The sequence below is a fragment of the Geobacillus sp. CAMR5420 genome (assembly GCF_000691465.1).
GTDB classification, from domain to species: Bacteria; Bacillota; Bacilli; order Bacillales; family Anoxybacillaceae; genus Geobacillus; species Geobacillus thermoleovorans.
Genome location: NZ_JHUS01000030.1, coordinates 1 through 115,343, shown reverse-complemented (window position 1 = coordinate 115,343; position 115,343 = coordinate 1). Strand labels below are relative to the sequence as shown.

The following is a 115,343-nucleotide window of genomic DNA, read 5'->3' as shown; positions in this document are numbered from 1 at the left end:
CGTCGAACCTAAACTGTTCTTCGCTCCGTCTGACAGCGAATCCCTTGGAACTGTCGCATTTTCCCATTTTACCCGGATGATGTTCGGATAATAGGGATGCCCGATGGAGGGATCGTAACGATGCTCTTCTGTCACGGTTCCAACAATGTACTCCCTTTTCTCTTTTGAATATGTGATCACTCGATCGCCCTTTTTGATTTCATGGGCAAACCGCCATACTTGATTCACCCAACTCGTTCTCGATTTTGGTTTTGACTCGGCAAACACTTCATCCGCCTTTCGCTGCAGCTGTTCTTTCGACCGAAAGCGCTTCGGATCGCCCAATCTCGCCCAACCGATCGATGCGATGCCCTTTTCCAGCCAAAGCGGAATCAGTTCATTGCGATCGCCCGCGCGGATCATCCACCATTTTGACATCCAGGTTCCTCCAAATCCTTTTGTTCTGGAAGGCCGGTGATTTAGTGAAAAATCGCGGAAAAACGGACTTTTTTCTCAAATAGAGAAGTCTTGCAAAATCAACGCTTCTCTTTCGACCGAAAACAATGGGTTCGGCGAAATCAGTCGTTTTTCACCAGCCTTCTAGACGGTTTTCTTCAATAAAAAATCTTTACCGTTTTTTCTTTCCCCCGTTTCTCCATTTATCCAACTCCGCTAGACGGAATATTACCATCCGAAGAGACATTTCTATTTTGATCCCTACGCACCGCCCTCCTCAGTCTGTCAACTGTTTTAATTTCCCTAATTCCAGTTTATCTGTCACAAACGATGCAACTCATCAAACACCCTATCCTTAATGTTCGTTGATGTAATGGATAATAAGTCAATTTCCTTTGAAATAACTTCTTGAATTTTACCATATTTTTCCGAAGTTTTTTCATCATTTGGAACAGTTCTAAACACTCCATTTTCAAGTTCATGGTCAGTAAAGTTATCACCATCATATAAAGGCCAATAGAAAAACCAATGTTCAGAAACGCTCGGCGGTTTATCCCAATGTTCAAGGGTTGAATATACGTATTTGCATAACGTCATCCGTGGTTCTTCTTCAAATGAGATTTCAACTGCATAGATTGGGTCGTTTTTCAACCCATTCCCCGACTGGCAAGGAGGGGCGGAATCTCTCTGATATAGCTTGATAAAAGATTGAATGAACCAGCCTCGATACTCGCGGTCCGATTTCCAACGCAAAAATTGCGGGGTCACCGGAACAAATCCACATTCGACCGATTGACGGTCCATTTCCGCCAACAGTTTATCGACACTCTCGTACGTTTTTCGCACAACCTCGAAAGCGTTTTTTATGTTTTCCTGTACGCTAACAGAATTCATAATACCCCTCCTTTTCAATACGGTTGGCACTTAAATGAAAAAACTGTTCATCTGTATAAAAATGAAAGTAGGAGCAGTGGTCAACTAAAGGACAAGCAAGGCTTTGAAAGTTTTGAAAACGCGCAAATCCCTTTTTTCTCAATAAAGCAACCAAATCTTTCAGCATTAACCTTTCAAACTCATTCAATGTTTCATTTTTTTGCACGTACACCATTTGATGGAGCACTTCTTGCCACGATAAATACCCAAAATGAACACCGCTTGGCAGTTTTCTGTTTTCCATCACCTTTTTAGCAATCATATTCACTTCTGGTTCCGTTCCTAATAAGAGCAAAAACTTTGGCGTCTGCCCTTTACCCTTTAGTAAATCACTCGCTTCTCGCTCCAATTGATCGTCTGATGATAAAGGACTATGGTATTTCACTTCGATTCCTATGATCAAATGATCCAATTCAAGTAAAACATCGATTTCACTTCTTTCTCCCTTGACCCAAAACTTAACCTTATCCCCTATAAACTCGTCTTTTTGCATCTCCAAACCATTTATGAACACCGTTTGATCAGTTTGAGAAAAAAATACAGCCTTGCTTAAAATCGGCTTAATCCCTTTGTGAAAAGGGAGATAACGCGACGTACCAAATACGTTCGCTGTCAGCTGATCTTCAAGCCGCTCGCTTAAATTCGAACCGTCTGATGATATTTTTCCATGTATTTCAGCTAACAAACTTTCTCCCCCCTGTCTGTGCCCATACATTCGACAAGTGACAGGATCCGCGTGCAACGAAGCTTCTCCTGTCGCACTCTAATTTTTTAATTGCTTCTCATAACACTTCTTCATCACAACAGATAAATCCGGGTTAATCAAGTCTTGCCCGAGACGTTTTCGTTCCTGACACAGCTTTTCTTCGATAGGTGACAACAGACACTAAAACTATTTCTCTCAACTATATACGTCCCCAACATGAACGGCTACATATCGGAACTCGCCATGTTTATCTTGGTTGATAGTAGAATAATGATGCCATTTCAATTGATATCTCCCTTTAATAAAGATCGGCGCATCACGGTTTTCTTTCGTCCCTGCTGATGCACGTTCCTGCCATTTTAACTCCCCGGTGATGATCCGGTTTTCATGAATGCGAAACTCGCAGTCCACCGTATTTGGTCGCATCGGCTCGGTCCAATACAAATGGTCATTCGTTAGCAGCACAACGATCCCGTATACATTCCTTCTCCCCATTGTTATTCGTTCTAACTTTTCCACTTGCGCCAAAAAATCATAACGACCCTGATCCTGAGCACCGTGGTGCTTCAATTCAATCGTTTGCCCGTTTTGCTTTATCGTGACCCGAGCGAGCTTGTTCATTAAACAAATCGCGTATTGGCGCCCACTTTCCGGTTCTTCCACCCACAAATCGATCAGATAATCATGAAAGCGTTTGTTCTCCTCGACGCGGAATTTTTCTTGAAGCTGAAATTTTAATGACTGTTTAAACGCTTCTTTTGAAGCAAAAAATCGATACTTTTGCGATAGGCGTTCCAATTCCTCGTGAATAGAAAACATCATTTTCCTCCTTCCCTTATCTATAGTTGCTGCCCAAACGGCCGTGTTGCAAGTTCAGCCAATCGACTGCGTAAACTTGCATTTCGGATAATTATTGCAACCTTTAAATGTTCCGTATTTCCCTTTCCGAACGATTAGAACACCGCCACATTTTGGACAACGGTTTTGCTGTATATGTTGTTCCGTCTGCTTTTGCTTCGTTCGAATCGTTTGCACGTGCCGCTTTTTCATTTCTTTTTCTTGTGTCTTATCTTTGGCAAGCACTGTTTCTAATTTTTGAGCTAAACGTTCCTTTGTTTCCCTATCGATCACTTTTGTTTGATGTTGCTCGAGCACTTGTTTCAATTGTTTCGGATAAACCACATAAGCATGGGCAAAATGAGCATTTGATTTAAACTTTGCCCGCGTCAAAAACACGACAACCGAGTGAATCGGAATATGCGCAAACTCCTCCCCAAGCCAGCCTCTTAACGCCTTGATATGCCCTTTGTTCTGCAAAATAGGATTAAGAAATTTTTCTTTTCGTTTATAAATGACTTGCGTCCAATATTTTGACGTTTCATCTCCGAAAATCCAGCCGCTGTAATTTTTCGTTTCGATGACAAACAGTCCTTGATCGGAAAGGATAACATGATCAATTTGCGAAGTTGAACCGTCTTGTTTTGGAATATACAGGTTATGAAAAGCTTTGTATTTTCCGGATGATGTTGCTTCTATATTTTTAATTGCTTTACGGACTTTATATTCTCCATACGATCCAATCCATTCCGCTTCTTTTGACTTGATCCATCTTGCCAATAAGGCAAGCAAACATAAAAGAAGCAGTGTATAGAAAAGATTCACGTTCGTCTGCCCCCCTCCCTTTTCACATCCCCCATACCACTTTACAGATTACCTAGGCGATTTCGTTCAATTTTGATAGTGTTATCTTTCCCGTCCAACATATCAGCACGCTTGCTGCCGTAAATGCGAAGCCACGGGGAACCTTTGACCGCCTTCACCGACAGCCGCGCTGTTCCGCGAATCTGTTCTTTTTCGATATCCACGCATTCGAGAAATTCATCCCAGTAGACGATGGCAATCATTTGGTTGTAATCACTTAACTGCTTCTGGCCGCAAATAAAGGCAAAGATAAATTCTTTTTCTTTGTTGTTTTCCTGATGAATCTTAGTAATTTCTTCGATCTCATTGTCGCTAAACGAAAAGGACCAAGTGAAATCCTTGGAACCTGATGGAGTGGTATTGTACTTCGTATAAATGATATAACTCGCTTTATTCGTCGTGACTTCGTATATTTGCCGGTTATCGTTTTCTTTTTCAAACAGTGCAGGCGCCAGCCCCCCATTAACCAGCGCAGAAAGCAACGCCCCATAATAGTAATCGGCTTTGCAAATCGTTGTCATTGTATTCCCCTCCCTTATTCCTAAATCCAAAAAAGCTCATTTAACTCGATTGTACTAATATTTGCAGAAAAATGCTGTCGAATATTGTCAAATTATTTACAAATTTCCTATACGTAATCAACTAATATGCCGACTGAAAAATCGGGCGATCACAACAAAAAACTACCCCATCATCTTAGGGTAGCTTTCTCCTTTAGCGGGTAACAACAGGTACCAGGCCAATACATATTCGGGAAAAAGCGAAGAATAAAACCATTAAAAAACGCTGTGCCATCTTTTTATTTAAACAAGCGGTCGTGGTCAATCGTTATACATTTCACTCCACATGCAAAATATCGTTTGAAATCTCTTTATTTCCTCCCATAATGTATACGTTCTCGCTCCCGGTTAAATTCTTCATGCAACTTCCCTTGTTCGTATTCCATCAAATAATTTAATGTCTGCTCAATGGTTGCTATTTTCATTGTTATTAATATATCGGAAGAAGTATCCTCGTCATCTAATAATGTTCTCTTGTATCTCTCCAGTTCCAAAAGGCGCTCCATTATTTCTTTAAATCCTCTAATCGTCTTTTCATCCTTATAAATAAAATCACGTTCGAAATCAATATCCTCTAATTCCTGTTTATATTTGTTAATCGTGTTATCACGCATTTGTCTTGCAAAATCAGCTCTTCTTTGAATCGGACCAAAACGAAATTTATTTCTCCATGATAAAAATGTACTTTTAGGCACGCCTAACTCGCTTGCCCCTTCCCAAGGAACAACATCTCTAATCACGCAAAGTTCATACATAATCTCTTTCAACGGCTTACCGTACTTTTTTTCTACGATTTCTTGATAATCTTTATTTGTCATCATTGGAATCACATCCTTATTGTGAGTTTATCGCTAAATGTAAAAACGCTATTTCAGGAGCTAGCAGATGCCAAGCACTGCCCCTTCCTACTCATCTTTTACCCTTTTATGAACTTCTTCTTCCGTTAGGTCAAATATATGTGCAATATCGGCAATGCTCATTCCTTTTGCAATCATTTTTCGCATCATTTCTCGCTCTTTTTGCTTAGCTCCTTCACGTTTTCCTTTTTGTTCATACGAAATCAACAATTCCAACACTTGCTCTTTTTCTTTCGTTTCCATTTGATTCACCTCGTTTCGTAATTGTTGTTCTTCTTCATCCGACAATTTCACATATGTTTCAAAAAAGCCATTAACAGCCTCTGCTTTGCTTCATCCAGCTCTAAACGAACTAACATGCGCAAAAACTGTTTTTTCAATTCGATTCGTTCACTTTCAGTATACCCCATTTTGCTAAGCAGCGCAGCGGTGATCGGGTTGTCAATGCGAATGTAGTTGCGCCAATTTTGTTTGCGTAGTTTGATGGTGAAAAAGCGGAAGTGAAGGATGCTGCCAAACGGAAGTTGAAGCGTAAACGAAGAGGGTTCGTCGCGGATGGCATCATAGCTGAAGACGGCAATCGGAACGATGTTCGTGCGGTATTTTTCAAACAAGCGGCTGAAGTAAATGAACATCCGTTCAGGAAACGACGGCTGCACATAGCTTTGGTTTTCGATATGGACGATGATCAGCCCATCTTCCCCTTTTAATTTCGTTTCGACTAACAGATCGACGCGATACTTTTCCCCTGCCGTTACATCGGTGAACAGTTCTTCAGATAAAAAGGACAAATGCTGAAAATCAATATACTCGTACATTTCGGGGAAAAAGAGAAGAATAAACTCTTCAAAAAACGTTTGGATCAACTCTTTAAACAAGCGGTCATGGTCAACAGCCATCTGATCACCTCACAACCCATGTTCATGTTCAATTCGAGATATATGTCATTAGGATCGTCCTGTCGGGGGAGTTTTCAGGAGAAAAAGCGGTACGAGTTTATTAAAGCGGAAAGAGAGGAGAAAAGCAAAAGCCTGAAATTGAATTTTCTAAATAATAAAACAAAGAGAGTCAGTCTATGACTCTCCTTTTCTGCAAATCAAGTGAATTTTTTGGAGTGTGAAAACAACAGAACATTTGGTTTTACTCACCCTTCATTGTGAGACAATTTAACGGTGTAGCACCCATAACGCACTCTCCGAAAACAAGAGTGGAAAATCAAAAATGTTGCCCTGCGCCAACGCGTCATGGCTGTTCGCTTGGTCATGGAAGGATATCTGGGAAAAGACGTCGCTGCCATGCTCCATCTATGTCGCCAAGGTGTGTTTATTTGTAATTTGAAAAAGGATTCTAAAATAATGTGCTAATTTACATCAATCACTCATGTTTTCTTTTACCCAATTCTTCTTTCAATTCAATAGGCCTTCACCGCAAATGTTAAAAGACTAGTACTCCAGAGAATGACAGACATAGGCTCAAAACTTTATACTTAACCGGCGCAACATGTCAAATGTATCGACATAGGGCACATTGAATGCATGGCAAACATTAGGAATAAAAATTCTGCTTTTGGAATTAGGATGAAATTGTTCATGTGTTACTACAATAAAATTGTATGTCTTTGCAAACGCTATTAACCAACTATCTGCTGCACTAGCAAACTCTCTTTTTGCCGCCTCAAAATATTGCCCCTGCTGAACAGCCCAAGTAATAATTTCCTGATATGTTCTAAGAACTTCAATCTTATCGGTTGGCTCGAACCATTGGGCAAAATAATGATTGGCCCACTCGCTTAATTCATCATTTTTATGAAAGCTATTAATTTCCTGTTTAACACGGTCAATGCTTATGATATTGCCGTTTTCGGCATGTTGAAGCAGGGCATCCCAAAAGGAAGGAGCGATATCAAAAGAATAATACCTTTTATAGGCTTCAATAAAAATGTTCGTATCAATCACAAATTTATGGCTAGAACTCATACATATATCTCCCCGTATCGACATATTCGGCAAACTTAGCAAAAGTGTCACCAGAAAGCCCCGTCAATTGATAGGCTTCACGATAAAGGATCGTTCCTTCCTTTGCCGCGCTTATGACTGCTTCCGCAAAATGACGGCCGATACGCATCGTTTGAGTTGCGTAAAAATTGCCTCCGCTTGTTTTCATTTGTTCCGTTTGTTGTCGAAGCCGCTTCATATAATCTTCATAAAATAAAAAAAACTCCTCTTTTGTCACAAGGTTTAAGTCTAGAGCTCTACGTGCCGCCACAATTTCACTAACCTTAAAATAGCGAGCCGCCTGTTCAAAACGATCTTCCGATTGACCAACCCGTTTCCATATAATAATTAACTCATCTTCAGGAACAAGAAACTCAGCAGCTGCTTTGTTGCATGCGTTTTCAATTTCAGCATCAGCAGGCTGAAGATTTTTTAAATCGAATGCGGCACTCTCCCCGTACCAAATATGAGCAAGTTCGTGGGCCAATGTAAACATTTGCGCAGCTTTTCCGTCTCTTCCATTTATGAATATTAAAGGGGCATAGTCATCAATAAGGACAAAACCACGAAATTCCGCAACATCCAGTTTTCGATGTGTATTATTGCCAACTACTCCATTAATGACTACAATAATGCCGATATCTTCAGTTTTTCTAATAAGATTGCGTAAAGCTTCCTGCCAAGTTGATTGTTTTGATGCCCATCCATCTTCCAAATTTAACGTCCTTCGCATATCTTGTGCAACGAGTTTTGGATCCATTGACAAGTTCGCACGCCCCACATAATTTAAAGGCGGATTGCCTAGCTGAATTAAATAATCTCGCATCCACTGTTGCCGTCTTTCCATCGTTTGAACCGTTTCCAAAAGATTTGGACTCGGGCGGACAGCCCCTTCATCTCTCACCGTGCGATAATGAGGAATTCTCAACTTCTCCTCTGGTGGATTAGGGAGAAAAAAATAACCAAGAGGTACAGCTGTCATTTTTGCAAGCTTTTCTAACTGCTTAAGCGTCGGCTGGCTCTCTTGATTGATCCATTTATCAATATTAGGAAACTGATCCTTCAGCCGATCAAAATTATCCATGCGTTTGATCACCCATTGTAGAACATTGGGTTTAACCTCAACCTTAACCATTGTATTGCCCCTCCTCTTTGACTATAGTATGCCACAAATGCTGGAAAGAAAAAAGAGAGGAGAGAGCATTCAATAAAAAAAGCTGGCCTCAAAAGGTCATTGTACCACCTTTTGGGACAGCCTCCTGTAAATGCATCACTAACGGCTAACCGCCCGCAGCATAAACGCCTCCACATCATTCTCCGGACCGACAAACTCAATATCCGTGCCGATTGCTTCAAAGTGCTTGCGGGCAAACTCGATTTTTGCCGATTCGCCCGGACGCAAATCTCCTTCCCATTCCTGTCCTTTTGTCTCTAGGACGAAGTACAGCTTTTCTTCCCCGTCTTTCTCAATGACAAGCGCCCAGTCAGGATTGTAGGAACCAATCGGCGTGTCTATTTTAAACCAGCTTGGCAGTTTGACATATACTTTTACTTTTTCGTCGTCTTCGAAGCGTTTAGCAAAACGCTCTTCCACATCTGAATCATAGACGACATGGTCAAACAGCGATTTTTCACTCGGAATTGCGTTGTCATTCAAGTAGGCAAGCAGTTCTTCGTTTTGGAATAGTTCCACCGCATAATACGCATCGTCGCCGATTTTATAATATTTCACCCCGTCTTTTAACAGTTGCTTCATTTCGCGCTGGATGATCTTCGTGACTTCTTCGATAAATTTTTGCGGATTGTTTTTGAAATCCTCAAGCCGCTTGCAGCCGGTTAAGATGCGGACAATCGTCTTCCGCGTTAAATTCGTGCGGTTTTGCAGTTCCGTAATCACGTCTGGAAGCGTATGGTGCAAGCTGACGTAATCTTCGACGCTTTCGCTTACCGTTTGCGCCTGTACTCCTGTCACGCGGTCGATTTCCACTTTTCCTTTGCGGCTTAAAATACGTATTTTGTTAATTGGCGCCATGTCTTGAATGCTTTTGATACATTTTTCAATCAATTGTTCGCTGTCGAAATCGACGGAATAGACCGTTTTATATTTGATTTTATCCCATAACTGTCTGAATTCTTCCTGATTGAATACAGACATATTTAATTTCACTTTTTGCTTTTTGGTTGCGTCTTTGATCGGCAATGCTTGCAAATGGCGTTTTATTTCTTTGACGATCGCCGGAAGCCATGTCTGAAACTCCGCGCTTAAGCGCAAATCATAGTTTTCTATCGCTTTCTTTAATTCAGAGGTGACCATGCTATGCTTGTCAATATAACCGTTTTGCTTCAATTCATCATATAATTTTACCGATAAGTCATAGCCCATTTGCACCGGCTCTTCCGTCTTCTCATCGACATAGACGAGTTTAGCAAATATATGTTTTTCAATTTTGCCGAATTTGACTCCTGTTTCTTCTTCGATTTCTTTTTGCAGCGTCGCAACAAACTCTTCGTACGATTCGTTCGCCATGACCGTTAGCGTGTTAATATTATAGTCCTGCACACGCTCCCCGTTTTGGTTGACAGCCAGACGCAATCCGCGTCCGATTTCTTGGCGTCTCGATACGTACGTTCCCGCGGAGTCTTTCAACGTGCAAATTTGAAAGACGTTCGGGTTGTCCCATCCTTCACGGAGCGCGGAATGGGAGAAAATGAAGCGAAGCGGCTCATCGAGGCTGAGCAGCCGTTCTTTGTCTTTCATAATAAGGTTGTACACATCGGTGTCCGCTTCTGTATTTCCTTTTGTATCTTTCAGACGCCCCTTTTTATCTTGTGCGAAATACCCGTTGTGCGCTTTTTCCACGTCCTTATCAATGCCTGGGTCATCCCAGAGCGGGCGGTATTTCGGTTTTTGGATCAAATCCTTATATTCTTCCTCAAACATCACCGCATATTTTCCTTTAATCGGATTGCCATCTTTATCATAATCACGGTAATGAGCGACTTTGTCGATAAAGAAAAGGCTTAACACTTTAATTCCGCGCGGGCGAAGCTGCAGCTCTTTGTTCAAATGCTCTTCAATCGTCTTACGGATTTGATATCGCTTTATCGCATCATCGTCAATATCGCCGATCGCATCACCGACCCGCAGACGATAGCCATTTACTTCAATCGCTTCGTTTCCTTCCGTCCAATCAATCTGCTCGACGATATAGCCACGATACAATTCTCGTTCCCCGGAAATATCGTACAAATCGTCTCCGTATTTCACCGTTTTCGTCGTCCGCTTCACCTTTCCGCGCGATTCGACGTCCAGTTCGATCTTCGCTTTTCTTTCCTTTACCTCGATTAGTTTTATGTACGGCACATTAAAAGACGGTTCAGAACGAACAGACATCACTTCGATTTTTTTGACGAGTTTTTGATTATACGCGTCGACTGCATCGAGGCGATACACCATATTATATTTTTCCACATGCGTCGCCGAGTAGCGCAGGGTGCAAAGCGGATTGAGCGAAGCGATCGCTTCTTTTGATTTCGGCGTCGTATCGACGCTTTGCGGCTCATCGATGATCACGATCGGATTCGTCTGTTGGATAAATTCAATCGGGCGATACCCGTTTAGACGGTCGTTCGGCCGATGAATGACGTTCGCCTTATCCTCCTTTTCCGGGTCTTCGAAGCTTTTGCGAAACGCATCGATATTGATGATCATGATTTGAATCGTTGTCGCCGTCGCAAAATTGCGGACTTGATCAAGCTTCTGCGAATCGTAAATAAAATATTCCGCCGGAGTGCGGTCGTACAGTTCATCGAAATGGTCGCGAGTGATTTGCAGCGACTTGTACACTCCTTCGCGAATCGCCACGGACGGAACGACGATGACAAATTTCGTAAATCCATAATGCTTATGGAGCTCATAAATCGTCCGCAAATAGACGTACGTCTTCCCCGTCCCCGTCTCCATTTCAATCGTAAAATGCATGCCATCGAGCCGCTCGCTGCGCGGCAGGCCGTTTCTCACCTGGATGTCTTGGACGTTTTTTAAAATTTCCTCAGGCGTCAGGTCAAGCCGATTTCCGACGCCCAAGTCCGTTTGAAGCATTCCCGCATCAGGGCCGTACGAAACGGTGAAGTTCGACTGGCTCAGTTCCTGTCCTTTGAAAATATGCACCACCGACTCAATCGCTCGCCGTTGGTAGTCCAAATCCGCGTGAAACTTCAGCTTCATCGGTTATACACTCCTAACATCCGTGATGCCGTGCTTTTTCAACGTTTGCAAGGCATTCGTTTTCACCGCGTCGCTCATAAAGCCGGATTCTTTAAAAATGACTTTCGGCGGCATATGCTCGGATTGATATTTCAACATCTCCTGAACGATATCCAAATCGATGTCATCTTCTAAACATACTAACACGGAACCATAGGCAACGTTATAAATCGTTTTGCCGTTATAATCAATTTCTTCAATCGGTGTGGTGAGCGGCAGGCCGATTTTCAGTAAAATCTCATACAACAAATCTTCTTTCGTGCGGTCTTCTTTAATGTTATCCTGCAAATCGAAAAGGGTTTGCTCCAAGTTATCGAAATCAGGATCCCATGTTTTCACGTTCGAAGAATCGAGCTTAAACACTTTAAAACCGATATCTAAATCCGTTTTTCCCGTTTCCTGAACGATTTTGTCACCCGCGCGGCGGATACGTTCTTTTCCGATTTCGCAAATGTTTTTATACCCCGCTTTATACGCCTCCGATTTTTCATCCGTTTTCTCAGGCAGCTGCACCATAATAAATTTGCGATTGCCACCGTCTTCTGCATTTAACTGCATTACGGCATGGGCGGTGGTGGCAGAGCCTGAAAAGAAATCAAGAATAATATCATCACCAGAACTAATCGCTCTAATAAAAATCTCTATTATTTCTTTGGGTTTTACGGTATCAAATCCATGATAATTACCTATTAATGTGTTTAATTCCGTTTTGCCTGACTCCGAACTTCCTGTTATTTCAGGATCCATAAAAGTGTAGAAAGGATCATTTTCTGGTTCTTCTTCATGTTCATAGTATTTTCTGAACGGAATACCGTTTTTAAATTCTATATATCCATTATTGAATAAATCTTTAATAAAATCTTCTCCTCCCTGCCATCTCTGATCTGGTGGAGGAGTGTATCCACCAACCTCGAATCTCATTGTACTTCTCTGATTAGTTCCTCTATTAGATTTTAATATAGTTGTTAACCTATATTTTCCTTTTTGGTCCTCATATGGATACGAACGTGTTTCTCCAGAATATAAAGGATTAAAACTTACATTATTAGAGTTTTTTGCATACATTAAAACATATTCGGCGCACCTCTGTGGTTTGAATTTTGAATCACCTACATTAATTGGTTTTCTTCTAGATTTCCAAACAAATGTCGCTAAATGATTTTCTTCTCCAAATATTTCATTCATAACCATTAATAGATTAGCTAGCTCTTTATCATTAATGCTTACTAAAATTAGTCCATCTTCCTTTAACAAATTCCTTGCCAACTTCAATCTTGGATATATCATATTCAACCAATCTGTATGAAATCTCCCATTTGTTTCCGTATTTGCTTTTGTCGTCTGCTGCGTGATTTCTTTGTAATTCTTAATATTGTCATGGAAGTCATCTTTATACACAAAGTCCTTCCCCGTATTATACGGCGGGTCGATATAGATCATTTTAATCTTGCCGAAATACGATTTTTGCAACAGCTTTAATACTTCGAGGTTGTCGCCTTCAATATAAAGGTTTTCGGTCGTATCCCAGTTTTTGCTGGAGGCTTTGTCCGGTCTCAGCGTGCCGGTGGATGGCGTTTGCGCGAGTTTCATCGCCTGTGTTTTGCCGTGCCAGGTGAATTCATATTTTTCATTGCGTGTTTCGATCTCTTCGCCAAGAATCAGTTTTAGTTTTTCAAAATCAATTTTTCCTTCGGTGACCACTTCCGGAAATAATTGCTTTAACGCCTCGATGTTCGTTTTTACAATGTCCATCGATTTTCCATCTAGTTTTTCCATCGTGCTTCCCCTTTCATCGCAATTGTTGTTTCCACTGCTCGATTTGCGTCGTTAATTGCTGAATTTTCATGTTGTACTCTACTTTCCGGTTAAACTGCGTTTCTTTTTTAATTTTGTTTTTCCATTTCGCAATTTCCGCTTCCGCTTGTTCAATTTGCGCAATCAGTTGACGCGATTCTATATCGGTAGCGATGTAAAAAGCACCGATCGCTTTCGCATGCTGAAACGCCTGTACCGCGATATGAATGTCTTGATAAAACCGGAAGAAGTGAGAAAAAGATAACGCTGTTATGTGAACCGCATCGATAAATTGCCGAACCGTTTCATCGTCACTGTCGGATGAAAACCACGGAGTATACGCAAATTCCTCCAAAACAACTTGCGTTTTATCGATTTTGTTTAATCGCTTTAAACACGTACCAACCTGAACATTTCCTTCTTTTTCAAACACGATGACGACAGGGTTTGGCAACGCTCCTTGAATAATCTCTCCAATGACAGGAAGGTGGGCATCTTTCGTTTCCTGTCTTAATCGAATCGTGATAAACATAACACCTTCATAATGATAATCATCACTAATAAATGGCTGGATATTAATCACACTTGGAGTTAATAAATACGTTAGCTCGATCCGATCGACGTATTTCGTAATATAGTCTTTTTCCTTTTTCGTTAAATCAGCGAAATCGTAAAACATTTTTTTATCCAACTTCTTATGTAAAGGGCGGACTTTATCGTCCAGCCCTATTCTAGCATAAAATGTGAATCCAGCCACCGCTCTCACCCTTGAATGATAAGATAAGAGATAATTTCAAAGTCTTGCAAACTCGTATTCGCGTTCGTCACTAAGCTGTCCAAGTTTCCGAGGCTAAATATGTTCAGCGTTATTTGCTGATCGATTTTGCCAACGATATCTTCTACCGCTTTCTCCAGCAGCGCCTTATATTGCCCCATGTCTTTTCCGTTTTTCGTCTCTTGGTAAAACGCTTCGTATAAATCCCGCTCCACTTCTTTTTTTCCGTTGCATAGCGAACGGTATAAATCCAAAATTTTCTTTACGTGGACATGGTTATACAACACCGTGCCGTCTTCCCGTACGTATACCAAGTAATATGGATGGAGCGCGTTTTGTTCGTTCGATGATGTGACGCGATCGGTTTGTTTTAGACAGAAAATAACCCCAGGCTTAATTTCGTCTTTTAGTTTTTCATTTTTGTTCACGGTAATGCTAAAAAGCCCTAGCGGCGCTTTTTCCACCGCTTCTTTATGTTCCTTCATAAAATTTAATAAATCCATGCGGAAGTCGTCTAACGTAAAATCGGTTAAAGAAATATTTCCGGAAATGTCCTCTAAATCAATGACTTCGTTTTGCAGTTTTTCGAGTTGTTTGCGGCGGTATTCCAAATCTTTCATTTCATTGCTGTTGTCGGCGATGACGTTTTCTTCTCCGGTGGAAGAAATATCGAGAATCGTCATTCGGTCTTTTACCCTGTTGACGAGATTAATATATTCATCGAGTTCCAGCGACGGCCAAAAGTTGACCAACTGAATCCGTTCGTTTTTGCTGCCAATCCGGTCGATACGGCCAAAACGCTGAATAATGCGAACCGGATTCCAATGGATATCATAGTTGACAAGGTAGTCGCAGTCTTGCAAGTTTTGCCCTTCGGAAATACAGTCAGTAGCAATTAGTATGTCAATTTCCTCTTTCATCTCGGGCATTACTTTTGCCCGCTCTTTCGAAATAGGTGAAAAGTTCATTAAGACATTATTGAAGTCGACTTTTTTCATTTTTAATGTAGTTTTTGGATGATCCGAGCCAGTTACTACGGCAGAGTGCAAGCCAAATTGACGATAAATCCATTCATGCAAGTTTTCATACAAGTATTTTGCCGTATCCGCAAACGCAGTAAAAATGAGCAATTTCTTGTTTTGGCCGTTAATCGGATTCTCGATTTTGTTTTGAATGACTTTTTTCAATGCCAATAATTTTTTATCGCGATCTGGCGTTATCCTTCTCGCTTGCGCAAGCAACTTCGCTAAAATCTCGCGGTCATATAATAAATCTTGCTTCCATCGGATTAGATCCATATCTTTGATGAAAATTTTCACTTTCGAGCCGATTAACGCGTCTTCTAAGTCAGGATCTTCCATATCTATATCATTAATATCTCCGATCGTTTCGTTTTTCGGATCATATTGATCTATTTTTTGAATGTGCGAATCGATCTGATGAATAATGTTTTCCAATGTTAAAGAAAAGGAATGAATGCTGCTTTCCAATCGTTTCAACAAGTTAGATTTCATTAAATAGACAAGATTATTTTCCCGGTCGGTTTGTTTAAAAATTCTTCCGTTTGCTACTTTCGTATCGTACTTTTCGCTATAAACTGCTTTTTTATGAGGCAAGATGTATTGCATCGGCGAATAAACCGCCAACCGCAACCGCAATATTTCATTATTAATCTTCTCCAGCGGCGGAAATTCATCTTTAGCGTCAATCGTTTCTTTAATATTGATTGGCTTCAGGCGGGTCGGAAACGAGCCGATCGCGTTCACATTGTAATATTTTTCAATATGGCGGCGCGAACGGGCGATTGTTAATGAGTCAAGCAAGGTGAAATAATCCCAGTTTAGCATATCTAACAACCGCTCAGTGGTCCGCTCTTCTTCAGGAAGATTGCTCCATTTTTTGAACTGCGACTGCGCGCGGCGGATCGTTTGGCTGATGCTTTTGATGTTCGCCGTTTCCGCTAGCGCTTTGTCATTTCCTTCCGTAATGAAAGCTATCTGGTTTTTTAAGTCATCGAGCTTGTTATTGACAGGGGTGGCAGAAAGCATTAACACTTTCGTTTTCACTCCCGCTTTAATAATGTCGTTCATCAAGCGGGAATATCTCGTCACCCGATCGTTGCGCGGATCATTATTGCGAAAGTTGTGTGATTCATCGATGACGACTAGGTCATAATTTCCCCAGTTCACATGCTCCAAATTAATATCGCCGCTATATCCGCGCTCGCGCGATAAATCGGTATGGTTGAGCAAGTCATAGGAAAAGCGGTCTTCCGCCAAAATGTTGCGCTTATCGTTTAAACGGTAAATAGCCCAGTTTTCCCTCAATTTTTTTGGTGCCAGCACGAGAACGCGATGATTGCGCAGTTCGTAATATTTAATGACCGCTAACGCCTCAAACGTTTTTCCGAGCCCGACGCTGTCGGCGATAATGCATCCTCCATACGTTTCGATTTTATTGATGGCGCCAATTACCCCATCGCGCTGAAAATCGTAAAGTTTGTTCCAAATGACCGTATTTTCAAATCCCGTTCTTGTTTGTAGCGATTCGTAGTTTTTCGCATCTTGCAAGAAGCCTTTAAATAGATTGTAGAGCGTCACGAAGTAAATGAACTCTGGCGAATTTTCTTTATACATCACTTCTAAACGCCGCAACATTTCCTCTTTCACATCTTGCAGCGCCTGTTCATCTTGCCAAATCGACTCAAACTGGCGAAGCAACTGGGCGCTGGAATCTCGATCATCCATCATATGAGCAAAATAAAAATGGGGGGAGCTGCTGTAGCCGAGCCCTGGACTGGAAAACGGCGCACCGCCGATCAAGCCGATTTGTGACCCGTCCTCATTTCGCACATGATATATGCTGCCTTGAATGCGCTGATTGACGACCGATTTCACCCTTGCTTTCTGTTTCAGCCATTTCGCCAGTTCCCTTGCTATGTATGCTTGGTTAAGTTCGATTTTGTATTTTCGTTCTTCTTCTACTCCATACAGCGCCGCTTCGTTTTTCTTCATCCATTCATTGAATGAACGATCACCGCGCACAAAGGCAGGCTCTGTGAAAATAAAACGGAATTCATCGATTTGCGCCAGTTCTTTTTTCAACTCTGCAAACGCATATAACGTAAAATGCGCCGCCGCAATCGATAGTTTGCTGCCTTTTGTGATATGCGCTTTCAACGCATCGCCGACTAGGCCGTTTTGTCTGTTGTCAATCATCCCTTTTGTCTTCATGCACGAATGGCTCCTTGTTTCTTTTCTTTATGGTTTTATTTTACGAAAACAACTGGTAGGATGTTGTTGAAATTTGTCGAAACTATAGATTGATTATCATAGACACAGCTTAAGAACGAGGGCTCTGTTTCGGTCTAGGAACGAATTGATCGAACTCGACGTCAAGGCGCAAGACATCCAGCCTCTCCATCAACGATGGGCGCAAAAAATCCTCCCGATTTTCGTCGGGAGGGTGCAAAAAGTGAGTGATTAAGCTTTTCCGGCTCTTCACCACAAGTTGTACTTGATCATTTACGGCAAGATAGGTGCGCATTGGGAAAATAGAGGATACAAAAAATGCGAATTTTCCCGTATGGTAAAGGAGACCGAGCCAAATCATCGGAGGAAAATTCACATGTACTCTCAGTTGATCAAAGAACTCATCGATTTCCCTATTATGCGCTAAACCCGAACATTCAGGTTATGATCCTGTCTGCTTGTACCATCAATGATAAAAGGAGTATTCAATGCCTGCGAAATTTTAAAAAGCGTCTCTACCCTAGGACTTGTAAGCCCCGATTCAATTCTCCCAATCGTGGATTTTGGAACTCCAATGCGATCTGCCAGTTCCTGTTGAGACATATTCAGCTGCTTTCGTCTTGTTTTAATCTGTGCAGCTATCGTTCCTTCCAATCGAAGTTTTTGAACATGTTGCTCGCCTCGAATGGCTGCATATTTCTTAAAAAAATCACTCATTGTTTTTCCCTCCCAGTCCATTAATAAAGGCAAGGGTCGAAAGCGCAATAACGTTCATATGCTGATTCAGCCGGCACAATATCCTCTCGTCTTATCGCTCCGTTATACTGCTTGTCAAAATAATGAAGCAATATGACTTTTGAAAAATTGTGAATCGCAAATATAATTCTGTGATTTCCAGTTCTTCCACCTCTTATACCCCATCTGTAAAAATGATCATAACGAGTATTCATGCGAAGATGTTTCAACGACGGAGGGATGATATCATCCGGAAAGCCGTTGTTCTCCGGATCAGACGGATATGGATTACGTTGAATAATCGTAAGTTGCCTTGCATATACATCAGCAACATGACACCATATCCCCGGACGACCTTTTTGTCTAAGTTCTTGCTCGGCTTTACTCAGTAGATGATTTTCAAATTCCTTTACATTTCCTGTGTATATTACCTCAAACAATATCCTCTACCCTTTACCAATCATTATACACAATGATAGCATTTATGCTACTGACATGCAATCATTTATACATGCCAAAATGGATTGAAACAGACATGGATCATCAGACCCAGCCTTGTCTCTCGATCATACCCACATGGCCATGCATCCTTCCCTCCCCCATCATCCCCACCACTTCGCGAAACACGGCCGATGGCTGCTTGCGGAGCAGTTCGGCGGGGATCGTTTTGTGCTTCGTGCCGTTCGTGATCATGAGCAGGCCGTCTCCTAGGCGGATGGACACGTTTTTGATGCGGTACGCGGTGATCTTGGACGCCTGATCCAAGTAGCGGGCGTCAAGGTCGAAGCGGATGCGGTCGGACAGCCGCCGCAGGATGCGCCAAAGGGCGATTTCCTCGCTTGATTTCATGAACAGTTCCGGCAGTTCTTTCGCCTGTTTGAGCATGTTGAACGTCGTCATCGCATAGACGGCGATGCCGTAGCCGACGGGACGGATGACGTTTTGGAGAAAGTTCCAGCTTTCGACTTCGAAGCGAACGTATTCCTCATCGCTTCGTTTCGGCAGCTCGGTGATGGCCGATCGTTTGACGATGTTCACAGCGGCGATTTTGCCAAAGCACGTGACCCCGTTTTGCGGGGCGGCTCCCCGCTTCGGGTAAAGGGCGATGTAGCGCGCCGTTTGCCAACCTTTTTTCAGCTGCTTGACCGGGATATGGTAGAAGCGGTGTTTCCGGTAGGCTTCGTAATGCCGCGCGCTTGGCACCATGCCGACGAGCACATGCTCATCGAACCCCGACCGCCATTCTTCGATGATCCCTTGCGGCAGGATGCCTTCGTTTTGCAGTTCTTCGGGATTCTTTTCAATCAGCCGCTCGATGAACTGCTCGACCAGGCGGGTGGCGTTCGGCAAAAACGGCAGGCCGCCGATGTTGACGTCGTTGATGCTTTTGTACAGCGGGTGCGCTTGGTAGCTGTCTTCGTCATGCCACGGGAACAGCACGTAGGCGCCAAAGGCGGTGCGCTCGTATGGGCCGCCGCGGCGGGCGACAAGCGAATCGCGGTAGCGGTGCATCGTGTTGATGTCGTCTTCCATCGGGCCCGGCATTCCGTACCGTTTTTCGTATGAGCTGCCCGAAACGGCGAAGTCCAGGCGGTATTTGGCGTCGAAAATGTAGTTGAATGTATAGTCTTTTCCCTTCTTTTCAATCGCCAGAACCGTGTCGGGCATTTGCGGGACGGTTGGCAGCCTTCCTTCGTACGGCTGATAGGTCAGCGTGATTCGCTCTCCGGTGTACGGATGTTCGTACACCCGCTTGGCGGAGCGGTTTTTTTCGAGATTGACGAACAGCCCTAAGCGGTTCACTTGGATGACATTTTGGCTGATGAGTTTGTATTTTTTCCCGAGGAGCTGCCCGAGCTTCAAAAACGTCCAATACTCGTACAACGTGGCGACGTCTTTTACGGACATTCGGTACAGCTTCCCTTGCAAGGCGAGGCCGCGGGTGATGATGAGAAACAGCTGATAGGCGTCGCGGTACCCGGGCGCCATTTGCAGGACGAGGCTCATGACGGAGCGGTCAAGCCGCCCGATCGGCCGCCAAAAAGAGTGACGAAGCCGAGTTTCGAGCGCGCGGATCATCGATTGGATGCGCTCAAGCAAACCCGGATCCGGTTCCGTTTCGTATCGCTTTTGCTTCCCTTGCACGTGTTCGAACAAATCGCGCAGCTTCTCGACAAGGCGCGTCATCATCCATTTGACGAACCGGTTTTCGAGCGTGTCGTACGTCAGTTCTTTTTTCGCTTTGAGCCCCGATCGCGGCATGACGGTTCGACTTCCGATGTTGATGCCGCGCTTGACGTCACGGAACACTTGCGGCCGCTTGCGCAAATCGTTTCTTCCTGCCGCATCCAAACGGCCGAGCTGGTCGCCGCGCACTCTCACATGGACGGTCGACAGTTGATGGTGCGGCTGCCGCTCAATATGCCGAATGGCATGCAAAAAGTCACTGATATGCGCTTCCATGAGCCGGAAAAACTCGCTTCGGGACGGTGCGTCGTCCCGCTTCGCTCTCGCCCGCTGGTACGTGCGCTTGATGAAGTGAAACGCCAAGTTGTAAATTTCTTCGCTGACTTCGTCAAGAAGGATTTGGTAGTCTTGTTTATATGTCAGCTTCGTCGGAAAAATTTCGATCGTCACGTCCAAAATGGAACGGCTGCCGTCGCGGATTTCCAACGTCGACAGCCCGACTTCATTCGGGAAATAGAGGTTGCCCATCAACACCGCCTGTCCGCCGATGTCAACGCGGCTGACAACGTTCCGAATGGCTGGCGATTCATGATAAAAGGTAAGCACCCGCTCGGTTTTCGGAACGACGAGCAGCTGATAGACGCCGTTTTCAAAGAAAATCGGGCGGTGGCCGCCCGACCAGTCGACAAGCTCGCCAGCGTCCACGTCAAACAGTTTGACGTCCAAGATGTCTTCACCGCTGACGAAAAACTCCATCGTCTCGTGGAAATCGAGGCGGCGGTACTGCTGAAGCCCTTCGTATTGTTCGTGGTACGGCTTTCCTTTGATCACGAGCGTGAGCTGTTTCGTTTCGATATGGACAAGCTCGCGGTCGTCACGCCCCGAGCCAGAACGAAGTGAAGCCATCGTCCTCTAACCTCCGCAGCATCTGCCAAATTTTCTCCGCACTTTTTGGATAACGGGCATACGAAACATCAAGCACGCCGCTGTATTCACCGTCCGGTTCAAAACCGGCGCACAGGACAAACAGCTGCTTGAGCGCTGTTTCGAGCCGCACGTCGCTTCCCGAAAGGCGCGGCAAAATTTTTTGCATGAGGCAATAGTCGAACGCCTTGTCAAATTCCATCAGCTTTCCTTCTTCGTTATACGCAAGGTAGAAGCAAATTTCATCGCGGACGCGGTAACCGATATGCGCGCCGAGCGGCGCGAGGATGCGGTTGATCTCCACGAGCTGTTTCGTCACCGTTTCAACAAGCTCTGGGCAGCGTGCGTACACATCTTTCAAATGCAAATACCGCGCCGCGAACAGCTCCTGTCCGACGGGCAGGGGCGCGACGGTCGGCAAGTCGCGCAAAAAATCGAGATGGTCGAGCTGGACGCGGTTGAACTCGATCGTGTTCGCCCGGTCGAGCACTTTTTTGCTGAAGGGGTGGGTCGTCTCGTCCATGTTGACCGTGCCGATGATGTAGACGTTCGGCGGGAGAAAAAGATCGCACCCTGCTGTTTCTCTCGGCAGCAACCGTGACGAGGTGATGCGCCCGTCTTCCCAGCGGCGGCTTTCCATGACGCTTAAGACATCGCTGAAATAATGCTCAACGCGGGCGAGGTTCATCTCATCCAACACGACGAAATACGGCTTGTCCGGATGCTTCCCCGCTTCGATGATGACGTTGGTGAGCGGCCCGGGCTTGAAATCGCCTTTAATGTCGACATAGCCAAGCAAGTCCGAGCCGTCGTGCCAATCCGGGCGGACGGGAATTAAGGTGAAGCGACCGTTGTCTTCCGTCGCGCCGACGCTCTCGGCGAGCCATTGAACAATTTTTGTTTTCCCGGTTCCAGAAATGCCGGACAAGATGACAAACGGTTTTGTTTTTAACGATAGAAAGAGGTTGGTCACTTCCTCTTTCGTATAGTAAAACCCTTTGGCGGATATGTATGAATGAATATGCTCAACCGCCTCCCGATAGGAAAGGGCCTGCTCGGGCGGTGCCATCGGTTCTGTTCGCTCCACATACTGTCGGTAATAACCGATCATCGTTTCGAGGTCGCGCGCGAGTTGTTCATCGGATGGCAGATCGTCAAACGAATAGGCGATATACGCCGCCACCGACCGTTCGTAGTCTTTCGCCCGTTTGCTTTCGCCAAGACGGATGTCATCATTCGTCCGCACGCGTTCTTCAGCGGGAATGAGTTGGCGGATGTCCCGCTTCACCCGCTCCATTTCGTCTTTCGGCGTCTCCGTCACTCCTTGGGCGAGCGTCAAATAGAGCCGGCGCATATCTTCACTGAATAAGTAGACGATATAATACCCGCGTTGCGTCGAATCCGTCACCTCTTGATCCATCACCGCCACCCACGGCACGTCAGTCCACACCCCTTGACCGACAGAACCTTTCACCACATACCGGTCAGGCGGTAAGAAAGGCAATGTTTTCAACGCCTCTGGAATCGCTCGTGTCACCAGCTGAAACGACCGTCGCTCTTTTGACAGTTTTTCGCGTTTTTCTTGTTCGTAAATGGCCATCACTTGGCGGAAAAGATCGTGCAATGACATGGGAATAACTCCTTCGTATAGAAATGTTATTCTTCGTTTCTATTTTTCTTCTATTCTACTAAAAAAGCGGCTCTCTCAACTAGTGAGAGAGCCGCTTCTTTCGTCACGAGCAGGCGTTCTTTATGTATATACATGCAACATGAAGAGTGGACTTCTCATCACGCCCCATCCCCCAAGCGCTGCAGCACCTTCTCCGGATGTTCATGGATATAAGCCATCGATCAAAGGCTTGCATGATATCGTTTCGTTCTTTATGAAATACATTCGCCATGACAGGATCTTTCCGCCATTTCCGCAAACGCTCGATCGGGGTGAGCTGCGGCGAATATGGCGGGAGATAAAGAAAAAACCCCCGCATCGCAAGGGTTTTCACTAGCGGCCCGAGAGGATAATAACCATTTACCGAAAAGTATTGATATTTCAATGTTTGAGCGACACATTCTTTTGTGTTGTGCAAAATTTGTGCAAAATTCTTTTGAGTTGCTATCTCGTGCGAAAAGGCGGAGAGATCCGCCTTTTGTTTAGCTAAAATAAGCTATAAGTAAAACGATAACAAAGCACACCCCACCACATCACTCGGCTTCATCTTCTCCTCGACGCGATACGTTCCATACGTACCATCCACCTTCACCAGCTTTATTTCGCGAGGCGGTTCATCTTCATATGTGATGTCATCCTCCCTTTGTTTCTCGAAACTGTATGAAGCAATATCGTTCGATACAACTGTATGCGCTGTATACATTTTAATGTTCTTTTCCTCAAGCATTGAACTCAAAGTGAGTGCCACTCTACATTCCCTGCCTCAATAATGATGATGTTCACCCCATCGGTTACTATTTTAACTTTTTCAAGCGATGGAGTTTCGGAAATAAGCACCGCTTCCAATATTTCATCAGCATCAAAGTCTTTAACGCAATCTGTTTCAAAATATGTTACATCTTCAAAAACAATGAATCCCTCAATCATTTCAGGATCTTTAGTTTCGTCATAATCAAATTGCTGCCATTTACATAACTCAGTTTCAATAGATACTCTTTTTGTAGTGGAATCATATTCCACATTATTAATTAAACTCCCATGTAAATTATATCTTTTAAGAAAATCAGATATTCTCATCATTTCTTCCCCCTATTAATCACAATATGCGAAGCTTTTGATCCCTTTGCCACCGGGTTACCATTTATGTCCAAATACATATCATTTTGGATCTTCGCCAAAAGTGGTACTTGACTGTTTCTAGAATAGAAGGGAATGAAGCAAAAAGGATTCCGCCAAGTTGATCTGGCAATGGAGGAACTGCATCATGCCAAATAGCCGTGCAAAATTCGTGCAAAATTTTTTCAAATTCTATCGTATTTTTTCGGATTCCAAAAAAATAGAAAATGACTGCAAACGCAGTCGTATCAAGGGGTTTAAGAATTTTAATCCGAACTAGTCGGATCGTTGGAACGGCCCCGAGAGGATTCGAACCTCCGACGCACGGTTTAGGAAACCGACGCTCTATCCACTGAGCTACGGGGCCATGATAAGAATGTACACCTAAGCGCTGGGACGGCTAGGGGAGAGACTCCATCCCCTCGAGACGTCGAGAATTCCGATTGTTTGATCCGTTCCTGGTTTTTTGAGGAAAAACATCGAAACGAGACCGCTCCTTGCCTTTGGCGCTGTGCAACCGATCAAACGCGCGGCCAGTTTGAGAATATGTTCATTGTTTGGTTGCCAGTGAACTGGGGGCAGGCTCTAGTCATGTTTGTTGATGCATACCGTTTATGGCGTGTCAGACGGGTATATTATAACTGATTTTTTGCTGTTTTAAAAGGTTAAATGGACAAGGAAAAGTTTTGCAAGTGCATAGAATGGCAAAGGATGCTTATGCTACACTAAGGGTAAGGGGATTGGCAAGGGAAGCGGCCCATACACCGTTTTTCGTCGAATCGTCTAGAAAGGCCGACGAGGAATGAAAAAGGCGGCTCATCCCCATTATTTTTTTCAATTAGGGAAGCCTTGTCAGATCTGTCCCTCTTTCTGATGAACTGCCACCGGTTCAAGCAAAAAACAAATTTTTCACCAGCTCTCTAGGAGGTTGGTGATTTACTTGCGCAACCGCTTCTGGAAATCGGTTCTCAAGTAGAAAAAACTTGTTGCATCAGCCTCTATGTTCGCGCGTTCAATCATCGATCAAGTCAAACAGTGGTTTTTCACCAACCTTCTAGAGGCGGCATCAGGCTGCAAAGTGTTGATCCGTCAATATGACTCAAGGGAGGAATGGAACGATGAACCCCCCTGCCCTGTTTCTCGCCCACGGTTCGCCGATGTTGGCGATCGAAGACAATGCGTATACGGCGTTTTTGAAAAAGCTTGGGGAAGGAATTCGCCCGCAGGCGGTCGTCATCTTTACAGCGCATTGGATGACGCGCCAACCGACGGTTTCGGCGGTTGAGGGGACGTATGACATGATTTATGATTTTTCCGGGTTTCCGCGCGAGCTGTATGAAGTGGTTTATCCGGCGCGCGGGTCGGTCGAGTGGGCGGAGCGCGTGCGCGAGCGTCTCGCTGGTGTGGCGGAAGTGGCCGTTGATTCCACGCGCGGGCTGGATCACGGTTCTTGGGTGTTGTTGCACCGCCTATTTCCCAACGCTGACATCCCGATTGTGCAAGCGTCGGTCGTGCCGTGGTGGACGCCGAAGCAATTGTTCCAGCTTGGTGAGGCGCTGCGTCCATTGCGTGACGAAGGATTGATGGTCATCGGCAGCGGCGGGACGGTGCACAATTTGATGGCGCTCCGTTGGGAAGGGCATGCGGAGGCAGAAAGCTGGGCGGCCGCTTTTGATGACTGGCTGTTGCGCGAGTCAGCCGCCCGCAGTGAGGATGTATTCCATTATGAAGAAAAAGCACCTTACGCCAAGCAGGCCGTACCGACCCCCGAACACCTCGCGCCGTATTGGATCGCTTACGGCGCAGGCGATCGCGACCAAGCGCCGCGCGTGTTGTTCCGAGAATATCAATATGGAAGCTTAAGCCTCATGGCTGTGTCTTTTTAAAAGGCCCGCCTCCGACGCCACCGCGTGGGGACGGGCCATTTCTTTGAGACAAAGCAGCGTTCTCATTTGCCACAGCACTTTTTATACTTTTTCCCGCTGCCGCACGGACATGGGTCGTTACGGCCGATTTTTCGCTCTTTTCGGCGGTATGGGATGTTGGTCGGCCGCGGAGGTGTTTGCAGCACGGCTTGAAAATGGCGATACCGCTGCTCGGCAATGGCTTTCCACGTTTCCAGCTTCGGGTGATCGATCTCTAGAATCGTATAATAGGCGTACGCGTTCTGTTCGACATCAATCATCCAAGAACGCCCTCGTTTTTCCGCTCTTTTTACATACTGCTCTACTTCTGGGAGCGCCTCTTTATCCAGCTGATGGCAAAGCGCCTCAAAGCAAAATGCTTGGAGGTCATCATCGCGCTGCTTGGAAAAGACTTCTCGCAATACACGCACGGCCTGTTTAGATTTGATGTTGGCGAGCACATGAATAGCGGACAGCGCCGTGTCTTCCTGAAACGCATATGGGCGCACCGCTTCGATCGTTTCTTCACGTTGGAACATCGATAAGGTGGAAACGGCTTGATCAACAAGCACATCACCGTCTTGTTGTTCCAACAGTCGGGCGAGGCGGGGAATATATTCAGCGGCGCCGACGAGCGAGACCGCATACACCGCCAAAATGCCGTCATACGAAAACCAAGGCTGTTGCTCGTTTTTCATCCATGTCAGACCGATATCTTCCTTCGTCATCCATCCGCGTTCAACGAGAATGCGCACGGCTTGCTTGGCTACTAAAAACCAATCGTGATTGTGAAACTCTTCCTCGTGCAAATGCGAAAGCACTGAAAAATAGTGTTCCCATACGTCATCTTCCGTTCCTTCTAAAGCAAGGCGGACAGCTCGCTGCCAAGACCGCGGGAAGTGAGGGAGCAGCTGTTCTCCGTATTTTTCGAGCTGGGCGGCTGGAAACGGGAAAAACCAACGGATGTACTTCGCTGCATCTTTCATGCTCAACAACTGCTCAAGCGCTCGGTCGGTCAACGGCTGTTTGGAGATGCCGTGCAAAATCATCCTCCGTGTTTCTTCGTTGTCCGCCGTTACAGCCTCATCCACCAAACGCTCCACAAGCGCGGCTGGAATATCCGGATACTCTTCGATTGCGTCAAACGCAAACTGGCGGAGGACAGGATGGTCGCTAAACAAATGCGGCTCGATTGTTTGAATAAAGGACATGATCACACCTTCTTTTTTCTGAAATTTCACCCCCGTCGCTGACAGAATATCGACATTCAACCTCCTCGCGACGGGCTTGCGGGTTCTTCCTTCATACATGGAACACAAGCAGCGGCCGATGCGATGGAAATGGGCAGCCAAAGGAGCTCTTGGTCATTTCAAACATCACAGCATCTCCTCCTCTATCATAGACAAAATCCGCTTGATTTGAAACCGTTTTTCCTTCTCGCAAACTCGCTTGTTTGATATGCTAGAAGTGGAAGGAGGTGAAGAGGGTGGAAGAAAAAACGATATTGGCGCAAATTTTGCAAGTGCTTGATTTGTACGCGGCGGATATGCGCAAGCAGTTCGAAGCGCTCCATGAGAAATTCGACTCGCTTCAACGCCAAGTCCAAGCGTTGAATGAAAAAACGGATGAAATGGACAAGCGCATCGAGGAGATGGATGGACGGTTTGAGCGGCAGATTGCCCAGTTGGAGCGCACCGTGAACGAACGGTTCGAACGGCTCGAAGCGAAACTCGGCCACATCCGCGTGGAACTCACAAGAAACGGTCGACTTCCACTCCGTCAAAATCGCCCAGCATGATCGAAAAATCCGCCATTTGCTTCACGCTCGATAAATCCTCCACCGCCATCATGCCCCCGTCCTTCCATCAAGGCGGGGGCGTTCGCATCAAGAAAGCTCTCGGGCAAGGTCGGCCGCCAAGGCGGCGTTGTTTTTCACTAAGGCGATGTTTGCTTGCAAGCTTTTGCCTCCGGTTAACGTTTTCACACGGTCAAGCAAAAACGGGGTGACCGATTTTCCGGTGATGTGCTGCTTTTCTGCTTCCTTGAGCGCTTGTTCGATGATCGCGTTGATATACGACTCCTCGAGCTCATCTTCTTTTGGGACAGGATTGGCGATCACAACACCGCCGTTTAACCCAAGCTTCCATTTCGTTTCGAGGAACTGGGCGATCTCTTTGGCGCTGTCTAAGCGATAACCGACGCGAAACGGGCTTGTCCGCGAATAGAACGCCGGCAGGACGTCCGTCTGATAGCCGATGACCGGAACGCCGTGCGTCTCGAGGTATTCAAGCGTCAACCCTAAATCCAAAATCGATTTCGCCCCGGCGCAGACGACCGCGACGTTTGTCCGCGCCAACTCTTGCAAATCAGCCGAGATGTCCATCGTCCGCTCGGCGCCGCGGTGCACGCCGCCGATGCCGCCGGTCGCAAATACTCGGATGCCCGCCATCTCAGCGCAAATCATCGTCCCCGCCACGGTCGTCGCCCCGTGTTTCTTCATGGCGACGACATACGGCAAGTCGCGGCGGCTCACTTTTTCTACATCGTGGCTTGTCCCGAGCTGTTCAAGTTCCCCTTCTGTCAATCCAATTTTAATTTTTCCATTAAAAATCGCGATCGTCGCCGGCACGGCGCCGCGGTCGCGGATGATCCGCTCGACGTCTTTCGCCGTCTGCACGTTTTCCGGATACGGCATGCCATGCGAGATGATCGTTGATTCTAAAGCGACAATCGGCTTTTTTTCGGCCTTCGCTTGAGCGACTTCTTCGGAAAAGACGAGAAAATCATTCATATCACTTCGTTCCCCCTTCGCAAAAATACCGCGCATAGGCGGCTTGCAACAGGTGTTCATTCAAAGCGGGATGCACCGTTTCGGCCGTTTGCAGCGTAAGCGCCGCGCTGCTCATCCCAAAGCGGCAGGCGTCTTCCACCGTATGTCCGCCTAAGACGCCGTACAAAAATCCAGCCGCAAAGGCGTCGCCCGCTCCGGTGGCGTCGGTGACCTCAACCTTCGGCGCTGCAATCGCTTCTGTTTCCCCTTGCTTGGTGGCGTACGCGACGCCGTTTGCGCCGCGCGTGACGACAACGTTCTGGGCGCCGGCTTGAAGGATCGGTTTCATTATGTCGTCCGTATGTCCGTCGCGTCCCACAAATTCCTTAGCCTCCGCTTCATTCGTGACAAACCACGTCACACCAGACAAATCGCTGGGCAATCGCTTCACTTTTGGAACCGACACCGTCACAACACAAAGCGGGATGTCCTCTTGGCGACATTGTGCAATCACCGAACGAATGACAGCCTTCGGGAAATTCGTGTCAAGCACGACCGCAGAAATCGGACCGAGCCGAGTCCATTGCTGCTTTAGCCATTCTTCCCCCACTGTATCATAAATGGCCATATCCGCCAAGGCGAGAACCATCTCGCCGCGTTCATCGAGCACCGCTGTATACGTCCCGGTGTTCGCTTTTGGCGTTCGCACGATGAAGCTCGTATTGACATATCGGCTCGTCACGTCAATGAGCCACTGTCCATCGTGATCATCGCCAACGGCGCTGACGAGCGAAACAGGTTGAGCAAGCCGCCCTAAGTTTTCCGCCACGTTTCTCGCCACCCCGCCCGCGGTTTGCGTCGCGGTGACGGGATGGGACGTGCCGAGCTGAAACGGCGCAAGCAACCGCGCTTTCCGATCGACATTCGCCCCGCCGATGCAGACGATCGAGGCCGCTTTCCCCATGCCTTTCCCCCTCTCTTCCAATGATCGCAGCCGCGCGATCCCGCCTCTTTCCAAACGGAGAAAACGATTTCAAAAAAGCGGACAGCTGCACGCTTCGAAGCCTCACCACCCATTGTACCACATACCGCCTGGCAAGAACGGCATAAAGAAGGCACCCCGTCAAAACGACGGGATGCCAACTTTCGGACACTTAGTTTTTGTACGCGCAATACGGACGCAGTTTGACGCCGATCAGGCTGCCGAGGAAAGCAAAGACAAACCACGCCCAGCCGTGGGCGCTGAATGACGCAATGCCGCCGAAATACGCGCCGATATTGCAGCCGAACGCCAGCCGGGCGCCGTATCCCATCATCAGGCCGCCGATCAGCGCACCGATCGTCATGCGCGTCGGACGCTTCCACTGAATCGGTTTTGTATAGCGGCCCGCAAGCGCTGCCGCCAATAAGGCGCCGACCATCAAGCTGATGTCCATCACGGTCGTTGTATCGTAGTAGAGTGGATTCGCGAGCGCCTGCCGTTTCGCTTCATCTTGCCAGTACGCCCAAGCAGTCGGATCGACGCCAAACAGCTGCACGAACTTCGCCCCCCAAAGGGCGAAGGCGGACGTAATGCCCCACGGCTTACCGCTAATCATCAGCACAAGCGCGTTCGTTACAGCCAAGAGCAACGCCCCGACCAGAAGCGACCATGGCCCTTTGTAAATCGCTTTCCAGCCATGACGGTTCTCAAGCGATGTAGCAACGAGTTGGCCATAGCGCCGTTTTTCCGCCACGGTCACCACATAGTAGACCGCTGCCAACAAAACCAACTGAAGCAAAAACCCTCCCAAGGCGCCGAACTCGCCAATGAACGAGAACGGCTTCCATTGCGGCATCTTCGCCCACACGTCAAAGTGGGTCGTCGCAATGACTGAGCCAGCGATGAACCCGATGAGCGTCACGATGCCGTTCGCATCGCCTCCGCCGATATGGTACAACGTCCCGGACGCGCAGCCGTCGCCAAGCTGCATGCCGATGCCAAACAGGAAGGCGCCGACGATGACTGATACCCCCACGCCAAATACATACCCTGACACCGGGTGCCCGAGCGCCGAACCTTTCACGAGCAACGGCAAAAACAACGCGCTGGCCACAGCCATCATGATCATCTGTGCCCGAATGCCTTCCCCTTGGCGGTACAAAATGAATTTCCGCCAGGCCGAAGTAAAACCGAAATGGGCCTGATAAAGCACAAAACCGCCGAACGCTCCCAACAAATATAACAGCGCTTGTTGCCAGGACACACGGCTGTATAAGAACAATGCTCCACCGATTAACACGAAGCAGGAGACTGCAATGATCCATGCCGTCGGATTTTTCGGGGCGTTCGCCGCCTGTTTCGCGCGAACGTCTTGTTGCGCAGTCATTTCCATGGTGCATATCCCCCTTTTCTTTCCCCATTGTTAATATACTCTATAATAATATAAAACAGATTGATTTTCTATGATTTAGATATAAAAATTTCACGTATGAACTTATGGTATAATGTAGAGGATCACATTTCGAGAAAGGAGATTCACATGTGGAACGAATTTAAAAAATTCGCCATCCGCGGCAATGTCATCGATTTAGCCGTTGGGGTGATCATCGGCGGGGCGTTTGGCAAAATCGTTTCCTCGCTCGTCAATGACATCATCATGCCGCTTGTCGGGCTGATTCTAGGCGGCATCAATTTCAGCGATTTGTCTTGGAAAGTCGGCAAAGCGGAAGTGAAATATGGGGCGTTTATCCAAACAGTCGTCGATTTTTTGATCATCGCGTTTTCGATTTTCCTGTTTGTGAAATTGATCAACACGCTGTATGAACGGGTGAAAAAGCAGGAAGAGGTGAAGGAAACCGCACCGACGCTGACGAAAGAGGAGGAGCTATTGACAGAAATTCGCGATTTGTTAAAGCAACAGCGGGAAACGACGTGAAAGCCTGTCTGGAAGATGGACAGGCTTTCATGGCGCTGAAACTTCTCAGTCGGGTTGATGGAATGGCGGCGAACCTGAAAATCGCAGCCGCCCCATCGATGTCCGTTTTCATCGAAGCGCCGCACTCCCGTCAAAGCAGCCAATATGCAAGCGGCGCGGTGAGGATGAGCGTCAATACAGTCCGCTCGAACCAAATGACAAGAAGCCGCGGCAAGCTGAGCGGGATTTCCGTAGACAAAATGCATGGAATGACAGCGGAAAAGAATAGGATCGCTGATACGGATACAACAGCAATAATGAATTTCGTGACAAGCGGTGCTTCGGTGACAAGCAAGGCCGGCAAAAACATTTCTGCGATTTCGATGGCCGAAGCTTTCGCGGCCAACAGCGGTTCAGGGATTTGCAACAGAAGGGTGAATGGATAGAACAGGTAACCCAACCAGTCAAACACCGGCGTATATTCAGCGAGCAACAGCCCGATCAGTCCGACTGACATAATGGACGGCAAAATGCCCATCGTCATGATGAAGCCATCTCGCAAGTTCTCCCATATGTTTGTCCCAATCCCTTTTGACTGCTCTACCGCCCTCATCGCTTCAGCCCAAGCTTGTTTCATATAGTTGCCCGTTACTTTTTGCTCGGGATCCCCCTTGCCGTCGTAGTATTCATCGCTCATGCGGCTTAGCGGCCAAATCCGAGCGGTGAACGCTGTAACGGCAAACGTGACAAGAAATGTCACCCAAAAATACGTATTCCAGATTGGCATGAGCCCCAATGTTTTCGCCACAACGACCATAAATGTCACGGATACAGTGGAAAAGCCGGTGGCGATGATCGCCGCTTCTTTCACGGTATATTTGCCTTCTTTGAACACTTTATTAGTGATCAATAACCCAATGGAGTAGCTGCCGACAAAGGAAGCGACGGCGTCAATCGCCGAGCGGCCCGGCGTTTTCCAAATCGGCCGCATGACGGGTTGCATCCACACACCGACAAATTCAAGCAGCCCGTAACCAACAAGAAGAGCGAGAAAAACCGAGCCAATCGGCACAAGGAGACCGACGGAAATGACGAGTTTGTCATACAAAAACGGCCCCATATTCGGTTGAAACAGCCACGACGGACCGATGTGAAACACAAGCATGACCGCCGTGATCAGTCCTAGAACTTTCAACAGTGAAAAAACGGTTGTCACAGCATCTTTGTTCCACGTTTTTTTGTAAAACGGATAAACGGCACCGAGAGCGATCACGATAAGAGCATAATAAGGAACAAGTGCCGAAAACTGGGTGCGGATCCATGTCACAATATGATCGAGCAAAATCGACGATGTGCCGCCAATTGACACCGGAACGAAAAACACGAAAATCCCGATGGCACTGTAAACGAAAAACTTCCATGCCCCGCTTGCCGGCGTTGGTGTCGGCACGGATGGCGCCATGTTTGTATCCGTTTTCATTTTCCTCCACCCCCATTTGTTCTTCTACAGGCTAAAGACGACAGCACGGCCGGAAGCATAACCGCTCCCGGTCGCTAAACACCTCGACGGAAGACCATTCCCCCTTCAGATGTACACCTTGCCGTCGTTCACCACCACCTTTCCACCTTTGATCACCGTCTCCGCATGGTTGACGCCGTAATAGTACATGATTTGCATATAATTCGGGACATTGAAAATGACCAAATCCGCCTTCTTCCCCGGCTCGAGGCTGCCGACGAGATGCGCGCGGCCGATGGCGTGGGCGGCATTGATCGTGGCGGCGGCCATCGCTTCAGCGGGAGTCATGCCCATATGCAGGCAGGCAAGGCTCATGACAAGCGGCAGCGAGACGGTCGGCGACGAACCAGGGTTGCAGTCGGTCGCCAAAGCGACGGGAACGCCGGCGTCGATCAAACGGCGGGCATCGGCGGCTTGGGTCATGAGGAAAAACGCCGTGCCTGGCAAGAGAACGCCGATGACGCCGCGATCGGCCATGCGGCGGATTCCTTCGTCTGACGCGCGAAGCAGGTGGTCGGCGGAGATGGCGCCGACTTCGGCTGCCAGTTCCGCCCCGCCATACGGCTCGATTTCATCGGCGTGGATTTTCGGCGTCAAGCCGTGCTCTTTGCCTGCTTCGAGGATGAGGCGCGCCTGGTCGGGGGTAAAGACGCCGCGCTCGCAAAAGACGTCGTTGAACTCGGCGAGCCCCCGCCGGCTCACTTCGGGAATCATCTCGTCGATGACAAGGCGGACGTATTCATCCGGATCGTGCTTCCACTCCGGCGGAACGGCATGAGCGCCAAGAAACGTGGAGACGATATCGACCGGGTGGGTGTCATCGAGACGCTTGGCGACTTCAAGCTGCTTGATTTCGTGCTCAAGGCTTAAACCATAGCCGCTTTTTGCTTCGACGGTCGTGACCCCATGAAGCAAAAACTGATCGAGCCGCCGCTTGCTTTCTTCATACAACATCTCTTCCGACGCCTCGCGCGTCGCTTTTGTCGTCGCATGAATGCCGCCGCCTGCGTTCATGATTTCCATGTACGTCGCCCCGCCGAGCCGCATCGTCCATTCGTGTTCGCGGCTGCCGGCGTAAACGAGATGAGTATGAGGATCGACAAGCCCAGGCGTCACCGTTTTGCCCTTAGCGTCAATGACTTCCGCTTCGGCGAGCCGATCGGCAAATTGGCGGGCCAGTTCATCGTCCGCCCCAACCGCCACGATCGTGCCATGTTCGATCCAGACGCTGCCGTTTTCGATGATGTGAAGATCGCTCATCTTCTCCTTGACAAGCGGAGCCGCGGAGCTTCCCGCCAGCGTGACGAGCTGGCGGGCGCGGCGGACAAAGAGCGGTCGCATAGGCGGTTCCCCTTTCTATTTCAGCATCGGCATATCGATGCCTTTTTCTTTCGCTGTCCGAATGGCGAGCTCATACCCAGCGTCGGCGTGGCGGACCACACCAAGCCCCGGGTCGGTCGTCAACACGCGCTCCAGCCGTTTTTCCGCCTCTTTCGTGCCGTCGGCGACAATGACCATGCCGGCGTGAATGGAGTAGCCCATGCCGACGCCGCCGCCGTGGTGAACCGACACCCAGCTTGCGCCGCCGACCGCATTCAACAGCGCGTTTAAAATCGGCCAGTCGGCGATGGCGTCGCTTCCGTCTTTCATTCCTTCCGTCTCCCGGTTCGGCGAAGCAACGGAGCCCGAATCCAAATGATCGCGACCGATGACGATCGGCGCTTTCAGCTCGCCTTTGGCCACCATGTCGTTGATGATTTTCCCGAACTTCGCCCGCTCGCCGTAGCCGAGCCAACAAATGCGCGCCGGCAGCCCTTGGAACTTAATGCGTTTTTGCGCCATGCGAATCCAATGGCAAAGACGCTCATTGTCGCTGAATTCACGCAAAATGACTTCATCGGTTTTATAAATGTCTTCCGGGTCGCCGGATAATGCCACCCAGCGGAACGGCCCTTTTCCTTCGCAAAAGAGCGGACGGATGTAGGCCGGCACAAAACCCGGGAAGGAAAAGGCGTCGTCCACCCCTTCGTCTTTTGCCACTTGGCGGATGTTGTTGCCGTAATCAAACGTCACCGCCCCTTGCTTTTGCATCGCCAGCATCGCTCGAACATGCGCGGCGATCGACTGTTTTGCACGGGCGATGTACTGCTTCGGATCGCGCGCCCTGAGTTCGGCGGCCTCATCAAGCGTAAGGCCAGCCGGGATGTAGCCGTTTAACGGATCGTGGGCGGACGTTTGATCGGTCAAGACGTCCGGAACAAAGCCCATTTCGACGAGACGCGGCAACACTTCAGCCGCATTGCCGACAAGGCCGATCGACAGCGCTTTTTTCTCTTCCTTCGCTTGTTTCGCCATCTCGAGCGCCGCGTCTAGGCTGTCGGTCATCGTATCCAAGTAATTCGTGTCAATGCGGCGCTGGATGCGGGCCGGATCGACTTCGATGGCGAGGCAGACGCCGCCGTTCATCGTCACGGCGAGCGGCTGCGCCCCGCCCATGCCGCCAAGGCCGGCGGTTAGCGTGATCGTCCCGGCCAGCGTGCCGCCAAAGTGCTGGCGCGCCACTTCGGCAAACGTTTCATACGTCCCTTGGACGATCCCTTGGCTGCCGATGTAAATCCAGCTCCCGGCCGTCATTTGTCCGTACATGATCAACCCTTTTTTGTCAAGTTCGTGGAAATGGTCCCACGTCGCCCATGCGGGCACGAGGTTGGAGTTGGCGATCAGCACGCGAGGGGCGTCCGGATGCGTGCGAAACACCGCCACCGGCTTGCCGGATTGAATGAGCAACGTTTCATCGTTTTCTAAACGAAGAAGGGTGTCCACAATCGCCTCGTAACATTCCCAGTTGCGCGCCGCCTTGCCGATGCCGCCGTAGACGATCAACTCATCCGGCCGCTCGGCGACATCGGGATGCAAATTGTTGTTTAACATACGCAACGCCGCTTCTTGAATCCATCCTTTCGCCCGCCGCTCTGTTCCCGCAAACGGGCGTACGGTCCGTTTTTCTGCCATCGTCATCCTCTCCTTTTTCCTCTTTGCTTTTTATTGTAAGGAAGCCAAGAGGATGGAGATAGATTCTCGTCTTTTCAAGATGATCCATTTTTTTTGAAATTTCTTTTTTCTTTTCGCTTCATCTATCCATTTCTTTTGATATATGTTCATTTCTTTTGAAAAAACCGCCTACCGCGGTGATGACGGTTTCAGCCGTTGTTCATCGCGGTAGGCGGTCGGCGTCTGGTTCAGTTCGGCTTTAAAGACGCGCATCAAATAATGGGCGGTGCGAAACCCGGTTTGTTCGGCGATTTCTTTAATCGACAAATCCGTCTGCCGAAGCAGCCGTTTCGCTTCCTCAAGCCGCCGGTTGGTCAGCCACTGGCGAAACGTCACGCCGCGCTTTTTCGACAACAAATGGCTGAAATACGCGGGGCTGCGCCCGGCGGCGGCCGCGACCCGCTCAAGCGTGAGCGACGGATCGCGAAAATGCGCCTCCATATAGCGGAGGCCGCGCTCCACGGCGTCGACGCGCGCGTCTTCCTCGGCCTGCTTGGCCTCATGGAACAATCGATATAAAAATAAAATCAATTCTTGAACGATGCGATACAAGACGGGATTGTACAAAATGTCTTGAAAAATGCGCATATACTCCCGCTCGGTTCCGCCGCGGTCAAGGCCGTATGTTTTCATAAACCGGCGGATTTGCGCCAAGATGCTCGTCAGCCGCGTCCGCACCATCTCCGGGCTCGGAAACGGCGGCTTCCAATGGGAGAATTCGCGCCGCAGCCATCGCTTCACCCCTTCATGGTCGAACCGCTCGAGCATCTCGATCCATTGCCGCTGCTCCTCCGGCGTCAAAAACGGATCGAGCTCACGCCACTGTTCGTATTCCGAAGCGGGAGCGATCACTTGGCGATAGCCAATGAAAAACGTCGTCTCCAGCAACCGGCGGGCCGCTTGGTATTGCCCGCGCACCGTTTTCCGACCATCAGGCGGCATCACGACAACCGCGAGCGGCTCATGATGCTCCTCTTCCCAATCGCGCAACAGCTTCCACGCCTCTTCTTTCCCGTCGCCCGGCAAATCGGGAAGCAGGCAAACCGCCATATGGGTGAGCGGCAATACGCGCGCCCGTCCGCGAAACGGATAGCTCGTTAAAAAGCGGATCACTTCTCGAGACAAGGCAGGCTGTTCCGCCTGCACAAGCCATACATGGGTGGAAGCTGCGGCGGGGTCATCGTAAAATAATGCGCGGTAGTCGTCATGGCCGTCAAAACCCGCTGTCAGGCTCGAGCGGCTGTTGGAGGAAAGCGAAACCGCCGTCCTCAACGCTTGTTTCAGCTTGGCGGGCTCAAGCGGCTTCACAAGCAAATCGACGCATTGCCAGTCGATGGCTTGTTTCGCCCGCGCAAACGTCGCCTCGGCCGTTGCGGCAATCACGCGTTGGCAAAACAAGCGGACGTGGGATGTCGCCTTCGACCATCGTTCATACGGAATCATATCCAGTTCGACGTACAATAGCTCCGGCGCCTCCCGCTCAAGAAACGCCATCATCTCCTCGACCGTAGCCGCCGTATATACTTGCTCAATCGGCAAGGAATACGCGGAAACGAGCCAGCGGATCGCTTCTCGTTCCTTGTCGTCCCGTTCGGCAATGACCAATTTCACGTTCTCACCGCCTTGGCTGCAAGCGTCGAAAATGAAGGAGCGCTTCCATGCAAAAGGCGGCGGCCAACGCCACCGTTTTTCCGCCTTCATCCCAGAGTGGATTGACTTCGCAAAGATCGACGCTGATCGTTTTCGGATGAGAAACGATTCGGCGGACGAGAGCGCGCACTAGCGACGGAGCGAGTCCAAACGGCGACGGCGCGCTCACCCCCGGCGCGGCAGCCGCGCTGATGGCGTCCATGCAAATGGTCAACATCACGGCATCGTGATGAGCGGCAAATTCCTCGATTTGTTCATAGGCGGCCTCGATCGGCCCTGCGGTCAGCTCGTCTTCAAGCATGTACCGGCAGCCGTACGTCTCGGCCGCCGCAAACAGCGCCGCCGTGTTGCCAAGCCGCTGAATGCCGAGGCAGAAGTAACGGACCCGTTCGTCTTGATCCAATATTTGCCGAAACATCGTCCCGGACGTCGGCCCGTCATCGTACGGGCGCAAGTCGAAATGGGCGTCAATGTTGAGGATGCCAAGGCGGGCTTCGGGCCCGAGCGCTTCGCGAACGCCCAAGTAATGGCCGTACGCCGTCTCATGGCCGCCGCCGATCACGATAGACGCCATCCCGTTTTTCAGCAGGCGGGCGACCGCCTTCCCAAGTTCAGTCTGGCTTTGTTCGAGCCGTTCATCGACGCAAACGACATCGCCTGCGTCATAGACAACGACCCCTTCCGGAAGATGCCAAGGCAGCCGGGCCAGCGCCGCTTTGACGGCGGCCGGCGCCTCTTTCGCCCCTTGGCGGCCTTGGTTGCGGCGCACTCCTTCGTCGCACGCAAACCCGATGAATGCCGCCGCTCGTTCCACCGTCTCCAATGGCTGCGACAAATCGAGCAAGCGAATGCGCTGATGAAGACGAAACGCCTGCTCATCGCTCACGCTGTCAATCCGTCCCGTCCAACGGCCGGCGTCTGGCGGTTGATACATGAGACCATCTCCTTTCCATCATCAGCTGCTTGTTTCTTTCGCCACAGCTTTGCCGTTCTCCTCCTCATGCACGCGAAAAGAGGAAATCGCCGCCGTTTGGCGAATAAAAAAACATGATTGACAACAGAAAGGGTGTTCCACATGAAGCCAATGACCAACTTGCACGCTGTCATCGCCGGTCAAAGCGCGCCGCCCCCATGCGACGAAACGCTCGGCGTCCGCCTGACGGAAGCCCGAGACGGCTATGCGAAAGGCGTATGGACAATCAGCGAATCGCTGCTCAACGGCAACGGGGTGATTATGGGCGGGTTCGTCGGGGCGGCGGCGGACATTCTCATGGCGTATGCAGTGACGACCTTGCTTCGCGATGACCAAATGCACGCCTCCATCAACTTGCAGACGACGTTTCACCGCCCAGCGGCGGCTGGAGAAGCCGAAATCGAGGCGCGGGTGGAAAAGTTCGGGAAAACCGTCGCCTATGTAACCGCCATCGTGCGGCAAAACGGCAAAGAGGTGGCGAGCGCCACGTCGTCGGTGCTGATCATGGACAAACCGTGAAGGTGATGGATCTCCAAAAGGCGTTTTTGCGCATGCTCGTTCTCCTTGGATTCGACGAGGCCAAACAGCAGCTGCTGTTGTTGTTTTGAAACGCATGGAAAGCGATGATCAGAGGAATCCGAGAAAACCGGTGAAAAACGATGATGTTCGCCAAATCGGTGGTTTTGTTGAAAAAGGAGAACCAATTTCACAAGGTTTCCCCACTTGAGAAGAGGCGTTGTCGAGTTGCCTTTTTCATGACATCATCAGTCCTCAATGGCGAAACGAGGTGAGGCGCAGCCGTTTTCGACCAGTTGCCAAGCGCCGGAGAAAGCGCTGTCAAAAACAGCCGCTCTCCGGCGCCTTTTGTTGCTTGTTACCCACGGACAAACGTTTTCGGCATTACGACGGCGACGACTTGCCCGCGGGCGCACAGTTCGCCGTTGGCGAACACTTCGGTGTCCACTTTCCATTTTTTCGGATGAATCTCCGTCACAGTGCCGACGGCGACAAGCGGCACTCCATGCGGCGTCGGCTTGACGAAATCGACGTGAAGCGACGCAGTGACAAAGCGCGGCGGCGTTTCCCCGCTCCCTGGTTCATGGCCGTTTTTCCGATGCAAGGCAAGCGCCGCTGAACCGGTGCCGTGGCAATCAATGAGCGAGGCGATCAGCCCGCCGTACACAAACCCTGGAATCGCCGTATGTTCCGGACGCGGCGTATACACCGTCACCGTTTTGTCGCCCCGCCACCCGGTGCGAAAATGGTGGCCTTGTTCATTCAGACGCCCGCAGCCGTAGCACCAGGCGAATTCATCAGGGTAGTCGTCTTGAATCGCGTGCACGATCATTTCTTCCACGTCATCCTCCCCCTCTCTTTTTCTAGTATACCATTGAATCGAGAAGACGACGACTCCTACATGGACGGTTGTTGTCTAGCGGCAGGCAAGGCCATACGAAGAAAAATGGAACGAAGCGCCAATCGCCAGACGGCAAATTCATAGGCGGCCCAAACAGCTGGCCGCCTAGCGTGACGCCATTTATCGAGCAGGCTCGTAAAACTCGATCCATTCGCCGTCGGGCCCGAGGAAGAACAAATATTTTGCTCCGTTCGGAAGTGTCGTTATTTCTTCCCACACAAGCGGCACACCGAGCGACTGAAGCCGTTCTTTCTCCTGCTCAATGCCTTCCACCGTAAACGCCACATGGTGCACTTTTCCTTCCGTCGGCAAATCCGGATTGTATCCTTCGATCAGCTCGACAATGATCGAGCCGCCAATCCCTAAAAACGCCAATTTCATCGTGCCGTTCGTATGAATCATTTCGTCGAGCAGCTCTAAGCCGACAACATTTTGATAAAACTCTTTCGATGCTTCGATGTCTTTCACTTGAATGCCGACATGTTCAAATTTTTTGACTGCCATTCGTCCCTCTTCCTTTCTATGACTCAGTTAACCATACTGCTTGTAAATACGGCGTCATCTGCATCGGGAAAATCCCTTTTTTCCCAAGCTCTGTCCATATGTAGCGGTCAAGGGCGTACGGTCCGTCCGCCTTCCATTCGTCCGCCTCGCTGTCGGTCAACAACAACGAAAAGGCTGTTCCTTGCGCTTCCCCATACAAATGAACGTATCCGTCCCCACGGTCGACATGCACCGCCGCCTTAGGGTCAAACCGGATGAGCTCCGCCTGCACACAGCGCATGACACAAACGGCGAACGCTGCGGCAGGGAGATGAGCGGCCATGCAAGCGCGGAGCGAAACCGCCTCCTCCACTGTTTCTCCTTCACCTCCCATCGACAAAAACCCCCTTCGCCTCGGAATGATGCGAAAGGGGCCATGAGCCGTTCTTATCATCCAAAGCGAAACCGCTTTGCGGGTGTTAGCACCTTGCCTGCGGCAGGTTGCTGTGGGGTCATCAAGCCCGTTCTCTCGCCCACTCTTGATAAGACGTATGCAATTTATCTTCTATCTTATCATACATCATCAAAGGCAACAATCGTCATTGTTCGACTTCCGGTTGCTCGGACGTGACGCCGACATCTTTCCACGTCAGTTTCGAGCCCGGATCGACCGTGAAGTTGGCGACGCGGTTGTTGACGGCATAAATGGCCGAACGATACAACGTCGGGATGACCGGCACTTCTTCGTTCATCAGCTTTTGCCATTCACTGTAAATTTTCCGACGATATTCTTTGTCAAACGCCTGTTCGGAATGGCCTTTTTCCAACAGTTCATCGTTTTTCTCATTCACCCAGCGCGAGTAGTTGAACATGACGTTGCGGCCGTACAATCCGTACGGGTCGACGTCCGTTCCAGTTCCCCAAGCGGCGGCGTAGACATCCACTTTCGGATCGTCTTTTTCGACCATATCGTAGAAGGAGTTGAACTCCGCCAAGCGTCCGTCTACAAGCTGAACATCGAGGCCCACATCTTTCCAGCATTGCATATAAAATTTGGCCAGCGGTTCAGCGATGTCCCCACCGCTCATCGCCAAGAAGTTGATCTTGAATTTTTTGCCGTTTGGATCTTCGCGGAGGCCATCGCCATCCACATCTTTATATCCCGCTTCATCCAGCAATTGTTTCGCTTTTTCCGGATTGTACGTATATCCTTTGATGGAGCTGTCATGATAGCCCGGGAACGACGGCGGAATGAGCGTGTTCGCCGGGAAGCGCAAGCCATGATACAGGCGGTCAGCCACCTCTTGGTTGTTGATGGCATACGCCATCGCTTGGCGCAGTTTTTTGTTTTGGAATTTCGGATTGTCCATTACGTTTTCCTGCTTTTTCGCATCCCAATGGCCGAGTTTAAAGCCGATATAGTTGTACGCCAAATCCACTCTACCGATAAACTGAATGTTTTTCGTCCCTTTCGCGTTCAAATATTGGTCAGTCGGGAACTCAGCGACGTCAATTTCGCCTTTTTTCAGCGCTTGCAGGACGACTTGCGGGCTGACGACTTTCAAAATGACGCCTTCCAAGTTCGGTTTGCCAGCCCAGTAGTCATCATTGCGAACAAACTCTACCGACTCGCCCGGAACGATTTTCTTCACTTTAAACGGACCGAACCCGATCGGGTTTTTCCGGATTTTATCCGATTTCGCCAAGTCTTTGATCGGAATGTCTTTCAAGTAATGCTTCGGCAGCGGATACGCCCAAATGCCGGTCAACACCGACGGATTGGCCTGTTTCCATGTGATCGTCAACGTCTTTTTGTCGATGACTTTAATGCCGGAAATTTTATCCGCTTTGCCGCTGTGATATTCTTCCATCCCGACGATCCCTTGGATGAGCGCATCGCCATAGCGGACGCCGGTGTAATCTTTATGGCCGATGACCAAATACGCATACTCCAAGTCTTCAGCGGTCACCGGCTGGCCGTCATGCCAATTCACATTGTCTTTAATATGGATTGTCATCGTCTTTTTATCATCCGACAACTCATACGTGGCAGCCCCATCATTTGTAATTTCATAGTCACCGTTCGTCCGGAAAAGCGACTCGTCAAAAAATTGCAAAATCTCTGCGTCGGGCGCTCCGGTGTAGAATGCATAGCTGAGCGTCCCTTCAAACGGCGTATCGGACACAAGGCCGTATTTCAACACGCCGCCGTCGATGATTTTCCCGTCGTTTTTCACCGTCATCGGGAATTTGCTGATGTCTTCCTTCTGAGCCGCCGGTTTTTCGTTATTGTTGCCCTTTCCGCTCGTTGTGTCGGATTTGCCCGTGCACCCGGCGAGCACGAGCAAGAGCGCGGCGAGAGCCGCCAGCCATTTTCTCTTCACATTTTCTTCCCCCTTATCCTAGTCGTTGTCTTGCATCAGCCGCACGTTTCAGCGCTTGGCCGATGAAATTTATGCACAGCATCATCACTAAAATAAGCAATGACGCAGGCAACCAAACCCACCATTTGTTTTGCAAAACATCCGGGTTGGTCGCATAGCTGACCAACGTCCCTAAGCTCGGCGTGCTCTCCGGCAGCCCGAAGCCAAGATACGTGAGCCCGGACTCGATGCCGATGTTGCCCGCCAAATTTAACGTCAAATTGACGATAATGATCGAGCTGAGGTTGGGCAAAATTTGAAAAATAATGATTTTCCAATCTGGCGTGCCGAGCGTTTTTGACGCGCTGACATAATCCAGCTCGCGCTCGGCCAGCGTTTTGGCGCGGATCAGCCGGGCTTTGCCCGTCCACAAAAACGCGCTCATGATCAAAATGAACGTCAATACATTATATTTAGGCACAATGGCGACAAAAACAATAACGAGCATCAAAAACGGCAGAACGAGAATGAAATCGATGATGCGCATAATGACATTGTCAATCCAGCCGCCAAAATAGCCGGCCACCAATCCGACAATGAGGCCGATCGCCCCAGTGATGAGCGTAATGGCCAGTCCGATCGTAAACGAATTGCGGGCGCCGATGATGAGCTGGCCAAACACGTCGCGCCCTCCGTAGTCTGTGCCAAGCCAGTGTTCCGCTGACGGCGGAGAATAGATGGAAAGAAAATCCACTTTCACGATTTCCTCTTGATCCAAAAAGAGCGACACGCCATAGACGATCGACAAAAGGATTCCTAAAATGATGAGCGAACCAAGCGCGAGCCGATCCCGAACCACCTCCCGCCACATGATCGAAAAGGCGGAAGGGCTTTTCTCGATGTTCGCTCCGGCCGGCGTTGGGCCGCTGATTTCCGCTTTCATGTCAGCTGCCTTCCTCCTTCCCTACTCAATCCGGATGCGCGGGTCGACCGCACTCAAAATGATGTCCGACAACAGAGTGCCCACCAGCGTCGCCAGGCCGGAAATCATGACGAGCGCCGTCACGACGCTGTAATCCCGCTGCATAATCGACTGCAAAAACAGCTGGCCAAGCCCCGGATAGCTGTAGATCGACTCCAAAAACACGGAACCGCCGACAAGCCCGGTGATCTCATACCCTAAAAACGCCGCGATCGGCAAAAACGAATTGCGCAAAATATGGCGCCAATAGATGTGCCGCTCCGGCACGCCTTTCGCCCGCGCCGTTTTCACGAAATCTTTCACTTTCGTATCGACGATTTCGCTGCGCAAATATTGAATCGTAACGACCGTGTTGATGAGCGCTCCCGACAACGCCGGAAGCATGAGATGGTTCAATTTGCTTAAATAGTAAGCGAGCGTCCCTTCCTCGACCTGAACGTCCACGCTGCCGCCGGTTGGAAACCAGCCAAGGTGAAAGCCGAAAATAAACAGCATGATCAAAGCAAAAATGAACAGCGGCGTGGCAAACCCGAGATAGCTGTAGCCGACGATCAGCTTATCAGCCCATGTATCTGTCCATCGCCCCGACACGATGCCAAGCGGAATGGCAATCAGGTACGTCAAAATTAAAATCGCCGCCGACAGCAACACCGTATTCCCGATCCGTCCGGCCAGCAGATCAGTGACCGGCTGCTGGTGGGTATAGGAAAGGCCGAGATCCCCTTGCAGCATGTTTTTCACCCAACGGATGTATTGAATATGTACCGGATCATTCAAGCCAAGTTTTTCCCGCATTTCCTCAAGCGTCTGCGGATCCATTTTCGGGTTGGCCGCCAGCTGCCCCGTCAGCGCATCGCCCGGCATCGCCTTCGCCAGTAAGAAAATGAGGACGCTCAGCAAAAACAATTGCGGAATCATAATGAGGATTCGCCGTAAAATAAATTTCAGCATCTTCCCGTCTTCCCCTCTTTACGGAATGGCCACCGAGTGCGTCGGCGAAATCGGCTTGAGCGGGTGAGCCCGGCCGTTTTCATCAAAATAGCGGGAATACGACTGCTCATATTCTTTTTCCACTTCGCGGCGAAGCGCCTCCTGCCGGCCGCGTTCGCGCGGATCGGCGTTCGGAATGGCGGAGAGCAGACGTTTCGTATAAATATGTTGAGGATTCGTAAAAATCTCCTCGCTCGTCCCTTCCTCCACGAGCCGGCCGCGGTACATAATGCCGATGCGGTCGCACATATGCCGGATGATCCCTAAATCATGGCTGATGAACAAATACGTCAGCCCGTACTCCTGCTGGATTTCTTTCATGAAATTCAACACTTGCGCCTGCACCGACACATCAAGCGCCGACACCGGCTCATCGGCGATGATGAGCTTCGGATTGAGCGTGAGCGCCCGCGCAATGCCGATGCGTTGGCGCTGTCCGCCGGAAAATTCATGCGGATATTTGTAAATCGACTCCGCGCTCAAGCCGACCCGCTCTAAAACGTATTGCACCTTCTGCCGCTCCTCTTGCGGGGACAGGCGTTCAAAATTGCGGAGCGGCTCGGCGACAATGTCGAGCACACGTTTGCGCGGATTGAGCGAAGAATACGGATCTTGGAAAATCATCTGGATGTCTTTCCGATACGGATGAAACTCGCGGCGGCGAAGCTTTGTCAAATCCGTCCCTTCAAACAGCACTTCCCCGGCCGTGGCGCGGATCAAACCGATAATCGTGCGCCCTGTCGTCGTCTTGCCGCAGCCGGACTCGCCGACGAGCCCGTACGTTTCCCCTTTGTTCAGCGTGAAACTGACATCGTCCACCGCGCGGACATGGTCGACCACCCGGCGAAAAAAACCGCCGCGCACCGGATAGTATACTTTCAAATGGTTGACGTTAAGAAGCGCCATAGCCGATTCCACCTACCGTTTGATCATCGGGAAAATAAAAATGTTGATAACATGTGCAACGCACCCAGTGCCCCGGCTCCACTTCCCGCAACTTCGGATCCGATTCGTGCTTATCCGCCCCAATCCAGCTGATGCGCGGCTGGAAGCGGCAGCCGCGCCGCGGCAGTTTATGCAGCGGCGGAACGATCCCTTGGATGACGTGGAGTCGTTCCTTTTTCGTCTGCGCAGACGGGATCGACTGCAACAATGAGCGAGTGTATGGATGAAGCGGACGGTGAAAAATGGTATCGACGTCCGCTAACTCAACGATTTCCCCAGCATACATGACCGCCACACGGTCCGCCATTTCCGCCACCACCCCCAAATCATGCGTGATTAAAATAATGCTCGTTTTCATTTGCCGCTGCAACTCTTTGAGCAGCCCTATGATCTGCGCCTGAATCGTCACATCAAGCGCCGTTGTCGGTTCATCGGCGATGAGCAGGGCGGGCTCGCAGGCGATGGCGATCGCGATGACGACCCGCTGCCGCATCCCCCCGGACAACTCGTGCGGATAACGGTGGTACACCTTTTCCGGCTCCGGAATGCCGACTTTGCGAAGCAAGACGATCGTTCGCTTCTTTTTTTCGGCTGCTGACAGCCGCAGATGGTAATCCATGCTTTCTTCGATCTGCCGGCCGACCGTCATGAGCGGATTGAGCGCCGTTAACGGATCCTGAAAGATCATCCCGATTTCTTTGCCGCGGATGCGATTGAGTTCGGCAACGGAGAGCGACAGCAAATTTGTCCCTTTAAAGTGCAGGCGCCCCTCAATTTTTGTCTTTTCGGGCGGGTGGAGACCCATAATCGACAAAGCGAGTGCGCTTTTGCCGCAACCCGACTCCCCGACGAGAGCGACGACTTCGTTCTCCCCGATCGCCAGCGAAACGTCGTCGACCGCCGCATAATAGTCATCACCGATGCGGAAAGAGATTCGCAACTCCTCAATTTCCAATAACGTTTGCTTTGCCAATGTGTCCTTCTCCCTTTTGTTAGTATTACTAAATTTTAGACTATATATAATATTTAGATAATATTCTATCATTTTTTTTCGTAAATTCAATATTTATAGAAAAAATATCAGTAAATTTTTTGATTCCTTTCCAGTCTTATACCTCATAGAAAAACATGACTGTGAACTACAGCTCAGTTTCAACCACTATTTTTTGGACAATAAATAAGCAGATGCTCCACGAAAGGAACATCTGCCTAAGCAATGAACAAAAAAGTGGAAAAGGACACAGCTTGACCGCGGCCGCCCATTCACGATCGATTATTGCTTTGTTCCCTATAGTTATTTAAACGCCATCGCCGCCCGCACCGCTTTTTTCCAGCCATCGTAGAGCATCGTTCGCTTGTCGTCATCCATCTTCGGCTCAAACCGGCGCTCAAGCTGCCATTGGGCGGCGATGTCATCTCGGCTGTTCCAGTAGCCGACCGCCAGCCCGGCCAAATACGCCGCACCCAAGGCCGTCGTTTCATTCACAACCGGACGTTCGACCGGAACGGCAAGCAAATCGCTCTGGAATTGCATAAGGAAATTGTTTTTCACCGCCCCGCCGTCAACGCGCAACGTGGTCAGCGAGATGCCGGAATCGGCTTCCATGGCGGCGAGCACATCTTTTGTCTGGTAAGCGAGCGATTCCAAGGTGGCCCGGATGAAATGCTCTTTCGTTGTGCCGCGCGTGAGGCCAAACACCGCCCCGCGCACCTCGCTGTCCCAATACGGCGTGCCAAGCCCGACGAACGCCGGTACGACATACACCCCGTCGGTCGACTCGACTTTTTCAGCGTACGCTTCGCTGTCAGCCGCCGTTTTGATCATCCGCAAGCCGTCGCGCAGCCATTGAATGGCCGAACCGGCGACGAAAATGCTGCCTTCAAGGGCGTATTCAACCTTGCCGTCAATTCCCCAGGCGATCGTTGTGAGCAGCCCGTGTTTCGATTGCACCGCTTTTTCCCCCGTATTCATCAGCATAAAGCAGCCGGTGCCGTACGTATTTTTCGCCATCCCTTCCGTAAAGCACGCCTGGCCGAACAAAGCCGCCTGCTGGTCGCCCGCGGCTCCCGCGATCGGCACCTCCACGCCGAAGAAATGATGCGGAACCGTTTTCGCGTATACTTCCGAGGACGGGCGCACCTCAGGAAGCATCGCCTTTGGCACGTTTAAAATCGCAAGCAGCTCGTCATCCCACTCGAGCGTATGAATGTTAAACATTAATGTGCGCGACGCGTTCGAGTAATCGGTTACATGGGCGCGGCCGCCGGACAGCTTCCAAATGAGCCACGTATCAATCGTGCCAAAGAGCAGCTCTCCTCGCTCCGCCCGTTCGCGCGCCCCCTCGACATGGTCCAAAATCCATTTCACTTTTGTCCCGGAAAAATAGGCGTCAATAAGCAAGCCGGTTTTTTCGCGGAATAGCGGGTCATACCCTTTCGCTTTCAGTTCATCGCAAATGCCGGCCGTCTGCCGCGACTGCCAGACGATGGCGTTGTAAATCGGGTTGCCGGTGTCTTTCTCCCACACAACCGTCGTTTCCCGCTGGTTCGTAATGCCGATCGCCGCCACTTGTTCCGGCTTCACTTGCGCCTCGGACAAGACGCTGGCAATGACCGCAAGCACCGATCCCCAAATTTCATTGGCGTTGTGCTCGACCCAGCCGGGCTGCGGAAAATATTGCGTAAACTCTTTTTGCGCCATATGGACGATTTCGCCCTTTTGATTGAACAAAATCGCGCGCGAACTCGTTGTGCCTTGGTCGATGGCTAAAATGTATTGATTCATGACATTCTTCCCCCTTCACCTTTATTTGCTTACAAACCCGGTACGCCAACTAGAGAGAACGGCGGCTTGCGGCGCTGGTTGTTTTTCCTTTTGCCATCTTCGCCGCCGCCAAAACGACTGCGGTTGCCGCCAGCACTCCCCATAATGCGCCTGTCGGTTTTCCCAAGAAAACGGCTTTATAGACCAAACTGCCTAACGCGCCGCCAAGCAGCGGTCCGACGATCGGCACCCACGCATACGCCCAATTCGATGACCCTTTCCCTGGGATTGGCAACAAAAAGTGGGCTAAGCGAGGTCCAAAGTCTCGGGCCGGATTAATGGCGTATCCCGTCGTACCGCCGAGCGACAGTCCAATCGCCACGATCAAAAAACCAACGATAAATGGATTGAGCCCATCAGCGAATTTGTTGGCGCCAATGGCCAAGATGGCCAAAACCAACACAAACGTTCCGATGATCTCGCTAAGCAAGTTGGCAGCCGTATTCGGCACTGCCGGACCCGTCGCAAACACGCCAAGCTTGACACCCGGGTCGTCTGTTTCCTTCCAATGCGGCCAATAGTGGAGATAGACGACGGCAGCCCCAACCATAGCGCCAAGTACTTGTGCCAACACATAGCCAGGGACATCTTTCCATGGAAAATCACCGCTTATGGCCAATGCCACTGTCAGCGCTGGATTGAGATGGGCGCCGCTATACCGGCCGACAGCGTATACGGCCACGGCCACCGCCAGCCCCCACCCCATCGTAATGACAATCCAGCCCGAATTGGCCGCATATGATTTCTTTAAATTGACCCCGGCGCACACACCAGCGCCGAAAATGATGAGCAGTGCCGTGCCGATGAATTCCCCTAAAAATGGCGACATTTGTTCTCTTCCCCCTTTTCATTCGTGATTTCCTCTGCTATTTCCTGCTTGGGCGGCCCCTCCGGAGGGTTAGCCGTTGGGTGGAAAAACAAAAACCCACACACTTCCCCGCTAAGCAACGAGGAATATGTGTGGGTCTCCGCTTCTCCACCACAACGTTATTAACTTGCTTTTAGCATATCATCTGTTGAAAACGCTGTCAACCTATTTCTTCGGCAAAATTTGCACGTAATCGAAGTCGAGCGTATCGACCGCGTCTTCGATATGAAGGCGGGTGATGAACCGGTACGACTGGCCGGGGCGCGATGGCGGCAAGGTTTCTGGAATCATGTAGGAAAACGGGATTTCCTTTTTCTCGCTCGGCTTGATCCAAAACGCTCCGGCCGCCGGAATGACGGCGACAATGGCATCCAGCTCCTTGCCGTTTTCGATTGTTTTTTGCACGAGCTCCACATCGAGCCGCTCGATCCTTTGTTCCACCGTTCCGCCGTAAATGTGGACGATCCCTTGAATCATTTCCCCCTGGCGCCATAACGATTTATTTAAGATCAAGTCGACGTGCGCCGACCCGACTCCGACTCTTGACATCATTTTGCGCAATAACACCGTAGTCACCTCTTTGTCTCTCTTGTCATATCATCATACGAAAAAACGAAGCCGCTTGTTTCAACGCGAGCCAAAAAATAAACAGACGATGCTGGCGCGGCACGTCTGCCCCTGGGAGAAACAGGGACGAATGCGGCTTGTTTTGTTACCGCTTACATTCGAGATTACCGCATTCGCCTTCCGCTGTCAATTGGTTATTCGTACACATTTTCGTTTTCGATAATGTAATCGATTCGAATGACCGGGACGTCCTGTTGCTCGACTTCCGCGACAATCAAGCCGACGCGGTCATTATAGATGCAAAACATATCCTGCCCTTTGCGAAACGCCGACTCTCCGTACGAAAGAACCATGTGGTAAATTTTATTGTCGCTGAAATAACGGCGGCTGACCCGGCTCCCTAACCGGACGATCACTTCTTTTCCCGCGATTTTTCCGCGGTACATCCGCTCTCCCCCTTTTTGTCGTTCCTATTCCAATGTATGGGCGTTGTGGCCCGCTCATGACTATTTTCTCCCCCAGCGGCCCGTTTTCCTTTTCAACGCATTGTTTTTCGGGCCGGCAAACAATTTTTTCGGAAATTTCCTTTCTTTTGCTTGACGCGGCCACCCGCGGTAGTGTATAGTAAAGTCATCATATAACAGAATATATTTCAGGCATTCAACATGAAGGTGCATCTTGGATGGCTGTGAAGTATATTTTGTTATTTGATAAAAATCTTGAGGTTAGCCGAACAGGCTAAAGGTATTAGGAGGAATTCAGTATTATGCAACGTGGTAAAGTAAAATGGTTTAACAACGAAAAAGGCTACGGTTTCATCGAAGTGGAAGGCGGTTCCGACGTATTCGTCCACTTCACGGCGATCCAAGGTGAAGGGTTCAAAACGTTAGAAGAAGGCCAAGAAGTTTCGTTTGAAATCGTCCAAGGAAACCGCGGACCGCAAGCAGCGAACGTTGTCAAATTATAAGACTTCGTTGACATAGACGAGAGAACGGGAGCGGAAAGAAAGGCATCCTGCACCATCGCAGGATGCCTTTTTCATTTGATTGGCATAAATTTCACCAAACGGCAAACAATAAAGAAAGGGAGGTGTTCATATGGCCAGACGCGATGCCGACGTACATACGGGATACAACGATGTAAAGCAAGTGGAAATGTTCGTCGAAACGGCGGAGAAAATGGTCGGCCAGGCGACGATGCAACTCGACCCCGAGATGCTTCGCCATGCCGAACAAGCGGTGAAAAACGCCCGCGACCAACTTGCGCGCGCCCGCCAAGAAGCAACGGGCGTCGACGGTGATTTTCTCGCCCGTTGCGAACAAACATTGGCCCGCGCCGAACACCAGCTTCGCGAGGCGCAGCAATAAGGCAAGCAAGATGGAGCTTCGCTGTGCGAAGCTCTTTTGGCTTATATCCCCACTTGCTAAAGAAAACGAAGCAAACTGGCATTCTTTTGAGAAAACAGGCGAAAAAACCTGCTTTGCTGGCACAAGAAGTTATCTGATCTGCCTGTCAGCGGTGAAACGCCGTTCCATCGCTTGTCTCTTCAGTGCGCAAGAAGAAAACAGAGCGCCCCCCGCTTTCTGATCCGCCATTATCGACGCGGACGCGGCGGCGCTGATAGAAGCATCTCCCCGTACTGCCGCATTTGTTCCCCGACCGTGCATTGCTGGATGCAAAACGATTGGGCGTACGTTTTGCCGTACTCTTTCCGGAACGTGCTTTTTAAAAAGCAGCCATCGCAGTACGTTTCCTCCAGCCAAGCGATTTGGTCCAATATTTCTTTGCGTCGGTTCCGCTTCTTTCCCATACGACCTTACCCTTTCCCTGTCAATTCCGTTCGGCTTGTGATGATCTGCCCTTCAAGCGCCTGACGGGCGAGCGAATCCGCCTCTTTATTTTGTTTGCGCGAAATCGGCTCGTACGCCGGCTCGATGTGAAGTTCGCGCATTTTCGCTTCAATGCGGTCAAGCCAGGTGTTGAAATCGTCCTCAAAACACGGCCAATCACCGGACAGCTGCTTTAACACGACGTGGGAGTCGCCGCGGAACGTCACCGGCAAATGATGGACGCCAAGCTCCTCAAGCAGCTGCATGACAAACCAAAATGCCGCATACTCCGCCTCATTATTGGATTTGATTTCGCCAAGTCGACGGTTGGCGCGCAACCGGTAGCGATGGTCGTTTTGCTTATAGTATACGACCGCGCCGGCGCCGCCTTGGGACGTCTCATGGTCAAAGCCGCCGTCGAAATACACAACAATCTCATGCGGCTCGCCGCCGATCTCCTCAAGCAGCTTTTGCAGCTCTTTTTTTGACCACACCGTACCGTTTCGATCAACAAACTCAACTGTTTTCGTCCGCCCGGTTTTTTCAAAATCATCTGCCAAAGTGAGCGCCTTTTTGGCCTCCACCCAATCGGAAACAAGAAACGCCTCTTGTTTTTTCGGTGTGATATATGTCCAGTGGATTTGTACATCCAACGTTGGGTCACCCTTCCGCATGGCGATGATCGGAGCTGGTTTTTATTTTACCACACTTTCGCCCTTGTTCATTACCTAATATTATGCGCAAATTCTTTTCGTATCAACCATTTTGCCGCAGGCACCCATCTTTTTTCCAAAATATCTGTCTTTTCCGGCCTATTTGTGGTACACTAGCAGCTAGCCCCCAAAATGAGATAGGGCGCAACCATAATGAAGAGGGAGGATTCGAATTGAAGCGTCAAACCATAGCCGATCTGAGTCTGCTAATGGTGACCTTCGTCTGGGGTGCGACGTTTGTCGTCGTCCAAAATGCCATTTCGTTTTTGGAGCCGTTGTCGTTTAACGCCGTTCGCTTCAGTTTGGCCGGCTTGTTGCTTCTCGCCTGGATCACCGCCGTTTCCCGTCCGCTCTTCGGTCAGTTGTCATGGCAGGTCATCGGCGCCGGGGCGTGGATGGGGCTATGGCTGTTTTGCGGCTATGCATTCCAAACGGTCGGGCTGTTGTACACCACTTCCTCGAAAGCTGGCTTTATTACTGGACTGAGCGTTGTGCTCGTGCCGCTGTTTTCCTTTTTGATTTTAAAGCAAAAACCGTCTGTGAATGCGGCCATCGGAGCAACACTTGCTGCGTTTGGCCTGTATTGGCTGACGGGGGGAGCGGAGCTGTCGTTCAATCAGGGGGATTTCTTTGTCTTGCTCTGTGCTGTTTCCTTTGCCATGCACATTATCGTCACCGGCCTCTATTCCTCTCGGTATTCAACGATGTTGTTGACGATGGTGCAAATTTTCACCGTCGCCGCGCTCTGTTTCGTCTTTGCCTTTTGGTTTGAAGATGCCGACGACATGTGGAATATAGCGGTGCTCCGCCGCCCGGAAGTATGGGGAGCGCTCGCTGTGACATCGCTGCTGGCGACGACCGCGGCGTTTCTCATCCAAACAGCGGTGCAAAAATATACGACTCCCGCCCATGTCGCTCTCATTTTCGCCATGGAGCCGGTGTTCGCCGCTTTGACCGCCTACCTTTGGGCTGGGGAACAGCTGTCGCCATCGGCCTGGCTTGGCGGCGCTGCGATTTTGGCCGGCATGATTTTCGCCGAACTGCCAAGCATGCGCCTCTGGGGCAGACGGTGGCGGGAAAAGCGGAACATCCCATCGTAGCCGCAACGATTGCTCTTAGCGAAAAACAGTGAAGCTTTCCTCCTTTGCTTATATTTTGACCAAGGGCGGCCATACTATCCGTAAAGAGCGGAGGTGAGAGCAATGACCAAAAACGGCGGCCGAAACCGCGGCACGAAGGCGCCGGGCGTCAACCCGCAAGGCTTTGGCCAAGACGGAACGTTCACCCCGGATCCAAAAAGCAAGCTTGAGAACGCAGCGAAAAAGCTCAACACAAAATAAAAGCAGGCTTCCCGATATGGGAGCCTGCTTTTTGTCGTTATTGTTTCACTTTCGCCAATTTTTCGCGCAACACCATTTGCAAAATGCCGCCGTGGCGATAGTAGTCGATTTCGACTTCGCTGTCAAAGCGGACGATGACCTCAAATTCTTTCTTCTCACCCGTATCCGGGTTCGTCGCCGTCACTTTGACGAGATCGCGCGGTTTGACGTTTTCATCGATGTGAATGTCGAACACTTCTTTGCCCGTCAAGCCGAGCGTCTCCGCATTTTCGCCTTCTTTGAATTGCAACGGCAGGACGCCCATCAAGACGAGGTTCGAGCGGTGGATGCGCTCAAAGCTTTCGGCGATGACCGTTTTAATGCCGAGCAAGAACGTCCCTTTCGCCGCCCAGTCGCGCGAGCTGCCCATGCCGTAGTCTTTGCCGGCGATGACGACAAGCCCAGTGCCGTCTTGTTTATATTTCATGCACGCATCGTACATCGACATCACTTCGCCGGTCGGCCAGTACGTCGTATAGCCGCCTTCCGTGCCCGGCGCAATTTGGTTGCGGATGCGGATGTTGGCAAACGTGCCGCGCATCATCACTTCATGGTTGCCGCGCCGCGAACCGTACGAGTTGAAGTCTTTCGGCTCGACGCCTTTCGAGATCAAATATTGGCCTGCCGGCGTGTTTTTGCCGATCGACCCAGCTGGCGAAATATGGTCAGTCGTGACCGAATCGCCGAACTTGCCGACGACGCGCAAGCCGGTGAGAGGTTCGACTTTGCGCACTTCCGGCGACAAGCCTTCAAAGAACGGCGGATTTTGAATGTACGTCGAGTTTTCATCCCATTGATAAAGCGGCTCATCCGTCGTTTCGATGGCGTTCCAGCGCGGATTGCCGTCGAACACGCGCTCATATTCTTTGCGGAACAGTTCCGGATCGACCGCTTGTTTCACGACGGCTTTTACCTCTTCCATCGACGGCCAAATGTCGCGGAAGTAGACGTCATTGCCGTCTTTGTCTTTGCCAATCGGCTCGTTCAACAAGTCAATGTCGACCGTGCCGGCGAGCGCATAGGCGACAACAAGCGGCGGCGATGCCAAATAGTTGCCTTTGACAAGCGGGTGGATGCGGCCTTCAAAGTTCCGGTTGCCGGATAGGACGCTTGTCACAAGCAGATCGCTTTCCGCGAGCGCTTTTTCGAGCTCCGGCGCAAGCGGACCCGAGTTGCCGATGCATGTCGTGCAACCGTAGCCGACGACGTTGAAGCCGAGCTGTTCAAGATACGGAAGCAGCCCCGAGTCACGCAAGTAGCCGGTGACGACTTTCGAGCCCGGCGCGAGCGACGTTTTCACGTATTTCGGCACTTGCAAGCCTTTTTCAACCGCTTTTTTCGCCACTAAGCCAGCGGCGACGAGGACGTACGGGTTCGACGTATTCGTACAGCTTGTGATCGCCGCGATGACGACAGCGCCCGTTTTCAATTTCACTTGTTCGCCGTTCAGCTCGACCGTAATTTCCCGCTCTAAGTCCGCTTCCGTCAAGCCAAAGCCTTGGTTGCCTTGCGGGGCTTTCACCGCGTCGCGGAACGACTGTTTCATTTTCGAGAGCGGGATCAAGTCTTGCGGCCGTTTCGGCCCCGACAAGTTCGTTTCGATTTCCGACAAGTTGATTTCAACGACATCCGTAAACACCGGCTCCGGTGCATCCGGCGTGTAGAACAAACCGTTCGCTTTGCAATACGCTTCGACGACTTGAACGTGATGTTCGTCGCGGCCGGTCAAGCGCAAATAGTCAAGCGCTTCGGCGTCGACCGGGAAGAAGCCGCACGTTGCCCCGTATTCCGGCGCCATGTTGGCGATCGTCGCCCGGTCCGCAAGCGGCAAAGTCGCCACTCCTGGTCCGAAAAATTCGACGAATTTGCCGACGACGCCTTTTTTCCGGAGCACTTGCGTCACCTTAAGCGCCAAGTCGGTGGCCGTCGCTCCGTCCGGCAGCTTGCCTGTCAGGCGGACGCCGATGACTTCCGGCACCGGGAAGTACGACGGTTGGCCGAGCATGCCGGCTTCCGCTTCAATGCCGCCGACCCCCCAGCCGAGGACGCCGAGGCCGTTGATCATCGTCGTATGCGAGTCCGTGCCGACAAGCGTATCCGGGAATGCTTCGTACTCGCCGTTTTCCCCTTCGACCGCGTGAACGACGCTTGCCAAATATTCCAAGTTCACTTGGTGGACGATCCCCGTTGCCGGCGGAACGGCGCGATAGTTATCAAATGCTTTTTGCGCCCATTTCAAAAACTTGTACCGTTCGGCGTTCCGTTTGAATTCCAAATCCATGTTGTACTCAAGCGCATCGTCCGACCCGTAGCGGTCGACTTGCACCGAGTGGTCGATGACGAGATCGACCGGAATTTCCGGGTTGATTTCGTACGGATCGCCGCCCAAATCGGCCATCGCTTTGCGCATCGAAGCCAAATCGACGACCGCCGGCACGCCGGTGAAGTCTTGCAAAATGACGCGCGACGGCTTAAACGGCACGTCAATGTCTTTCATTTCCGGCGTTCCCCATTTCGCCAAGTTTTCGACGTGCTCTTTCGTGATGACGCGGCCGTCGACTTGGCGAAGCACCGATTCAAGCAATACTTTGATCGAGTACGGCAGGCGGCTCACCTGGCCGATGCCCGCTTCTTCAAGCGCTTGCAAACGGTAGTAGTTGTAGGTTTTGCCGTTTACAACAAACGAAGAGCGGGCGTTGAACACATCTTGTTTCGCCATATGTATAACCCCCTTCACTTCACAATAATACTATACTATTTTTTCGCACAAAAGTCGAAAAAATAGCATGAATTCTCCCAATCCCCATAAAGTTCGGCACGACTTTATCTTATTACAGAACAGGACAAGTTGTAAATAATGATTTCCAATGTCTCGCCATATTACTTCCTTACCGCGGCAAAAGAGGAATAAGGCGCCCGTTTCATCGCAAACTAGAAGCGGAGGTGAAACGAATGGCGAAGCGAAAAGCAAACCACGTGATCCCTGGCATGAACGCCGCCAAAGCGCAAGGAATGGGCGCCGGATACAACGAAGAGTTTTCCAATGAACCGCTGACCGAGGAGCAGCGCCAAAACAACAAAAAACGAAAAAAGAACCAATAGCGTGGCGGCCATTTCGCCATCCCGGCCTGCCATAGCATGCAAAAAGGGAATGTCCGCCGCCGGCATTCCCTTACTCGTTTTCATTGACTTCGTCAACGATCGCCTGCAAATCGCTGCGGAATTTTTCGAGCTGCACGCGTTGTGTCTCCGAGGCAACTTCGAGCGCGTTTTCAATTTGGGCGAACGCCTCGTTTACTTCTTGCCGAAGATGGGTCAGCTGGTGGCCGTAGTCGGCTTGATCACGCACCAAGTGATCGTGCCATTCTTTCGCTTCCATCGTCGCCTTTTGCGCTGCTTGAAACGCCTCTTGCTTCGTTTTATGGTAAACCATGGCTCGTCCCTCCTTCGCAGTCATCGCGGTCGTTCACTACTTATCGTTTCAAACCGGGCGCAAATTATGCGCCGAATAAGCGAAAGCACAACGCCGCATGCTAACGGACAAAGGAGGGACAACAAATGACGAACAAAAACGACGGCAAAGATATGCGCAAAAACGCCCCAAAAGGCGACAATCCTGGGCAGCCGGAGCCGCTTGACGGTTCGAAAAAAGTGAAGAACCGCAATCACACGCGGCAAAAGCACAACACAAGCCACGATATGTGACGCAAACAAGCGGAGTTTTCCTTCTCCGTTCAGCCGAGACCGGCGGCAGCCGGGAGGGCTGAACGGCTGGTGCTATTATGTTTACATAATAAAATTATTGTAAAATCAACAAAGCGGGCGGTCGCTAGAACAGCCCGTTGCCGCCCGCCTTGGGTTCATTCCCGTTGAAGCAAATCATCCTCCCCGGGCAACAAGCCGGCCGACGGCGATTATGATTCGGCTGTTTGCCGCTTAAGCGCTTCATACAGCTCCACGAATTCAGCGGCTAAATCCTTGACCGTGATCGCCGTCATTAAATGATCTTGGGCATGCACCATCAGAAGCGTCACCACCGGCTGCCCGCCGCTATGCACAAAACAAAAGAACGAGGCCTTATTCGACCCCGTTCATCTCGTGAAGACATGGTGCCCGATGCGAATCGTCACCGGACGCGACAACATCCATTTGTCTTTTGTGATTTTCGGATTGTAGAAATAAAGCGAGCCGCGGCGATCGTTTGGGAATAAGGCTAGCGCCTTGTCGACCGCCTCGTAATCCTGCTTTGTCGGCTGAATGCGGGTCAATTTCCCCGTTTTGGCTGGTACAAACGCGTAGCCGGATTTCGTTTTTTGATAAATGACGCCGCGCACCGTCTTTGGAAACTCCGGATGCTTTGTGCGGTTTAAAACCACAAGCGCCACTTCCACCTTGCCGGCAAACGGCTCGCTCGAACCGGTCTCCGCTTGCACAAGCTGGGCGAGCAGCTTCCGGTCAGCGGCGCTTAATGAGATCGATTTCTTCTTTGCCGGCGCCGAAGCCGATCGCTTCGCCGCAGCCGGCACTTTCAGCTTTTCGCCGACATAAATAGCATCGCTTTTTAACCCGTTTAACGACTTTAACGAAGCAACCGAAGTATGATATTGTTTGGCGATCTTCGACAACGTATCGCCTTTTTTCACTTGATAGTATGTATACGAGCCAGCCGCTTCCGCCGACAGCTCATGAGAGCTTAACGCCATACAGCAAATGATCGTGAGCGCTGCAATCGTCTTTTTCACTCTGCGCATCCCCCTCATCGTTGCCTTTTGGCTTTTTTTCTTTGTTTACTAGATTAGCAGGCAAAGAAGGGAACGTCACTGTATATCTTTTCCATACAAAGCGGCCGGCGGCTTTCAATCCATTGGCGCTGTAAGGCGGGACAAGCTTTTTTACAGTTGCATTACAGTTGCGTTACGGTTCGTAACAAGCCGCCGTTTGAAACTTGCCAAACAGCAAGCTTTTCGACATAATAGTAGACGAATCTTGCCTATGGCAAAACAGTTGATCATCATGTTGGGGTGGGGATCGTGCTGACCGGATGGTTTCTTTGGTTTATTTTGCTTTGGGTCGTCTTTTTGCTTGTCATGATGTCGATCGGCGGCTTTTTCATGTTCCGCAAGTTTTTGAAGCGGCTGCCGAAAGAAGATGGGAAATCGGAGCTCGACTGGCAGGAATATTACATTGAACAGACGCGCCATTTATGGGGGGAAGAAGAAAAAGCGCTGCTTGAGGAATTGGTTCGCCCTGTGCCGGAATTGTTCCGCGACGTCGCGCGGCAAAAGATCGCCGGCAAAATCGGCGAGCTTGCGCTCAAAGAGCAGGCGCCGCGCATCACACGCGACTTGCTGATCCGCGGCTACATCATCGCAACCCCCAAGCGCGACCATAAGTTTTTAATCCGGACATTGCAGGCGAAGAACATCGATCTCGCCCCTTATAAACATTTATTGGAAAGCCGCTGACGTTCCGCCTTTCGTCTAAGGCTGGCCGGCGGCTTTCGTCTGTTTCAGCATGAAAAAAGCGGCCCAAACAAGCAGCTTTTTAGGCCGGGACCGACGACTTCAGCTCCGTCTGCGGGACAATTCCAGGGAAGCGAAGTGAAGTGGCTTGGCGCAACAAAAAAGGGAGCTGTCCATCAGCGGGACAGCTCTTTATGTTAGCACTGGCGGTTTCAGCTGCGCCGCCAGCTTTCTATACGAAACGTACATCGCAATCCGCCATGGGACGATCATCGAAAACGCGAGCAAATAAAACATGCCGCTTAACTGGCGGTAGTCGATCGTTCGTCCTAAATACGTTTTCAAGCCAAGGCGAATGACAATCAGCCCGAGCAAAATCCAAATAAAGGATTTTGAGCGTTTCAAATAAATATCGTTGCCGCGGATTTCAAATTTTGACGTTTTAATGAGAAACAGCGAGAAAAACAGGCCGAGAATGACCGCTTCGATGAGCTCCCCGCGCGTAACGCGAAAGACCGGATCGATGAACATCAGCGCCCCGGTGCTCATAAACAGCGGCGGCAAAATAATTTTTTTGGCATTCGTCGGCTTTTCCGACGCCTTCATGCGCACAAAAAAGATGAAAAACGCCATCACAACGGCGATGAGCGATGTAATGAACGCCAAAGCCATCACCTTCTTCGGACAAAATTCACGGACAACGCTATTATAGCAAAAACCGCTCCGCTTGCCTACCGTCCTCTCCAGCCGCCCCCGCCTTCGCCAAACATCGCGCTCGCTTCATCCCTCTCGCTTGCCAAGAGGAACGCAGCCAGCTGTCTTCCGGCGGTCATAAGCCGGCGCCTTCCTATGCCGTACGGAGCCGAAGCCCGCTTACAAAAGACGGGCAATCGCCTCGAGCACGCGGGTTTCTTCAAACGGCTTGACGATGAAGTCGGCCGCTCCGGCTTCAATTGCCTCAACAACCATACGCTGCTGCCCGAGCGCCGAGCAGATGATGATTTTCGCCCCCGGATCGATCTCCTTAATCGCCCGCACCGCTTCAATCCCATTCATGACCGGCATCGTAATGTCCATGATGACAAGATCGGGGCGCAGCCGGCGATACAGCTCGACCGCCTCTTTGCCGTTTTCCGCCTCACCGGCTACGGTGTGACCCTTTTTTTCCAGTATGCGCGCCAGCGTTACCCGCATAAACTTCGCATCGTCAGCAATTAAAATGGCAGCCATCTTTCCACCATCCTCTCCTCAACGATATTCCTCCAACAACAGCCGCACAAAGGGCGGCTCCATCGCCGCTAAAAGCCAGTAAATCCGCCAAACAAGCTTGTCGTATAAGCAATCAGCTTTGTCATCCAGTCAAAGTACAAAACGACGCCCATCGCCACCATGACATAGCCGCCCGCCTTCATGATGGATGCGCTATGGCGGCGGATCCATTGCAGCTTGCCGATAAAAAACGACAAAATGAAAAACGGAACGGCAAATCCGAGCGTATAAGCAAGCATATACACCATTCCTGAGCCCGGGTTGGTGGCGGCTAGAGCGACAACCGCCACCAAAATCGGCCCCATGCACGGCGTCCAACCGGCGGCGAATGCCATGCCGATCAGCACGGAGCCGACATATCCCGGTGGCCGTTCACGAAACGAAATGCGCCGGTCTTTCAGCAAAAACGCCGGCTTCCACAGCCCGGCGACGACGAGGCCGAGAGCGACGATCACGACCGCGCCGATTTGCCGGATCGCATCTTGATAATCAACAAACAGCCTTCCAAGCAGCGAGGTGCCAAAGCCAAGCGAGATAAAAATGAGCGAGAAGCCGAGCAAAAAGCAAAGCGTATGCCATAAGCTGCGGCGGTTGAGCATGGCGTTTTCCTCTTTCAGCTCGCTGACCGACACGCCGGTGATATACGATAAAAACGCCGGATAAAGCGGCAAGCAGCACGGGGAAATAAACGACAAAAACCCGGCGCCGAACGCTAAAAATAGATTGAGATCATTCATTGGTGAACCAGCCCCTGCTTTTTTACTTTTTATTTTAGCAGAATTCCTTCTTCCCGTAACGTGTTTCTCATTGTTCCTGGTCAATTTTTCTATTTTCCATTTTTGCGTTCACTGATAAAATAGTATAAAGCACCATACACAATACTTCAAGCAAAGGACGGTCGATTCGTGCCGAAATGCAAATTGTTGACCTTGATTGAACAAAAGCGGATGGAGCTTGTCGACACGGTGGCCAAAACAGGGTTAAACTCGGCGGCGGCCATGAAAATCAGCAAAGAACTTGACACGTTGCTCAACGCCTATCAACGCGAACAAACCAAGCGGCGAAAGCAAAGCGCCTCCCGCTAGACGGGACAGGGCGCTTTCTTCTTTTTGTTCCAAGCAGGGGCGGCAAAACGCCGCCATTTACGCATGGGCGTCGACAAGGCCGTTTTGCAGCAAGTACATTTGGTAGTAAAGCCCTTTTTGCGCCAGCAGTTGCTGATGCGTGCCGCGCTCGATGATTTCGCCGCGGTGGAGGACGAAAATTTGATCGGCGTCTTGGATCGTCGATAGGCGGTGGGCGATGGCGATTGTTGTCCGCCCTTTCCGCATGCGCATGAGCGCATCTTGAATCGCTTCCTCTGTTTCGGTGTCAATATAGGCGGTCGCCTCATCGAGCACCAAAATTTTCGGATCAGCAGCGATCGTGCGGGCAAAGGAAAGAAGCTGGCGCTGACCGCTTGATAACGTCGCCCCGCGCTCGGCGAGCACATGGTCGTAGCCGCCGGGCAATTGCTCAATAAACGCATCGGCCTGCACGAGCCGGGCGGCCTCCTTAATGGCTTCGTCGTCCAATTCCTGATTATACATGCGAATGTTCTCTTTGACCGTCCCGTAAAACAAAAACGGATCTTGCAAGACAAGGCCGAGGCGGCGGCGCAGCTCAGCGCGCGAGTAATCGCGGATCGACCGGCCGTCAAGCAAAATATTGCCGCGGTCAAACTCATAAAAGCGCATGAGCAAGTTGATGATCGAACTTTTGCCGCTGCCGGTATGGCCGACAAACGCGACCGTCTGCCCTGGACGGATGACAAACGACAGCCGTTTCAGCACATCCCGTTTGCCGTCGTAGGAAAAGCTGACATCACGAAATTCGATTTCCCCGCGCTCGATCACATGCGGCGACCAATCTGGATTGACCGGCTCCTCTTCTTGATGATCAAGAAGGGCGAACACGCGAGAGGCGGAAACGATCGCCTGCTGGTAAAGAGACAGGCGCATCATCATTTGCGTCACCGGTTCGAAAAAGCGCTCCAAATAGTTGACAAACGCGTACAGCACGCCGATCTCAACTGGGCTGTCAAGCGCCGTGATGCCAAAAAAGCTGAGCACGACCATGATCGACAACATATACACCATATCGATCGCCGGCCGAAGCAGCAGTCCATCGAGGCGGATGTTTTTCATCCCCGCCTTGTAATGCGCTTCATTGACGGCGGCAAACTCTTGATATAAACGGCGCTGCTGGCGGAACGCTTGAATGACGGCCATCCCTTGCAGCGATTCGTTCAATTTGGCGTTCAGTTCGCTCAGCCGTTCGCGCATCTCTTGATAAAACACCGAGCTGTAGCGGCGGTACGTGTGCATGATGAACGCGATAGCCGGGAGGATGAACAGGCAAAACAACGCAAGCTTGGCGTCAAGCGAAAACATGGCGACAAACACGCCGATGACAAACAAGCCGTTTTGCACAAAGGCCGCTAGGACGCTGATGAACATGTCCTTGATCGCTTCCGTATCGTTCGTCACCCGCGAAACGATGCTTCCGCCCGGCGTCCGGTCAAAATAGCTCATCCCGAGCCGGTGCACTTTCGCAAACACATCCATCCGCAACGCTTGAATGACGTGCAAAGCGAGCCGCTGAAACTCAACAAGCTGGAAGTAGGAAATGATCGTTTTCAAGATGAGCACGCCGAGATAGGCGGCGGCCAGCGCCGCCACCGGTCCAAAAGCAAGGCGGCCCGGCACCAAATAGTCGTCAATGAACACTTTCACCAAATACGGGCCGGAAAGCTCCCCGGCCGCTGCCAACAGAAGAAGCGTAAACGCAAGCGCAGTTTCTTTTTTGTATCTTCCCATATAAGCGAGCAGCCGCCATAAGACGCGCCGCTGCTCTTTTGTTGTCAACCATCGGTCGTTCATCCGCTTCCCCCTATCTCACAAACAACTTGTATTTTCAGGCTTTTCGCTCCGCTCGTTTTTGGCTAGAGCTCGAACGTTCAGGCCTGTTGTCACTCCGCAAGCTCCTCAAGCTGCTGGCGTCGGTGCATGTCACGATACCAGCCGTCTTCTGCCATCAGCTGCTCGTGCGTTCCGGCCTGCACGATTCGCCCCCCGTCAAGGACGAGAATCCAATCGGCATGCTCAACCGCGCTTAAACGATGAGCGGCGATGATCGTCGTTTTTCCGCGCCGCTCCTGTTTGAGCGCCGTTAAAATCCGCGCCTCGGTCTTCGCATCCACGGCCGACAACGCGTCATCAAAAATGAGCACTTCCGGGTCAATGAGAAGCGCCCGGGCGATTGACAGCCGCTGTTTTTGCCCACCGGATAGGGAAACGCCGCGCTCGCCGATGACCGTCTCATACCCGTCGGGAAACTGCAAAATGTCATCATGAATGTCGGCCAGCCGCGCCGCCCGGACGACCTCGTCCTCTCCGGCTTCCGGCTTAGCAAAGGCGATGTTGTCGCGGACAGAGGCAGAAAACAAGAAATGGTCTTGCGGCACGTAGCCGATCGCCGAACGGAGCGCGAAAAGCGTATAATCGCGGATGTCGCGGCCGCCGAAGCGAATCTCGCCGTCATAGCCGTCAAACTCGCGCAGCAGCAGGCGAAGCAGCGTCGTTTTTCCCGCCCCCGTTTTGCCGACGACGCCAAGCGTCGCCCCGCGCTTGAGCTGAAAACGAATGTCCCGAAGCGCCGGCTTCGCCTCCCCCGGATAGGCAAATTGACGAACATCATACTCAATGTCGCCTTGCGGAGCGATGTGAAGGGCATCGGGACGTTCGTTGATTTCATCTTGTTCAGCCAACAGCGCCCGCACCCGGTCGTACGAAGCGCGCCCTCGCTCAACAATGTTAAACAGCCAGCCGAACGCCAACATCGGCCAAATGAGCAGGCCAAGGTAGGTCGTAAACGACACAAGCTCGCCGATCGTCAATTCGCCGGCCAGAACCATTTGGCTGCCAAACGCCACAGCGAGAAAAAACGACAGCCCAACAAGCAGCCCGATCGTCGGATCAAACAAGGCGTCAATTTTGGCGACGGCAACGTTTTTCGCCACGACGTCTTCCGATTGGCGGCGAAACGCCTCGACATCGTGTTCCTCATAGCCAAACGCCTTGATGACGCGGATGCCGCTGATGCTTTCCTGCACCTTGTCGTTCAACGATGAAAACGCCTCTTGCGCCGTTAAAAACCGACGATGGAGCATCGTTCCATAGCGGCTCGTCGCCGCCGCCATCACTGGCATCGGCAATAGGCTGATGAGCGTCAGCTTCCAGCTGATCGAAAACGCCATCGTTGCCAACACGAACCCGCCAAGCGTCACCGAGTCAACAAGCGTCAAAATGCCGCTTCCGGCCGTCTGCTGAATCGCCTGCAAATCGTTCGTCGCATGGGCCATTAAATCGCCGATCCGCTTCCGTTGGTAAAACGACGGCGACATGTTCGTAAAATGTTGATACAGCTCGTTGCGCAGCTGGCGGGCAAGCTTGACCGCCGAACCGAAAATGAAAATGCGCCAAGCGTAGCGGAGCCCGTAAAGCGCCGCCGCAACGGCGGCGAGGACGGCGATCCAGCGGATGAGCACCTCTTTTGTCATCGTTCCGTTTTTCATATGATCGACCAACAAGCCGATCACCTTCGGCGGGACCGTCTCTAAAAACGCAACGAGGACAAGCACGAAAATGCCGGTGATATACGCCTTCTTTTCTTGGCGAAAAAACCAAAACAAATCGCGAAACACGCGCACGCGCTCCACCTCCTTTCGTTTGGCTGACGAACAATCGCCATATTATTGTAACAAAACTAGAAAAATTTTGAAAGAACATTTTTGCAAAATAAAAAGACACTCTCGATCGAGTGTCTGTTGCGCTTATTTCAGCTGATTGTTCATCATTTTCATCATCTGATTGATTTTCTTCTGCGACGGAGTCATCCCCATTTGCATCATCATCATGCGAATCATTTGTTCATTGATCGGCGGGTTTTTCTTCAAATAATTGATCATCGTTTTGCGGGCGACGAAAAATCCGATCGCCACCCCGGCGATGAGCGCCAGCACGCCAACGAGAATCGTACCCCACATAACAGCGATTTTCCTCCTTCTTGTTGTCTCCCTAACAGTGTACTAAACGATGCGTCATTAGACAATATTTCGCGACAAAAATCTTTTCATTACGCAAATTTTCTTCCTTGCGCAGGCGCAGACAGCCAGTAGTAATCGGCAAAATCAGCGTCGACTGCCAAAAACGTCGGCGCCAACCGGGAGAGCGCTCGCCCGATGTCCGCGGCAAGCGGCGCGCTGTCGGCGACAAGAAGCAAGCGGCGCTTTTGCACGACAAGCAACGCTTCCTCACCGGCGTCGTTTTGCAAAACAAACATATTGCGCTCCAAATTTTTGCCGACGCGGCCGGCAAAATATTGCTTTAAGCCGAGTTCCAGGCGCGAAAATGACAGCCGTTCGGTGATAAATTCGACTTGCTTGCGGCAAATCGCCTTCAGCGGCGCTTTCGCGTATTGATGCTCACGAAGCAGTTCGACAATTTTTTCTGCCCGATGGCGGTAATGCGACGCCACATCGTCATTCAACAAATAAATCCAATAGCGGACCATGCCCCATCCCCCATTTCTGTTCATCTATTTTCTATTATAGAAAAGGAAAGGGGAAAAATATGTCTATTAACGGCAAGTTTTTTCACTAACATTGTCGATTTTTGTTTGCGGTGGCCATGCCGCCGCAAACAGGCCAACATGTCATAAACAAGCCTTTGCCCTCGATCCAACCCCGAAAATGCTTGACCAATGCGCAGCCATCTTTCACAAAAACAAGCTGCCCCTGCAACAACGCAAGGACAGCTTTCCCGGTTACTTGCCGAGCAGCGCTTTTGTGCGGCGGACGACGTTGTCAACCGTAAAGCCATACTCGGCCATGATTTTCTCTCCCGGAGCGGAAGCACCGAATCGGTCGATGGCCAAAATGTCGCCCTCGGCGCCGACGTAGCGCTCCCAACCGAGCGACGCGCCCATTTCAATGGCGAGCCGCTTCGTCACGGCCGGTGGAAGCACTTCATCGCGGTACGATTTTGGCTGCGCTTCGAAGCGGTCCCACGATGGCATGCTGATGACAGAGACATGGATGCCCTCAACGGCGAGCGCTTCTTGCGCTTTTACGGCCAGGCCGACTTCCGAGCCGGTCGCCAACAATAGCGCCTCCGGAGTGCCGTTTTTCGCCGGTGAAACGACGTACGCACCTTTTTTCACGCCTTCATACGCCAACTCAGCTGTTGTCGCCAATGTCGGCACATCTTGACGCGTCAAGACGAGGGCGGTCGGCTTGTCCGTCGATTCGAGCGCCATCCGCCACGCTGCCGCCGTTTCGTTCGCGTCAGCCGGACGGATGACCGACAAGTTCGGCATCGCCCGAAGCGAAGCGAGATGTTCGATCGGTTCGTGCGTCGGTCCGTCTTCGCCGACGGCGATGCTGTCGTGCGTCAAGACGTAGATGACCGGCAAGCCCATCAGCGCTGCCAAGCGGATCGCCGGACGCAAATAGTCGGAGAACACGAAGAACGTGCCGCCGAACACTTTCAACCCGCCGTGAAGCGCCATGCCGTTCAATGCCGCTCCCATGGCAAACTCGCGCACGCCAAACCAAATGTTGCGCCCTTCGTAGCTGTTCGGCAGGAAGTTGCCGCCGCCTTTGATGAGCGTTTTGTTCGAGCTTGCCAAGTCCGCCGAACCGCCGATAAACTGCGGCACCGTTTTGGCGATGGCGTTGATCACTTCCCCGGACGATGAGCGAGTCGCCAGGCTTTTGCCCGCTTCGTACACCGGCAGCGCCGTCTCCCAGCCATCCGGAAGCTTCCCTTCAATCGCCCGCTTCAGCTCGGCAGCCAGCTCCGGATGCGCCTGCTCATAAGCGTCGAACAGTTCATTCCATTCCGCTTCTTTTTTCGCCCCCGGCTCTTGCACCTTTTCCCGGAAATGGGCGTATACTTCTTCCGGTACATAAAAATCTTCGGCAAACGTCCAGCGGTACGCTTCCTTCGTCAGCTTCGCCTCTTCCGCGCCGAGCGGAGCGCCATGGACGCCGGACGTGCCCGCTTTATTTGGCGCGCCGTAGCCAATCGTCGTTTTTACTTCAATGAGCGTCGGCCGGCTGAGGTCCGCCCGCGCCTCCTCGAGCGCTTTGGCGATTTCTTCAATATTGTTGCCGTCCTCAACGCGCAAATATTGCCAGCCGTACGCTTGGAAACGTTGGGCGACGTTTTCCGAGAACGACAAGTTGAGCTCCCCGTCTAGCGAAATGTCGTTCGAGTCATACAGGACGATCAGGCGGCCCAACTTTAAGTGGCCGGCGAGTGACGCGGCTTCGCTCGCCACTCCTTCCATCAAATCGCCGTCGCCGCAAATGGCGTACGTATAATGGTTGATGATCTCAAACCCGTCGCGGTTGTATGTAGCGGCCAAATGCCGTTCCGCCATCGCCATGCCGACCGCCATCGCAATCCCTTGGCCGAGCGGTCCGGTCGTCGCTTCCACGCCCGGCGTATGGCCGTATTCCGGATGGCCCGGCGTTTTGCTTCCCCATTGACGGAATTGTTTCAAGTCGTCCATCGATACATCATATCCGCTTAAATGAAGCAAGCTGTACAATAACATCGACCCGTGCCCGGCTGACAAGACAAACCGATCGCGGTTGAACCAACCTGGATTTGCCGGATTATGGTTCATAAATTTCGTCCAAAGCGTGTACGCCATCGGCGCCGCGCCCATCGGCATGCCCGGATGTCCGGATTTGGCCTTTTCGATCGCGTCAATCGACAGCGTTCGAATCGTCGTAATCGCCAACTCCTCGATTGAATGCGCCATCGTCTTCCTCCTTTTCATCAACATGGTGTCATTTACTATCATATAGAAAATCGGCTTCCTTGTACAACGTTTATTTTCTCCTTCAGGACAAACGAGGCGCCGTCTCTTTTTTTCGCGACTTAATGGAAGCGCCGCCGCTGGCTTTCCTTTAATTTTTTCGGCGTCACGTCGTTGCCGTTCGGGTCGATGATCGTCACCGTATGGAGCATATCGGTCATCGCTTTGCGGAACGCTTGAATGTACTCGCGGCGCAGCTTCGCCTGCTCGAGCGTCTCTTCGGCCGACAAGCCGGACGTTTTCGCTTTTTTCGCCAGTTCGTTGATGCGGGCTAATTTATGTTTGGCAATCATTGATCATCTTCTCCTATCTGCCATATTCTCACTCTGTTTTATCTTATCTGATCAACCGGGAAGATGGCAACGATGGCATCTTGGCTTCCTTTGCCCGCTCGCCGCTTTAGGGCCAGGAGCGGCACACAATCAACGCCGCCTTTGTTGCTCGTCCATATATTCCTGGTAACGGCGATGGACGGTCGCCTTGGACGCCTCGTAGCCAAAGCTTCGCAGCGTCGCGGCGATATCAGCAAACGTCAGTCCGCGCTCGCGCAAGCGGACGATCTCCTCAACCGGCAGATCGATTCGGTCACGCCCGGCGTTTTCGCCCTGGCGCCTTAGGTTCCGCTCCGGGCGGTAGCCGCGGGCGATGGCCCGCTGCATACCGCGCTTAATTTTGGCGTTATGTATTTTCCTTTGGTACTCCTCGACAATAGCGATGATGGATAACACCATCTCATCGGCCTCCGACAGCGGCATCTCCCCGCGGTGGCTGGCGCTGTATATTTTCACCCCTTGCTTTTTCAAGCAATGCAGCACCGCCATGCGCGCATGGCCGCGCCCAAGCCGCGTTTCATCTTGAATGAGCAGCACATCGACCTCGCCTTCCTCGCAAAGCGAAAGCAGCTTCAACACGCCGTCGCGGTCGGCTTCGTAACCGCTCGCTTGCTCGGCGATCACTTTAACGACTTCAAATCCACACTCGGCCGCCAGCCGTTCGAGCTCATCTCGTTGCCTCGCGAGCGACGTCTCCTGCTCGGCTTTGTCCGTACTGACACGGCAGTAAATGACCGCCCTCATGGCCCATCCCTTCTTTCCATCACTGATTGACGGCCACCGAGCCGCCCTGCTTTGATTTTAACACAGGAATGATGATCCGTTCACCGGCGGTAAGGCGCGGGCTCGGCAAATGATTGACATCGATGACCCAGCGGATGAACTCATCAGGCGGCATATGGTGCTCCTGCTCGTACTGTTTTGCCAGCCCCCAAAGCGTATCGCCGGGAGCGACCGTAATCGCCACGTATTCTTTTTTGTCGACCGGGCTGCTGGCGTAAACGAACCCTGCCAGCACGAGCGCAAACAAAAAGGAGAACAGAAAGTGATGAAGCAACGTTTTCCCCATTTCCCCCCACCCTTTCTAGAATGTTCGTTCGCTTTCCTTCATTATAGCCAGGAACATTTGTTTGTGTCAATAAAAAACTCGAACTTACGTTTGTTTTTTCATCTTCCTCATGGTATAATGAAGACAAATGATGTGGCGAGAGGTGTGAAACAATGACGAAACTGTCGAAACGGCAACAACAAATTTTAGAATTTATTAAGCAGGAAGTAAAAACGAAGGGCTATCCTCCGTCGGTGCGGGAAATTGGGGAAGCGGTGGGACTGGCGTCAAGTTCGACCGTCCACGGGCATTTAGCGCGCCTAGAAAGCAAAGGGTACATCCGCCGCGACCCGACGAAGCCGCGTGCCATTGAAATTTTGGACAACGATATGGCCAAGGAGAAAGAAAAAGAGGAGATCATCTCGGTGCCGATCATCGGCAAGGTGACGGCCGGCCAACCGATTACAGCGGTGGAAAACATCGAAGGCTACTTTCCGCTGCCGAAGCGGCTCGCCGCTGGCGAGGAGCAGCTGTTTATGCTTGAAGTGATGGGCGACAGCATGATCGAAGCCGGCATTCTCGACGGCGACTACGTCATCGTCCGCCAGCAGTCATCAGCCAACAACGGCGACATCGTCGTCGCCATGACGGAAGACAACGAGGCGACGGTGAAGCGGTTTTTCAAAGAAAAAGACTACATCCGCCTGCAGCCGGAAAACGCTCATCTTGAGCCGATCATCGTCCGCGACTGCACGATTCTCGGCAAAGTGATCGGCGTCTACCGCCTGTTCGACTGACCCGTGCCGGACTGCGCCCATAAAAAAGCTGCCCCGAAAAACGGGGCAGCTTTTTTATGAATCAGTAGAGTTCCATATATTGATCTAATTCCCATTGATGAACCGCCGTCCGGTACATATCCCACTCGATTTCTTTCGCCTCAACGAAATGCTCGAATAAATGTTTGCCGAGCGCTTGGATCATCACTTCATCGGACTTCAAGTTTTCCAGCGCTTCATGCAGCGTTGCCGGCAAATCGACAATGCCTTCTTCGAGCCGTTCTTCTTTCGTCATGACGTAAATGTTTCGGTCCACTGGTGCCGGAGGAGTGAGCTTGTTGCGAATGCCATCAAGCCCAGCGGCTAAAAGCACCGCCATGGCCAAGTATGGGTTGGCCGACGGGTCGACGCTGCGCACCTCAATGCGCGTGCTCATGCCGCGTGAAGCCGGGATGCGGATGAGCGGGCTGCGGTTGCGCGCCGACCAGGCGACATAGCACGGCGCTTCATAACCCGGGACAAGGCGTTTGTACGAGTTGACCGTCGGATTCGTCACCGCCGTAAAGTTCGGCGCATGCTTCAGCACGCCGGCGATAAACTGCCGCGCCGTATCGCTCAACTGCAAATCGCCGTTCGGATCGAAAAAGGCGTTTTCGCCGTTGCGGAACAGCGACAGGTTGCAGTGCATCCCTGAACCGTTAATCCCAAAAATCGGCTTTGGCATAAAGGTCGCATGCAATCCGTGTTTGCGGGCGATCGTTTTAACGACGAGCTTAAACGTTTGAATGTCGTCGCACGCTTTTACGGCATCGGCGTATTTAAAATCGATCTCATGCTGACCCGGGGCGACTTCATGGTGGGACGCTTCGATTTCAAACCCCATTTCCTCAAGCTCGAGCACAATGTCGCGCCGGCAGTTTTCCCCGAGGTCCGTCGGCGCCAAATCGAAATAGCCGCCGCGATCATTCAGCTCCATCGTCGGGTGCCCTTTTTCGTCAAGCTTGAAGAGGAAGAATTCCGGCTCAGCCCCTAAGTTAAAGGCGTTGAAGCCGAACGCTTCCATCTCTTTCAACATCCGCTTCAAGTTGTAGCGCGGGCAGCCTTCAAACGGCGTGCCGTCCGGGTTGTAAATGTCGCAGATAAAGCGGGCGACTTTTCCTTTTTCCGATGTCCACGGGAAAATGACGAACGTATCCAAATCCGGATACAAATACATATCCGACTCTTCGATGCGGACAAATCCTTCGATCGACGACCCGTCAAACATCATTTTGTTGTTAAGTGCTTTCTCTAACTGGCTGATGGGAATTTCGACGTTTTTGATCGTGCCCAAAATATCAGTGAATTGCAGGCGGATGTACTTGACATTTTCCTCTTTGACGATGTGTAGAATGTCGTCACGCGTATATTTTGCCATGTCTAAACTCCTCCCCGGCTCGGAAATCATTTTCCATGATTAATGAAAGAAGCGAGCGAGATCTCCTTGGCGAAGCGATGCGCGCTGGAACCGCCCGGCCTGCAGCAATTCGTTCCGCAAAATTTCGCGCAGTTCCTCGTCCGACAGCTTCGGTTTTCCCACTTTTTCGACTTTCTCCGCCTGCCCGTGGCGCCCTTCCTCCCGCGCGGCAAAAATTTGCTTAATGCCCGCCAAGTTGACGCCTTGGTCGATCAAATCTTTAATTTCCAGCAAGCGGTCGATGTCATTGAGCGAAAACAGCCGCCGGTTGCCTTCGGTGCGCGCGGGCGAGACGAGGCCGTGCTCTTCATAATAGCGGATTTGCCGAGCCGATAAGTCGGTCAGCTGCATCACAATCCCAATCGGAAACAATGGCATGGAACGACGAATTTGGCTGCTCATGCCAATTCCTCCTCGCTTTTGATACCTTTATTCTACCATAATGTTAGGAAATGAGTCAATGAAACGTGACGTTTCCTCACAAACAAATCAACTGCTGTTCAAGCAAACGCTGAATGGCGGAACAGACGGCGATTTTCACATGCGAATACGTCAATCCGCCTTGCACATACGCGACATAGGGGGGGCGCAACGGCCCGTCGGCCGTCAGCTCAATGCTTGCCCCTTGCACAAACGTGCCGGCGGCCATGATCACTTTATCTTCATAGCCGGGCATGTCGCTCGGGTACGGGGTAAAATGAGCGTTGACCGGGGAGGAAGCCTGAATCGCTTGGCAAAACGCCACCATTTGTTCCGGATCGTCAAAACGGACGGACTGAACCAAATCCGTTCGCTTCGCCTTCCACGATGGCGAGGTCTTTAGCCCGATCCGCTCGAGCATCGCCGCCGTAAAGACCGCCCCCTTGAGCGCCTGGCCCACGGTGTGCGGCGCAAGGAAAAAGCCTTGATACATATCCGGCAAGCTGTAAAGCGACGGACCGACTTCCGCTCCAATGCCCGGCGAGGTCATCCGATAGGCGCACGCCTCCACATATTCCCGCTTGCCGACAATGTAGCCGCCCGTTTTCGCCAAGCCCCCTCCCGGATTTTTAATAAGCGAGCCGGCCATCAAATCGGCGCCGACATGGCATGGCTCTTTCTCCTCGACGAATTCGCCGTAGCAATTGTCGACAAACACGACGACATCCGGTTTGATCGACTTGACGAATGCAATCATGTTGCCGATCTCTTCGACAGTAAACGACGGCCGGTCCGCATAGCCGCGCGAACGTTGAATGCCGATCATTTTCGTCCGCTCATGGATCGCTTCGCGAACGGCCGGAAAATCAACCATCCCATCCGCTGTGAGCGGCACGCTGCGATAACGAATGCCAAACTCTTTCAGCGAGCCGACGCCGCGGCCGCGGACGCCGACGATTTCCTCAAGCGTATCGTACGGAGCGCCCGTGATGTAAAGCAATTCATCGCCCGGGCGCAACACGCCAAACAGCGCGATCGCAATCGCGTGCGTGCCGGAAATGATTTGCGGGCGCACAAGCCCCGCTTCCGCTCCAAACACATCGGCGTAAATGCGATCGAGCGTATCGCGGCCCGCATCGTCATACCCATAACCGGTTGACGGGATGAAATGGGCGTCGCTCACTTGATGGCGACGGAAGCTCTCAAGCACGCGGTATTGATTGACGTCGACCAGTTCATCGATGCGGCGGTGAATCGGCGCGATTTGTGCTTCGATTTCCTCGATGAGAAGAGCGATGGTTTCTCCGTGTCTCCACTGTGTCCAAAACATAGATGAACCCTTTCTACCGTTGGAATGATTGCAGCTCCCCATACAAGGGGTGCGTAGGCAGCACGTATCCTTGGCAGTCGTACGTGCCCCCCTGTTCATTATAATGCCATTCGTGCAAAATGGTGTCCGATTTTAACCGAGCGAGCAATTTTCCTTCACCGCTTGGGATCGACACGTCGTAACGGGCCATTTGCTGTTTCACCGCCTCTTCAAGAAAATAGCGGAGCCGGTCAATGTCGGCGGCGGAAAGCGCGCTCATCACGATGGAAGCAGTCGTTGTCGGAATGAATTCCGACGCTTTTTGATCGCTTTTATTGTACACCGTGACCATCGGAATGGAAGAAGCCCCCAATTCAGCGAGCAGCCGCGACACCGTTCGCTCGTGCGCAACGTAATCCGGGTGAGACGAATCGACGACGTGAAGCAATAGATCGGCTTCCGTCACTTCCTCGAGCGTCGAGCGGAACGCGGCGACAAGCGTCGTCGGCAAGTCTTGAATGAACCCGACCGTATCGGTGACAAGCACTGTGTAGCCGCATGGCAAGACACATTTGCGCGTCAACGGATCGAGCGTGGCAAACAACAAATTTTCTTCCAACGAATCGGCGGCGGTCAGCCGATTGAAAATCGTTGATTTGCCGGCGTTCGTATAGCCGACGAGCGCCACTTGAAACGCTTGGTTTTTTTGCCGGCGCTCGCGATACCGCCCTCGATGCTCAGCGATGCGCACAAGCTCAGCTTTAATGTCGTCAATGCGGCGGCGAATATGGCGGCGGTCGGTCTCGAGCTTCGTCTCCCCCGGGCCGCGCGTGCCGATGCCGCCGCCCAAGCGGGATAGCGCCTCTCCTTGGCCGCTAAGGCGCGGCAACATATACTCCAGCTGGGCGAGCTCGACTTGCAGCTTTCCTTCTTTCGAGCGGGCGCGCCTTGCAAAAATGTCTAAAATCAGCTGCGTCCGGTCAATCACTTTCACCTCGCCAAGCATTTTCGTCAAATTGCGCGTTTGGCTTGGAGAGAGCTCGCTGTTGAAAATAACGACGTCCGGTTCCAGCTGCTTGACTATGGCGGCGAGCTCTTCTGTTTTCCCTTTGCCGATATACGTCGCCGGGTGCGGCGCTTCACGTTTTTGCGTCAACTCTGCCACAACCTCGCCGTTCGCCGTCGCAACGAGCGAAGCGAGCTCCTCCATCGAATAGCGAAACCGTTCATCATCGACACCAGCGAGCTGGCAGCCGACAAGGATCGCTTGTTCACGGCTCATGGCATCCCCCTTCCTTTCCCTCGCGGCGAACATGTTCTCTACGTTCATGATACCAAATCCCACCATCGGTCTGCTAGTTCGTTCCAAAAAAACGATTGATTTTCCGCCGCTTTTGCCCCTACAATGATACAAGAACACCGCACGGAAAGGAACAGCACGAATGACGTGGGAAGTATTGAGCATCATCGGCACGATCGCCTTTGCCATTAGCGGGGCGATCGTCGCGATGGAAGAGGAGTACGATTTGCTTGGGGTGTACATTTTAGGGATTGTCACCGCTTTTGGCGGCGGGGCGGTGCGCAATTTGCTGATCGGGGTTCCCGTGTCGGCGTTATGGGAACAGCAGCCGCTCTTTCTTGTCGCTTTGGCGGCCATGACAGTTGTGTATTTGTTCCCAAAGCAAATGCTGCCGCCGTGGAAGCGGTGGGGCAACTTTTTTGACGCCCTTGGGCTGTCCGCGTTCGCCATTCAAGGAGCGCTGTATGCCGTCAACATGGGTCATCCGTTAAGCGCGGTCATCGTCGCCGCGGTGTTGACCGGAAGCGGCGGCGGCATTATCCGTGACGTGTTGGCGGGAAGAAAGCCGCTCGTGTTGCGCGCAGAAATTTATGCCGCCTGGGCCATTCTCGCCGGCCTCGCTGTTGGGCTGAAATGGGCCGAATCGCCCATGGAGCTGTATGTGTTGTTGATTGTCGTCGCCGCTTTGCGCGTTTTGTCATACACGTACGGCTGGAAGCTGCCGCGGCGGGCGGTCGGAGAAAAAGCGGGCGAGCAATGATCAAACGGCAAAAGCAACAACTACTCATTGATTTATACGAAAAGATAGACTTTTGTATAAATCGTCCCATTCCGTTTGACAGCCGTTGTATGGCTCCTCTCTGCCCCTGCCTCTTGGTACGAAGGAAGCGAAAAGAAGCAAAACCGTAAGCACGGAAGCGAAGGCGCCCAACGCGGACTCCTCGCTTTTGGTTTGCTGACGCCTTCCTTACGCGCTTTGCTCGCTTCGCACCGCCACGGCCACGCCGGCAGCAATGAGCGCCCCGCCGAGCCAAAACGAGACATCGAGTTGCTCTTGTAAAAACAGCCGGCCAAAGAGCGAGCCGACGAGCGGCTGGAAAAAGAAAAAGAGCGAGCCGACGCCGGCATCGATCATTTCCATCCCTTTGTTCCAAAGAAAAAATGCTCCCGCTGTCGATACAACGCCAAGATACAACACCCCAAGGGCGACGGGAACACTCCAATGGCTCGCAGCAAGCCCCGGCCCTTCGGCGAGCATCATCGGCGTCATGCCAATGAGTGCCACAAAAATGGCATACGTGGTGATCGAAAACACGGACAAGCGGGCCGAAGCGATTTTCACGAGCACCGACAACAGCGCCCAAGTGACCGCCGCGCCGACTAAGCAAATGTTGCCAAGAAACGTTGATTCTTCTCCGCCTCCTAAGCCGACGATGACGATGACGCCGAATGTCGCCAATAGGAGCGCGCCAAGCTTCCGCCATGTGAGCGCCTCACCAATCAGCCAGCGGGCAAACAAAACGACAAACGCCGGCGTCGAGGCGGTGATGAGCGAAGCGGTATGGGCGTTCGACCATTTCGTGCCGACAAACTGCAAGGAAATGGAAACGACGTAGCCGATGATCCCGACCGTGATAATCATTCCCCAGTCACGCCCGTTCTTTGGGGGGCGCTCGCGTTTCGCCACGGCGACGGCGCCCAGCACGATCAAGGCGACGGCGTAGCGCAGCCAGACGAGCGTAAACGGCGGAATGTAGTCCAACACGTATTTGCTCACCACATACATCCCGCCCCAAATGCCAGCGGCAAGGGATAAATAGAAGGAAGCGAGAAAGGCTTGCTTCATGACATCGATCCCCTTTGCTTTCTTCTTTCTGCTGCTGACACCAAAAGCGAAGCCGTTATTTCCAGAGATGGCAGCCAAACAAGGTTGTTCTCCATCAGCTACACATCGCTTTCTTCCGGAGGAAACACGGGGGCGAGCGAAACCGTCAAATCCGGTTGCCAAAAAGAAACCAACTCATCGCTTGGCCCGAAAACCGCTCGCTGCTCGAATCGTCCATCTTGCCAGCTGAGCACTTCGATCGTTCGATTGCTGGGGTCTACAATCCAATATTCATGCACACCATATTTTTCGTATAAATAGTATTTCTGGTTTCGATCACGCAAGGCGGTGCTTGGTGACAGCACTTCCACAACGAGATCGGGAGCCCCTTTCATTCGCCGATTCCCGATTTGCTCAACCCGACAAACAACTGATAAATCCGGCTGAACAACCGTTTTCGCCATCCGTTCCGGCTCCTCAGGATCAAGCTGAACATCAAACGGGGCAAGAATGACATGACAGCCACGCGCCTGAAAATACGAAGCCAATGCAAGGTGCAGTTGTCCGACCACATACTGGTGCTCAAACGACGGAGACGCCAATAAATAGGGAACACCATCGATCAGTTCCCAATTTCCTTCCCAATGTTCAATGTCGCGATACGTGTAAAACGGCTTCTCCTTCTGCACTGCGCTTCCCCTTTCACTTGCTTTTCTTTCATCTTATCACATCGCTCCAGTTCCGTCTCATATTTTTATTTTCTCGTCATGACAGAAAAAACAGCGGCCGCCACCGCTGTCGAGTGTGTGTCAAACAAATGTTTTTTCCACGCGTTGCTCTTACTCCCGCTCGATGATCGTGGCCGTCGCCATCCCGTGGCCGATGCAAATCGTCAATAGCCCATAGCGGCCGCCGCGCCGTTCAAGTTCATGAACAAGCGACGTCATGAGCTTCGCACCGGTGGCGCCGAGCGGATGGCCAAGCGCAATGGCGCCGCCGTTGACATTCACCTTCTCAAGCGGAGCGCCGATTTCTTTTTGCCAGGCGAGCACGACCGGGGCGAACGCTTCGTTGATTTCAATGAGGTCGATGTCATCGATCGAGAGGCCGGCTTTTTTCAGCACTTGCCTCGTCGCCGGAATGACGCCATCGAGCATATACGTCGGGTCGGAGCCGACGACCGTTTGCGCGACAATGCGCGCTTTCGGCTTCAGTCCGAACCGCCTCGCCGCCTCCCGTTCCATCAAAAGCACAGCGGCCGCCCCGTCGCTCATTTGGCTCGCATTGCCAGCGGTGATGAGACCGTCTTCTTGAAACACCGGCTTGAGCGCGGCGAGCGCTTCCGGCGATGTGTCGGCCCGCGGCCCTTCATCATCGGTGACAAGGATTTCGCGGCCATCGCGGTCAAGCCCTTTCACCGGGACGATTTCCGCGCGAAACTTCCCTTCGCGCAAGGCCGCCAAGGCGCGTTGATGGCTTTCGTACGCGTAGGCGTCAAGCTCCTCGCGCGTTAGGCCGTATTTTTTGGCGATCCGCTCAGCCGAGACACCTTGGTGGATGAATTCGTATTTTTCATGAAGCGACGGCGGAATCGTCTGCTCGTTGCCATCGCTTAAAATCGGCACTTTCGTCATGCTTTCGACCCCGGCGGCGATCGTGACATCCATATCGCCGGAGCGGATTTCCTGGGCGGCGAAATGAATCGCCTGCTGCCCCGAGCCGCACATTCGGTTGATTTGCACTGCCGGCACTTCGATCGGGAATCCGGCCTCAAGCGCCGCCAGCCGGCCGATGTTGTACCCTTGTTCGGCGACCGGCGTCACGCAGCCCATGACGATGTCTTCCACCGCCCCTTTGTCCATGCCGGCCCGGCGCACGACTTCATCGAGCACCACCGCGGCCAAATGGACCGGATGAACGTCCCGGAAGACGCCGTTCCGCTTGCCGACCGGCGTCCTGACCGCTTCGACAATGACCGCTTCACGCACCATGCAACTTCCTCCTTTTGCTCTACTTTCGTGATTTCTTCGTTGCCTTGCCTATTCGGGCGCTTCCACACGGGCGAAAGCGGGCGCTCTTTAAGCGCTTGTTGGCGCGCGGCATCAGATGGACGGCGAGCGCTGCTCAATACGTGTAAAACCCTTTCCCCGTCTTCCGCCCTAAATGCCCGGCTTCAACGAGCTTGCGCAAAAGCTGCGGCGCCCGGAACCGGTCGCCGTATGCTTCCGTCATGTTTTCACTCACAAACAAGAGCGTATCAAGCCCGACCATGTCGGCCAGCTCCAGCGGCCCCATCGGATAATTGAGGCCAAGCCGCACCGCTTTGTCGATATCCTCAGCGGAAGCAACTCCTTCTTCGTACATGCGGATGCATTCAATCATATGGGCGGCAAGCGCCCGTGTCGTCACAAACCCTTGCCGGTCTTTCACGACGACCGTTTCTTTGCCAAGCTCCACAGACAGCCGACGGATGGCGTCGACTGTGTCGTCGGAAGTCGTCTCACCTTTCACAATTTCGATCAACTTCATCACTGGCGCCGGATTGAACCAATGCATGCCGATGACGTTCTCCGGCCGGTTGGTCGCGGCGGCAAGCGCCGTGACGCTCAGCTCGGATGTGTTGGTCGCTAAAATGGCGTCCGGCTTCGCCAATTGATCAAGCTGCTGAAACACGTCTTTTTTCAGCGCCAAGTTTTCCGGCACGGCTTCGATGACGACATCCGCCCCGCGCACCGCTTCGGCCAAATCGACGGTCGAGCGGATGCGCCCGAGCGCCGCTCGCGCTTCCGGCTCGGACAGCCCGCCGGTTTTGACAAAGCGGCGCAAGCTTTTTTCCACCGAAGCGAGCCCATTTTGCAAGGCCGCTTCGGACACGTCATATAAATACACCGTTTTTCCCGCCATCGCCGCCGTTTGCGCGATGCCGCTTCCCATCACCCCGGCGCCGATGACCGCAATCGTTTCTGCCACGGTGTCCGCCTCCTTTACTCCTTCGCCGCATCGGCATAGCGCGCTGCCATCTCATCGCGCAGTTTCCGCTTCAAAAACTTGCCGACGCTCGTTTTCGGAATTTCATCGAGAAACACAATGTCATCCGGCAGCCACCATTTTGTAAATTGCGGGCGCAAAAAGTCGTACAGCTCTTCTTTCGTGACGCGTTTTCCTTCTTTCAGCACGACGCAGGCAATCGGGCGCTCTTGCCATTTCGGATGCGGCACAGCGACGACCGCCGCTTCGAACACCGCCTCATGGGCCATGAGCGCATTCTCCAAATCAACCGATGAAATCCATTCGCCGCCGCTTTTAATGACATCCTTCGTCCGGTCGACAATTTTCACAAACCCTTCTTCGTCCACGGTGACGACATCGCCGGTATGCAGCCAACCGTCGCGGAACGCGTCTTTCGTCCGGTCGTCGTTGTAGTATTCGGCAGCAATCCACGGCCCGCGCAAGCAAAGCTCGCCCATTTCCTGCCCGTCCCAACGAACCGGCCCGTTTTGGCCGATCACTTTCATCTCAAGCCCTGGAGCAAGCAGCCCTTGCTTGGCGCGAATATCCAGTTTCTCCTCGTACGACAGCCCGTCTTGATAGCTTTTCGGGCGCGAGACAAGCACAAGCGGGCTCGTTTCCGTCATGCCGTACGCGTGAATGAACGGAATGCCGTATTTTTCTTCAAACGCACGGATGATCCCTTTCGGCGCGGCTGAACCGCCGCAAATGACACGCGTCAGGCTGCTGACGTCATAGTTTCCTTTCTCCAACTCTTGCAACAGCCCGAGCCAAATCGTCGGCACGCCGGCGGTGATCGTCACCCGTTCGGAGTCAATCAGCTCGGCAAGCACTTTCGGCGTAAACGCCGGTCCCGGCATGACGATCGTCGAACCGAACCAAGTGGCGGCAAACGGCAGCCCCCACGCGTTGACATGGAACATCGGTACGACCGGCATGACGACATCGCGCTCGCACAGCCCTTGCGTATCAGCCAGCCCTAACGCCATCGCGTGCAAGACGGTGCTGCGGTGCGTATACACAACCCCTTTTGGATTTCCCGTTGTCGCCGACGTATAACACATACCAGCCGGTTGGTATTCATCGAGGTCTTTCAAGAACGGAAATGTTGGATCGCCCTCGGCAAGCAGTTTCTCGTAATGGTACACTGGCGACAACGTTGTTTCCGGCAGCTCGTCGGCATCGGTCATGACGATGAAAGCGCGTACGTTCGGGATCTCGTCCTTGATCGCTTCAATTGCCGGCAGCAAATCATCATCGATCAGCAGCACACGGTCATCGGCGTGGTTGATGATGTAAGAGATATGCTGCGGCGAGAGGCGGATGTTGATCGTATGGAGCACAGCCCCGATGCCGGGAATGGCAAAATACGCTTCCAAATGGCGGTGATGGTTCCAAGCGAACGTGCCAACGCGGTCGCCGACTTCCACCCCGAGCCGCTTCAACACGCTTGACAGCCTGCGCGTCCGCTCGCCGATCTCCTTGTATGTATGGCGGACGACGCCTTCTTTCATGCGCGAAACGACTTGCTTTTTTGGGAAAAACAACTCCGCCCGCTCAAGCATCATGGAAATGTTTAACGGTGTTTTCATCATCGGTCATTCCTCCCCCTTTACCAAATGCGCATGTTCATTGACTTTAGGCGGCTCCCCGCCGCCCCATTGGCCGTCCGGCCCATGTGCGGCCGTCCATGCGCCGCCCGGCTGCAGCCGAACGAGATGGCGGAGCCGGCTGTCAGCAAACAGCGCCTTCGCCTCACCCGTCTCCAGCACCGGGGCAAGGCAGACGTCGACCGCTTCGGCGAACGCGCTCCACTCATCCAATGTCTTTTCACGGAACAAGGCGGCGAGCTCGTCATATACGGCTTCCCCCGATCGCGCCGGCGCCCATTGCGCCTCCGTCCATTCCGGATGGCCGACCGCCTCGCAAAACCGCTGCCAAAAGTGCGGCTCGAGCGCCGCTAAACTCATATAACGGCCGTCTTTTGTCTCATACAGCTGGTAGCACACCACCTCCCCAGACAACTCGGAAAGACCGGTCTTCGGCCCACCGCCGTGTTCAATGGCAAAATGGCCAGCCATCATCGCTGCCAAGCCATCGACAAGCGAAACATCAAGATGGGCGCCTTTGCCGGTTCGCTCGCGTGCAAAGAGGGCAGCCAAAATGCGCTCGGCCGCCGCCATGCCGCCGATAAAATCGGCAAGCGTGATCTTCGGATGAACCGGGCGGCCGCGTTCATCGGCCAGCTGCGCAAGCAAGCCGGAGAGCGCCATATAGTTTAAATCATGGCTGCCAAGCAATGAGCGGCTGCTCTGTTGACCGAAGCCGCTGATCGAGCAATAGATGATTTGTTCGTTCATGCGGCACATATCGTCATAACCGAGCCCAAGCCGCGCCATCACCCCGGGGCGGAAGCTTTCGATCACTACATCGGCGCGGGCGGCGAGCCGCCGGGCTTGCTCGCGACCCGCGTCCGTTTTTAAATCCAACCCGATGCTTTTTTTGCCGGCGTTATAGGCGGCAAACAACCGGCCCTCGGCGAACGGGCGCAGCCGATCGCCGGATGGGGGCTCAATTTTGATGACTTCTGCTCCGAGCTGGGCGAGCCGCCAGCTGGCAAATGGGCCCGGCAAGTAATGGGAAAAATCAACGACTACAATGCCACGAAGCATATCTTTCCCTCTCTCTACAAATCTAGCTGCCGGGCGATGATTGTTTTCATCATCTCGTTCGTCCCAGCGTAAATGGCGCTTACGGGAATGTCGCGATAGCGCCGGGCGATCTCATATTCTTCCATATAACCATAACCGCCGTGCAGCTGCATCGCCTCGGCTGCGACACGTTTTGCCATCTCGGTAATCCACCATTTCGCCATCGACACTTCCGTGACGATCTGTTTTCCCGCCATATGCTCTTCAATGACGCGGTCGACAAACGTGCGGCCAAGGGCGATTTCCGTCGCCATCTCGGCAAGGCGGAACTGGACGGTCTGAAACTCGCTCACCCGTTTGCCGAACGCCGTGCGCTGTTTGACATATTGCTTCGTCAAGGAAAACATCACTTCCGCCGCCGTTTGTGCGGCAATGGCGACAACGAGCCGCTCCTGCTGGAGCTTTTCCATCAAATAGTAAAAACCTTTTCCTTCCTCGCCGAGCAAATTATATGCCGGCACTTTCGCATCTTGGAAAAACAGTTCGGCGGTATCTTGGGCGTGCAGCCCGACTTTCTCGAGCTTCCGACCGCGCGTAAACCCCGGCGTATCCCGCTCCACGACGAGCAGGCTGATGCCGCGGTGCGGCGGCTTTGCCTGCGGGTCGGTTTTGCAGGCGACGACGATCAAGTCGGCATGAATGCCGTTCGTGATAAACGTTTTTTGTCCGTTGACGATGTAGTAGTCACCGTCTTTTACTGCCGTTGTCGAAATGTTGGCCAAATCCGAACCCGCCCCCGGCTCGGTCATGGCGATCGCCGTGATGAGCTCGCCGGTGACGCATTTTGGCAGCCATTTTTGTTTTTGCTCCTCGGTTCCGTACGATGCGATATACGGCGTGACGATGTCGTTGTGCAGGCCGATGCCGACGAGGCTCGATCCGACTTTTTCCAGTTCTTCATTGATGACGACTGAGTAGGCAAAATCGGCGTTTAGACCCCCATACTTCTCATCGACCCACGGGCAAAGAAAGCCGTTCTCGCCCATCTTCGCCCAAAACGAACGCGGAATGATGCCGCGCTTCTCCCAATCGTTATAATGCGGGTACGCTTCTTTTTCCAAAAACTTGCGAAACGCCGCGCGGAACATATGGTGCTCCTCACGCAAATAGCGAGCCGTCACCCGTTCATCCCTCTCTTCTGTTCGGTCACTTTTTCTCTGTTCCGCCCGTCGCCTGTTTTTTCAGCTGTTCGCGCAGCAAAAACTTTTGGATTTTCCCGCTCGCGTTGCGCGGCAGGGCATCGATGAAATAGTAGGCGCGCGGACGTTTGTACGGAGCGAGGCGGTCGCTCGTTTTGCAAAACTGCTCGAGCTCATCGGCGGTCAGGAGGTCATCTTTTTTGACCACGAAGGCGACGACTTTTTCGCCCCACAACTCATCCGGCTCACCGAGCACAGCGACATCGAGCACTTTCGGATGCTCGTACAACACGTCCTCGACTTCGCGCGGATAGACGTTTTCCCCGCCGCTGATCACCATGTCATCGACCCGGTCGGCGACATACAAGTAGCCGTCTTCATCAAGGTAGCCGAGGTCGCCGGAATGATACCAACCTTTGTACAACGCTTTTTCCGTCGCTTCCTCGCGCTTGTAGTAGCCAGCCATCATGCACGGCCCGCGCATCACAATTTCACCGACTTCATATGGCGGCAGCACATCGTCTGGGTCGGACGGCCCGTCTTCACGCGCACGGACGACGCGGATCTCATGGTTCAGGCAGGCGCGTCCAGCGGAACCGGCTTTTTTCAGCTGCTCGTCTTCCAACAAAAACGTCACCGCCGGCCCCATTTCCGTCATGCCGTACGCTTGAATCAGCTCGATGCCGAGCTGCTCTTGGCATTGCCTGACAAGCGCTGGAGCCATCGGAGCGGCGCCGTATAGGCCGAGGCGAAGCGAAGATAAATCGTAACCGCTTACATTCTCCTGCAAGATCATGTTCCACATCGTCGGGGCTCCAAACATGATCGTAATCCGCTCCCGTTCGATCGTTTCAAGCACGAGCTTGGCGTCAAAATGGTGCAAAATGACGCTCGCCGCTCCGGCATGCACGCGCGGCAGCAAGCAGCAATGCAGCTCGGCGCAATGGAACAGCGGCGCTGCCGCCAGCCCGCGATCCGTCTCGCGGATGCGCATGACGCCATGGCAAATGACGCTTTGCTCGATCATGTCGCGGTGACGGTGCATCACTCCTTTTGGACGCCCAGTTGTGCCGCTTGTATACATAATGGCATAAAGATCGCTCTCATCCACATGAACACGCGGCGCTTCCCCTAGGGCCCGCGCGGCCTGCTCGTGAGCGTTTTTGGCAAACGGCGGCGGATCGCGGTCGATCGACCAAAATGACACGTGCGGGAAACGGCTGTGAATCGCGGCAAGTTCCGGTTCCACCGCCCGTTCAAACAGCACGATTTTCGGCTCGGCGTCCGTCAAAATATAGGCGATTTCTTCCGCCCTCAGCCGAAAGTTGATCGGATTGAACACCGCGCCGATTTTGGCGCAGGCAAACAAAGCGGTCGCGAGCTCAAGCGTATTGTACAGCACCGTCGAAACGCGATCTCCTTTGCGGACGCCCGCTTCCAAAAACGCGTTCGCCCACCGGTTCACTTCCCTCTCCCATTCGGCGTACGTATAGCGGCGTCCGGTCGCCGCGTCGACGACCGCCTCCCGGTTTGGAAACTTTCGCACTGTCTGGGAAAACATCTCCCCAATCGTCATGTACAAGCGCCTTTCCCCCTTTTCTCCGAATGGACGCAGGGCGTGCAGATCCACTAGACAGATAATTCAGATAAATAGGTGTATGATGCCCCCGCTGTTTATGTATTCGCTCTTTTTGATCGCATTCCTCTTTTTTGCGGCACAAAAAAGAAAGGAAGACCTCTTTCTTTCGACAAGAAAAAGAAAGAGGAGCCTCCTTTGCTTTTTTTCATCTCGCGCCGAGAAGACCCCCACTTCCACGCGTGAGCGTAGGTGGGAGAGCGTTCAAGCATGAATCACTAAATCGCGGTCACGGATCGTCATCAGCTCTTTTTTGTCGTAGCGCCCTTCATGAAGAAGGCGGACCGCCTGCTTGCGGATCGCTTTTTCGATTAAGTTGCGCACATAGCGGCCGTTGCTGAACTTGAGGCGGCCGGTCGCTTCCAGCGTCCCTTCGAGATGAATGTACAGTTTCCGCTCCGCTTCCGGCGTCATTTCATACTCGCGTTCGCGCAGCATTTGCTTGGCGATTTGCACAAGCTCCTCGACCGTGTAATCGGGAAACTCGATCGTGAGAGGAAATCGCGACGGCAAGCCAGGATTTAACGACAAAAAATAGTCCATTTCTTTCGGATAGCCGGCCAAAATCACGACTAGGTCGTCGCAATAGTCTTCCATTCCTTTGACAAGCGTATCAATCGCTTCTTTGCCGAAATCTTTTTCCCCGCCGCGGGCGAGCGAATACGCTTCATCGATGAACAAAATTCCGCCGCGCGCTTTTTTGATCAAATCGCGCGTTTTGCTCGCCGTATGCCCGATGTACTCTCCGACCAAATCGGCCCGCTCCGCCTCGATGAAATGCCCTTTGGACAGCACGTTCATCTCAAAAAACAGCTTGCCGAGCAAGCGCGCCACCGTCGTTTTGCCGGTGCCGGGATTGCCTTTGAAAATCATATGGAGCGCCTGGCGGTTGGCCTTTAAGCCGTTCTCCTTGCGCAGCCGGTTGATGTACAGCCAGGCGTAAATTTCCTTGATGATTTTTTTGACATGATCAAGGCCGATCAGCTGATCAAGCTCCTTTTGAATATTGCGGAGCGCCTGATGCTCTTCGCCATCGAGCCAGTCGTTTCTCTCTTCTTTCACTAAATGGTTTACCGTTTTGGAGTTCAACACGATGTTGATTTGCCCTTTCGCCTTGTTCATCGTCAATTCTGACAAGGGGCGTCACCTCGCTTCCCGTTTTCTGCCATCCGCACCCGTTCCGACTTGGCTTTTGACGCCTTGCCTTTTCGTTACTAGTATACGTACGCCACCGCCGATCCGTGACAATCGCCCAAACGAACAGCGGGTCGGCTATAGCGGAAAAAGTTTGTATATGTTTATTCACAAAAGCGGCGGTTTACGCATCTGAATTCACCTCGTCCCTCACTTCCCTTCGGGTGACGCAGGAGCTTGTCGATCAAATAGCGGGCGCGGAAGGAAAACGGGAAATGGCAAAAGGCGCCCTCCGCGAAGGAAGGCGCCTTTTTTCGGCGGCGTATGTACCGTCGGTCTTACTGTTCGGTTTCAAAATGGATGTTCCGCTCCGGCGCAAACGTCGAAATGGCGTGCTTGTAAATGAGCTGTTGTTTTCCTTGCACTTCCAAAAGTACGGTGAAGTTGTCAAACCCTTTAATGTATCCGCGCAGTTGGAAGCCGTTCAATAAGAAGACGGTCACTTGAATGCCCTCTTTGCGCAGCTGGTTTAAAAACTGGTCTTGAATATTGATCGTATTTTTCATCAAACGTCCTCCTCTTTTCTCTCTAAGGATATAATTATATATTCGCTTCAAGTTGAAGCTTTCCTGCTACATAGCGAGAAATTTCCTCCACCTTGGCGGCGAACTGCCCAGCGTCGGTCATGTCAAACCATTTCACCGGCATTTGGTTGCGAAACCAAGTGAGCTGCCGTTTCGCATAGCGGCGCGAATTTTGTTTCAGCTGCTCGATCGCTTCATCAAGGGAAACGCGGCCGTCAAAATAGTCGTACAGCTCCTTGTAGCCGATGGCTTGCACCGCCTGGCAGTCGCGCAGGCCGCGGTCATAAAGCGCCCTCGCCTCTTCGATCAACCCTGCGGCGATCATCTCATCGACCCGCTCGTTGATGCGGCGGTAAAGCGCCTCCCGCTCCGCCGTCAAGCCAACGATGGCCGCCTCATACAAAAGCCGCTTTGACTGCCCTTGCTGCCACTCGCTGAACGGCTTTCCGGTGCAATGATACACTTCTAAGGCGCGGATGACGCGGCGGATGTTGTGCGGATGAATACGGGCCGCACTTATTGGATCAACCGCCTCAAGCCGCCGGTGAAGCGCTTCGGCTCCTTGCTCGGCCGCCAGCTGTTTGAGCGCCCGGCGGTACGCTTCGTCGGAAGGGGCGGCGGAAAATTGGTAATCGTAAAGGGCTGCCTGAATGTACAGCCCGGTGCCGCCGACGATGATCGGCAGCCGGCCGCGCGCCGAAATCTCGGTGATGAGCGCACGGCAAAGCCGCTGAAATTCGACGACGGAAAACGGTTCGCACGGCTCTTTGATGTCCAGCAAATGATGCGGGATTCCTTCCATCTCATCGGGCTTCACTTTCGCCGTGCCAATGTCCATCCCTTTATAAATTTGCATCGAATCGCCGCTGATGACCTCTCCGCCCAGCTTTTTCGCCAACGCGATGCCGAGCTTCGTTTTGCCGACCGCCGTCGGCCCGACGATGACGGCGACTTTTTCAGCCATAGCGCGTCACTGCTTTCTGTTGTGGGACTTGTGTCAACCATCATTATACATAAAAACAGCTGTGCATGGAACCATTTCTTTCATACGTTTTCGCCATCCACAAATCGTTTTATACATGGCAGCGCGAAAAATCGCCTTTCTTCCCTTTCGCCATAACCATATGGAAAAAAATGAACGCCATAAAAGGCGCTCATCATAATGAAAACTTGTTGACAATCGCCTGCAAATCGTCCGCCATTTTCGAGAGCGACGCGGCCGAAGCTGAAATTTCCTCCATCGAGGCCAGCTGTTCCTCGGTCGCCGCCGACACCTCCTGCGCACCGGCCGATGTCGACTCGGCCACGTCGGCGACAAGCCGGACGGAGCGCACCATTTGCTCCGAAGAAGAGACTATGTCGCTGACCGCGGTGGATACGTCGCGGATTTGCGCCGCAACTTCGTCCACGGCGGCGCGAATGCGGGCGAACATTTCTCCCGAGGCGCGAATGACGTTCGTTCCGGCCGTCACTTCGTTGACGACCGACTCCATTGATTGGACGGCATGGACCGTTTCTTCTTGAATGGCAGCGATCAATTCCGCGATTTGCTGGGCCGATTGGGCCGATTGCTCGGCGAGCTTCCGCACTTCGTCAGCAACGACGGCAAAGCCGCGCCCGTGCTCGCCGGCGCGCGCCGCCTCAATGGCGGCGTTTAAGGCGAGCAAGTTCGTCTGCGCCGCGATGCTGCGGATTGCTTCGATGATCGAGCCGATTTGCTCGGAACGGTGGCCAAGCCCTTTAATGAGGTCAGCCAGCCGCTCGACCGTATCGTTGACTTTGTTCATTTGCGCAACGCCCGCCTCGATCGTTTGCCCTCCCTCAGCCGCTTGTCTTGACGCCTCAGCAGCGATGGCGGACACGCTTTGCGCCCGTCCGGAAATTTGCTCGATTCTCTCAGACATCGAATCGACGGCGGCGGACGTTTCTTCCACGCTTTGCATTTGCTTGTCCATGCCGGAAGCAACGCCCTGAATCGTCATGGCGATTTGCTCGGTCGCCTTGCTCGTCTGTTCGGCGCTCGCTGCCAGCTCCTCCGACGAAGCGGCGACTTGCTCGGCGTTTTGCGCCACTTCTTGAAGCACTTCGCGCAAGTTTTTCGCCATTTGCTCAAACGAAGCGGCGAGTGCGCCAATTTCATCGCGGTTGCGAACCGAGAGCCGCCCGTCCGTCAAATCGCCGGCGGCGATCCGCTTCGCCGCTTCCGACAGCGCCAATAGCGGGCGGGAAAGCGAGCGGCTGATGTAATAGCTGACGGTCGCTCCAGCCGCCGCCGTCAACAAGCCGACGATGATGATCAGCCGCTGGACCGCAGCCGCCGATGCGCTCGCATCATCATTAGCTTCCTTCATTTCCCGCTGCTGGAGAGCGACCAATTGATTCACCTTTTCATCAAATTGGGTTGTTAAGTCGCGCCCTGTTGTGGTCACAAGGGCGATGTACTGCTCCGGTTTGTTTTGCGCTTTTAGGTCGAACGTTTTTTGCCCAAGTTCGTAAAACTGCTGTTCAAGCAAATCGAGCTCGGCAAGCAACTGTTTCGTTTCTTCCCGCGTCAGCTCCGCCGCAAGCTTTTCGCTTATTTTCTTGTACTCCCCATGCGCTTTTTCAAAATTTTTCCTTGACGTCTCATCGCCGGTCAACAAATAGCCGCGCATGCTGCCGACCTCGCGGCGGATCAATACTTCAAGCTCTTTGGCATTGACAAGCTTCGTCACCCGTTTGTCGATCACATCGGTGTATGTACGGTCAAGAGTCGAAATTTCGTAATAAGAAAACCCGACTAGCAGCGCGATCAACACGTAGACGAGGCCGAAGCCAGCCAGCAGTTTTTTGCGCACGGTCATTTTCATGTTCATTGGCAAGTCCTCCGTCTGTGAATCAGTATGTTGTTCCATCTACATTATCGGATGATAACAGCCAATGTTTAGTATTTTTTTTGGCTCTTTCGCCATCTTTGATGAAAAGGCCTGCTTCATTGAGAAAATCAACTGGATTTTCTCAATGAGCCTCCTCTTTCACCGTAAACTCGCAAGGAGAGCAAACCGGCCGCCCCCATGCCGCTTCCCCGCCTTACGCCGTTCCTTCCGGCTGCCACGTGTTTCGGCCGGTTTCGGCTTCATCATGAATGAAAAGCGAGGTGACAAGCGCGGCGATGCTGCCAATGAGGCCGAATAAAAACAAATGATGGATGCCGGTCATAAACGTCGGCGCCTTCGTCAAAAACGCTCCCATGACGGTCACGCCGATCGCCGTGCCGATATTGCGGCAAAACATAAAAAAGGACGTCGCGATTCCTTTTTCATGGACGTCCGCAAGCTGCTGCGAGCCGATGACGCCGACGGTCGAGGTCAACCCAAACGACAGCCCTTGGACAAACATGACGAAAAACACATACCAAAACCCGTGACTTTCGTTCAGCAGCGCCAGAAGCAAGCCGGACGCAACCAGCAGCACATTGCCGATGATGAGAAGCGGACGGTAGCCATAGCGCAAAATCCATTTCCCGGCCGGCACGGCGGCGATCATCCAACCAACGGACGAGCCGAGCAAAGCGACGCCGCTGATAAATACCGATAAATGAGCAACATTTTGCAAAAAGAGCGGAATGTAGCTTGACGTGCCAAACAGCGCGACGCAGCTGACAAAGCCGTTAATGTTCATCCATTTGAGCGTGCGGTGATGAACAAGTGAAAGCGGCACGAGCGGAGACGGCTGCCGTTTTTCGAAAAAGTAAAACACCATGAGCAAGAGCGCACCGGCCGCCCCGTACCACCATTGTCCGCGCTTCGCAACAGTGACGAGCAAAAGCAGGCTGACTGCGGCGGCAAATAACACCGCCCCCATATAGTCAACCGCCGCCCGCTTCGGTTCATATACTTCTTTATATGGAAACAACGTCACAAGCGAGAGCAGGCAAATGGGAATGTTGACATAAAAAATCCAGCGCCATGTCGCGTATTCGACAAACAGCGAGCCTAAAAGCGGCGCCAAGACGGCGGAAATCCCCCACATGGCGGTAAAAAACGCCTGGATCTTTCCGCGCCTTTCCACCGGAAACAAATCGCCGGCGATAATGGCCGGAAACGGCATCATAAACCCGGCGCCGACCCCTTGTACGGCGCGGAACAGGACGAGTTGCACCATATTTTGCGACAAACCGCAAAGAAGCGAGCCAATCAAAAATAAAATGATGCCAAAGCTGAATACGTTTTTGCGGCCAAACAGGTCGGACAGACGGCCGGCAATCGGTGACAGGACGGTTGTCGTAATCATGTATGACGCAAACGCCCATGCATAAAGGGAGAATCCCCCAAGTTCTTTGGCGATGATCGGCATCGTCGTGTTCATGATCGTCGTATCCATCGAGGCGACGAGCATGGCCAGCACAATGCTCACCATCACGGACAGACGGCTGTTCATACCAATGCCCTCCTTTTTGATCATCTATGAATATCTTATTTTACATGATGAATCATCATGGCACCAAATGATACGCGCCAGAAAGCCGGACTATTTGTACTTGTTGCTGTTTTTTGTTGCCTTAAAAGCAGAAAGCCTCAAAACCGCTAACCCGTTTTTCCGCGGCATCATCCTGCATCTTTGTTGGATTCGGCTTTCACTCGCACGAACAACAAAAAAGCTGTTCACCGAAGCGCCTAAGGCTTCGCACGAACAGCTGCGTTAATCGTCTTTCATTTAGTTGATGACCCGAACCGCTTTTACATACCGCGTTTTCCAATAGGATGACGTCAGCGACGAATACGCAACACCCAACGAAACGGTCGCGTTGATCATTTGCCCGTTGCCAGCGTAAATGCCGACATGGTTGATCGTCCCATTTGAATCGGTGTCAAAAAAGACGAGATCGCCTTTTTGCAATTGGTTAAACGACACCGTTCTTCCGGCTTGCGCTTGAGCGGTGGATGTGCGCGGCAGCGAAATGCCGGCTTCGCTGAAGACGCGCATCGTAAACGATGAGCAGTCAAACACATCGGTGCGCGACGGGCTTGCTCCGTACAAATAACGCGCCCCTAAATATTTTTCCGCAATATCGATGATTCGGTCGGCAAGCGATGCGGACGACTCAGTGGCAGCCGAGTTGGCGGCCGATACTTGCTGCTTGGCCTCCCGGACATCAGTCGTTCCGCCCGCCACTTTAATGGCTTGGCCAATGCGGATGGTGTTCGGGTTTGTAATTTGCGGATTCAGTGCCAATAGACGGTCGACCGTCGTTTGAAACTTGTTCGCAATCTCAAGCAGCGTATCCCCCGCCTGCACGATATACCGGCCGCTTGTCGGCACGGCTGCCGGCTGCACATTGTATGTATTGGAACGTTCCTGTTCCCCTGCTACTTGCAGCTTCTGCCCGGCGCGAATGAAGTCTGGGTTCGTAATGCTTGGATTAAGCTTGAGCAACGCATCCACAGTCGTGCTAAACTTGCGGGCGATTCCGCTTAGCGTATCACCAGGCTCGACCGTATATGTATTCGAAGAAGTTTCGTTTGATTTATTTGGTTCATTGACGCGCAATACTTGTCCGGGAAAAATCAAATCCGAAGACAAACCGTTTTCTTGCTTTAACGCTGCGACCGTCGTGCCGGATTGCCGGGCAATCTTCCAAAGCGTATCGCCTTTTTGCACCGTATAGCTCGCCGCCGATGCCGCGTGGCCGGCCAACAGCGAGCCGATCAACGTGCTTGTCAATACAACCGTCTTTTTCATGCTGCATCCCCCTATGACGTCGATATGGATCTTTATCTATCCAGCCGCTTAGCCAAAATTCGCTATCACTCTACAAAATTCACCACGTATTCCTACACATGAGCCATTATAGTAAAATCAAAGCAATCCGTCTGTAACAGAAAGAATAAAAGTAGATTACAAAACGATTACAAAAAGCGCCCCCTTTGTCGCGCAAAGGGGGCGCAGGCTACATCACCCGTTTAAATAGTTTTTCAATTTCATATGTCGAAAAATGAACGATGATCGGCCGGCCGTGGGGACAAGTAAATGGGTCCGTTGTCTGCCGCAGCGCCTCAAGCAAAGCGAACAGTTCATCCTGGCGCAAATGTTGGTTTGCTTTAATGGCGCGCTTGCAGCTCATTAAGATCGCCGCTTGTTCGCGCAATTGCTTGATGTCGACCGTTTTGGCCGCCAACACTTGTTCGATCATTTCCTCGATGATTTCCCTTTCTCTCCCTTTCGGAAACCACGTCGGATGGGAGCGAACGAGAAACGCCCGCGGCCCAAACGGCTCAAGAAACACGCCGCAGCGCGCCAGCTCATCGCGGCAGGCGGCGATCCGCTCGTACTCGTCGGCTGGATATTCAAACATCAACGGAACGAGCAGCTCCTGCACTTCCTTCGTGGCTTCGCCGAGTTTTTCCCGGAAATATTCATAGTTGATCCGCTCTTGAGCCGCATGCTGATCGATCATATACAGCCCATGTTCGTTCTCCGCCAAAATGTACGTCCCATGCAATTGTCCAATCGGATAAAGCGGCGGCAGGCGATCGGCCGCCGCTTTATCCTCCGCTTGCCCATCTGTCGGCAAGCGGGGAGAGCACCGCTCTTCTCCCTCCTCTTCCTCCTGCTTTCGCTCGAAAGCGGGCCCATGTTCGTCCGGTATTCCACATTCATCCGTCTGCACAGCCGCGGATGGCCGCTCAGCCGGTGCGTCACCGGTTAGCGGCGCAAGAGGGGCGGTCGCATCTTCCCCGCCGCCGATGTCGCTCGATAAGACAGACGGCTCGCGGACGCGATGAGTGAACGTCCAAGCCGCCTGCTCCGCCTTTGGTTTTGCCATCTTGCTGTCGGCAGATACGGACGGAATGAGCGTCCGCTTGCGAAATGCCTGGCGGATGGCGTCTGTGACGAGCTCATTCAGCTCTGCTTCCTTGCTAAAGCGGACTTCGAGCTTTGCCGGATGGACGTTGACATCGACAAGCACCGGATCCATTTCAATGGATAAAAACACAATCGGATAGCGGCCGATCGGCAAGAGCGTATGGTAGCCGGCTTCAATCGCTTTCATGAGCGGCACGCTGCGCACATAGCGGCCGTTGACAACAAGCGAGATGTAGTTGCGCGAGGCGCGCGTCACGTCCGGCGGCGAAATGTAGCCGCGAACGGTAAAATCGAGCGATTCCGCTTCGATGGGGATCATTTGTCTCGCCGTCTCGGCGCCGTAAATAGCGGCGAGCACGTGCCGGACATCGCCGCTGCCATTGGTGGCAAGCAATGTTTTGCCCTGGTGGCGGAGGCGAAATGATACGTCCGGATGGGCGAGCGCTAGTCGGTTGACGACGTCGGCCGCATGGCCGAGCTCGGTGTGGATCGTTTTCATATATTTCAAGCGCGCTGGGGTGTTGAAAAACAAGTTCGATACGGTAATATCCGTTCCTTTGCGCCCCGCCGCCCGCTCGCGGGAGACGAGTGCGCCGCCTTGAAGCACAAGCTTCGTTCCCGGTCCGCTGCCCGTGCCGGTCGTCAGCTCCACTTCGGATACAGAAGCGATGCTCGGCAGCGCCTCACCGCGGAACCCGAGCGTGCGGATGCGGAACAAATCGTGCTCGTCATGAATTTTGCTTGTCGCATGGCGTTCAAAAGCGAGCAAGCAGTCGTCTTCCTCCATGCCGTCGCCGTTGTCGATGACGCGGATTTTCGCCATTCCCGCCTCTTCAAGCTCGATGTTGATGACCGTACTATGGGCATCAATGGCGTTTTCCACCAACTCCTTGACGACCGAAGCCGGCCGCTCGACGACCTCGCCGGCGGCGATTTTGTTTGCCAGCAGGTCATCGAGCTTGCGGATGCGTCCCATCGGGCCTCCCTCCTTTACTTGAGGAGCTTTTGCAGTTCATACAGTTTGTTGAGCGCCTCAAGCGGCGTCATCTCGAGCAAATTGATCTCTTTCAGCGCCGCGAGCGCCTTTTTCTCTTTGTTTGAAAGAGGCGGCTCCACAGGCGCCGGGGCAAGGTCAGGAAACATACTCAGCTGCTCAAACGCCGCTTCCGCCAAAACGCCCTCCCGCGCCGCGCCGGCTGACGGACGGGAGGCCTTCTCGCGCTCAACCTTGCTGCCGACGTCTAACGCTTCGTTCCCCTGAAAAGCCAAACCCGCTTCCGCCAAAGCGCCATCGTCCATCCTGCCTGCGGCGGCTTCCTGTTTTCCCGCCGCTTTCTCCAGTTCCGCTAAAATGGCCCGCGCGCGTTCAATGAGCGAAGCCGGCAGCCCGGCCAGCTCGGCGACGTGAATGCCGTAGCTCTTGTCGGCCGGCCCGTCGGCGATTTGATGCAAAAAGACGACTTTGCCGTTTTCCTCGATGGCGCGGGCATGGACGTTCGAAAGCCGCGGGAGCGAACGCTCCAAGGCGGTGAGTTCATGGTAGTGGGTGCTAAATAGTGTTTTCGCGCCGATATGGTCGTGAATGTACTCAATGATCGCCTGGGCGAGCGCCATGCCGTCGTACGTCGATGTGCCGCGCCCGATTTCATCAAACAAAATGAGGCTGTTTTGTGTCGCATGAGCGATGGCGTGGCGCGCCTCCAACATTTCGACCATAAACGTGCTTTGTCCTGCCGACAGGTCGTCAGCAGCGCCGATGCGGGTGAACACTTGGTCAAAAATGGGCAGCACCGCCCGCTCGGCGGGAACGAAACAGCCGATTTGCGCCATGACGGCGGTGAGCGCCACTTGCCGCATGTACGTGCTTTTTCCAGCCATGTTCGGTCCAGTGATGAGCAGCATTTCCCGCTCGCGGTTCATGTAGCAGTCATTCGGCACGTACATTTGCGCGCCGAGCACTTTTTCGACAACCGGGTGGCGGCCGCCTTGAATCACCAAGACGCGCTCCGTGGAAAACTGCGGACGCACGTAGCGATACTCGTCGCTGATCGTTGCGAATGATTGAAGCACATCAAGCTCGGCAATGGCTTTCGCCAACGTCTGCAGGCGCGGGATGTATTGCTTCACCTGCTCGCGAATGGCGACAAACAGTTCATATTCGAGTTCGATGCTTTTTTCTTCCGCCTCCAAAATGAGCGCCTCTTTTTCCTTCAACTCCGGGGTGATAAACCGCTCGGCGTTGGCGAGCGTCTGCTTCCGCTCGTAACGTCCTTCCGGAACAAGGGGGAGATTGGGCTTTGTCACTTCAATATAGTAGCCAAACACTCGGTTGTAGCCGACTTTGAGCGATTTGATGCCGGTCGCTTCCCGCTCCTTCGCCTCAAGTTCAGCGATCCACGCCTTGCCGTTGCGGCTCGCATCGCGGTAGCGGTCGAGCTGCTTGTCATATCCGTCTTTGATGAGGTTCCCTTCTTTGACGGAAAGCGGCGGCTGTTCTTGAATCGAGCGCTCGAGCAAATCGACGAGCTCTTCGCACGGGTCAAGGCGCTCGCACAGCTTGTCCGCTTCAGCGAGCGGCAGTGCGCCGACCGTCTGGCGGAGCGCCGGCACTTGAAGAAGCGACTTTTTCAGCTGCACGAGATCGCGGGCATTGGCGTTGCCGTAGGAGACACGGCCGACAAGGCGCTCAATGTCGTAAACGCCGCGCAGCCTGTCGCGCAGCTCCTGCCGTTCAAAATAGCTCGTTTTCAACGTTTCCACAAAATCGAGGCGCCGTTCGATTTCGCGCCGATCAATGAGCGGCCGGTCCAGCCATTGTTTTAAGAGCCGCCCGCCCATCGCTGTCACCGTTTCATCCAAAAGCCATAACAACGAGCCTTTCCTTCCTTTTGACCGCACCGTTTCGACCAATTCCAAATGCAGCTTGGAATGTCGGTCCATTTTCATATAGTGGTCAACTTGATACAACTCAGCCGGCTGCAAATGATCGAGCCGCCGCTTTTGCGTGCGGACGAGGTAATGAAGCAAGCGGGCTGCGGCCTGCCGCAGCTTTTCTTGCGCCACATGGCCGATGACGCCGTTCCATTCGTCGCATAGAGATGTGTCGTCCTCATAAGAGACCGCCGCCCCGTACCGCTCTTTCAGCTCGCGCACCCACTCTTCGCCGCTGTCTGTGGCAACGATGATCTCCCGCGCTCCAACGGCGTGCAATTCGTTTGTCGCTTCCTCCCACGAAGAAAGAAGCGTCAACCGGACCTCGCCGGTCGACAAATCGGCGTAAGCCAATCCGTATGTACCATCAGCAAACGGCGTGAGCGCCGCCAAGTAGTGGTTTTCCTTCTCGGTGAGCCCTTTGCCTTCCATGAGCGTCCCTGGGGTGATGAGCTGCACAACTTCGCGGCGAACGACGCCTTTGGCCGTTTTCGGGTCTTCGACTTGTTCGCAAATGGCGACTTTATATCCCTTTTCGATTAACTGCTCAATATATCCTTGCGCCGAATGGTACGGCACCCCGCACATCGGCACCCGTTCATCGCCGCCGTCGCGGCTTGTTAATGTAATTTCCAGCTCTTGCGCCGCCTTGATGGCGTCGTCAAAAAACAGTTCGTAAAAATCGCCAAGCCGGAAAAATAAAAACGCGTCCGGATATTGCGCTTTAATGTGCAAATATTGCTGGATCATCGGTGTGTACGATGGCATCGCTTCTCCCCAACCTTTTCGGCCCGAAGGCTCGTTGATTGCGCTACTATTATAACAAGCGGCAAAAGAAAAAACTAGGAAAGAAATTTCCTAGTTTTATTCTTCTTCGCCAAGCAGCAAATCTGGGCTTAAATCTTCTAATTCTTCATCAAGGTCATCCTCGTCGCAAAAATCGTCGTCCTTGCCGCATCCTTCCGGATTGATGGCAACGCACACCTTCGTTTCGCCGATCACTTCGGCGACAAACTCCCGCTCAACATCGACAACGATTTTATTGCCGTTTGGCGAAATCGTGCATTCGAGGCAGTTCGGCTGCTGGATGACGCGGACGATGACATCGGTGTCATCGCTGATTAAATTATCTTTGTCGCGATATTTTAATTTGACGACGTCCGTATACGACACCGTTTCGGTGACGACTTCGGTTTTTGTATTGTGGTTGTACGAATACCAGACGTTGATGTCATAATGGCCGTGAATTTCGACCGTTTTATCGCATTTTTTCGCTTCATAACGGTGGTTGATGATCCAGCAGCCAAGAATGCTTGACGGGCGGTTCGGCGCCGTCACCGTATGGGTCGATTGTGTAAACTTGCGGCCTTTGCCGACAACGGCTTTCGTAATAATTTCTCTGTATTCAGACATCGAACGGAACCCTCCTCAAATGAATCTTCATTTCATCCTATGCGCCATCTCCGCTAATGTGCACAGCAAATGAATCATTATTCCGTATAGTTCATTGTATGCGCCTGCTCCGTTCGATGTGACTTCTTTTTTGCCGCCAGGCAGCCGCCCGCGGTTTGGGGGAAGGGAGAGCGCGCCCATAAGAAAAAAAGCGCCCCGAAGGACGCTTTTGAGCCGCATGCCATTAATGGCAGCCGCCGTGTTTGTTGTAGCGAAGCGCGGCGCCGGTTTCGCCGCGCAGCACGTCGCCGCCCGTCGAAGCGAGAATTTCATCAGTCACCGTATTCGAAATCGTCGAGGCGACGAGCTGAAGCAGGTCGTTCACATCGGATTGGGACTGCTGGAATTCGCTGACGATCGGAATTTGCGACAACTCTTCGTAAATGGCGTCAATTTTGGCCTCAACCTGTTTCAGCGCTTCATGTTTTCCGTAATGCTGAAGGTTGACCGCTTGCTTTTGCAACGATTTCAGCTCGTTGATCAACGTGCGCACTTTTTCGTTTTGGTGGATTTTTTCTTCCGCTCGTTTGAAAAAGTCGACTTCTTCCGTTTCGGCGATCATTTTCGCCAGCTGCTTCGCCTGGGCCAAGATATCATCCCGCGTATATTTTGCCATGTTCGTTCACCTCGATCGCTTCATTGACTAGCTCGCCCGTCAGCGTCCACGTCTTTGCCTGCGTAATGCGCACGTTGACCAATTGGCCAATGAGCGATTTGGGGCCGACGAAGTGGACGAGCTTGTTTTTGCGCGTATAACCCGCCAATACGTCCGGATTCGTTTTGCTTTCGCCTTCCACAAGCACTTCGACGACTTGCCCTTCGTATTGCTTCATTTTCTTGGCCGCGATTTCCTGAACAAGGTCGTTGAGACGCTTGAGCCGCTCTTTTTTCACTTCCATCGGCACGTTGTCCTTCATGTTCGCCGCCGGCGTGCCTTCGCGCGGTGAATAGATGAACGTGTAGGCCGAGTCAAATTCGACTTCACGGTAAAGCGACAGCGTTTCTTCAAACTGCTCGTCCGTCTCGTTCGGGAAGCCGACGATAATATCCGTCGTCAACGCGACATCCGGAATGGCGGCTTTGATTTTGCGAACGAGCTCCAAGTACTCCTCGCGCGTATATTTGCGGCCCATCATTTTTAAAATTTCCGTGCTGCCCGATTGCACCGGCAAATGGATATGCTCAACCAAGTTGCCGCGTTTGGCGAGCACTTCGATGAGCCGGTCGTCAAAGTCGCGCGGATGGCTCGTTGTGAAGCGGATGCGCGCAATGTCAATTTTGCGCAGCTCATCCATTAAATCGCCAAGGCCGTACTGGATGTCGGTGAAATCTTTTCCGTAAGCGTTGACGTTTTGCCCAAGGAGCGTAATTTCTTTATAGCCTTGGGCGGCGAGCTGGCGCACTTCTTGGATGATGTCTTCCGGACGGCGGCTTCGCTCTTTGCCGCGCGTGTACGGAACGATGCAGTACGTGCAAAACTTGTCACAGCCGTACATAATGTTGACCCATGCTTTAATCTTCCCTTTGCGCACTTTCGGCAAGTTTTCAACAACGTCGCCCTCTTTCGACCATACTTCGACGACCATTTCTTTCGACATGTACGCCTCATGCAAAATGTACGGCAGGCGATGGATGTTGTGCGTGCCGAAAATAAGGTCGACGTATTGGTATTGCTTTAAAATTTTCTTGACAACCGATTCTTCTTGCGACATACAGCCGCACACGCCGAGCAATAAGTCCGGGTTCGTCGTTTTGAGCGGCTTTAAGTAGCCGAGCTCGCCAAACACTTTGTTTTCCGCGTTTTCACGGATCGCGCACGTGTTGAGCAAAATGACGTTTGCCTCTTCCGGACGGTCGGTCGGCTCATAGCCGAGCGCCATGAAAATGCCGGCCATCACTTCCGTATCGTGCTCGTTCATTTGACAGCCATACGTGCGGATGTAAAACTTCCGTCCGCGCCCCATGCCGCGAAACTCTTCAGGAATCGAAAAGTCTTTGACGTACTTGACTTCCTCTTTGCCGCGTTTCTTCGCCTCTTTTAAATTCGGCGGGAGAAACACGCTCGTGAAATATTTCTCATAGTCTTTCGTCGTTTTTTCTTTCAGCCGGTCCAAGGCGGATTTTCTGTCCGCTGGATGGCTTTCGGTTTTGATTTGTCCCGTTTGCTCCAAACGTTGTTTTTCGTTCATAGCAATCTCCTTTCTTCACAAAATCATTCGATCATCCGGGACGAGCGGCCGCCTTTTCCTGTGCAGCCGGCCTCGCCTCGGCAAATTTCTTCCAACCACACACTACCATAGTATATCGCGAGCGGCAAGGAAACACAATGGGGTTTGTTCCGGAGGACCGGAACATGTCATGATAACAAAAAACACCCAATGAGGCAAGCCTCCATCGGGTGCAAATTGTTTCCATTTTTACATAAACTCTGCTACGAGTTCGGCGAACTTTTCTTTGCTCATTTTCAGCTCCGCCTCGGCAAGCGGCGCCTCGCTGTAGCCTGGCACAAGCTCTTGGTACGACTTTTGTTCTTTGTTTTGATAAATGATCCCGGTGACGAGCCCATCGTATTTCATGACCGTCTGCATCGCCATCTCCCGGTCGGACGGGTCGTATCCTTCGATGTCGCTCACCTTGATGAGCCGCTCTTTGAACCACTCGTACGTATTCACTTTGTTGTACGTCACGCACGGGCTGAAGACGTTGATGAGCGCAAAGCCTTTATGCTTGACGCCTTCCTCAATCAAGCTCGTCAATTCTTTTAAATCGCTTGAGAAACCTTGCGCGACAAACGTCGCTCCGGCGCTTAACGCGATCTCGAGCGGCGACAAAGCCGGCTCGATCGACCCGTGCGGCGTGCTTTTTGTTTGGAAGCCGGCAGCACTGCGCGGCGATGTTTGTCCTTTCGTCAACCCGTAAATTTGGTTGTCCATGACGATGTATGTGATGTCGATGTTGCGGCGAATGGCATGAACCGTGTGCCCCATGCCGATCGCGAATGCGTCGCCATCCCCGCCGGCGGCGATGACCGTCAAATCGCGGTTCGCCATTTTCACTCCTTGCGCCAGCGGCAAAACGCGGCCGTGCGTGCCGTGAAAGCCGTAAGAGTGAATGTAGCCGGAAATGCGGCCCGAGCAGCCGATCCCGGAAATGACCGCGAGTTCGTGCGGCTCCAACCCGAGATTGGCGGCCGCGCGCTGGATGGCGGCCTGCACGGAAAAGTCGCCGCACCCCGGACACCAGTTCGGTTTCACATCATTGCGGAAATCTTTAAAGGTGGCCATTGCGCTAACAACTCCTTGCATTTAGTATAGACGTCGCCCGGCAAGAACGGATTGCCGTCGAATTTTAAGACGCTGGCGATTTTATCAGCGTGCCCGACGTTCATTTTCAACAAGTTCGCCAGCTGCCCGGTGGCGTTTTGCTCGACGACGACGACTCGTTTCGCTTTCTCGACAAGCGGCCGCACGTCGTCAACCGGGAACGGATGAAGCAGACGGATGTGCGCATGGTTGACTTTGACGCCATCTTGCTCGAGCCGCTCCATCGCTTCTTCAATGGCTCCGCGCGTCGATAAAAAGCCAACAAGGAGCAAATCCGGTTCTTCGTGGCGGAGTTGTTTGTGCACCGGCGTCGGGAAGTGGATGTGCTCGAGTTTGCGCATCCGTTTTTCCATTTGCGCCCGGCGGTTTGCCGCCGTCTCTGACGGGCGGCCTGTTTCGGCGTGTTCGACCCCGGTGACATGGTGGATGCCGTATTTTGTTCCCGGCAGCACCCGCGGCGAAACACCGTCCGGCGTGATTTCATACCGTTTGAAGTTGTCTTTGTCCGGAAGCGGCGGCAGCTCACCATTCATCAGCTTGCCGCGGCGGATCTCGATCCGATCGTAATCAAGCGGCTCAACCGTCTGCTTGCCGAGCGACAGCTGCAAATCCGACAGGAAAATGACCGGGCATTGGTATTCCTCAGCTAAGTTGAACGCTTCCGCCATATCGTAAAACGCTTCTTCGACCGTGCTTGGCGCCATGACAATTTTGGGAATTTCCCCGTGCGTGCCATAGATCATCGCGAGCAAATCCGACTGCTCTTGCTTTGTCGGCAAGCCGGTGCTTGGACCGCCTCGTTGCGTGTCAACCACAACAAGCGGTGTTTCCGTCATCCCAGCTAGTCCGATCGCTTCGGCCATAAGCGACAACCCGGGTCCGGCGGAAGCGGTGAACGCCCGCACGCCCGCATAGTTGGCGCCGATCGCCATCGTACAGGCTGCGATTTCATCTTCTGTCTGGATGACCGCGCCCCCAAAATCCGGCAGCTTTTTAATCAAATACTCCATAATCTCCGAAGCTGGGGTGATCGGATAGGCGGCCATAAAGCGCGCCCCGCCGGCAATGGCGCCCAAGGCGATGGCGTCGTTGCCAATCATGAACATTCGCCGTTTGCCGTCGGCTTTGGCTAGTTTCATCGTTTTCGTCGAACCATCGAGCTGCTCTTTCATATATTGCGCTCCAGCGCGAATCGCTTCCATGTTTTTCTCAACGACTTGCGCCCCTTTGCGCCCAAATGTATCCACAACAACACTTTCGAACACGGCGGCGTCCAAATCGAGCACCGCACTTGTCGCGCCGATGGCAACCATGTTTTTCATCAGCGGATTGCCAAGCTGTGTAGCGATATCGGTGAACGGAACGGCGTAAAGCGCCACTCCTTTTCCTTCCGGAATCACTGGATTGAATTTGGCGTCCGCAATGACGATGCCGCCGTCACGCAGCTCGTGGAAGTTGAAGTCGATTGTCTCTTGGTCGAACGCCACCAAGATGTCCAAATCATCAGCGACCGCCCGCACCGGTTTCGTGCTGACGCGAATTTTGTTGTTCGTATGACCCCCTTTGATGCGTGAAGAAAAATGGCGGTATCCATATAAGTAATATCCGAGGCGGTTCAGCGCTGTGGAAAAAATTTCCCCTGTACTTTCAATTCCTTCCCCTTGCTGGCCGCCTACCTTCCATGACAGCTGTTCGATCATGAATTACACCCCTTTATATTCACTCCAGCCTTTCGCTACTATTGTACCACTTTTCTGACAAGGAAACTACCATTTTGAACGCCTTTTTCAGCCGGCGCCGCGAATGCCCTGTCTTCTATTCTAGGATACGCAGAGCCGATACTCAGTGATATTCGTCACTCCGGCAAATGGGCGTAGAAGTTGCCGAATAAAAAGCGGGATACTTGCTCGGTGGAGTAATGCTTGTACAACTCGTTGACAAGCCGCGCATATTCCCTTACCGTTCCAAGGCCGGCGACCGTCTCCGTGATGCCATCGAAGTCGGAGCCAAACCCGACGTTGTTTTCCCCCCCGAGCGCGCATATATGGTCGAGATGGCGAAGCACATCAGCGATCATCGCCTCGTTTTTCTTCGCCGTCAAAAAATACGGAACGAAATTAATGCCGATCATGCCGTCTTTTTCGATCAACGCTTTGATCTGCTCATCGGTTAAGTTGCGTGGATGTGGGCATAGACGATGCACGTTGGAATGGGAAGCGATGGGGAACCGAGCCATCTCGATGACATCCCAAAACGCTTTCTCCGATAAGTGGGACACATCGACCCATCGTTTTGCTTCATTAAGAAGTGCAACGACTTGCCGGCCAAACGCCGTCAGCCCGGCGCCGCGCTTCTCCCACGCTCCGTCAGCGACAGCGTTCGGGAAGTTCCATGTCAACCCTACGGAAGCGACGCCGAGGCGGAGGAGCGTCTTTAGCTTGACAAGGTTGACGCCGATGGCGTCGCACCCTTCCAGCGTCAACATGGCGCCGACTTCCTCTTTTTTAAGGGCGGCGATATCCCGTCTCGTCCGCACGAACTTCACAGACGGAAACGCATCGATAATGCGGGCAAAGAAGATGTCCACCATCTCCAGCGCAACAGTGAACCGGGCTTCCTCCGGCACCGTTTCCGGTATGTAGATGGCAAAGCATTGCACTTTCACCCCTGCTTCCGCCATCCCGGAAAGAGTGACGTGAAGCGAAGCTCCGTCGTAAAACGACAGAGACCGATCTTGCCATAACTTCATCAACACATCGCAATGTGCATCGAAGATCATTCCGTTCCCCCCTTGAAAAAGCAAAAATAACCTGCCTGCCTTCGCAGCCGAAGGCGCCAACAGGTTATAGCCGCCATTGTCTGATCATCCAGTTAACGAGGTTCGACAATCAATTTGATCGCTGTCCGCTCTTCTCCGTCGATGATAATATCCGTAAACGCCGGAATGCAAATCAAGTCCATGCCGCTCGGTGCCACAAACCCTCGTGCGATCGCTACTGCTTTAACGGCTTGGTTCAATGCACCTGCGCCGATCGCTTGAATTTCCGCTGCGCCGCGCTCGCGCAACACCCCGGCAAGTGCACCAGCTACAGAGTTCGGGTTCGATTTTGCTGAAACTTTTAATATTTCCATTCCTAGCTCCTCCCTCGTTTCCTTGGAAAATGATTTCGGTAAAAGGTCTTCATTGTAACTATATTCACTGTTTCGACAACTATTCCTGCATGGGAGGAGGACATTTTAAAAAATTTTTAAAAGATAGACTATTCAAAATAAGGGTGGTCATCGTTAATGATCAACCGTTCAATGCGAAACGCCCGTCCGCTTTTTTCGTCTACATCAACAAAGACGGCATTCAATTGGCTTCGTCCTTCCTTGACGTCGAAACGAACTGGCAGCCCGGTTAAAAATTTGCGCAGCACCGCCTCTCGATCGACGCCTAAAATGCCGTCGTATGGACCGGTCATGCCAACGTCGGTAATGTACGCCGTCCCTCTTGGCAAAATGCGGTTATCGGCCGTCTGGACGTGTGTATGCGTGCCGATGACCGCGGATACGCGGCCGTCTAAGTACCAGCCCATCGCCTGTTTTTCACTCGTCGCCTCGGCATGGAAATCGACGATGATGACCGGCGTGCGCGCGGAGGCGGCGGCGATCAGCTCGTCCGCCTTTTGAAATGGGCAGTCAATCGCCGGCAAAAACGCCCGCCCTTGCAAATTGATGACCGCCGCTTCGCCATGCTCGGTCGGCACAAAGACGATGCCTTTTCCCGGCGTGCCGGGCGGGTAATTCGCCGGGCGAATCAATGCCTTCGCCTGATCGATAAACTCAAAAATATCGCGTTTGTCCCATGCGTGATTGCCCAACGTGATCACATGAGCCCCCCAAGCGAGAAGCGCCCGGTAAATCGGTTCGGTGATTCCTTTCCCGCCGGCGGCGTTTTCGCCGTTGATCACAACAACGTCCGGCCGATGTTTTTCCTTCAGCCTTGGCAAATAGTGCTCCACCATTTTTTGCCCCGGCAAACCGACGACGTCGCCGATAAATAAAATTCTCATCCCTGATCCCTTTCTAAACGAAAAATATCGCCTTGCGCCCATCTCCGCATCGTTATACCCTCCTATTTTACGCACAAAAAAAGAAAGTGGCAATAGCCACTTTATTTCGCGTATTCGACCGCCCGCGTCTCGCGGATGACCGTCACTTTAATATGGCCCGGGTAATCGAGCTCTTCTTCGATTCGTTTGCGGATGTCACGCGCCAGCCGGTGCGCTTCCAAATCGTCGATCATATCTGGTTTGACCATAATGCGCACTTCACGCCCAGCTTGAATGGCGTACGATTTTTCAACGCCTTCGTACGATTCGGCGATTTCTTCAAGCTTCTCTAGACGACGGATATAGTTTTCCAGCGTTTCGCTGCGCGCTCCCGGCCGCGCCGCCGACAGCGCATCGGCCGCCGCGACGAGCACAGCGATGACCGACGTCGGTTCCGTATCGCCATGGTGGGAAGCGATGCTGTTGATGACGACCGGATGTTCTTTATACTTCGTCGCCAGCTCAACGCCGATTTCCACATGGCTTCCTTCGACTTCGTGGTCGATCGCTTTGCCAATGTCATGAAGCAAGCCGGCCCGGCGCGCCAGCATTTCGTCCTCCCCAAGCTCGGCCGCCATCAGTCCGGCTAAAAACGCCACTTCCACCGAGTGTTTTAAGACGTTTTGTCCGTAGCTCGTTCGGAACTTGAGCCGCCCTAAAATTTTGATCAAATCCGGATGCAAGCCGTGAACACCGACTTCAAACGTCGTCTGTTCGCCGACTTCGCGGATATGCTCATCCACTTCGCGGCGCGCCTTTTCGACCATTTCCTCAATGCGCGCTGGATGGATGCGGCCATCTTGCACAAGCTTATCGAGCGCGATGCGCGCCGTCTCGCGGCGAATCGGGTCAAATCCGGACAAAATGACCGCTTCCGGCGTATCGTCGATGATCAAATCGATGCCGGTCAACGTCTCGAGCGTGCGGATGTTCCGCCCTTCGCGCCCGATGATCCGCCCTTTCATTTCGTCGTTTGGCAAATTGACGACGGAAACAGTCGTTTCGGCGACATGGTCGGCGGCGCAACGTTGGATGGCAAGCGACAAAATCGCCTTTGCCCGTTTGTCTGCCTCCTCTTTCGCCCGCGTTTCCGCCTCTTTGATCATCATCGCAATCTCATGCGACAGCTCTTTCTCGACGCGCTCTAAAATGAGCTGGCGGGCATCGTCGCGCGTCAGGCCGGAAATGCGTTCAAGTTCGGCTTGTTGTTGTTTGACGAGCGCTTCCACTTTGCTTTCCATTTGTTCAATATGCTGTTGTCTTTCGTTCAACGCTTCTTCCTTTGCCTCAAGCAACGCCTCACGTTTGTTGAGCGCTTCATCTTTGCGGTCGAGATTTTCCTCCTTTTGCATCAGGCGGTTTTCTTGTTTTTGGAGCTCGCTTCTCCGGTCGCGGATATCACGCTCCGCCTCCGTACGCAGTTTATGAATCTCGTCTTTCGCTTCGAGAAGCGCCTCTTTTTTCAAGGCGTCCGCCTCGCGTTTCGCCTCCTCAATCAGCTGTTCGGCAGCGGCTTTCGCCCCGCCGATTTTCGCTTCGGCAATCGATTTGCGAACAAAAAAGCCAACAACGGCACCAATGACTAAGGCAAGCAAAGCGGAGATGATGATCGAACCCATCGTTTCACCTCCTCTTGCTGTTCGGTTTCCTTTCGCTCTCTCTTCTCACCGCCATGACCGGCGCAGATGGACATTCCCGTTTTCAATCCATTAGCTCAGTCGCTTGGCATCACAATCGACCCGCGCAGCCTTCCGCACGAAGGCGGTCCGCCGCAGCGGGCGGGCGTATGGCCCTGCCGCGCGTATGGACAAATATACATGTTCATTGTAAAGGCGGCAATAGGAATTGTCAAGATATTACACCGACGCGCCTAGAGGATGACAACGGAACAAGACCGTTCCGCACGCCGTCCTTTTTTAGGCTTATCGCTCTCCTTGGCAGGCCGAACGGATGGAAAAAGGCGCCCCGGCAGCTTGCCAGGACGCCTTGTCCCGTTATTCTTCAAGCAATCCGAACCCGTCTTGCTGCGGTTCGCTCGTTCCCTCTTCAACGTCGATGCCGTAATGCTGGCGGATGGCGCGGGCGATCTCATCGGCGATGTGCGGGTTTTCCTTCAAAAATTGCTTCGCGTTTTCCCGCCCTTGGCCAAGCCGCTCGTCTTTGTACGAATACCACGAACCGCTTTTTTGCACGATGTCCAATTCGGACGCCATGTCGAGAATTTCCCCTTCGCGGGAAATGCCTTCGCCGTACATAATGTCGACGTCAGCCGTTTTAAATGGCGGCGCAACTTTGTTTTTGACGACTTTAATTTTCGTCTTGTTGCCGACCATATCATTGCCTTGCTTAATTTGCTCGGCGCGGCGCACCTCTAGGCGGACGGAAGCGTAAAACTTGAGCGCCCGCCCGCCCGGCGTCGTTTCCGGATTGCCAAACATGACGCCGACTTTTTCGCGAATTTGGTTGATGAAGATGGCGATCGTTTTCGATTTGTTAATGGCGCCAGACAGCTTGCGAAGCGCCTGGGACATAAGCCGCGCTTGCAAGCCGACATGGGCGTCGCCCATCTCCCCTTCAATTTCCGCTTTCGGCACAAGCGCCGCCACCGAGTCGATGACGATAATATCGACCGCGCCGCTTCGCACGAGCGCTTCCGCGATTTCGAGCGCCTGCTCGCCCGTGTCAGGCTGGGAAAGCAGCAATTCATCGATATTGACCCCTAATTTTTGTGCATAGATGGGGTCGAGCGATAGCGATAGGTAATAGTCACCCTCGGCATTACCCGGAGGGGCTATTTTCCCCCGCTTCACACCGTGCGTGCGAGTTTCCCCGCACACGGCGTTCCATCGAGTACCCCGGTTACTAATCCGCTCTAGACTTTACTAGTGTACGCACTTTCTGTATTGCGAACCCAATACTCATTATACCAAGCCATCTTCCATTTATTTTGATTGCAGGCACTTGTTCTGTTCTATCTGGGTACAGGGGTGCTAAGTTGTAGCATTGATTAGCAGGTATCCATTTCGCTCCATATCTCTTTAGTGCTTTGTAGGACGCATATTTAAGTTTTTCCTTAAATGGCCTTACATCTCTGTTGACGCTAGGAGCACTTGAGTAATAATTAATGATACCTCTAATTTTACTGTTAATTCGGTTGATGTCCGTTATAAGCCATTCTTGATTCGTGGCGAATTTTAGTTTACGCAGATCTTTCCTGATCTGTTCAACTTTCCCTTTAATTTTTTCCGTGTCTGCACTCGCGTATCCGATGTATTTTCCACCTTTACCGTGTGGTATCATTTTAATTTTGAAACCTAGGAATTTCATTGGTTTCTTCTTAATGTTGGTTATGAGTGTTTTGTCATCGGATAGTTCAAGTTTAAGGTTTTCTTTTAGATATTTCTTGATTCGATATTTCCATTTTTCGGCATTCCCCCTGCTATTGGTGAACAGTACCCAGTCGTCTGCGTATCTTACGTAGAACTCTGGTTTGGTTATTGTTGAGTGATCTCGGAGGGACTTGTATTTTGCCGTGCGAATGGTTGTACCATTTCGCATTTTCTTCTCTTCCCATTCTCTTGTTATCCATTGGTCGAGTTTATGAAGATACACATTGGCTAATAGTGGGGAGATAATTCCACCTTGTGGCGTGCCCATTTCATTTATCTTGGTTTCTTTTATAACTCCTGCTTTCAGCATGGCTTTGATAATCATGAGCATTCGTCTATCACGTATACCCATGTGCCAAAGCTGCTTGATCAGGATAGTGTGGTTCACGTTATCGAAGAAACCTTTTATATCTCCCTCTATCACCCAATTGTACCCTATTCGGTTACATATAAATACACATCTTTCGATGGCTTGTTTTGCGTCTCGGTAGGGTCTGAACCCATATGAGTGTTGAAAAAATTGTGCTTCAAGAATTGGTTCAATGACCATCCTCACACATTCTTGGATTATTCGGTCTGCGATCGTCAGAATGCCTAAAGGTCTCTTTTCCTTTTTCCCGGGTTTTGGGATATGGACCCTTCTGATCGGGTTAGGTGTATATTTCTTAAAGCATCTTTTAACGAAGTTTATCGCTTCGTCATAGTTCAGCGTTAGTATGTCGCTGATGGTTTTCCCATCTGTACCCGCTGTACTATTTCCTTGGTTTGATTTGATTTTGTGAATGGCGGATACGATCACGACATCGCTGCTTGCTATTTCGACCAATCCCTTAAATCTTGGAACATCACCTTTTTCCAGACATTCCTTTGTAATGGCGTACATCTTGTCTTGTAGGTCGCGGAATTCCTGCTCCGACCTAGGAATGATTAGTTCTTGAAACGTTTGGTTGATAGTATCAAATCCTTTCTAGCGGATTTGTACCATACACGTTTTTAGTCAGTTTTGCTCACCGAAACCCTTACGGATTTCCTCACGGCTTCCTAATCATTGTCTGGGTTAGTAACCTAGGGTACTCGACTATGCCCCTTCGCTCCGCAGGAGTTACCCTGCTTCATCACTACTACGGGCTGCTGCCCCACCCCTTCAGCAGTCATTTCCTCCTGCTTAGCGGCATCGGGATGCGCATCCCTTGGCATCCGCTGGGGTGGTTCACCTGTACCGCATCACCTATCCTTGCATGCTCCCTTAGGCTCCACCTCTGACCCGTCAGCCGCCTTTCTGCCCATGGTTGGAGGGCTCAAGGCAAAGATCCTCTACGGGATCAATCCAGACTCGGCAAACACGAATACCTCATCCAGGGCTGAACCTCACTTAGGAGGTGAGCGCCTTCTTTTTTCGGCGCCCCACGCCTTACGAGCCGTACTTCCGGTGGTTCGTTCCAACGCTATGCGTTCTCTAGCCATAGGAGCTTTATGGACCCCCGGCTACTTCGCTAACCGCTTCTCAGGTCTGCTTTTCGCCGTCCTCTCCGAGCTTCGTACAGCCATGTTGCGCACCATGACCACACGTCGGGGTATTAGGGCGGGAATGCCAACCTTCATTCCCGTCTCGGATTTTCACCGAGCTCTCGGTGATGCAGTTAGGACCTACTCATGCTCAGTCCCGCTGACTTTTCGCACGGCGTTTCCGCCATACTTCAGTCAGCAACAGGTCGCACCGTGCTCTGCGTCGATGAAAGCTGCTTGCCCGCCCCGCTTTTGCACTTCAGCGATCGCGTGAAGGGCAACGGTCGTTTTCCCGGACGATTCCGGGCCGTAAATTTCCACAATCCGCCCGCGCGGATAGCCGCCGACTCCTAACGCGATGTCGAGCGCCAGCGAACCGCTCGGCACGACCGACACTTTGCGGTCGACTTGCTCGCCGAGCTTCATGATGGCCCCCTTGCCAAACTGTCGTTCAATTTGTTTTAATGCCTGCTCCAATGCAGCTTGACGATCTTGGTTCACTAACCTACTCCTCCTTATTCTAGGACTACTTATACTATACCGCGTTTTGCGGCCATTGCCAAGCAAAAAACGAACGTCCATTCGTTTTTTCGGTGGAGAAACTAGCAACAATCGCCATACTCATGCGGTGGAAAAAACGATGTGCGGTGGAGAATGTTCAAGGAAGGGGGCGGCCGATCAGCAGTCGGCCGCGAGCATCTCAAGCAGAAAAAAACAGCCGTATTTGGCGGTGCGGATGCGAATGGCATCACGCGTGCCGGACAGCATCAGACGGTGGACAGTCGCATCGCGCCCGCGGACGGCGATGCCGATATACACGGTGCCGGGCGGGTGGCCCTCAAGCGGATCGGGTCCGGCGACGCCGGTGAAGCTGATGCCGATATCCGCATCGCACATCGCGCGGACGTTTTCAGCAAGCAAACGGGCGCACGGCTCGCTCACCGCCCCTTCTGCCTCAAGCAGCGGGCGCGGTATGCCAAGCACCTGTTCTTTGACGCCGTTTGTGTAGCAGACGACACCGCCCTGCACGACTTGCGACGCGCCGGGGAGGGCGGTGAGCTGTTCGAGGAAAAGGCCGCCGGTCAAACTTTCGGCCGACGCGATCGTCCATCCTCTTTCTTTTAACCGCTCGAGCGTCTTTGTAAACAACGTTTCATCGTTATATCCGTAGCAGTGGCGGCCGACACGCGCCAAAATGGCCGATTCCACTTCGTCAAGAAGCCGCTTCGCCTCCGCCTCATCCTGATGCTTCGCTGTCAGACGAAGCGTCACTTCACCGTCGCCGGCCAGCGGCGCGATCGTCGGATTCGACTGGGCGTCGATCAAATCCGCAATCGCCGTCTCGAGCGCTGATTCACCGATGCCAAAAAAGCGGAGCACGCGCGACTCGATGCGCTCGGAAAGCGAAAACGTACGGCGCAAAAAGGCGTTTCCGTATTTTTTGAACATCGGCCGCATTTCTTTCGGCGGCCCGGGCAGCAGCATGTACGTAATGCCGTCTGCCACAAGCGCCATCCCTGGCGCCATGCCGTGCTCGTTTTTCAGCACCGTCGATCCTTCCAAGACGAGCGCCTGCTTTTTATTGTTTTCTGTCATCGGCCGGTTTGTGCGGGCAAAATACACCTCAATCGCTCGGAGCGCTTCCTCGTCGATCACGAGCCGGCGGCCAAGCAAACGGGCGATCGTCTCCTTCGTCAAATCGTCTTTCGTCGGGCCGAGGCCGCCGGTGAAAATGATGAGGTTCGCTCTCGTTTGCGCCGTTTTCACCGCCTGCTCAAGGCGGCCGGCGTTGTCGCCGACGACGGTATGGAAATAGACGTTAATGCCAAGCATCGCCAGCTGCTGCGACAAAAACTGGGCGTTCGTATTGGCGATTTGCCCAAGCAACAGCTCAGAGCCAACGGCAATGATCTCCGCGTTCAACAGACTTTTCTCCCCCTTTGTGGCCGGCTATTTCGAATGGGAAAACGCATGTCTGTTTTTCGCAAAATAATCCCAGCCAGACCAAATCGTGAAAATGACCGCCACCCACAGCGCCAATTCAGCGAACGGAAACGAAATGAGCGAGAATGGGAAGTTATGTAACAATAAAGCGGAAATGGCGACAATTTGCGTCCATGTCTTGATTTTGCCAAGCATGTTGGCAGCGACGACTTCCCCCTCGCCGGCAAGCACGAGCCGCAAGCCGGTGACGGCAAACTCGCGGCTGATGATGACAATCACCATCCACGCCGGAACGGCCCCGAGCTCGACAAGCACGATAAGCGCCGCCGACACAAGCAATTTATCGGCAAGCGGATCTAAAAATTTTCCTAAATTCGTCACCAACCCGTATTTGCGGGCATAGTAGCCATCGATCCAGTCCGTCGCTGAGGCGATGATGAAAATGAGCGCGCCGGCAAGATGGGCAACCGGAAGCTCTGTCCCGCCGATTTGGATGCTTCCCCACCCGAACGGAACGAGCATCACGATCAAGAAAAACGGGATGAGCATAATGCGCGCTACCGTAATTTTATTCGGCAAGTTCACCACAAATACCTCCGCTCATTCAACATAGTTCAGTCCGTGCGAAAAGCAGGCGCCTTCCTGCGGAAAAGCGCCCTGTTCCATCATTTCTTCAACACGAAATGCAGCTTTTGGTATACTTCCTCTTTCGGGGCAAACGGATAGGCAAACGGCTGGCCGTTTACCTTCATGTCGACGTCCAGCGTACGCCCGATTTTCACCCATACTTCGCTTTCGGCCGACAGATCGAACGTTTTCGTCTGCCCGCTTGTCAAGTTGCCGCGGTAAAACGTATGGCCTTTCGTATTGTATACTTCGACCCATGACGTTCCTTTGGATGAAAGCTCGATGGAAAACGCGCCGGAGCTGGCGACTTCAATCGTCGCCGTGTTGCCGCGCTTTTCCGTCACATTCATCGCCGCAGCCGGCTGTTCTTCTTCGCCAGTCGGCGCTGGCTGTTCATTTTGCTGTCCGTTTTCATTCGTTGCCTTCTCGTCCGTTTCCTTCGCCGACTGCTTTTGTTTCGCCTGCTCAAGCGGCGAATGTTTCGGCTTTTCGACCTCCGCTGTTTTTGGGCTTGTCTTTGTCGGCGGCTCATTTGCGGCGCCGTGCTGGAGCAGCACCCAAACGAGGACAGCCGCCCCGATGACGACCGCCGCGACAATCACTTTCGGCAGCCAATCGAGCCATTTCGCCCCCTCGGCAGACAGTTGCTGGCGCGTCTTCACGCGCGACAGCGTCTGCGGAATGTCATCTTGATAAGACTGGGGAATGTCCTGTTTATACTGTTCAAACAGCTCATCCGGATCAAGTCCGACCGCTTCAGCATATTGCCGGATGAAGGCACGCACATAAAAATTTCCAGGCATGATGGCATAGTTGCCTTCTTCGATGCCGATCAAATACCGCTTTTGAATTTTCGTCATCTCCTGCAACTCGTCCAAACTCATATTTTTTTCTTCCCGTGCTTCCCGCAAACGTTTTCCTAGTTCCGTCAACGGCCAACACCTTCCACTTTTTTAAATTAAAACCCAAATTCGGAAAATCCGTCATCGCCCAACAATGACGGGCGGTCAATCGCTTCGTAGGAAATATCTTCGTCCGGTTCATGGCGCAGCTCAATAATATAATCAAAATCATCGAGCGTGTATTCCGTATGGCGAACAAACATGTCCGGATGCTCGACGACTTTCGTCGCCTCAAGGCGCATGAGCTCACGGATGAGCTGCCAGTGCTGCTCGTTCCCGCGGCGCGTTGAGACGATGCCGTCGATAATGAAAATGTTGTCCTCGCTATACTCATCTTCCATCAACTGCGTGCGAACCGTCTGTTTAATCAGCGTCGATGAAACAAACAGCCATCGTTTGTTGGCGCACACGCTGGCGGCGACGATCGACTCTGTCTTGCCGACGCGCGGCATCCCGCGGATGCCGATGAGCTTATGCCCTTTTTCTTTAAAAAGTTCCGCCATAAAATCGACAAGCAGTCCAAGTTCATCACGGACGAAGCGGAACGTTTTTTTGTCATCGGCATCGCGCTGGATATAACGGCCGTGGCGGACGGCGAGGCGGTCGAGCAGCTTCGGCTGGCGCAGCTTCGTCACCGTAATGTTGTCCATCGTCCGCAAGATCGTCGCCAACCGTTCAATTTGCTCGTTATTGTCGCACAAAAGCAACATGCCGCGGCGCGAATCCCGGACACCGTTGATCGTCACGATGTTAATGGACAACATACCGAGCAGCGAAGCAACGTCGCCGAGCAACCCCGGGCGGTTGACATGAATTTCATATTCCAAATACCATTCCTGCTTGCCCATCCCGTCTCCTCCCTTGCCGGTGTCCGCACGAACGCCTTATGCTAAGTTCATACTACTATAATTATAAATGGAAAAGCAACCGAAAAGGAGGAAGAGAGTCAGTCAAGACTTTGT

General features: G+C 52.1%; 103 protein-coding genes, 1 tRNA gene, 5 pseudogenes and 1 riboswitch (1 of these 110 running past the window's edge). Of the genes and pseudogenes, 15 read left to right on the top strand and 94 right to left on the bottom strand.

All coding sequences use genetic code 11. The features are described from left to right. The 8 genes and pseudogenes from DI44_RS09490 to DI44_RS0117060 all read right to left on the bottom strand — a co-directional run. Positions 1 to 417 carry the 5' portion of a restriction endonuclease gene (locus DI44_RS09490; protein ID WP_033025180.1) on the bottom strand. 567 nt of this gene lie to the left of the window's left edge, so only the first 417 of its 984 coding nucleotides appear in the window; its start codon is at positions 415 to 417; its stop codon lies off the left edge, out of view. A 339-nt stretch (positions 418 to 756) separates the two neighbouring features. After that, the gene (locus tag DI44_RS09495; RefSeq protein WP_033025178.1) at positions 757 to 1,329 is read right to left on the bottom strand and encodes a hypothetical protein; all 573 of its coding nucleotides are present in this window, start codon (positions 1,327 to 1,329) and stop codon (positions 757 to 759) included. Next, positions 1,316 to 2,053, bottom strand: coding sequence for a hypothetical protein (locus tag DI44_RS09500; protein WP_033025177.1), 738 nt, complete (start codon positions 2,051 to 2,053; stop codon positions 1,316 to 1,318). Before DI44_RS09500 ends, DI44_RS09495 begins: the two co-directional genes overlap by 14 nt. Before the next feature lie 216 nt (positions 2,054 to 2,269). After that, positions 2,270 to 2,893 carry a hypothetical protein gene (locus DI44_RS17920; RefSeq protein ID WP_081107419.1) on the bottom strand — a complete coding sequence of 208 codons (624 nt, stop codon included), beginning with the start codon at positions 2,891 to 2,893 and terminating at the stop codon, positions 2,270 to 2,272. 54 nt (positions 2,894 to 2,947) lie between these two features. Next, entirely contained in the window at positions 2,948 to 3,736 is a 789-nt protein-coding gene (locus tag DI44_RS09505; protein ID WP_014195564.1) for an NERD domain-containing protein, read from the bottom strand. 41 nt (positions 3,737 to 3,777) lie between these two features. Beyond that, positions 3,778 to 4,296: a hypothetical protein gene (locus DI44_RS09510; RefSeq protein WP_033025176.1), complete on the bottom strand. Its 519-nt coding sequence runs from the start codon at positions 4,294 to 4,296 to the stop codon at positions 3,778 to 3,780. Positions 4,297 to 4,646: 350 nt separating this feature from the next. After that, entirely contained in the window at positions 4,647 to 5,156 is a 510-nt protein-coding gene (locus DI44_RS09515) for a hypothetical protein (protein WP_021322736.1), read from the bottom strand. A gap of 84 nt (positions 5,157 to 5,240) precedes the next feature. Beyond that, a pseudogene (locus DI44_RS0117060) lies at positions 5,241 to 6,091 on the bottom strand (Rpn family recombination-promoting nuclease/putative transposase). 288 nt (positions 6,092 to 6,379) lie between these two features. On the opposite strand from DI44_RS0117060, the pseudogene DI44_RS19720 reads away from it, so the two are divergent. Beyond that, positions 6,380 to 6,520, top strand: a pseudogene (locus DI44_RS19720) (IS630 family transposase); the annotation flags it as partial. A gap of 144 nt (positions 6,521 to 6,664) precedes the next feature. Here the strand turns inward: DI44_RS19720 and DI44_RS09520 are convergent. The 12 genes from DI44_RS09520 to DI44_RS09575 form a co-directional block, all read right to left on the bottom strand. Further along, the gene (locus tag DI44_RS09520; protein WP_033025174.1) at positions 6,665 to 7,168 is read right to left on the bottom strand and encodes a DUF4411 family protein; all 504 of its coding nucleotides are present in this window, start codon (positions 7,166 to 7,168) and stop codon (positions 6,665 to 6,667) included. Beyond that, positions 7,158 to 8,321 carry an ImmA/IrrE family metallo-endopeptidase gene (locus DI44_RS09525; protein WP_033025173.1) on the bottom strand — a complete coding sequence of 388 codons (1,164 nt, stop codon included), beginning with the start codon at positions 8,319 to 8,321 and terminating at the stop codon, positions 7,158 to 7,160. Before DI44_RS09525 ends, DI44_RS09520 begins: the two co-directional genes overlap by 11 nt. Positions 8,322 to 8,459: 138 nt before the next feature. Beyond that, entirely contained in the window at positions 8,460 to 11,414 is a 2,955-nt protein-coding gene (locus DI44_RS09530; protein WP_033025171.1) for a DEAD/DEAH box helicase family protein, read from the bottom strand. A gap of 3 nt (positions 11,415 to 11,417) precedes the next feature. Further along, the gene (locus DI44_RS09535; protein ID WP_033025170.1) at positions 11,418 to 13,229 is read right to left on the bottom strand and encodes a site-specific DNA-methyltransferase; all 1,812 of its coding nucleotides are present in this window, start codon (positions 13,227 to 13,229) and stop codon (positions 11,418 to 11,420) included. Positions 13,230 to 13,242: 13 nt separating this feature from the next. Further along, on the bottom strand, positions 13,243 to 14,004 hold the full coding sequence (locus DI44_RS09540) for a DUF4391 domain-containing protein (RefSeq protein ID WP_033025169.1): 762 nt from the start codon (positions 14,002 to 14,004) through the stop codon (positions 13,243 to 13,245). 5 nt (positions 14,005 to 14,009) lie between these two features. Then, the gene (locus DI44_RS09545) at positions 14,010 to 17,255 is read right to left on the bottom strand and encodes a helicase-related protein (protein WP_033025168.1); all 3,246 of its coding nucleotides are present in this window, start codon (positions 17,253 to 17,255) and stop codon (positions 14,010 to 14,012) included. Between the two features lie 441 nt (positions 17,256 to 17,696). Beyond that, on the bottom strand, positions 17,697 to 17,990 hold the full coding sequence (locus DI44_RS09550; RefSeq protein WP_023634085.1) for a helix-turn-helix transcriptional regulator: 294 nt from the start codon (positions 17,988 to 17,990) through the stop codon (positions 17,697 to 17,699). A 20-nt stretch (positions 17,991 to 18,010) separates the two neighbouring features. Continuing rightward, complete coding sequence (locus DI44_RS19305) at positions 18,011 to 18,448, bottom strand: hypothetical protein (protein WP_023634084.1); 438 nt, start codon at positions 18,446 to 18,448, stop codon at positions 18,011 to 18,013. A 103-nt stretch (positions 18,449 to 18,551) separates the two neighbouring features. Continuing rightward, positions 18,552 to 21,101: a restriction endonuclease-like protein gene (locus tag DI44_RS09555; RefSeq protein WP_050483827.1), complete on the bottom strand. Its 2,550-nt coding sequence runs from the start codon at positions 21,099 to 21,101 to the stop codon at positions 18,552 to 18,554. After that, positions 21,070 to 22,749, bottom strand: coding sequence for a DUF3578 domain-containing protein (locus tag DI44_RS09560; RefSeq protein ID WP_033025166.1), 1,680 nt, complete (start codon positions 22,747 to 22,749; stop codon positions 21,070 to 21,072). The genes DI44_RS09555 and DI44_RS09560 overlap by 32 nt, the downstream gene beginning before the upstream one ends. A 771-nt stretch (positions 22,750 to 23,520) precedes the next feature. Then, entirely contained in the window at positions 23,521 to 23,865 is a 345-nt protein-coding gene (locus DI44_RS19430; RefSeq protein ID WP_230581431.1) for a hypothetical protein, read from the bottom strand. 333 nt (positions 23,866 to 24,198) lie between these two features. Next, positions 24,199 to 24,271 (bottom strand) — tRNA-Arg (locus tag DI44_RS09575). Between the two features lie 751 nt (positions 24,272 to 25,022). Here DI44_RS09575 and DI44_RS09580 point away from each other — a divergent pair. After that, positions 25,023 to 25,790, top strand: a complete 768-nt coding sequence (locus DI44_RS09580) for a class III extradiol ring-cleavage dioxygenase (protein WP_014195545.1) — start codon at positions 25,023 to 25,025, stop codon at positions 25,788 to 25,790. Positions 25,791 to 25,852: 62 nt separating this feature from the next. Here the strand turns inward: DI44_RS09580 and DI44_RS09585 are convergent, their stop codons facing one another. Next, complete coding sequence (locus DI44_RS09585; RefSeq protein WP_031205493.1) at positions 25,853 to 27,019, bottom strand: HEAT repeat domain-containing protein; 1,167 nt, start codon at positions 27,017 to 27,019, stop codon at positions 25,853 to 25,855. Positions 27,020 to 27,294: 275 nt separating this feature from the next. Between DI44_RS09585 and DI44_RS0117055 the strand changes: the two are divergent. Continuing rightward, positions 27,295 to 27,640, top strand: a pseudogene (locus DI44_RS0117055) (hypothetical protein). A gap of 53 nt (positions 27,641 to 27,693) precedes the next feature. On the opposite strand, the gene DI44_RS09590 reads toward DI44_RS0117055, so the two are convergent. From DI44_RS09590 to DI44_RS09600, 3 genes are all read right to left on the bottom strand, one after another. Next, complete coding sequence (locus tag DI44_RS09590) at positions 27,694 to 28,599, bottom strand: pseudouridine-5'-phosphate glycosidase (protein WP_033025162.1); 906 nt, start codon at positions 28,597 to 28,599, stop codon at positions 27,694 to 27,696. Position 28,600: 1 nt separating this feature from the next. Beyond that, complete coding sequence (locus DI44_RS09595) at positions 28,601 to 29,542, bottom strand: carbohydrate kinase family protein (protein WP_033025160.1); 942 nt, start codon at positions 29,540 to 29,542, stop codon at positions 28,601 to 28,603. A 190-nt stretch (positions 29,543 to 29,732) separates the two neighbouring features. After that, positions 29,733 to 30,953 (bottom strand): YeeE/YedE family protein, encoded by a 1,221-nt coding sequence (locus DI44_RS09600; RefSeq protein WP_011230868.1) that lies wholly within the window; start codon positions 30,951 to 30,953, stop codon positions 29,733 to 29,735. Positions 30,954 to 31,100: 147 nt separating this feature from the next. Between DI44_RS09600 and mscL the strand changes: the two genes are divergently transcribed. Next, positions 31,101 to 31,496, top strand: a complete 396-nt coding sequence (gene mscL, locus DI44_RS09605; protein WP_011230867.1) for a large conductance mechanosensitive channel protein MscL — start codon at positions 31,101 to 31,103, stop codon at positions 31,494 to 31,496. A gap of 130 nt (positions 31,497 to 31,626) precedes the next feature. Here the strand turns inward: mscL and DI44_RS09610 are convergent, their stop codons facing one another. From DI44_RS09610 to hutG, 5 genes are all read right to left on the bottom strand, one after another. Next, positions 31,627 to 32,955 carry a YjiH family protein gene (locus DI44_RS09610; RefSeq protein ID WP_014195538.1) on the bottom strand — a complete coding sequence of 443 codons (1,329 nt, stop codon included), beginning with the start codon at positions 32,953 to 32,955 and terminating at the stop codon, positions 31,627 to 31,629. A gap of 105 nt (positions 32,956 to 33,060) precedes the next feature. Then, positions 33,061 to 34,335, bottom strand: coding sequence for an imidazolonepropionase (gene hutI, locus DI44_RS09615; RefSeq protein WP_033025158.1), 1,275 nt, complete (start codon positions 34,333 to 34,335; stop codon positions 33,061 to 33,063). A 15-nt stretch (positions 34,336 to 34,350) separates the two neighbouring features. Beyond that, positions 34,351 to 36,006, bottom strand: coding sequence for a urocanate hydratase (gene hutU / locus DI44_RS09620; protein WP_021321288.1), 1,656 nt, complete (start codon positions 36,004 to 36,006; stop codon positions 34,351 to 34,353). 168 nt (positions 36,007 to 36,174) lie between these two features. Then, positions 36,175 to 37,656 carry a helix-turn-helix domain-containing protein gene (locus DI44_RS09625; protein ID WP_014195534.1) on the bottom strand — a complete coding sequence of 494 codons (1,482 nt, stop codon included), beginning with the start codon at positions 37,654 to 37,656 and terminating at the stop codon, positions 36,175 to 36,177. 4 nt (positions 37,657 to 37,660) lie between these two features. Then, entirely contained in the window at positions 37,661 to 38,629 is a 969-nt protein-coding gene (hutG, locus tag DI44_RS09630; protein WP_014195533.1) for a formimidoylglutamase, read from the bottom strand. 141 nt (positions 38,630 to 38,770) lie between these two features. Between hutG and DI44_RS09635 the strand changes: the two genes are divergently transcribed. Continuing rightward, the gene (locus DI44_RS09635) at positions 38,771 to 39,187 is read left to right on the top strand and encodes a PaaI family thioesterase (RefSeq protein ID WP_014195531.1); all 417 of its coding nucleotides are present in this window, start codon (positions 38,771 to 38,773) and stop codon (positions 39,185 to 39,187) included. A gap of 355 nt (positions 39,188 to 39,542) precedes the next feature. On the opposite strand, the gene DI44_RS09640 is transcribed toward DI44_RS09635, so the two are convergent. From DI44_RS09640 to DI44_RS09695, 12 genes are all read right to left on the bottom strand, one after another. Further along, positions 39,543 to 40,025 carry a PaaI family thioesterase gene (locus DI44_RS09640; protein WP_013523474.1) on the bottom strand — a complete coding sequence of 161 codons (483 nt, stop codon included), beginning with the start codon at positions 40,023 to 40,025 and terminating at the stop codon, positions 39,543 to 39,545. 180 nt (positions 40,026 to 40,205) lie between these two features. Further along, positions 40,206 to 40,589 (bottom strand): VOC family protein, encoded by a 384-nt coding sequence (locus DI44_RS09645; protein WP_014195529.1) that lies wholly within the window; start codon positions 40,587 to 40,589, stop codon positions 40,206 to 40,208. Between the two features lie 16 nt (positions 40,590 to 40,605). Further along, on the bottom strand, positions 40,606 to 40,962 hold the full coding sequence (locus DI44_RS09650; RefSeq protein ID WP_240730292.1) for a hypothetical protein: 357 nt from the start codon (positions 40,960 to 40,962) through the stop codon (positions 40,606 to 40,608). Positions 40,963 to 41,012: 50 nt separating this feature from the next. Beyond that, a riboswitch (SAM riboswitch) is annotated at positions 41,013 to 41,117 on the bottom strand. A 50-nt stretch (positions 41,118 to 41,167) separates the two neighbouring features. Further along, complete coding sequence (opp4A, locus tag DI44_RS09655) at positions 41,168 to 42,952, bottom strand: oligopeptide ABC transporter substrate-binding protein (RefSeq protein ID WP_014195527.1); 1,785 nt, start codon at positions 42,950 to 42,952, stop codon at positions 41,168 to 41,170. Positions 42,953 to 42,965: 13 nt separating this feature from the next. After that, positions 42,966 to 43,874 (bottom strand): ABC transporter permease, encoded by a 909-nt coding sequence (locus DI44_RS09660; RefSeq protein ID WP_014195526.1) that lies wholly within the window; start codon positions 43,872 to 43,874, stop codon positions 42,966 to 42,968. Positions 43,875 to 43,895: 21 nt separating this feature from the next. Beyond that, positions 43,896 to 44,864: an oligopeptide ABC transporter permease gene (opp4B, locus tag DI44_RS09665; protein WP_014195525.1), complete on the bottom strand. Its 969-nt coding sequence runs from the start codon at positions 44,862 to 44,864 to the stop codon at positions 43,896 to 43,898. A gap of 18 nt (positions 44,865 to 44,882) precedes the next feature. Beyond that, positions 44,883 to 45,809: an ATP-binding cassette domain-containing protein gene (locus DI44_RS09670; protein WP_014195524.1), complete on the bottom strand. Its 927-nt coding sequence runs from the start codon at positions 45,807 to 45,809 to the stop codon at positions 44,883 to 44,885. After that, positions 45,796 to 46,821, bottom strand: a complete 1,026-nt coding sequence (locus tag DI44_RS09675) for an ABC transporter ATP-binding protein (protein ID WP_033025156.1) — start codon at positions 46,819 to 46,821, stop codon at positions 45,796 to 45,798. Before DI44_RS09675 ends, DI44_RS09670 begins: the two co-directional genes overlap by 14 nt. Positions 46,822 to 47,142: 321 nt before the next feature. After that, positions 47,143 to 48,633: a glycerol kinase GlpK gene (glpK, locus tag DI44_RS09680; RefSeq protein WP_013523471.1), complete on the bottom strand. Its 1,491-nt coding sequence runs from the start codon at positions 48,631 to 48,633 to the stop codon at positions 47,143 to 47,145. Positions 48,634 to 48,682: 49 nt separating this feature from the next. Continuing rightward, positions 48,683 to 49,501, bottom strand: coding sequence for an MIP/aquaporin family protein (locus DI44_RS09685; protein ID WP_020756086.1), 819 nt, complete (start codon positions 49,499 to 49,501; stop codon positions 48,683 to 48,685). A 204-nt stretch (positions 49,502 to 49,705) separates the two neighbouring features. Then, positions 49,706 to 50,107, bottom strand: a complete 402-nt coding sequence (locus DI44_RS09690) for a sporulation protein (protein WP_021321293.1) — start codon at positions 50,105 to 50,107, stop codon at positions 49,706 to 49,708. Between the two features lie 194 nt (positions 50,108 to 50,301). Further along, a complete protein-coding gene (locus DI44_RS09695; RefSeq protein WP_014195521.1) occupies positions 50,302 to 50,553 on the bottom strand; it encodes a hypothetical protein in 252 nt (83 codons plus the stop codon). Positions 50,554 to 50,873: 320 nt separating this feature from the next. Between DI44_RS09695 and cspD the strand changes: the two genes are divergently transcribed. Both cspD and DI44_RS09705 read left to right on the top strand, forming a co-directional pair. Beyond that, on the top strand, positions 50,874 to 51,074 hold the full coding sequence (gene cspD / locus DI44_RS09700) for a cold-shock protein CspD (RefSeq protein ID WP_003251474.1): 201 nt from the start codon (positions 50,874 to 50,876) through the stop codon (positions 51,072 to 51,074). A gap of 130 nt (positions 51,075 to 51,204) precedes the next feature. Then, positions 51,205 to 51,474, top strand: coding sequence for a DUF2564 family protein (locus DI44_RS09705; protein ID WP_013145665.1), 270 nt, complete (start codon positions 51,205 to 51,207; stop codon positions 51,472 to 51,474). A gap of 227 nt (positions 51,475 to 51,701) precedes the next feature. Here DI44_RS09705 and DI44_RS09710 read toward each other — a convergent pair whose 3' ends face one another. Both DI44_RS09710 and DI44_RS09715 read right to left on the bottom strand, forming a co-directional pair. Beyond that, on the bottom strand, positions 51,702 to 51,917 hold the full coding sequence (locus DI44_RS09710; protein ID WP_013145666.1) for a zinc-finger domain-containing protein: 216 nt from the start codon (positions 51,915 to 51,917) through the stop codon (positions 51,702 to 51,704). 6 nt (positions 51,918 to 51,923) lie between these two features. After that, on the bottom strand, positions 51,924 to 52,589 hold the full coding sequence (locus tag DI44_RS09715; RefSeq protein WP_033025154.1) for a ribonuclease H family protein: 666 nt from the start codon (positions 52,587 to 52,589) through the stop codon (positions 51,924 to 51,926). 233 nt (positions 52,590 to 52,822) lie between these two features. On the opposite strand from DI44_RS09715, the gene DI44_RS09720 reads away from it, so the two are divergent. Together DI44_RS09720 and sspL are read left to right on the top strand one after the other, a co-directional pair. Then, complete coding sequence (locus DI44_RS09720) at positions 52,823 to 53,749, top strand: DMT family transporter (protein WP_033025151.1); 927 nt, start codon at positions 52,823 to 52,825, stop codon at positions 53,747 to 53,749. 102 nt (positions 53,750 to 53,851) lie between these two features. Further along, positions 53,852 to 53,989: a small, acid-soluble spore protein L gene (gene sspL, locus DI44_RS09725; RefSeq protein ID WP_011230846.1), complete on the top strand. Its 138-nt coding sequence runs from the start codon at positions 53,852 to 53,854 to the stop codon at positions 53,987 to 53,989. A gap of 37 nt (positions 53,990 to 54,026) precedes the next feature. Here the strand turns inward: sspL and acnA are convergent, their stop codons facing one another. Next, complete coding sequence (gene acnA, locus DI44_RS09730; protein WP_033025150.1) at positions 54,027 to 56,747, bottom strand: aconitate hydratase AcnA; 2,721 nt, start codon at positions 56,745 to 56,747, stop codon at positions 54,027 to 54,029. A 233-nt stretch (positions 56,748 to 56,980) separates the two neighbouring features. On the opposite strand from acnA, the gene sspO reads away from it, so the two are divergent. Continuing rightward, positions 56,981 to 57,130 (top strand): small acid-soluble spore protein O, encoded by a 150-nt coding sequence (sspO, locus tag DI44_RS09735; protein ID WP_033025147.1) that lies wholly within the window; start codon positions 56,981 to 56,983, stop codon positions 57,128 to 57,130. A gap of 70 nt (positions 57,131 to 57,200) precedes the next feature. On the opposite strand, the gene DI44_RS09740 is transcribed toward sspO, so the two are convergent. Next, a complete protein-coding gene (locus DI44_RS09740; protein WP_033025146.1) occupies positions 57,201 to 57,461 on the bottom strand; it encodes a hypothetical protein in 261 nt (86 codons plus the stop codon). A 125-nt stretch (positions 57,462 to 57,586) separates the two neighbouring features. Between DI44_RS09740 and DI44_RS09745 the strand changes: the two genes are divergently transcribed. Beyond that, a complete protein-coding gene (locus tag DI44_RS09745; RefSeq protein WP_011230843.1) occupies positions 57,587 to 57,733 on the top strand; it encodes a small acid-soluble spore protein P in 147 nt (48 codons plus the stop codon). A 209-nt stretch (positions 57,734 to 57,942) separates the two neighbouring features. Here DI44_RS09745 and DI44_RS0117050 read toward each other — a convergent pair. After that, positions 57,943 to 58,080 (bottom strand): annotated as a pseudogene (locus tag DI44_RS0117050) (PTS lactose/cellobiose transporter subunit IIA); the annotation flags it as partial. 39 nt (positions 58,081 to 58,119) lie between these two features. Continuing rightward, on the bottom strand, positions 58,120 to 58,788 hold the full coding sequence (locus DI44_RS09750) for a cell wall hydrolase (RefSeq protein WP_239691247.1): 669 nt from the start codon (positions 58,786 to 58,788) through the stop codon (positions 58,120 to 58,122). A gap of 270 nt (positions 58,789 to 59,058) precedes the next feature. Here DI44_RS09750 and DI44_RS09755 point away from each other — a divergent pair, with 270 nt between their 5' ends. After that, entirely contained in the window at positions 59,059 to 59,493 is a 435-nt protein-coding gene (locus DI44_RS09755) for a DUF2621 domain-containing protein (protein ID WP_011230841.1), read from the top strand. A 189-nt stretch (positions 59,494 to 59,682) separates the two neighbouring features. On the opposite strand, the gene DI44_RS09760 is transcribed toward DI44_RS09755, so the two are convergent. From DI44_RS09760 to DI44_RS09770, 3 genes are all read right to left on the bottom strand, one after another. Further along, on the bottom strand, positions 59,683 to 60,156 hold the full coding sequence (locus tag DI44_RS09760; RefSeq protein WP_031410221.1) for a cytochrome c biogenesis protein CcdC: 474 nt from the start codon (positions 60,154 to 60,156) through the stop codon (positions 59,683 to 59,685). 207 nt (positions 60,157 to 60,363) lie between these two features. Continuing rightward, positions 60,364 to 60,720, bottom strand: coding sequence for a response regulator (locus DI44_RS09765; protein WP_033025144.1), 357 nt, complete (start codon positions 60,718 to 60,720; stop codon positions 60,364 to 60,366). Between the two features lie 68 nt (positions 60,721 to 60,788). Continuing rightward, on the bottom strand, positions 60,789 to 61,496 hold the full coding sequence (locus tag DI44_RS09770; protein WP_033025143.1) for a cytochrome c biogenesis protein CcdA: 708 nt from the start codon (positions 61,494 to 61,496) through the stop codon (positions 60,789 to 60,791). Positions 61,497 to 61,664: 168 nt separating this feature from the next. On the opposite strand from DI44_RS09770, the gene DI44_RS09775 reads away from it, so the two are divergent. Beyond that, positions 61,665 to 61,844, top strand: a complete 180-nt coding sequence (locus DI44_RS09775; protein WP_011230836.1) for an aspartyl-phosphate phosphatase Spo0E family protein — start codon at positions 61,665 to 61,667, stop codon at positions 61,842 to 61,844. A 57-nt stretch (positions 61,845 to 61,901) separates the two neighbouring features. Here DI44_RS09775 and DI44_RS09780 read toward each other — a convergent pair whose 3' ends face one another. From DI44_RS09780 to yneA, 8 genes are all read right to left on the bottom strand, one after another. After that, positions 61,902 to 63,680 (bottom strand): ABC transporter transmembrane domain-containing protein, encoded by a 1,779-nt coding sequence (locus tag DI44_RS09780; protein ID WP_033025142.1) that lies wholly within the window; start codon positions 63,678 to 63,680, stop codon positions 61,902 to 61,904. An 89-nt stretch (positions 63,681 to 63,769) separates the two neighbouring features. Beyond that, complete coding sequence (locus DI44_RS09785) at positions 63,770 to 65,509, bottom strand: ABC transporter transmembrane domain-containing protein (protein ID WP_033025141.1); 1,740 nt, start codon at positions 65,507 to 65,509, stop codon at positions 63,770 to 63,772. A gap of 123 nt (positions 65,510 to 65,632) precedes the next feature. Continuing rightward, on the bottom strand, positions 65,633 to 65,845 hold the full coding sequence (locus DI44_RS09790; protein WP_011230833.1) for a YneF family protein: 213 nt from the start codon (positions 65,843 to 65,845) through the stop codon (positions 65,633 to 65,635). 89 nt (positions 65,846 to 65,934) lie between these two features. Further along, entirely contained in the window at positions 65,935 to 66,372 is a 438-nt protein-coding gene (gene sirA / locus DI44_RS09795) for a sporulation inhibitor of replication protein SirA (RefSeq protein ID WP_033025137.1), read from the bottom strand. Positions 66,373 to 66,624: 252 nt separating this feature from the next. After that, positions 66,625 to 68,631: a transketolase gene (gene tkt / locus DI44_RS09800; protein WP_033025136.1), complete on the bottom strand. Its 2,007-nt coding sequence runs from the start codon at positions 68,629 to 68,631 to the stop codon at positions 66,625 to 66,627. A gap of 119 nt (positions 68,632 to 68,750) precedes the next feature. Continuing rightward, positions 68,751 to 68,981 carry a DUF896 domain-containing protein gene (locus DI44_RS09805; protein WP_033025135.1) on the bottom strand — a complete coding sequence of 77 codons (231 nt, stop codon included), beginning with the start codon at positions 68,979 to 68,981 and terminating at the stop codon, positions 68,751 to 68,753. 129 nt (positions 68,982 to 69,110) lie between these two features. Then, positions 69,111 to 69,764 carry a recombinase family protein gene (locus DI44_RS09810; protein WP_033025134.1) on the bottom strand — a complete coding sequence of 218 codons (654 nt, stop codon included), beginning with the start codon at positions 69,762 to 69,764 and terminating at the stop codon, positions 69,111 to 69,113. 19 nt (positions 69,765 to 69,783) lie between these two features. Then, entirely contained in the window at positions 69,784 to 70,089 is a 306-nt protein-coding gene (gene yneA / locus DI44_RS09815) for a cell division suppressor protein YneA (protein ID WP_033025132.1), read from the bottom strand. Positions 70,090 to 70,241: 152 nt separating this feature from the next. Here yneA and lexA point away from each other — a divergent pair, with 152 nt between their 5' ends. Then, entirely contained in the window at positions 70,242 to 70,865 is a 624-nt protein-coding gene (gene lexA / locus DI44_RS09820; protein ID WP_033025131.1) for a transcriptional repressor LexA, read from the top strand. A gap of 61 nt (positions 70,866 to 70,926) precedes the next feature. Here lexA and glnA read toward each other — a convergent pair whose 3' ends face one another. From glnA to hflX, 4 genes are all read right to left on the bottom strand, one after another. Further along, positions 70,927 to 72,261 carry a type I glutamate--ammonia ligase gene (gene glnA, locus DI44_RS09825; protein ID WP_033025130.1) on the bottom strand — a complete coding sequence of 445 codons (1,335 nt, stop codon included), beginning with the start codon at positions 72,259 to 72,261 and terminating at the stop codon, positions 70,927 to 70,929. Between the two features lie 39 nt (positions 72,262 to 72,300). After that, positions 72,301 to 72,702, bottom strand: a complete 402-nt coding sequence (locus DI44_RS09830) for a MerR family transcriptional regulator (RefSeq protein WP_033025129.1) — start codon at positions 72,700 to 72,702, stop codon at positions 72,301 to 72,303. A 76-nt stretch (positions 72,703 to 72,778) separates the two neighbouring features. Further along, a complete protein-coding gene (locus tag DI44_RS09835) occupies positions 72,779 to 74,050 on the bottom strand; it encodes a methionine gamma-lyase family protein (protein WP_033025128.1) in 1,272 nt (423 codons plus the stop codon). Between the two features lie 13 nt (positions 74,051 to 74,063). After that, entirely contained in the window at positions 74,064 to 75,311 is a 1,248-nt protein-coding gene (gene hflX, locus DI44_RS09840) for a GTPase HflX (RefSeq protein ID WP_033025127.1), read from the bottom strand. A 160-nt stretch (positions 75,312 to 75,471) separates the two neighbouring features. On the opposite strand from hflX, the gene DI44_RS09845 reads away from it, so the two are divergent. Continuing rightward, the gene (locus DI44_RS09845) at positions 75,472 to 76,089 is read left to right on the top strand and encodes a trimeric intracellular cation channel family protein (RefSeq protein WP_021322303.1); all 618 of its coding nucleotides are present in this window, start codon (positions 75,472 to 75,474) and stop codon (positions 76,087 to 76,089) included. A 207-nt stretch (positions 76,090 to 76,296) separates the two neighbouring features. Here DI44_RS09845 and DI44_RS09850 read toward each other — a convergent pair whose 3' ends face one another. The 32 genes and pseudogenes from DI44_RS09850 to DI44_RS10005 all read right to left on the bottom strand — a co-directional run bounded on the left by DI44_RS09850 (position 76,297) and on the right by DI44_RS10005 (position 115,229). Continuing rightward, positions 76,297 to 77,175: a DMT family transporter gene (locus DI44_RS09850; RefSeq protein WP_021322302.1), complete on the bottom strand. Its 879-nt coding sequence runs from the start codon at positions 77,173 to 77,175 to the stop codon at positions 76,297 to 76,299. Positions 77,176 to 77,273: 98 nt separating this feature from the next. Beyond that, entirely contained in the window at positions 77,274 to 77,843 is a 570-nt protein-coding gene (locus tag DI44_RS09855; RefSeq protein ID WP_021322301.1) for a Uma2 family endonuclease, read from the bottom strand. Positions 77,844 to 77,993: 150 nt separating this feature from the next. Next, positions 77,994 to 79,145 (bottom strand): thiolase family protein, encoded by a 1,152-nt coding sequence (locus DI44_RS09860; protein ID WP_014195503.1) that lies wholly within the window; start codon positions 79,143 to 79,145, stop codon positions 77,994 to 77,996. Between the two features lie 133 nt (positions 79,146 to 79,278). Beyond that, the gene (locus DI44_RS09865; protein WP_021322300.1) at positions 79,279 to 80,124 is read right to left on the bottom strand and encodes a 3-hydroxyacyl-CoA dehydrogenase family protein; all 846 of its coding nucleotides are present in this window, start codon (positions 80,122 to 80,124) and stop codon (positions 79,279 to 79,281) included. Positions 80,125 to 80,138: 14 nt separating this feature from the next. Continuing rightward, positions 80,139 to 81,758 (bottom strand): long-chain fatty acid--CoA ligase, encoded by a 1,620-nt coding sequence (locus DI44_RS09870; RefSeq protein ID WP_021322299.1) that lies wholly within the window; start codon positions 81,756 to 81,758, stop codon positions 80,139 to 80,141. 3 nt (positions 81,759 to 81,761) lie between these two features. After that, positions 81,762 to 82,835, bottom strand: coding sequence for a CoA transferase (locus DI44_RS09875; RefSeq protein WP_011230816.1), 1,074 nt, complete (start codon positions 82,833 to 82,835; stop codon positions 81,762 to 81,764). A gap of 14 nt (positions 82,836 to 82,849) precedes the next feature. Beyond that, positions 82,850 to 83,995, bottom strand: a complete 1,146-nt coding sequence (locus tag DI44_RS09880) for an acyl-CoA dehydrogenase family protein (RefSeq protein WP_011230815.1) — start codon at positions 83,993 to 83,995, stop codon at positions 82,850 to 82,852. A 25-nt stretch (positions 83,996 to 84,020) separates the two neighbouring features. Continuing rightward, positions 84,021 to 85,595, bottom strand: coding sequence for a fatty acid--CoA ligase (locus tag DI44_RS09885; RefSeq protein WP_021322296.1), 1,575 nt, complete (start codon positions 85,593 to 85,595; stop codon positions 84,021 to 84,023). Positions 85,596 to 85,853: 258 nt separating this feature from the next. Continuing rightward, positions 85,854 to 86,786: a stage V sporulation protein K gene (gene spoVK, locus DI44_RS09890; protein ID WP_011230813.1), complete on the bottom strand. Its 933-nt coding sequence runs from the start codon at positions 86,784 to 86,786 to the stop codon at positions 85,854 to 85,856. 335 nt (positions 86,787 to 87,121) lie between these two features. Then, entirely contained in the window at positions 87,122 to 87,349 is a 228-nt protein-coding gene (hfq, locus tag DI44_RS09895) for an RNA chaperone Hfq (protein WP_011230812.1), read from the bottom strand. 34 nt (positions 87,350 to 87,383) lie between these two features. Further along, complete coding sequence (gene miaA, locus DI44_RS09900; RefSeq protein ID WP_011230811.1) at positions 87,384 to 88,331, bottom strand: tRNA (adenosine(37)-N6)-dimethylallyltransferase MiaA; 948 nt, start codon at positions 88,329 to 88,331, stop codon at positions 87,384 to 87,386. A 193-nt stretch (positions 88,332 to 88,524) separates the two neighbouring features. Continuing rightward, positions 88,525 to 90,222, bottom strand: coding sequence for a methyl-accepting chemotaxis protein (locus tag DI44_RS09905; protein ID WP_033025126.1), 1,698 nt, complete (start codon positions 90,220 to 90,222; stop codon positions 88,525 to 88,527). A gap of 214 nt (positions 90,223 to 90,436) precedes the next feature. After that, entirely contained in the window at positions 90,437 to 91,786 is a 1,350-nt protein-coding gene (locus DI44_RS09910) for an MDR family MFS transporter (protein WP_033025125.1), read from the bottom strand. A 276-nt stretch (positions 91,787 to 92,062) separates the two neighbouring features. After that, the gene (locus DI44_RS09920) at positions 92,063 to 93,088 is read right to left on the bottom strand and encodes a C40 family peptidase (protein WP_011230807.1); all 1,026 of its coding nucleotides are present in this window, start codon (positions 93,086 to 93,088) and stop codon (positions 92,063 to 92,065) included. Positions 93,089 to 93,296: 208 nt separating this feature from the next. Next, positions 93,297 to 95,189, bottom strand: a complete 1,893-nt coding sequence (gene mutL / locus DI44_RS09925; protein ID WP_033025124.1) for a DNA mismatch repair endonuclease MutL — start codon at positions 95,187 to 95,189, stop codon at positions 93,297 to 93,299. A gap of 14 nt (positions 95,190 to 95,203) precedes the next feature. Next, the gene (gene mutS / locus DI44_RS09930) at positions 95,204 to 97,912 is read right to left on the bottom strand and encodes a DNA mismatch repair protein MutS (RefSeq protein WP_033025123.1); all 2,709 of its coding nucleotides are present in this window, start codon (positions 97,910 to 97,912) and stop codon (positions 95,204 to 95,206) included. A 96-nt stretch (positions 97,913 to 98,008) separates the two neighbouring features. Next, positions 98,009 to 98,557: an outer spore coat protein CotE gene (locus DI44_RS09935; protein WP_011230804.1), complete on the bottom strand. Its 549-nt coding sequence runs from the start codon at positions 98,555 to 98,557 to the stop codon at positions 98,009 to 98,011. A gap of 223 nt (positions 98,558 to 98,780) precedes the next feature. Beyond that, positions 98,781 to 99,212: a RicAFT regulatory complex protein RicA family protein gene (locus DI44_RS09940; RefSeq protein WP_011230803.1), complete on the bottom strand. Its 432-nt coding sequence runs from the start codon at positions 99,210 to 99,212 to the stop codon at positions 98,781 to 98,783. Then, the gene (gene miaB, locus DI44_RS09945; protein WP_011230802.1) at positions 99,190 to 100,785 is read right to left on the bottom strand and encodes a tRNA (N6-isopentenyl adenosine(37)-C2)-methylthiotransferase MiaB; all 1,596 of its coding nucleotides are present in this window, start codon (positions 100,783 to 100,785) and stop codon (positions 99,190 to 99,192) included. The genes DI44_RS09940 and miaB overlap by 23 nt, the downstream gene beginning before the upstream one ends. A 228-nt stretch (positions 100,786 to 101,013) precedes the next feature. Continuing rightward, complete coding sequence (locus DI44_RS09950) at positions 101,014 to 101,880, bottom strand: 2-oxoacid:ferredoxin oxidoreductase subunit beta (RefSeq protein WP_033025122.1); 867 nt, start codon at positions 101,878 to 101,880, stop codon at positions 101,014 to 101,016. Continuing rightward, positions 101,847 to 103,619 (bottom strand): 2-oxoacid:acceptor oxidoreductase subunit alpha, encoded by a 1,773-nt coding sequence (locus DI44_RS09955; RefSeq protein ID WP_011230800.1) that lies wholly within the window; start codon positions 103,617 to 103,619, stop codon positions 101,847 to 101,849. Before DI44_RS09955 ends, DI44_RS09950 begins: the two co-directional genes overlap by 34 nt. A gap of 155 nt (positions 103,620 to 103,774) precedes the next feature. Then, positions 103,775 to 104,698, bottom strand: a complete 924-nt coding sequence (locus tag DI44_RS09960; protein ID WP_014195492.1) for a dipeptidase — start codon at positions 104,696 to 104,698, stop codon at positions 103,775 to 103,777. Positions 104,699 to 104,790: 92 nt separating this feature from the next. Beyond that, positions 104,791 to 105,051 (bottom strand): stage V sporulation protein SpoVS, encoded by a 261-nt coding sequence (gene spoVS / locus DI44_RS09965; protein ID WP_003251598.1) that lies wholly within the window; start codon positions 105,049 to 105,051, stop codon positions 104,791 to 104,793. Between the two features lie 128 nt (positions 105,052 to 105,179). Continuing rightward, on the bottom strand, positions 105,180 to 105,974 hold the full coding sequence (locus tag DI44_RS09970; protein WP_011230798.1) for a TIGR00282 family metallophosphoesterase: 795 nt from the start codon (positions 105,972 to 105,974) through the stop codon (positions 105,180 to 105,182). 101 nt (positions 105,975 to 106,075) lie between these two features. Then, positions 106,076 to 107,632 (bottom strand): ribonuclease Y, encoded by a 1,557-nt coding sequence (gene rny / locus DI44_RS09975; RefSeq protein WP_011230797.1) that lies wholly within the window; start codon positions 107,630 to 107,632, stop codon positions 106,076 to 106,078. A gap of 375 nt (positions 107,633 to 108,007) precedes the next feature. Then, entirely contained in the window at positions 108,008 to 108,823 is an 816-nt protein-coding gene (recA, locus tag DI44_RS09980) for a recombinase RecA (protein ID WP_021322290.1), read from the bottom strand. Positions 108,824 to 108,875: 52 nt separating this feature from the next. Continuing rightward, complete coding sequence (gene ltrA, locus DI44_RS0117045; protein ID WP_241766377.1) at positions 108,876 to 110,285, bottom strand: group II intron reverse transcriptase/maturase; 1,410 nt, start codon at positions 110,283 to 110,285, stop codon at positions 108,876 to 108,878. 836 nt (positions 110,286 to 111,121) lie between these two features. Further along, positions 111,122 to 111,409 (bottom strand): annotated as a pseudogene (locus tag DI44_RS09985) (DNA recombination/repair protein RecA); the annotation flags it as partial. 177 nt (positions 111,410 to 111,586) lie between these two features. Next, complete coding sequence (locus DI44_RS09990; RefSeq protein ID WP_011230794.1) at positions 111,587 to 112,831, bottom strand: competence/damage-inducible protein A; 1,245 nt, start codon at positions 112,829 to 112,831, stop codon at positions 111,587 to 111,589. 27 nt (positions 112,832 to 112,858) lie between these two features. Continuing rightward, a complete protein-coding gene (gene pgsA / locus DI44_RS09995) occupies positions 112,859 to 113,437 on the bottom strand; it encodes a CDP-diacylglycerol--glycerol-3-phosphate 3-phosphatidyltransferase (protein WP_011230793.1) in 579 nt (192 codons plus the stop codon). Positions 113,438 to 113,517: 80 nt separating this feature from the next. Further along, the gene (locus tag DI44_RS10000; RefSeq protein WP_011230792.1) at positions 113,518 to 114,411 is read right to left on the bottom strand and encodes a RodZ domain-containing protein; all 894 of its coding nucleotides are present in this window, start codon (positions 114,409 to 114,411) and stop codon (positions 113,518 to 113,520) included. A gap of 26 nt (positions 114,412 to 114,437) precedes the next feature. Further along, positions 114,438 to 115,229, bottom strand: a complete 792-nt coding sequence (locus DI44_RS10005) for a DUF3388 domain-containing protein (protein ID WP_011230791.1) — start codon at positions 115,227 to 115,229, stop codon at positions 114,438 to 114,440. Positions 115,230 to 115,343 lie beyond the last annotated feature (114 nt).

What these genes read in the sequence shown, in the direction of transcription:
- DI44_RS09495 (WP_033025178.1), bottom strand. Translation starts at nt 1,329, where the DNA reads ATGAATTCTGTTAGCGTACAGGAAAACATAAAAAACGCTTTCGAGGTT.
- DI44_RS17920 (WP_081107419.1), bottom strand. Translation starts at nt 2,893, where the DNA reads ATGTTTTCTATTCACGAGGAATTGGAACGCCTATCGCAAAAGTATCGA.
- DI44_RS09510 (WP_033025176.1), bottom strand. Translation starts at nt 4,296, where the DNA reads ATGACAACGATTTGCAAAGCCGATTACTATTATGGGGCGTTGCTTTCT.
- DI44_RS09515 (WP_021322736.1), bottom strand. Translation starts at nt 5,156, where the DNA reads ATGATGACAAATAAAGATTATCAAGAAATCGTAGAAAAAAAGTACGGT.
- DI44_RS09520 (WP_033025174.1), bottom strand. Translation starts at nt 7,168, where the DNA reads ATGAGTTCTAGCCATAAATTTGTGATTGATACGAACATTTTTATTGAA.
- DI44_RS09525 (WP_033025173.1), bottom strand. Translation starts at nt 8,321, where the DNA reads ATGGTTAAGGTTGAGGTTAAACCCAATGTTCTACAATGGGTGATCAAA.
- DI44_RS09530 (WP_033025171.1), bottom strand. Translation starts at nt 11,414, where the DNA reads ATGAAGCTGAAGTTTCACGCGGATTTGGACTACCAACGGCGAGCGATT.
- DI44_RS09535 (WP_033025170.1), bottom strand. Translation starts at nt 13,229, where the DNA reads ATGGAAAAACTAGATGGAAAATCGATGGACATTGTAAAAACGAACATC.
- DI44_RS09545 (WP_033025168.1), bottom strand. Translation starts at nt 17,255, where the DNA reads ATGAAGACAAAAGGGATGATTGACAACAGACAAAACGGCCTAGTCGGC.
- DI44_RS09550 (WP_023634085.1), bottom strand. Translation starts at nt 17,990, where the DNA reads ATGAGTGATTTTTTTAAGAAATATGCAGCCATTCGAGGCGAGCAACAT.
- DI44_RS09555 (WP_050483827.1), bottom strand. Translation starts at nt 21,101, where the DNA reads ATGGCTTCACTTCGTTCTGGCTCGGGGCGTGACGACCGCGAGCTTGTC.
- DI44_RS09560 (WP_033025166.1), bottom strand. Translation starts at nt 22,749, where the DNA reads ATGTCATTGCACGATCTTTTCCGCCAAGTGATGGCCATTTACGAACAA.
- DI44_RS19430 (WP_230581431.1), bottom strand. Translation starts at nt 23,865, where the DNA reads ATGAGAATATCTGATTTTCTTAAAAGATATAATTTACATGGGAGTTTA.
- DI44_RS09580 (WP_014195545.1), top strand. Translation starts at nt 25,023, where the DNA reads ATGAACCCCCCTGCCCTGTTTCTCGCCCACGGTTCGCCGATGTTGGCG.
- DI44_RS09585 (WP_031205493.1), bottom strand. Translation starts at nt 27,019, where the DNA reads ATGTCCTTTATTCAAACAATCGAGCCGCATTTGTTTAGCGACCATCCT.
- DI44_RS09590 (WP_033025162.1), bottom strand. Translation starts at nt 28,599, where the DNA reads ATGAATGATTTTCTCGTCTTTTCCGAAGAAGTCGCTCAAGCGAAGGCC.
- DI44_RS09595 (WP_033025160.1), bottom strand. Translation starts at nt 29,542, where the DNA reads ATGGGGAAAGCGGCCTCGATCGTCTGCATCGGCGGGGCGAATGTCGAT.
- DI44_RS09600 (WP_011230868.1), bottom strand. Translation starts at nt 30,953, where the DNA reads ATGGAAATGACTGCGCAACAAGACGTTCGCGCGAAACAGGCGGCGAAC.
- mscL (WP_011230867.1), top strand. Translation starts at nt 31,101, where the DNA reads ATGTGGAACGAATTTAAAAAATTCGCCATCCGCGGCAATGTCATCGAT.
- DI44_RS09610 (WP_014195538.1), bottom strand. Translation starts at nt 32,955, where the DNA reads ATGAAAACGGATACAAACATGGCGCCATCCGTGCCGACACCAACGCCG.
- hutI (WP_033025158.1), bottom strand. Translation starts at nt 34,335, where the DNA reads ATGCGACCGCTCTTTGTCCGCCGCGCCCGCCAGCTCGTCACGCTGGCG.
- hutU (WP_021321288.1), bottom strand. Translation starts at nt 36,006, where the DNA reads ATGGCAGAAAAACGGACCGTACGCCCGTTTGCGGGAACAGAGCGGCGG.
- hutG (WP_014195533.1), bottom strand. Translation starts at nt 38,629, where the DNA reads ATGTATCAACCGCCAGACGCCGGCCGTTGGACGGGACGGATTGACAGC.
- DI44_RS09635 (WP_014195531.1), top strand. Translation starts at nt 38,771, where the DNA reads ATGAAGCCAATGACCAACTTGCACGCTGTCATCGCCGGTCAAAGCGCG.
- DI44_RS09645 (WP_014195529.1), bottom strand. Translation starts at nt 40,589, where the DNA reads ATGGCAGTCAAAAAATTTGAACATGTCGGCATTCAAGTGAAAGACATC.
- DI44_RS09650 (WP_240730292.1), bottom strand. Translation starts at nt 40,962, where the DNA reads ATGGGAGGTGAAGGAGAAACAGTGGAGGAGGCGGTTTCGCTCCGCGCT.
- DI44_RS09660 (WP_014195526.1), bottom strand. Translation starts at nt 43,874, where the DNA reads ATGAAAGCGGAAATCAGCGGCCCAACGCCGGCCGGAGCGAACATCGAG.
- opp4B (WP_014195525.1), bottom strand. Translation starts at nt 44,864, where the DNA reads ATGCTGAAATTTATTTTACGGCGAATCCTCATTATGATTCCGCAATTG.
- DI44_RS09670 (WP_014195524.1), bottom strand. Translation starts at nt 45,809, where the DNA reads ATGGCGCTTCTTAACGTCAACCATTTGAAAGTATACTATCCGGTGCGC.
- glpK (WP_013523471.1), bottom strand. Translation starts at nt 48,633, where the DNA reads ATGAATCAATACATTTTAGCCATCGACCAAGGCACAACGAGTTCGCGC.
- DI44_RS09685 (WP_020756086.1), bottom strand. Translation starts at nt 49,501, where the DNA reads ATGTCGCCATTTTTAGGGGAATTCATCGGCACGGCACTGCTCATCATT.
- DI44_RS09695 (WP_014195521.1), bottom strand. Translation starts at nt 50,553, where the DNA reads ATGTACCGCGGAAAAATCGCGGGAAAAGAAGTGATCGTCCGGTTAGGG.
- cspD (WP_003251474.1), top strand. Translation starts at nt 50,874, where the DNA reads ATGCAACGTGGTAAAGTAAAATGGTTTAACAACGAAAAAGGCTACGGT.
- DI44_RS09705 (WP_013145665.1), top strand. Translation starts at nt 51,205, where the DNA reads ATGGCCAGACGCGATGCCGACGTACATACGGGATACAACGATGTAAAG.
- DI44_RS09710 (WP_013145666.1), bottom strand. Translation starts at nt 51,917, where the DNA reads ATGGGAAAGAAGCGGAACCGACGCAAAGAAATATTGGACCAAATCGCT.
- sspL (WP_011230846.1), top strand. Translation starts at nt 53,852, where the DNA reads ATGACCAAAAACGGCGGCCGAAACCGCGGCACGAAGGCGCCGGGCGTC.
- acnA (WP_033025150.1), bottom strand. Translation starts at nt 56,747, where the DNA reads ATGGCGAAACAAGATGTGTTCAACGCCCGCTCTTCGTTTGTTGTAAAC.
- sspO (WP_033025147.1), top strand. Translation starts at nt 56,981, where the DNA reads ATGGCGAAGCGAAAAGCAAACCACGTGATCCCTGGCATGAACGCCGCC.
- DI44_RS09740 (WP_033025146.1), bottom strand. Translation starts at nt 57,461, where the DNA reads ATGGTTTACCATAAAACGAAGCAAGAGGCGTTTCAAGCAGCGCAAAAG.
- DI44_RS09745 (WP_011230843.1), top strand. Translation starts at nt 57,587, where the DNA reads ATGACGAACAAAAACGACGGCAAAGATATGCGCAAAAACGCCCCAAAA.
- DI44_RS09750 (WP_239691247.1), bottom strand. Translation starts at nt 58,788, where the DNA reads ATGAGGGGGATGCGCAGAGTGAAAAAGACGATTGCAGCGCTCACGATC.
- DI44_RS09765 (WP_033025144.1), bottom strand. Translation starts at nt 60,720, where the DNA reads ATGGCTGCCATTTTAATTGCTGACGATGCGAAGTTTATGCGGGTAACG.
- DI44_RS09770 (WP_033025143.1), bottom strand. Translation starts at nt 61,496, where the DNA reads ATGAATGATCTCAATCTATTTTTAGCGTTCGGCGCCGGGTTTTTGTCG.
- DI44_RS09780 (WP_033025142.1), bottom strand. Translation starts at nt 63,680, where the DNA reads ATGAACGACCGATGGTTGACAACAAAAGAGCAGCGGCGCGTCTTATGG.
- DI44_RS09790 (WP_011230833.1), bottom strand. Translation starts at nt 65,845, where the DNA reads ATGTGGGGTACGATTCTCGTTGGCGTGCTGGCGCTCATCGCCGGGGTG.
- sirA (WP_033025137.1), bottom strand. Translation starts at nt 66,372, where the DNA reads ATGGTCCGCTATTGGATTTATTTGTTGAATGACGATGTGGCGTCGCAT.
- tkt (WP_033025136.1), bottom strand. Translation starts at nt 68,631, where the DNA reads ATGGCGCATTCAATCGAGGAGTTGGCGATTACGACGATTCGAACGCTG.
- DI44_RS09805 (WP_033025135.1), bottom strand. Translation starts at nt 68,981, where the DNA reads ATGATTGCCAAACATAAATTAGCCCGCATCAACGAACTGGCGAAAAAA.
- DI44_RS09810 (WP_033025134.1), bottom strand. Translation starts at nt 69,764, where the DNA reads ATGAGGGCGGTCATTTACTGCCGTGTCAGTACGGACAAAGCCGAGCAG.
- yneA (WP_033025132.1), bottom strand. Translation starts at nt 70,089, where the DNA reads ATGGGGAAAACGTTGCTTCATCACTTTCTGTTCTCCTTTTTGTTTGCG.
- lexA (WP_033025131.1), top strand. Translation starts at nt 70,242, where the DNA reads ATGACGAAACTGTCGAAACGGCAACAACAAATTTTAGAATTTATTAAG.
- glnA (WP_033025130.1), bottom strand. Translation starts at nt 72,261, where the DNA reads ATGGCAAAATATACGCGTGACGACATTCTACACATCGTCAAAGAGGAA.
- DI44_RS09830 (WP_033025129.1), bottom strand. Translation starts at nt 72,702, where the DNA reads ATGAGCAGCCAAATTCGTCGTTCCATGCCATTGTTTCCGATTGGGATT.
- DI44_RS09835 (WP_033025128.1), bottom strand. Translation starts at nt 74,050, where the DNA reads ATGTTTTGGACACAGTGGAGACACGGAGAAACCATCGCTCTTCTCATC.
- hflX (WP_033025127.1), bottom strand. Translation starts at nt 75,311, where the DNA reads ATGAGCCGTGAACAAGCGATCCTTGTCGGCTGCCAGCTCGCTGGTGTC.
- DI44_RS09845 (WP_021322303.1), top strand. Translation starts at nt 75,472, where the DNA reads ATGACGTGGGAAGTATTGAGCATCATCGGCACGATCGCCTTTGCCATT.
- DI44_RS09850 (WP_021322302.1), bottom strand. Translation starts at nt 77,175, where the DNA reads ATGAAGCAAGCCTTTCTCGCTTCCTTCTATTTATCCCTTGCCGCTGGC.
- DI44_RS09860 (WP_014195503.1), bottom strand. Translation starts at nt 79,145, where the DNA reads ATGGTGCGTGAAGCGGTCATTGTCGAAGCGGTCAGGACGCCGGTCGGC.
- DI44_RS09870 (WP_021322299.1), bottom strand. Translation starts at nt 81,758, where the DNA reads ATGATGAAAACACCGTTAAACATTTCCATGATGCTTGAGCGGGCGGAG.
- DI44_RS09875 (WP_011230816.1), bottom strand. Translation starts at nt 82,835, where the DNA reads ATGCTTCGTGGCATTGTAGTCGTTGATTTTTCCCATTACTTGCCGGGC.
- hfq (WP_011230812.1), bottom strand. Translation starts at nt 87,349, where the DNA reads ATGAAAAATACGATCAATATTCAAGACCAGTTTTTAAACCAGCTGCGC.
- miaA (WP_011230811.1), bottom strand. Translation starts at nt 88,331, where the DNA reads ATGGCTGAAAAAGTCGCCGTCATCGTCGGGCCGACGGCGGTCGGCAAA.
- DI44_RS09905 (WP_033025126.1), bottom strand. Translation starts at nt 90,222, where the DNA reads ATGAACATGAAAATGACCGTGCGCAAAAAACTGCTGGCTGGCTTCGGC.
- DI44_RS09910 (WP_033025125.1), bottom strand. Translation starts at nt 91,786, where the DNA reads ATGAACAGCCGTCTGTCCGTGATGGTGAGCATTGTGCTGGCCATGCTC.
- DI44_RS09920 (WP_011230807.1), bottom strand. Translation starts at nt 93,088, where the DNA reads ATGAAAAAGACGGTTGTATTGACAAGCACGTTGATCGGCTCGCTGTTG.
- mutL (WP_033025124.1), bottom strand. Translation starts at nt 95,189, where the DNA reads ATGGGACGCATCCGCAAGCTCGATGACCTGCTGGCAAACAAAATCGCC.
- mutS (WP_033025123.1), bottom strand. Translation starts at nt 97,912, where the DNA reads ATGCCATCGTACACACCGATGATCCAGCAATATTTGCACATTAAAGCG.
- DI44_RS09935 (WP_011230804.1), bottom strand. Translation starts at nt 98,557, where the DNA reads ATGTCTGAATACAGAGAAATTATTACGAAAGCCGTTGTCGGCAAAGGC.
- DI44_RS09940 (WP_011230803.1), bottom strand. Translation starts at nt 99,212, where the DNA reads ATGGCAAAATATACGCGGGATGATATCTTGGCCCAGGCGAAGCAGCTG.
- miaB (WP_011230802.1), bottom strand. Translation starts at nt 100,785, where the DNA reads ATGAACGAAAAACAACGTTTGGAGCAAACGGGACAAATCAAAACCGAA.
- DI44_RS09950 (WP_033025122.1), bottom strand. Translation starts at nt 101,880, where the DNA reads ATGGCCACCTTTAAAGATTTCCGCAATGATGTGAAACCGAACTGGTGT.
- DI44_RS09955 (WP_011230800.1), bottom strand. Translation starts at nt 103,619, where the DNA reads ATGATCGAACAGCTGTCATGGAAGGTAGGCGGCCAGCAAGGGGAAGGA.
- DI44_RS09960 (WP_014195492.1), bottom strand. Translation starts at nt 104,698, where the DNA reads ATGATCTTCGATGCACATTGCGATGTGTTGATGAAGTTATGGCAAGAT.
- spoVS (WP_003251598.1), bottom strand. Translation starts at nt 105,051, where the DNA reads ATGGAAATATTAAAAGTTTCAGCAAAATCGAACCCGAACTCTGTAGCT.
- DI44_RS09970 (WP_011230798.1), bottom strand. Translation starts at nt 105,974, where the DNA reads ATGAGAATTTTATTTATCGGCGACGTCGTCGGTTTGCCGGGGCAAAAA.
- rny (WP_011230797.1), bottom strand. Translation starts at nt 107,632, where the DNA reads ATGGGTTCGATCATCATCTCCGCTTTGCTTGCCTTAGTCATTGGTGCC.
- ltrA (WP_241766377.1), bottom strand. Translation starts at nt 110,285, where the DNA reads ATGTACGCCATTACAAAGGAATGTCTGGAAAAAGGTGATGTTCCAAGA.
- DI44_RS10005 (WP_011230791.1), bottom strand. Translation starts at nt 115,229, where the DNA reads ATGGGCAAGCAGGAATGGTATTTGGAATATGAAATTCATGTCAACCGC.